The sequence below is a fragment of the Roseibium sp. RP-7 genome, from assembly GCF_053005225.1.
Window position 1 is genome coordinate 799,710 of sequence record NZ_JBRKQA010000002.1, and the last position, 113,242, is coordinate 912,951.

Annotated in this window: 102 protein-coding genes and 3 tRNA genes (2 of these 105 only partly in view); 53 read left to right on the top strand and 52 right to left on the bottom strand. The window is 58.7% G+C overall.

Annotated features, from left to right (window positions below):
* The 3 genes from ACVDG9_RS18380 to ACVDG9_RS18390 form a co-directional block, all read right to left on the bottom strand.
* Positions 1-136 carry the beginning of a Swt1 family HEPN domain-containing protein gene (locus tag ACVDG9_RS18380; protein WP_447238653.1) on the bottom strand. 1,427 nt of this gene lie to the left of the window's left edge, so only the first 136 of its 1,563 coding nucleotides appear in the window; its start codon is at positions 134-136; its stop codon lies off the left edge, out of view.
* 90 nt (positions 137-226) lie between these two features.
* The gene (locus ACVDG9_RS18385; protein ID WP_447238654.1) at positions 227-1,045 is read right to left on the bottom strand and encodes a hypothetical protein; all 819 of its coding nucleotides are present in this window, start codon (positions 1,043-1,045) and stop codon (positions 227-229) included.
* A gap of 150 nt (positions 1,046-1,195) precedes the next feature.
* Positions 1,196-1,855, bottom strand: a complete 660-nt coding sequence (locus tag ACVDG9_RS18390) for a hypothetical protein (RefSeq protein WP_447238655.1) — start codon at positions 1,853-1,855, stop codon at positions 1,196-1,198.
* Between the two features lie 435 nt (positions 1,856-2,290).
* On the opposite strand from ACVDG9_RS18390, the gene ACVDG9_RS18395 reads away from it, so the two are divergent.
* From ACVDG9_RS18395 to ACVDG9_RS18415, 5 genes are all read left to right on the top strand, one after another.
* Positions 2,291-3,856 carry a DNA cytosine methyltransferase gene (locus ACVDG9_RS18395; RefSeq protein WP_447238656.1) on the top strand — a complete coding sequence of 522 codons (1,566 nt, stop codon included), beginning with the start codon at positions 2,291-2,293 and terminating at the stop codon, positions 3,854-3,856.
* A 467-nt stretch (positions 3,857-4,323) separates the two neighbouring features.
* A complete protein-coding gene (locus ACVDG9_RS18400) occupies positions 4,324-4,569 on the top strand; it encodes a hypothetical protein (protein WP_447238657.1) in 246 nt (81 codons plus the stop codon).
* Positions 4,570-4,591: 22 nt separating this feature from the next.
* On the top strand, positions 4,592-5,581 hold the full coding sequence (locus tag ACVDG9_RS18405; protein WP_447238658.1) for a phosphotransferase family protein: 990 nt from the start codon (positions 4,592-4,594) through the stop codon (positions 5,579-5,581).
* A 176-nt stretch (positions 5,582-5,757) separates the two neighbouring features.
* Positions 5,758-6,549: a T3SS effector HopA1 family protein gene (locus ACVDG9_RS18410; protein ID WP_447239040.1), complete on the top strand. Its 792-nt coding sequence runs from the start codon at positions 5,758-5,760 to the stop codon at positions 6,547-6,549.
* Positions 6,542-8,392 carry a RiPP maturation radical SAM C-methyltransferase gene (locus ACVDG9_RS18415; RefSeq protein ID WP_447238659.1) on the top strand — a complete coding sequence of 617 codons (1,851 nt, stop codon included), beginning with the start codon at positions 6,542-6,544 and terminating at the stop codon, positions 8,390-8,392. Before ACVDG9_RS18410 ends, ACVDG9_RS18415 begins: the two co-directional genes overlap by 8 nt.
* 308 nt (positions 8,393-8,700) lie before the next feature.
* Here ACVDG9_RS18415 and ACVDG9_RS18420 read toward each other — a convergent pair whose 3' ends face one another.
* The 5 genes from ACVDG9_RS18420 to ACVDG9_RS18440 form a co-directional block, all read right to left on the bottom strand.
* Positions 8,701-10,629, bottom strand: a complete 1,929-nt coding sequence (locus ACVDG9_RS18420; protein WP_447238660.1) for a pYEATS domain-containing protein — start codon at positions 10,627-10,629, stop codon at positions 8,701-8,703.
* Positions 10,626-11,792, bottom strand: coding sequence for a hypothetical protein (locus ACVDG9_RS18425; RefSeq protein ID WP_447238661.1), 1,167 nt, complete (start codon positions 11,790-11,792; stop codon positions 10,626-10,628). Before ACVDG9_RS18425 ends, ACVDG9_RS18420 begins: the two co-directional genes overlap by 4 nt.
* Before the next feature lie 9 nt (positions 11,793-11,801).
* The gene (locus ACVDG9_RS18430; RefSeq protein WP_447238662.1) at positions 11,802-12,914 is read right to left on the bottom strand and encodes a hypothetical protein; all 1,113 of its coding nucleotides are present in this window, start codon (positions 12,912-12,914) and stop codon (positions 11,802-11,804) included.
* A 795-nt stretch (positions 12,915-13,709) separates the two neighbouring features.
* A complete protein-coding gene (locus ACVDG9_RS18435) occupies positions 13,710-15,272 on the bottom strand; it encodes a tyrosine-type recombinase/integrase (RefSeq protein WP_447238663.1) in 1,563 nt (520 codons plus the stop codon).
* Positions 15,273-15,500: 228 nt separating this feature from the next.
* Positions 15,501-15,577 (bottom strand) — tRNA-Ile (locus ACVDG9_RS18440).
* Between the two features lie 257 nt (positions 15,578-15,834).
* On the opposite strand from ACVDG9_RS18440, the gene ACVDG9_RS18445 reads away from it, so the two are divergent.
* Positions 15,835-16,902, top strand: coding sequence for an AI-2E family transporter (locus ACVDG9_RS18445; protein WP_447238664.1), 1,068 nt, complete (start codon positions 15,835-15,837; stop codon positions 16,900-16,902).
* 150 nt (positions 16,903-17,052) lie between these two features.
* The gene (locus tag ACVDG9_RS18450; RefSeq protein WP_289808434.1) at positions 17,053-17,799 is read left to right on the top strand and encodes an SIMPL domain-containing protein; all 747 of its coding nucleotides are present in this window, start codon (positions 17,053-17,055) and stop codon (positions 17,797-17,799) included.
* Between the two features lie 98 nt (positions 17,800-17,897).
* Here ACVDG9_RS18450 and ACVDG9_RS18455 read toward each other — a convergent pair whose 3' ends face one another.
* A complete protein-coding gene (locus tag ACVDG9_RS18455; protein ID WP_447238665.1) occupies positions 17,898-18,485 on the bottom strand; it encodes a GNAT family N-acetyltransferase in 588 nt (195 codons plus the stop codon).
* A 176-nt stretch (positions 18,486-18,661) separates the two neighbouring features.
* Between ACVDG9_RS18455 and ACVDG9_RS18460 the strand changes: the two genes are divergently transcribed.
* Positions 18,662-19,162: a cytochrome b gene (locus ACVDG9_RS18460; RefSeq protein WP_022997916.1), complete on the top strand. Its 501-nt coding sequence runs from the start codon at positions 18,662-18,664 to the stop codon at positions 19,160-19,162.
* Between the two features lie 62 nt (positions 19,163-19,224).
* Here the strand turns inward: ACVDG9_RS18460 and ACVDG9_RS18465 are convergent, their stop codons facing one another.
* Positions 19,225-20,322: an NAD(P)/FAD-dependent oxidoreductase gene (locus ACVDG9_RS18465; RefSeq protein ID WP_447238666.1), complete on the bottom strand. Its 1,098-nt coding sequence runs from the start codon at positions 20,320-20,322 to the stop codon at positions 19,225-19,227.
* A 194-nt stretch (positions 20,323-20,516) separates the two neighbouring features.
* On the opposite strand from ACVDG9_RS18465, the gene ACVDG9_RS18470 reads away from it, so the two are divergent.
* Entirely contained in the window at positions 20,517-21,191 is a 675-nt protein-coding gene (locus tag ACVDG9_RS18470; protein WP_031268172.1) for a dimethylsulfonioproprionate lyase family protein, read from the top strand.
* A gap of 22 nt (positions 21,192-21,213) precedes the next feature.
* On the opposite strand, the gene ACVDG9_RS18475 is transcribed toward ACVDG9_RS18470, so the two are convergent.
* The 4 genes from ACVDG9_RS18475 to ACVDG9_RS18490 all read right to left on the bottom strand — a co-directional run bounded on the left by ACVDG9_RS18475 (position 21,214) and on the right by ACVDG9_RS18490 (position 24,294).
* A complete protein-coding gene (locus tag ACVDG9_RS18475) occupies positions 21,214-22,038 on the bottom strand; it encodes a transglutaminase-like domain-containing protein (RefSeq protein WP_447238667.1) in 825 nt (274 codons plus the stop codon).
* 10 nt (positions 22,039-22,048) lie between these two features.
* Entirely contained in the window at positions 22,049-23,158 is a 1,110-nt protein-coding gene (locus ACVDG9_RS18480) for a permease (RefSeq protein WP_447238668.1), read from the bottom strand.
* A complete protein-coding gene (locus tag ACVDG9_RS18485; protein ID WP_022997921.1) occupies positions 23,151-23,483 on the bottom strand; it encodes an ArsR/SmtB family transcription factor in 333 nt (110 codons plus the stop codon). Before ACVDG9_RS18485 ends, ACVDG9_RS18480 begins: the two co-directional genes overlap by 8 nt.
* Positions 23,484-23,628: 145 nt before the next feature.
* A complete protein-coding gene (locus ACVDG9_RS18490; RefSeq protein ID WP_447238669.1) occupies positions 23,629-24,294 on the bottom strand; it encodes a TetR/AcrR family transcriptional regulator in 666 nt (221 codons plus the stop codon).
* Between the two features lie 147 nt (positions 24,295-24,441).
* On the opposite strand from ACVDG9_RS18490, the gene ACVDG9_RS18495 reads away from it, so the two are divergent.
* From ACVDG9_RS18495 to ACVDG9_RS18515, 5 genes are all read left to right on the top strand, one after another.
* Entirely contained in the window at positions 24,442-25,350 is a 909-nt protein-coding gene (locus ACVDG9_RS18495; RefSeq protein ID WP_370199183.1) for a shikimate dehydrogenase, read from the top strand.
* Positions 25,351-25,423: 73 nt separating this feature from the next.
* Positions 25,424-26,431 carry a TRAP transporter substrate-binding protein DctP gene (gene dctP / locus ACVDG9_RS18500; protein ID WP_031268177.1) on the top strand — a complete coding sequence of 336 codons (1,008 nt, stop codon included), beginning with the start codon at positions 25,424-25,426 and terminating at the stop codon, positions 26,429-26,431.
* 121 nt (positions 26,432-26,552) lie between these two features.
* On the top strand, positions 26,553-27,086 hold the full coding sequence (locus ACVDG9_RS18505; protein WP_022997926.1) for a TRAP transporter small permease: 534 nt from the start codon (positions 26,553-26,555) through the stop codon (positions 27,084-27,086).
* A complete protein-coding gene (locus ACVDG9_RS18510) occupies positions 27,083-28,357 on the top strand; it encodes a TRAP transporter large permease (protein ID WP_168692422.1) in 1,275 nt (424 codons plus the stop codon). The genes ACVDG9_RS18505 and ACVDG9_RS18510 overlap by 4 nt, the downstream gene beginning before the upstream one ends.
* Positions 28,358-28,374: 17 nt before the next feature.
* Entirely contained in the window at positions 28,375-30,267 is a 1,893-nt protein-coding gene (locus ACVDG9_RS18515) for a bifunctional sugar phosphate isomerase/epimerase/4-hydroxyphenylpyruvate dioxygenase family protein (protein ID WP_447238670.1), read from the top strand.
* 205 nt (positions 30,268-30,472) lie between these two features.
* Here the strand turns inward: ACVDG9_RS18515 and ACVDG9_RS18520 are convergent, their stop codons facing one another.
* The 6 genes from ACVDG9_RS18520 to dctP (ACVDG9_RS18545) form a co-directional block, all read right to left on the bottom strand.
* Positions 30,473-31,198, bottom strand: coding sequence for a ribonuclease activity regulator RraA (locus tag ACVDG9_RS18520; protein WP_152505859.1), 726 nt, complete (start codon positions 31,196-31,198; stop codon positions 30,473-30,475).
* A 7-nt stretch (positions 31,199-31,205) separates the two neighbouring features.
* Positions 31,206-32,939: an L-arabinonate dehydratase gene (gene araD / locus ACVDG9_RS18525; protein ID WP_447238671.1), complete on the bottom strand. Its 1,734-nt coding sequence runs from the start codon at positions 32,937-32,939 to the stop codon at positions 31,206-31,208.
* A 4-nt stretch (positions 32,940-32,943) separates the two neighbouring features.
* A complete protein-coding gene (locus ACVDG9_RS18530; RefSeq protein ID WP_168684698.1) occupies positions 32,944-33,108 on the bottom strand; it encodes a hypothetical protein in 165 nt (54 codons plus the stop codon).
* Between the two features lie 10 nt (positions 33,109-33,118).
* On the bottom strand, positions 33,119-34,435 hold the full coding sequence (locus tag ACVDG9_RS18535) for a TRAP transporter large permease (RefSeq protein ID WP_447238672.1): 1,317 nt from the start codon (positions 34,433-34,435) through the stop codon (positions 33,119-33,121).
* Complete coding sequence (locus ACVDG9_RS18540) at positions 34,425-34,946, bottom strand: TRAP transporter small permease subunit (protein ID WP_447238673.1); 522 nt, start codon at positions 34,944-34,946, stop codon at positions 34,425-34,427. The genes ACVDG9_RS18535 and ACVDG9_RS18540 overlap by 11 nt, the downstream gene beginning before the upstream one ends.
* Before the next feature lie 157 nt (positions 34,947-35,103).
* Positions 35,104-36,126, bottom strand: a complete 1,023-nt coding sequence (dctP, locus tag ACVDG9_RS18545; protein ID WP_022997935.1) for a TRAP transporter substrate-binding protein DctP — start codon at positions 36,124-36,126, stop codon at positions 35,104-35,106.
* 132 nt (positions 36,127-36,258) lie between these two features.
* Between dctP (ACVDG9_RS18545) and ACVDG9_RS18550 the strand changes: the two genes are divergently transcribed.
* The gene (locus ACVDG9_RS18550; protein WP_022997936.1) at positions 36,259-36,984 is read left to right on the top strand and encodes a GntR family transcriptional regulator; all 726 of its coding nucleotides are present in this window, start codon (positions 36,259-36,261) and stop codon (positions 36,982-36,984) included.
* Positions 36,985-37,075: 91 nt separating this feature from the next.
* Here ACVDG9_RS18550 and ACVDG9_RS18555 read toward each other — a convergent pair whose 3' ends face one another.
* Positions 37,076-37,663 (bottom strand): TetR/AcrR family transcriptional regulator, encoded by a 588-nt coding sequence (locus ACVDG9_RS18555; RefSeq protein ID WP_447238674.1) that lies wholly within the window; start codon positions 37,661-37,663, stop codon positions 37,076-37,078.
* An 86-nt stretch (positions 37,664-37,749) separates the two neighbouring features.
* Here ACVDG9_RS18555 and ACVDG9_RS18560 point away from each other — a divergent pair, with 86 nt between their 5' ends.
* The 3 genes from ACVDG9_RS18560 to metK all read left to right on the top strand — a co-directional run bounded on the left by ACVDG9_RS18560 (position 37,750) and on the right by metK (position 41,983).
* On the top strand, positions 37,750-38,541 hold the full coding sequence (locus ACVDG9_RS18560; protein WP_447238675.1) for a crotonase/enoyl-CoA hydratase family protein: 792 nt from the start codon (positions 37,750-37,752) through the stop codon (positions 38,539-38,541).
* Between the two features lie 477 nt (positions 38,542-39,018).
* On the top strand, positions 39,019-40,710 hold the full coding sequence (locus ACVDG9_RS18565) for a glycine/sarcosine N-methyltransferase (protein WP_447238676.1): 1,692 nt from the start codon (positions 39,019-39,021) through the stop codon (positions 40,708-40,710).
* Between the two features lie 85 nt (positions 40,711-40,795).
* On the top strand, positions 40,796-41,983 hold the full coding sequence (gene metK / locus ACVDG9_RS18570) for a methionine adenosyltransferase (RefSeq protein ID WP_062487810.1): 1,188 nt from the start codon (positions 40,796-40,798) through the stop codon (positions 41,981-41,983).
* Positions 41,984-42,040: 57 nt separating this feature from the next.
* On the opposite strand, the gene ACVDG9_RS18575 is transcribed toward metK, so the two are convergent.
* The 4 genes from ACVDG9_RS18575 to ACVDG9_RS18590 all read right to left on the bottom strand — a co-directional run bounded on the left by ACVDG9_RS18575 (position 42,041) and on the right by ACVDG9_RS18590 (position 44,917).
* The gene (locus ACVDG9_RS18575; RefSeq protein WP_447238677.1) at positions 42,041-42,730 is read right to left on the bottom strand and encodes an SDR family NAD(P)-dependent oxidoreductase; all 690 of its coding nucleotides are present in this window, start codon (positions 42,728-42,730) and stop codon (positions 42,041-42,043) included.
* Complete coding sequence (locus ACVDG9_RS18580; protein WP_447238678.1) at positions 42,727-43,608, bottom strand: SDR family oxidoreductase; 882 nt, start codon at positions 43,606-43,608, stop codon at positions 42,727-42,729. Before ACVDG9_RS18580 ends, ACVDG9_RS18575 begins: the two co-directional genes overlap by 4 nt.
* A 2-nt stretch (positions 43,609-43,610) precedes the next feature.
* On the bottom strand, positions 43,611-44,213 hold the full coding sequence (locus tag ACVDG9_RS18585) for a TetR/AcrR family transcriptional regulator (RefSeq protein ID WP_055655691.1): 603 nt from the start codon (positions 44,211-44,213) through the stop codon (positions 43,611-43,613).
* Positions 44,214-44,476: 263 nt separating this feature from the next.
* Positions 44,477-44,917, bottom strand: a complete 441-nt coding sequence (locus tag ACVDG9_RS18590) for a ketosteroid isomerase-related protein (RefSeq protein ID WP_206906924.1) — start codon at positions 44,915-44,917, stop codon at positions 44,477-44,479.
* A gap of 371 nt (positions 44,918-45,288) precedes the next feature.
* On the opposite strand from ACVDG9_RS18590, the gene ACVDG9_RS18595 reads away from it, so the two are divergent.
* From ACVDG9_RS18595 to ACVDG9_RS18615, 5 genes are all read left to right on the top strand, one after another.
* Positions 45,289-45,364, top strand: a tRNA-Thr gene (locus ACVDG9_RS18595).
* A 1-nt stretch (position 45,365) separates the two neighbouring features.
* A tRNA-Lys gene (locus tag ACVDG9_RS18600) sits at positions 45,366-45,429 on the top strand.
* Between the two features lie 394 nt (positions 45,430-45,823).
* Positions 45,824-46,978 (top strand): slipin family protein, encoded by a 1,155-nt coding sequence (locus tag ACVDG9_RS18605; RefSeq protein ID WP_447238679.1) that lies wholly within the window; start codon positions 45,824-45,826, stop codon positions 46,976-46,978.
* 165 nt (positions 46,979-47,143) lie between these two features.
* Entirely contained in the window at positions 47,144-47,695 is a 552-nt protein-coding gene (locus ACVDG9_RS18610; RefSeq protein ID WP_447238680.1) for an RNA 2'-phosphotransferase, read from the top strand.
* A 173-nt stretch (positions 47,696-47,868) separates the two neighbouring features.
* Entirely contained in the window at positions 47,869-49,338 is a 1,470-nt protein-coding gene (locus ACVDG9_RS18615; protein ID WP_447238681.1) for an MFS transporter, read from the top strand.
* A 9-nt stretch (positions 49,339-49,347) separates the two neighbouring features.
* Here ACVDG9_RS18615 and ACVDG9_RS18620 read toward each other — a convergent pair whose 3' ends face one another.
* Positions 49,348-50,823: an MFS transporter gene (locus tag ACVDG9_RS18620; RefSeq protein WP_447238682.1), complete on the bottom strand. Its 1,476-nt coding sequence runs from the start codon at positions 50,821-50,823 to the stop codon at positions 49,348-49,350.
* 250 nt (positions 50,824-51,073) lie between these two features.
* On the opposite strand from ACVDG9_RS18620, the gene ACVDG9_RS18625 reads away from it, so the two are divergent.
* Together ACVDG9_RS18625 and ACVDG9_RS18630 are read left to right on the top strand one after the other, a co-directional pair.
* Positions 51,074-52,186 carry a PAAR domain-containing contractile injection system baseplate protein gene (locus tag ACVDG9_RS18625; protein WP_522731718.1) on the top strand — a complete coding sequence of 371 codons (1,113 nt, stop codon included), beginning with the start codon at positions 51,074-51,076 and terminating at the stop codon, positions 52,184-52,186.
* A 56-nt stretch (positions 52,187-52,242) separates the two neighbouring features.
* Complete coding sequence (locus tag ACVDG9_RS18630; protein WP_447238683.1) at positions 52,243-53,226, top strand: hypothetical protein; 984 nt, start codon at positions 52,243-52,245, stop codon at positions 53,224-53,226.
* A 20-nt stretch (positions 53,227-53,246) separates the two neighbouring features.
* On the opposite strand, the gene ACVDG9_RS18635 is transcribed toward ACVDG9_RS18630, so the two are convergent.
* From ACVDG9_RS18635 to ACVDG9_RS18650, 4 genes are all read right to left on the bottom strand, one after another.
* Positions 53,247-54,533 (bottom strand): DUF930 domain-containing protein, encoded by a 1,287-nt coding sequence (locus ACVDG9_RS18635; RefSeq protein WP_367022225.1) that lies wholly within the window; start codon positions 54,531-54,533, stop codon positions 53,247-53,249.
* Positions 54,534-54,639: 106 nt separating this feature from the next.
* Positions 54,640-56,622, bottom strand: coding sequence for an RNA polymerase sigma factor RpoD (rpoD, locus tag ACVDG9_RS18640; RefSeq protein WP_447238684.1), 1,983 nt, complete (start codon positions 56,620-56,622; stop codon positions 54,640-54,642).
* Between the two features lie 530 nt (positions 56,623-57,152).
* Complete coding sequence (dnaG, locus tag ACVDG9_RS18645; protein WP_447238685.1) at positions 57,153-59,099, bottom strand: DNA primase; 1,947 nt, start codon at positions 59,097-59,099, stop codon at positions 57,153-57,155.
* A 176-nt stretch (positions 59,100-59,275) separates the two neighbouring features.
* Positions 59,276-59,770: a GatB/YqeY domain-containing protein gene (locus tag ACVDG9_RS18650; RefSeq protein ID WP_447239042.1), complete on the bottom strand. Its 495-nt coding sequence runs from the start codon at positions 59,768-59,770 to the stop codon at positions 59,276-59,278.
* 245 nt (positions 59,771-60,015) lie between these two features.
* Here ACVDG9_RS18650 and carA point away from each other — a divergent pair, with 245 nt between their 5' ends.
* On the top strand, positions 60,016-61,200 hold the full coding sequence (gene carA, locus ACVDG9_RS18655) for a glutamine-hydrolyzing carbamoyl-phosphate synthase small subunit (RefSeq protein WP_031268189.1): 1,185 nt from the start codon (positions 60,016-60,018) through the stop codon (positions 61,198-61,200).
* A 151-nt stretch (positions 61,201-61,351) separates the two neighbouring features.
* Here the strand turns inward: carA and ACVDG9_RS18660 are convergent, their stop codons facing one another.
* Positions 61,352-61,789, bottom strand: coding sequence for a MerR family transcriptional regulator (locus tag ACVDG9_RS18660; protein WP_022997956.1), 438 nt, complete (start codon positions 61,787-61,789; stop codon positions 61,352-61,354).
* 870 nt (positions 61,790-62,659) lie between these two features.
* Here ACVDG9_RS18660 and ACVDG9_RS18665 point away from each other — a divergent pair.
* The 4 genes from ACVDG9_RS18665 (at position 62,660) to ACVDG9_RS18680 (ending at position 67,781) form a co-directional block, all read left to right on the top strand.
* On the top strand, positions 62,660-62,938 hold the full coding sequence (locus tag ACVDG9_RS18665; protein ID WP_022997958.1) for a helix-turn-helix domain-containing protein: 279 nt from the start codon (positions 62,660-62,662) through the stop codon (positions 62,936-62,938).
* Between the two features lie 171 nt (positions 62,939-63,109).
* Complete coding sequence (carB, locus tag ACVDG9_RS18670; RefSeq protein ID WP_062487795.1) at positions 63,110-66,472, top strand: carbamoyl-phosphate synthase large subunit; 3,363 nt, start codon at positions 63,110-63,112, stop codon at positions 66,470-66,472.
* 114 nt (positions 66,473-66,586) lie between these two features.
* The gene (gene greA / locus ACVDG9_RS18675) at positions 66,587-67,060 is read left to right on the top strand and encodes a transcription elongation factor GreA (RefSeq protein ID WP_022997960.1); all 474 of its coding nucleotides are present in this window, start codon (positions 66,587-66,589) and stop codon (positions 67,058-67,060) included.
* Positions 67,061-67,319: 259 nt separating this feature from the next.
* Entirely contained in the window at positions 67,320-67,781 is a 462-nt protein-coding gene (locus tag ACVDG9_RS18680) for a hypothetical protein (protein WP_022997961.1), read from the top strand.
* A gap of 41 nt (positions 67,782-67,822) precedes the next feature.
* On the opposite strand, the gene ACVDG9_RS18685 is transcribed toward ACVDG9_RS18680, so the two are convergent.
* Both ACVDG9_RS18685 and ACVDG9_RS18690 read right to left on the bottom strand, forming a co-directional pair.
* Positions 67,823-68,173: a VOC family protein gene (locus tag ACVDG9_RS18685; RefSeq protein ID WP_022997962.1), complete on the bottom strand. Its 351-nt coding sequence runs from the start codon at positions 68,171-68,173 to the stop codon at positions 67,823-67,825.
* 34 nt (positions 68,174-68,207) lie between these two features.
* Positions 68,208-68,675 carry an Lrp/AsnC family transcriptional regulator gene (locus ACVDG9_RS18690; protein WP_031268195.1) on the bottom strand — a complete coding sequence of 156 codons (468 nt, stop codon included), beginning with the start codon at positions 68,673-68,675 and terminating at the stop codon, positions 68,208-68,210.
* 201 nt (positions 68,676-68,876) lie between these two features.
* Between ACVDG9_RS18690 and ACVDG9_RS18695 the strand changes: the two genes are divergently transcribed.
* The 3 genes from ACVDG9_RS18695 to ACVDG9_RS18705 are packed head-to-tail and all read left to right on the top strand — an operon-like array spanning position 68,877 to position 71,825.
* Positions 68,877-69,908 carry a mitochondrial fission ELM1 family protein gene (locus tag ACVDG9_RS18695; RefSeq protein ID WP_447238686.1) on the top strand — a complete coding sequence of 344 codons (1,032 nt, stop codon included), beginning with the start codon at positions 68,877-68,879 and terminating at the stop codon, positions 69,906-69,908.
* A gap of 21 nt (positions 69,909-69,929) precedes the next feature.
* Positions 69,930-70,898, top strand: a complete 969-nt coding sequence (gene trxB, locus ACVDG9_RS18700) for a thioredoxin-disulfide reductase (protein WP_022997965.1) — start codon at positions 69,930-69,932, stop codon at positions 70,896-70,898.
* A 30-nt stretch (positions 70,899-70,928) separates the two neighbouring features.
* A complete protein-coding gene (locus tag ACVDG9_RS18705; protein WP_022997966.1) occupies positions 70,929-71,825 on the top strand; it encodes a LysR family transcriptional regulator in 897 nt (298 codons plus the stop codon).
* Positions 71,826-72,493: 668 nt separating this feature from the next.
* Here the strand turns inward: ACVDG9_RS18705 and msrP are convergent.
* Positions 72,494-73,456, bottom strand: a complete 963-nt coding sequence (gene msrP, locus ACVDG9_RS18710; protein WP_152505844.1) for a protein-methionine-sulfoxide reductase catalytic subunit MsrP — start codon at positions 73,454-73,456, stop codon at positions 72,494-72,496.
* Positions 73,457-73,626: 170 nt separating this feature from the next.
* Positions 73,627-75,690, bottom strand: a complete 2,064-nt coding sequence (locus tag ACVDG9_RS18715; protein ID WP_447238687.1) for an elongation factor G — start codon at positions 75,688-75,690, stop codon at positions 73,627-73,629.
* A gap of 500 nt (positions 75,691-76,190) precedes the next feature.
* On the opposite strand from ACVDG9_RS18715, the gene ACVDG9_RS18720 reads away from it, so the two are divergent.
* Complete coding sequence (locus ACVDG9_RS18720; RefSeq protein WP_145903515.1) at positions 76,191-76,484, top strand: hypothetical protein; 294 nt, start codon at positions 76,191-76,193, stop codon at positions 76,482-76,484.
* Positions 76,485-76,518: 34 nt separating this feature from the next.
* On the opposite strand, the gene ACVDG9_RS18725 is transcribed toward ACVDG9_RS18720, so the two are convergent.
* The 4 genes from ACVDG9_RS18725 to ACVDG9_RS18740 form a co-directional block, all read right to left on the bottom strand.
* Positions 76,519-76,998, bottom strand: coding sequence for a DUF992 domain-containing protein (locus ACVDG9_RS18725; protein ID WP_168692407.1), 480 nt, complete (start codon positions 76,996-76,998; stop codon positions 76,519-76,521).
* A gap of 106 nt (positions 76,999-77,104) precedes the next feature.
* Positions 77,105-77,707 carry a hypothetical protein gene (locus tag ACVDG9_RS18730; protein WP_447238688.1) on the bottom strand — a complete coding sequence of 201 codons (603 nt, stop codon included), beginning with the start codon at positions 77,705-77,707 and terminating at the stop codon, positions 77,105-77,107.
* A gap of 144 nt (positions 77,708-77,851) precedes the next feature.
* Positions 77,852-79,051 carry a pyridoxal phosphate-dependent aminotransferase gene (locus ACVDG9_RS18735; protein ID WP_022997972.1) on the bottom strand — a complete coding sequence of 400 codons (1,200 nt, stop codon included), beginning with the start codon at positions 79,049-79,051 and terminating at the stop codon, positions 77,852-77,854.
* Between the two features lie 95 nt (positions 79,052-79,146).
* Complete coding sequence (locus ACVDG9_RS18740) at positions 79,147-79,863, bottom strand: MBL fold metallo-hydrolase (RefSeq protein ID WP_447238689.1); 717 nt, start codon at positions 79,861-79,863, stop codon at positions 79,147-79,149.
* Between the two features lie 128 nt (positions 79,864-79,991).
* On the opposite strand from ACVDG9_RS18740, the gene ACVDG9_RS18745 reads away from it, so the two are divergent.
* Positions 79,992-80,351: a winged helix-turn-helix transcriptional regulator gene (locus tag ACVDG9_RS18745; RefSeq protein WP_075283724.1), complete on the top strand. Its 360-nt coding sequence runs from the start codon at positions 79,992-79,994 to the stop codon at positions 80,349-80,351.
* Positions 80,352-80,392: 41 nt separating this feature from the next.
* Here ACVDG9_RS18745 and ACVDG9_RS18750 read toward each other — a convergent pair whose 3' ends face one another.
* Complete coding sequence (locus tag ACVDG9_RS18750) at positions 80,393-81,523, bottom strand: hypothetical protein (protein WP_208993780.1); 1,131 nt, start codon at positions 81,521-81,523, stop codon at positions 80,393-80,395.
* A 439-nt stretch (positions 81,524-81,962) separates the two neighbouring features.
* Between ACVDG9_RS18750 and ACVDG9_RS18755 the strand changes: the two genes are divergently transcribed.
* The 4 genes from ACVDG9_RS18755 (at position 81,963) to ACVDG9_RS18770 (ending at position 84,834) form a co-directional block, all read left to right on the top strand.
* The gene (locus ACVDG9_RS18755) at positions 81,963-82,187 is read left to right on the top strand and encodes a hypothetical protein (protein WP_447238690.1); all 225 of its coding nucleotides are present in this window, start codon (positions 81,963-81,965) and stop codon (positions 82,185-82,187) included.
* Between the two features lie 43 nt (positions 82,188-82,230).
* A complete protein-coding gene (locus ACVDG9_RS18760; protein ID WP_022997977.1) occupies positions 82,231-82,473 on the top strand; it encodes a hypothetical protein in 243 nt (80 codons plus the stop codon).
* A 547-nt stretch (positions 82,474-83,020) separates the two neighbouring features.
* On the top strand, positions 83,021-83,494 hold the full coding sequence (locus ACVDG9_RS18765) for a DUF3775 domain-containing protein (protein ID WP_205838361.1): 474 nt from the start codon (positions 83,021-83,023) through the stop codon (positions 83,492-83,494).
* A gap of 380 nt (positions 83,495-83,874) precedes the next feature.
* Positions 83,875-84,834: an acetyltransferase domain-containing protein gene (locus tag ACVDG9_RS18770; RefSeq protein ID WP_447238691.1), complete on the top strand. Its 960-nt coding sequence runs from the start codon at positions 83,875-83,877 to the stop codon at positions 84,832-84,834.
* A 37-nt stretch (positions 84,835-84,871) separates the two neighbouring features.
* Here the strand turns inward: ACVDG9_RS18770 and ACVDG9_RS18775 are convergent, their stop codons facing one another.
* Complete coding sequence (locus ACVDG9_RS18775) at positions 84,872-85,837, bottom strand: phosphotransferase (RefSeq protein WP_447238692.1); 966 nt, start codon at positions 85,835-85,837, stop codon at positions 84,872-84,874.
* On the opposite strand from ACVDG9_RS18775, the gene ACVDG9_RS18780 reads away from it, so the two are divergent.
* From ACVDG9_RS18780 to ACVDG9_RS18790, 3 genes are all read left to right on the top strand, one after another.
* Entirely contained in the window at positions 85,836-86,135 is a 300-nt protein-coding gene (locus ACVDG9_RS18780; protein ID WP_031268203.1) for an Rdx family protein, read from the top strand. The genes ACVDG9_RS18775 and ACVDG9_RS18780 overlap by 2 nt on opposite strands.
* A 142-nt stretch (positions 86,136-86,277) precedes the next feature.
* Complete coding sequence (locus ACVDG9_RS18785; protein WP_447238693.1) at positions 86,278-86,988, top strand: substrate-binding periplasmic protein; 711 nt, start codon at positions 86,278-86,280, stop codon at positions 86,986-86,988.
* Positions 86,989-87,175: 187 nt separating this feature from the next.
* Positions 87,176-89,698 (top strand): methyl-accepting chemotaxis protein, encoded by a 2,523-nt coding sequence (locus ACVDG9_RS18790; protein WP_206906903.1) that lies wholly within the window; start codon positions 87,176-87,178, stop codon positions 89,696-89,698.
* A gap of 157 nt (positions 89,699-89,855) precedes the next feature.
* Here ACVDG9_RS18790 and ACVDG9_RS18795 read toward each other — a convergent pair whose 3' ends face one another.
* Together ACVDG9_RS18795 and ACVDG9_RS18800 are read right to left on the bottom strand one after the other, a co-directional pair.
* Positions 89,856-90,236 carry a carboxymuconolactone decarboxylase family protein gene (locus ACVDG9_RS18795; protein WP_022997985.1) on the bottom strand — a complete coding sequence of 127 codons (381 nt, stop codon included), beginning with the start codon at positions 90,234-90,236 and terminating at the stop codon, positions 89,856-89,858.
* A complete protein-coding gene (locus tag ACVDG9_RS18800) occupies positions 90,190-90,666 on the bottom strand; it encodes a MerR family transcriptional regulator (protein WP_447238694.1) in 477 nt (158 codons plus the stop codon). Before ACVDG9_RS18800 ends, ACVDG9_RS18795 begins: the two co-directional genes overlap by 47 nt.
* A 249-nt stretch (positions 90,667-90,915) precedes the next feature.
* On the opposite strand from ACVDG9_RS18800, the gene ACVDG9_RS18805 reads away from it, so the two are divergent.
* From ACVDG9_RS18805 to ACVDG9_RS18815, 3 genes are all read left to right on the top strand, one after another.
* Entirely contained in the window at positions 90,916-91,506 is a 591-nt protein-coding gene (locus ACVDG9_RS18805) for a TetR/AcrR family transcriptional regulator (protein WP_447238695.1), read from the top strand.
* Between the two features lie 91 nt (positions 91,507-91,597).
* Positions 91,598-92,158, top strand: a complete 561-nt coding sequence (locus ACVDG9_RS18810) for a carboxymuconolactone decarboxylase family protein (RefSeq protein WP_228871932.1) — start codon at positions 91,598-91,600, stop codon at positions 92,156-92,158.
* A gap of 98 nt (positions 92,159-92,256) precedes the next feature.
* Complete coding sequence (locus tag ACVDG9_RS18815; RefSeq protein ID WP_447238696.1) at positions 92,257-93,564, top strand: SRPBCC family protein; 1,308 nt, start codon at positions 92,257-92,259, stop codon at positions 93,562-93,564.
* Between the two features lie 132 nt (positions 93,565-93,696).
* Here ACVDG9_RS18815 and ACVDG9_RS18820 read toward each other — a convergent pair whose 3' ends face one another.
* A complete protein-coding gene (locus tag ACVDG9_RS18820) occupies positions 93,697-95,271 on the bottom strand; it encodes an ABC transporter substrate-binding protein (protein WP_035909848.1) in 1,575 nt (524 codons plus the stop codon).
* Positions 95,272-95,485: 214 nt separating this feature from the next.
* On the opposite strand from ACVDG9_RS18820, the gene betC reads away from it, so the two are divergent.
* Positions 95,486-97,003, top strand: a complete 1,518-nt coding sequence (gene betC, locus ACVDG9_RS18825; RefSeq protein ID WP_447238697.1) for a choline-sulfatase — start codon at positions 95,486-95,488, stop codon at positions 97,001-97,003.
* Positions 97,004-97,412: 409 nt separating this feature from the next.
* Positions 97,413-97,781, top strand: coding sequence for a mannan-binding lectin (locus tag ACVDG9_RS18830; RefSeq protein ID WP_447238698.1), 369 nt, complete (start codon positions 97,413-97,415; stop codon positions 97,779-97,781).
* Between the two features lie 32 nt (positions 97,782-97,813).
* Here ACVDG9_RS18830 and ACVDG9_RS18835 read toward each other — a convergent pair whose 3' ends face one another.
* Entirely contained in the window at positions 97,814-98,170 is a 357-nt protein-coding gene (locus ACVDG9_RS18835) for a hypothetical protein (protein WP_055655753.1), read from the bottom strand.
* Positions 98,171-98,664: 494 nt separating this feature from the next.
* On the opposite strand from ACVDG9_RS18835, the gene ACVDG9_RS18840 reads away from it, so the two are divergent.
* The 3 genes from ACVDG9_RS18840 (at position 98,665) to uvrB (ending at position 102,550) form a co-directional block, all read left to right on the top strand.
* Positions 98,665-98,928 (top strand): hypothetical protein, encoded by a 264-nt coding sequence (locus ACVDG9_RS18840; RefSeq protein WP_447238699.1) that lies wholly within the window; start codon positions 98,665-98,667, stop codon positions 98,926-98,928.
* A 133-nt stretch (positions 98,929-99,061) separates the two neighbouring features.
* Positions 99,062-99,334, top strand: a complete 273-nt coding sequence (locus ACVDG9_RS18845; RefSeq protein WP_447238700.1) for a DUF1344 domain-containing protein — start codon at positions 99,062-99,064, stop codon at positions 99,332-99,334.
* Positions 99,335-99,619: 285 nt separating this feature from the next.
* A complete protein-coding gene (gene uvrB / locus ACVDG9_RS18850; protein WP_447238701.1) occupies positions 99,620-102,550 on the top strand; it encodes an excinuclease ABC subunit UvrB in 2,931 nt (976 codons plus the stop codon).
* 765 nt (positions 102,551-103,315) lie between these two features.
* On the opposite strand, the gene ACVDG9_RS18855 is transcribed toward uvrB, so the two are convergent.
* The 3 genes from ACVDG9_RS18855 to ACVDG9_RS18865 all read right to left on the bottom strand — a co-directional run bounded on the left by ACVDG9_RS18855 (position 103,316) and on the right by ACVDG9_RS18865 (position 106,273).
* Positions 103,316-103,603, bottom strand: coding sequence for a GIY-YIG nuclease family protein (locus tag ACVDG9_RS18855; RefSeq protein ID WP_055655763.1), 288 nt, complete (start codon positions 103,601-103,603; stop codon positions 103,316-103,318).
* A gap of 329 nt (positions 103,604-103,932) precedes the next feature.
* Entirely contained in the window at positions 103,933-104,106 is a 174-nt protein-coding gene (locus ACVDG9_RS18860; protein ID WP_022997999.1) for a hypothetical protein, read from the bottom strand.
* Between the two features lie 262 nt (positions 104,107-104,368).
* Positions 104,369-106,273 (bottom strand): OmpA family protein, encoded by a 1,905-nt coding sequence (locus tag ACVDG9_RS18865; RefSeq protein ID WP_447238702.1) that lies wholly within the window; start codon positions 106,271-106,273, stop codon positions 104,369-104,371.
* A 269-nt stretch (positions 106,274-106,542) separates the two neighbouring features.
* Here ACVDG9_RS18865 and ACVDG9_RS18870 point away from each other — a divergent pair, with 269 nt between their 5' ends.
* Entirely contained in the window at positions 106,543-107,748 is a 1,206-nt protein-coding gene (locus ACVDG9_RS18870; protein ID WP_447238703.1) for a DUF1176 domain-containing protein, read from the top strand.
* Between the two features lie 95 nt (positions 107,749-107,843).
* Here the strand turns inward: ACVDG9_RS18870 and ACVDG9_RS18875 are convergent, their stop codons facing one another.
* Together ACVDG9_RS18875 and ACVDG9_RS18880 are read right to left on the bottom strand one after the other, a co-directional pair.
* Positions 107,844-108,218, bottom strand: a complete 375-nt coding sequence (locus ACVDG9_RS18875; protein WP_206906888.1) for a hypothetical protein — start codon at positions 108,216-108,218, stop codon at positions 107,844-107,846.
* 101 nt (positions 108,219-108,319) lie between these two features.
* Positions 108,320-108,610, bottom strand: a complete 291-nt coding sequence (locus ACVDG9_RS18880) for a hypothetical protein (protein WP_447238704.1) — start codon at positions 108,608-108,610, stop codon at positions 108,320-108,322.
* 267 nt (positions 108,611-108,877) lie between these two features.
* Here ACVDG9_RS18880 and ACVDG9_RS18885 point away from each other — a divergent pair, with 267 nt between their 5' ends.
* Both ACVDG9_RS18885 and ACVDG9_RS18890 read left to right on the top strand, forming a co-directional pair.
* Positions 108,878-110,359, top strand: a complete 1,482-nt coding sequence (locus ACVDG9_RS18885) for a coiled-coil domain-containing protein (protein WP_152505824.1) — start codon at positions 108,878-108,880, stop codon at positions 110,357-110,359.
* Positions 110,360-110,534: 175 nt separating this feature from the next.
* On the top strand, positions 110,535-111,137 hold the full coding sequence (locus tag ACVDG9_RS18890; protein ID WP_447238705.1) for a sugar transferase: 603 nt from the start codon (positions 110,535-110,537) through the stop codon (positions 111,135-111,137).
* Positions 111,138-111,146: 9 nt separating this feature from the next.
* Here ACVDG9_RS18890 and ACVDG9_RS18895 read toward each other — a convergent pair whose 3' ends face one another.
* Positions 111,147-112,295 (bottom strand): aminotransferase class V-fold PLP-dependent enzyme, encoded by a 1,149-nt coding sequence (locus ACVDG9_RS18895; RefSeq protein WP_075282539.1) that lies wholly within the window; start codon positions 112,293-112,295, stop codon positions 111,147-111,149.
* Positions 112,295-113,242, bottom strand: the 3' portion of a protein-coding gene (locus ACVDG9_RS18900; RefSeq protein WP_447238706.1) for an NAD-dependent epimerase/dehydratase family protein. 57 nt of this gene lie beyond the right edge of the window; the window shows 948 of its 1,005 coding nt (coding positions 58-1,005); the start codon falls outside the window, past its right edge; the stop codon is at positions 112,295-112,297. Before ACVDG9_RS18900 ends, ACVDG9_RS18895 begins: the two co-directional genes overlap by 1 nt.

Genomic DNA, 113,242 nt, shown 5'->3' on the forward strand with positions numbered 1-113,242 from the left:
GGGCGAGCCCTTCCACAATATGTTTGATCTGGTCTCGTGCGGTCTCTTCAACAGGCGTCAGGGGCTCACCGCTGTCGGTCTTCAAATGCCTTTCAGTGGGCAGATTTCCGCTGATGTTTTCGTCTTTTTCGCCCAACCTGTTGTCCTATTCATTCGCAGTGTTGATAAGCTGCCGCTTCGTTTAGATACAGCGACCGCCACCCGATGGTTTGTTGGTCTGGTAATATCAAAACCTTCCCGCAATTCGCTCAACTTCATTTCCATGACTGTCTTGTAGGACAATGTCATCCCAATCGAACCGTATGCTCATGTCAGCATTACCATGTTGATCTAGCTGTCGGTCTATGGCCTCCAGCTTTTTGACTATCGTTATTGCGGCCAATGTGTCGGCAACCTGAGTTCCACCCAGAGTCACTCCTTCGCCAGGAGACAAATACGCGCCGCCGCTATCAACCGTGGCTTGAGCATCAAGAGCATCCCACATAATTTTGGAAATGCTCCCATCATCGAAGCTAGAATGATCCCCGATAGTCAGGAAGAAAACATGTTGTGGGGCTATACCAGCGAAAAGCAGCGGGTCTGTCCGGGCGACCATTCCGTCCGGTTGTCGAGCACCAAGATGAAGGTGGTGCGCGTTGACGAGGACACGGATCCGGTCCTTTCCCTTCCAGGCTTTATTGACCCATTCCTCGTTGGACATGTTCGCTGTATTGGTCGGCAAGTCTCCCGCATAAACGTTCCTGCGCACCTGATTGGAGAGGGCTGCATTGAGATCGATGCCAATCTCGAACTCGTTCTTTAATCGCTCAATATCTGCCTGATGCGTTAGGTAGTGCGGCGAAGAAAATACTTGCGGCCAGATAATGACCGATCTCGGTCTAGGGCGAATTAGTCTAGCTTGCCATGTCAGGTAATGGATCAAAACAGTTGTAATATGTTCGTTCGCGAGCTTCGCCTGATCCTGTGCTTTTTGGATAGGCATCCGGTTGACTAGATCGTCCCGCAAATCCTGAATGCGAGGAGACATTTGCCGTTGAGTCGACATGCGTTTCTCACGAGTTGTATTTGGTTTAGACCACACTTCAACAACTCTGAGACAGGTGTCAAGTCTACTTCCGATAGCAGTCTAGCCGCGCTTTCTATCGATCAGTTCAAGTCAAATGATGAAGCACGAAGTTAGGATGTTATGCCTGCCTCATCGATTAGGTCGCACGCACTTGCGTCCTCGCCGAAACATCATAAGCGCTAGTCCCAAAGACCAAGAGGCGGATATAATAAAGGGTTCTAAGGCCGACCAAAATAGCCAAGGTTGTGGCTGCGCTTCGGCAAGTTGATCGAATAGAATTTGATATTCGGTTGTGACTTGACCTAGTCGATCAGCGGATTGCTTCCAAACGGGGTCTGTCACCGTTGCCAGTCCGACGTCTGGCGGCACAAACGCACCCCCGTCACTATTCCATTCGGTTTCCGCGTACATCTTAATTTGCCTGAACATATTACACGCGGCCGCGCGTTGCGTTTCTATCTCTTCAAAGTCAGGCGGGGAAAAAGGCGTCCTCATGCCCTTAAAATTGCAGAGGAAATCTTTGGATGCGGCGATATCCCTAATCAGGTCCACTCCAGCCCTCTGCAACCTATCGGCTAGCAATTCAGTTTTGGCAGAGTTCACCGCACCTACTGCGGAGTGGAAACTGGTCAGAAGTGCTGCGCCACCCAAAAACAAAGCCGAGTAGGCGAGCCAGAACCTGATCTTTCTGTCGGTCAGGAGATACGCTGTAAGATGACTCACTACGAGAGCCACAGCTGTAAACCAAGTCAGCACCCAGCCATTACCCATCCACTCGGGAACCATCATTGGCTCTATCCGTTCACGCATCCGAATGAAATTCTTGAATGGTTCATAAAATTGCCCCTCCCTTTATTACTGCGATACATACTGTATTCAAGGTTGTGCAACAAGGGATGTACTTGGCGGGCATCCGATACGCATCCTGACCTTCAAGGAGATGGTGCTGGAAATACAGGGAACGCCGACAACGACCCCGGCTACAACTGAAGTCGGCCGAATGCTCCAGATGTTCCACGCCGCAGGAATTCATGTTGAAGCAAATTGAAGTTGCCACGATCAGCAAGGAAGTTCATCGGATCTGCGATCCGCTGTGAGACGCGCGCTGTCGCGGCGTCGTGGCGCTCCCACGTCCCCTATCGGGGTACGTGAAATCCCGCCAGACCGTCACGAAACATTTCATTATGACTTGGTGCCCTAGGTTGCCACCTTCAGACGGAGGTGATGATGCGGGCAATCGAGCTGTTTTGTGGTGCTGGAGGCATGTCCCTTGGCCTCAAAGATGCGGGCATAAGGATTATGTTCGCCTACGATAACTGGTCCACGGCGGAACGGATCTATCGAGCCAACCACAAAGCAGACTTTGCGCGACGCCCAAGACCGATTCAGGGACGGCGGCCAATGGATCACTTCCGATCCACCGACCTCGCAGATGTCATCTCCTTTATTCACGATCACATTGACTATCCGGTCGACATGATTTGTGGCGGCCCGCCTTGTCAGGATTTCTCCAAGAGCGGGAACCAAATTGAGGGTTCAAAAGCCCGGATGACCATTGCCTTTGCCACTGCTGTCGCACTGATGCGACCACAGTGGGTTATGATGGAAAATGTCAGAGGCGCCTTGAAGTCCGTGATGTATGGAAAAGCTCGGAAAATTTTCAAAAGTTCCGGCTACGGACTGACCGAAGTAGTTCTGAACGCGGCGCATTATGGCGTGCCTCAGAACCGGGAGCGTCTCATTGTTATCGGGAGGCTCGGCGAGCGAGACGGGTTCCTCGCATGTGCGATCAAGAAAGCCGCATCCAAAAAACCGACAACACTTCGGGACGTCTTCGGGACAGGGATCGGCGTGCATCCGGGAAAGGGCTATCCGGAGGATGCCAGGGCTGTATATTTGCCGCGTCGCAAGGGTCGGACCGTGTTGTCGATCGACGAGCCTTGCCTGACGATTATCAGCTCGGCCAGGGAGCCGCGGAGCAAAGACCCCGAAGAACACGGTCCGAGGTCCAAGAATGGGAAACCGGACTACGCCTCTCCAAAAAGTTTGAAACCCATCACCTTTCGGGAGATGGCAAGGATCCAGGGGTTTCCGGACGACTATGACTGGGCCGGTGTGTCCGAATCCAGGAGCGCCGGCGCCCTCGCGGTCGCGAATGCCGTTCCCCCACCCCTTGCGGCCGCACTGGGCCGCATCATCAAGGACAGAGATGACGGGAAGACAATTCCTGAGATTGGATTCGGGTTTAATGAATTTCTTCGTGATGTTGTGGGCCTGTCAGACGCAACGCGGAGAAATCGAAAGTCACAACTGAACCGGGCCCGACGCATGTTGTCAGGGCGAACGTTTTCCAATTCGGTGCTGGAAATCGCGGCGTTGAAGGCGACGATCGGATATCGCGCACTGCCGGAGCAGACACAATCCGACCTGAAAAAAGCGCTCAAACTTTACGCCGAGTGGCAGGATATCTATCTTCCAAGACAAGCGAAAAGGGCGTCAGGCCTCAACACGCTCAACCGGAGTTTCAAGAGCAGGAGGTTTCCTAAGGCATCTGCACAACCGCTCATCGACCGGTATGTTTCACTTTTTGATGCTGGTGATGACGACGCTTTGCGGAAGACCCAGCTTGAATTGCCCTGGGCTCATGAAATTTTCCCTCTCTGGGACGATGGCGCTGACCGCGAAAGTCATGGCGAGGCGGACATGCAACGTTTCTTCGAGATCAAGCGGAGGAAACGAGAGTTGGCACGACAAGGCGAGCAGTCCGGAAGCAGCAGTAACGCGACCTAGACCGCTTGCGGCCCACAGCTACCATAGGCTGTGGTCTCGAACAATGACCGCTTCGCGTCCCGCATAACGGTCGTTGCACCTGTTGTATTGAGTTGCTGAAAGCAGACGTCGGCAATACCCAACTTTGTCGAGGCAAATGGAAAGTCGCTATAGACCTCGTCCGCCGTTCACGTGCGCGCTTCCGTCGCTGCGCGCTCAGCGAGAAAGGAACGCGAACGTTCGTCGATTGGCAGGGTTTTGACGAGCTTGCCGCTTTTGATGGAGTTGCAGGCCGATAGTGAAGCCTTAGGATGCAACAGTTTATTTTCGCTGCGAAATTACATAAGCCTGAGAATCTACGTTGCAAGCGAATGCGTGTTAAAATTTAGGTTGCACTTAAATTATCTGCGCGTTACTATTCTTGATATTTATTACCTTTTACTATTTGCACCTGTTGGGTTTTTTGTTTCCGTTAAAGGGAGGCTGAAATGCAAGAGACCGTAGAAGAGAGATTGGCTCGAATTGAATCAGTTTTAGCCGAGACCAAAGAAGCTAAAATTAAGATAACCACTGAACGAATTACTTCAGCGGCTAGTTCATTTGCTTCAGAGCCGGGATCAGATACTGCTCAGAAATTTCTCAAAGAAATTGAGCGCGCGACTTCTGAGTCTGGGGATCAGAAGTTGATGGGCACCACAAGCACTGTATCGACTGTGACAACGGTCACCATTTAACTCATTACGGCAGGTGTTCGCTGTGACCGCAGAGCTTGAGCCCCGTGGCGGTAATGCGCCACTGGATCCGCTATTTGTTGAGCAGTTGAGGCGGATTGCAATTGAGGGGCAAGCGCAACCCGCGGTGCCTTGCCGGATTATTTGGCTGCGAGATGGCCGACATCGCACAGCCTTGATTGAAGCGGTTGACGAGGAAGGTGGTCGCGTTCTGTTCGTAAAAATGAGGGGAACATCGCAGTTCCTTGGTGATCTCACTCTCGCCGTTGAGAGGCATGTTCGTGCAGTGATCGAAGCAGCCGCCTCGATAAAAGTGTATTCCTCGGTGCCATTAATTGTGGGTGGCGATAATGATTTCCTGGTGTTTGAGGGAATACCAGGCGCCGCATCGCTCGCTGAGCACGATCTTTCTGTGGAGTCTGGCACTTCTGCGCGTTGGGCGGCGGAAACTATGGCGACCCTGCACCAAATACCCCTTCACTTTGCCGAGAACTTACGTCCCATTCGCATGCCAGTCCCTACCTACGGGAACATAACGCCTGACAAGATGGCCTCAGGCCTTGGCTTGAACGAGCACTTTTTGCGGCTTGTTCAAATTAGTCCATCTTTAAACGACGCGCTGAGAACGACGAGTGCTGAATGGTGCGCTGACACTATAGTGCATGGTGACTTTCAAGTGAGCAACGTTTTGCAGCTGGAGAGCGACGCAACCCGTCTTTTCATCGTCGACTGGGAATTGTCAGGCATAGGAGATCGCCATTGGGACATGGCGACGCTTGTGGCCAGCGCGTATTACCGTCAAATTATCATGCAGCGCCCACCCCCGACGAAATGGATTAATTGCGCAATAGCGCATTATCAGCACATTGCGGCGTATAAGCTGAACGTCCGGAAACTATTTGCGTACACTGCTGCGTGGTTGGCCCTGAAGACGCAGGTCAACATTGCATTTGGCGTTACTCCCACGAAGATTGATGTCGAAAGCCTGTTCCTAGCCGCCAGCATTGTTGATTAATTCCAATGCCGACACTGTTACAATTCCTTGAACAGATACAGCTATCTACTGAAGGCATTCTCACTCTGCCTGCCGCTTTGGTCGAAGATGGTCAACACATTCGATTCAACGCTGAGCAAGAACGCGGACCGTTAATTCGGCAACTTTATAGCCTATATCATCTCCGGGTTCGTGAGATGGCAACCCTCATCGTCCCGGATATCTTTAACGGAGCTTCTTCTAGCGCGGATTCTCACCTTACAAGAGCGCTCTCGAAGCTATTTAGGGGGCGTTCTTATGAAAGTTTGGGATGGAAGCGGCAAACGCGTGAAAATGACGGAGCCGGAGGACATTTCACCCGTGGGGGAGTGTCACTCCGTTTCAGCGCTGCTCAAATCAGGCACATCGAAGATGATTTGCATTGCTCTTTGCTGTTTCCTTGCCTCCAGACGGGTGCTCGTCCAGGTTTTTTTGTAATGCATTCGTCGCACGGCCCAGCAAATCCTGTCCAGTTTAGAGTATACCTGAACCTTGAGAGCAGCCGATCGATTACCTCCCTTTTCTACATATGGCAGGCGCTAGATGCGCGATCGATGAAGTTTTCAATAAAGGTTGTGAGCAGTGCGCAGAGGCTAGGACGCTCGGACAGTGCTGTCATATATATCGCTGCGGACGGGTTGCGCTCTTGCCTACGAGAGCTACGAAATCTTCGTTTTGACCGGCATTTTCCGCGGCTCGGCGCAAGTACTTCTTTGTTCGCGCGAAGGGTGAGCGACGGCATCGCAGTCGCAGAAGAGCCCGAGCACCGGACTGGCGATGTCCTACTGAGTTTCGGCCAGCACAGAGCATCAATGCTCGCCGCCGCGATTATCGCTGCCCGAACGAGTGGATGGTCGACAGATGCGCTGATTTTCGCGTTACGTATGGAGGGGATGGACCCTCGTCGCGCCTACCGAAACTCAAGAGTGGGATGGATACCAAATGGCTGACAAAAGGGTCGCGCTGATTAGCATGCCTTGGATGTCTACGAGTTTTCCGTCAATTCAACTCGCCGTGCTGGCGCGCGCGCTTGAGGATTCGGGTATCCCTTGTGACAGGTTCGAGCATTTCCTGCGCTTTTCCCACGAAATAGGACATAGTGCGTATAGCGCGATCTCTGGCGGCGACAGCGCCGCGGGAGAAGCGGTGTTTTCTCAGTTATATTGGGGTAGTCCATTGTCTGCCGCCGACATAGGCGCCGAAAGACTTTTTAACTTCTCGCAAGTCGACACGATGTGGAAGGCGATCGGCTTTGTAGCTGAGCGCTTTATTGACGAAGTCGCAGCCGAGACAGATTGGAGCCAATATGACATCGTCGGCTTCACGCTAACTATCGCGCAGAACTCGGCTTCGATGGTTCTTGCGCGTCAGATAAAGCTAAAAAATCCAGATATCAAAATTGTGATTGGAGGGACAAGCTGCGCCGGCCCCATGGGTAAAGCGTTATTGGATATATGCCCCCATTTTGACTACGCCGTGACCATCGAGGGAGAGGAAGTGCTTCCAACCATAGTAAATCGGATGAGGAGTGGCGGTATAGTGAGTGACCTCGGCGGTGTTGTAGAGCGAGGTTCTACGCACAATGGGCAGGGTCATAAACCACCTAGATTGCTGCGACCACGGCTTGATGGACTATCCTTCGACCCGTACTTTTTAACTTTAAAGTTGCTGGAAATGGAAGAACGAATTGCTGTCTGGTTGCCAATAGAAACATCACGAGGATGTTGGTTTGGAGAGAAGAACCAGTGTCGCTTCTGCGGGCTGCATGAGGTAATGAAATACCGCACCTCAGATTCGAATGCCCTGGTCGCCGAACTTGATCGCCTTGAGGCGAAGTATGGCGTGAAGAGATTCTTCGCAGTGGACCTTATCATGCCGCAAGAATTTTATGAATCGACGCTAAACCATTTGGCGGAAAGCGATCGAGGATGGTCATTTTTCTACGAAATTAAGGCGAACGTGACCCGATCGCAGATTACATTGCTAAAGAGAGCGGGAATTGAGTGGATACAGCCCGGACTGGAGAGTCTGTCGAGCAATTCACTGAAACTAATGAAAAAGGGCTGCGAACCATATCACAACATTCAATTGTTAAAATGGTGTCATACGGACAGCATTCGCGTATCGTGGAACGTACTATATGGGCTGCCCGGTGAGACTGATATTGACGTGCAGGAGACTATTTCCCGCACTCACCTGCTTCAGCATCTCCAGCCACCATCGGGTGCTGGCCGATTTCAACTGCATCGGTTTAGCCCTTACTTCGAGAACCCATCTATTTTTGGGATTACAAACATTCGTCCGCGAGAAATCATGCGAAGAGTCTATCCCGTTGCGGACGATTTGCTGGCGAATGTTTGCTATCAATTCGACTATGACGGAGAGGCACTGTACGTCACAGAAGAATGCGAGGGCGCGCTGCAAGACGCTATCGCCCGTTGGCGCAGCGCTTATGAAGCTGGGGCATTTCTGCGACTCGAAGGTGAGCCGGGCGGTGGAGGAACGCTGTGGGATGGCCGGGATCCGGATAACGTTCACGAGTACCGACTAAGCGCTTCTGAAGTGGCACTACTCAAGCGACTTGATAGCGCATTGCCAGAACGTGCGACTATTATTTCGGATAGCGACTCTAATCATGAGCTCCAAGTTGGGTTGGAGCGTTTAATCCAGATTGGTGCGGTGATGCGTGACTGCGGCAAGCTGCTCAGCCTCGTACCTCTGGCTGACGATTTTCGGGTTCCGCGTGACTTAATAGGTCAGGAAATCGCAGCGCACCCGTCGTTGGTCGGTTAAAGACTGAATGACTACTCGGTGCGTTCGGCTGGAAATGCCCATATTGTCCGCCTAGTCTAGGGACTTCGTATCGAACTGTGGAAAGATGTGTATTGCCCTAGTTCTGAATCGTCTGATTTCGGGATCTGGCGATGCAGCGATAAATGAACAAAAAGGACTTTACAGCGCCGCAATGCAACCGCCGTTGTCGGGAAATTATTCGAACCGCGAATGCCAAAAGCGGACGGACCGCCGGCGGCCCCAACCACGTCATTCGGCAATTCGCAACGGGTAGGGAGTGTGAACCGGTCTTCCTTCGGAATCTCGATCTAGTTATTCCTGATTACCTTCGGGGCGGTGGCGAGTTTCGAAAGGTCAAGTTCCAATTCTATCCCGGGTCCCGGTAGCCATACTCCGACTGTGAAGCCACCCCAGGCTTGAACCCTGAGTTTCGCCCGTCTGCCACGAAAGGCAACTTTGATTGTCGGCGGTGAGAAAGTTGGATGGAGAACGAAGTAGGCGATGTCCGAAAGTTCCACTTTCCTCTCGGACCCGGCTTCAACAACCAGATCGATGTTTATCCAACTTCGGCTTTTTGTCGGCTCGAAAAACGCCTGTACAGCAAAGCCGTCAACCTCGCGCCTTCCTCCGAATCTGTTCTTGTTGGGATCATTGCTTGGTCCGGGCGGACGGGCGAGCGCAGGCATTGGCAGCTCACGAGAGCTGTGGTTCACCGTCGATTGCGTGCTGTGACTTTCGTGCAAAATGTGTTGGCCGTCATTTGGACTCGAAGGTGGCATCGCTCTGATCGAGATCTGCCCTGCCTTGACCTCACCTTCGAACAAGACCGTCGTGTCCTTGGAGCGGAGTCTTCCAGACGGGTTGCGATGCGGCACCAGAATGTGACGCTCCTTCAAGACAGTCTGATCGCGTGAAAGCCAGGTGAAGGTAGGCCCTGCTCCTCTCTGCAAAGCGAGGTCCGCGCTCCATCTCCGATACAGGTTTTCGAACCTTTTCTGATCAGGTGTCTCGGTTGCGCTCACGTGCGCATTCAAGAAGTCTGAAATGGTCGCTGCCATCTCTCCAAATATTTGGTTGGTGTAGCGGAAGTACGGAGATCCTGTCCTTTGCGCCTTCGCCAGTATTCCAACTGCCTTTGCCACAGTCTCGATTTCGTTCACACTACTCGTGCGCGGGCGAGACAGATCTTCGGCCGAAACATATGCCTCCTGTGGAATTGTGAGGGGTTCGTACGCGACTGAGGCAAGCACTTGGCTTGCTTGAATAACATAGGCGTCAAAGGCCCAACTCGCTCGCTTGGCAAGTTTTTCGGTCCATGCCGCATCGAGCGGCGGTATGACTTCCGGAAAACGGATCGCGAGCAGTCCGACTAGCATCGCGGCCCAGGGGTCCTCCGTTTGGCTCAAAAATCTGTCCGGCCCTGAAGCGGACAAAAGTGTATCCCTGACCGCTGCGGCTTCAGCCGATGTGCCGGCATCAAGTGCGCGGACCAATGCCCTTACCTTGGGATCCGCAGGCAGTACAGAAAGCTCAAGGTCATCCGGGGAGAATGGCGGAGCCGCTATCGTGATACGCGTGCCGCCAATATATTGAGGAAGCAGGCATCTCTCGATGCGCACATTTTCGATTGCCATGGACATTCTGACGCGGCGCCCCTTCCAACTTGCCTCGGGATCGTCGCAGGGGACAATTATCTCCAGCCTACCGGCGATAAGATCGAGTTGGGGTACGCCCTTATACAGGTCGAAGGACTCGCGCTTATGTCTTTCCTGAGAAAGTCCGATCGTGACACGGCGGGCCAGCTTCGTAGTCGCGTATTTACGGGGGAGTTCCTGAAGGGCTGTCGATTCAGCTATTTCCGCAACACCAGCTGTCAGTTCTTCGTATAGATTCGGATCCAAACTGCTGAAGTTAGCCGCGCGTGGGATTGCCGAGCTCGTTTTCTGGCTGCTGGTGTCGAAATAACTCGCATTGCTACCAGACAACGACAAGAAAGAGAACGTCGGAAGAATGACGTTGTTGGCTTGACCTTCCAGCACCTGAAAGAAGACGGACTGCGGTGCGAGACCGGCAGGTCCGATTTCGGCGGTATAAAGGCCCGGCTTCAAATCATCCTGCTGGAACGACCTTCGGTCGGGAGTCGCGATCCAATCGGCGATGGGCCCCTCTGCTCCGGTGATTTTGACTGTTCCGATTGACAAGTCGTCGGGCGCTTCGAAATGCAAGCTCGTCTTCATGGCACCGGGACCCATAATTCGTAAGCCGGCTCTTTGGGCTGGAACGGCAAGACATAGTGGGCTGTGTCGTCTACGGCTATGGCGTAAAGCGGATCGATGCTTGGAGAAACCGAGGTTTCCCATTTGCTATCAAAGCCTCTAGCACGATCTTGCAGGCATGGAGCCGTCGGTTCGTTCCGTCTGCTGAGCAACAGTCCATAGTACGGATTTCGCTCTTCCGGGTCAGTTGAAATGACGACCGGAAGTTTGAACTGAACCGGATAAACGATAGGAGGCGGATCTGTCTGCGTGAAGGCCTGATACGGTTCGAAGGGTAGCGTCGGGTCCCAGTGTTTGAAGAACACGCGACGAATGGACTTGAGGTCCTTGAGAAGATCGGCAGAGCAGACTGAATATTGGGTTCGCGTGAGCCGGGCTGACGAGCCACTTAAACCCTTGAGAAGGGTTTGGGTAAAACGGCCGAAATTGATCGAAGATGCATCCGACTGCGTGCCCTCGTATGCAAATTGACCTTCCGCTGCCGCGCAGAGCAACGAGACTTGATTGCGGCTGGTCCCAAAGGGACTTGCTGGAAAAAACCGGCAGTCTTGGGGTGGTGGCACGACCAACTCGAAATCGGGCACGTATTGGCCGCAGGCGTCCGAAAAAAGGAATGCGGCCGAAACGTTGGGTAATTTGCGAAGAGCCGATGCCACATAGCCGAGATTGAGGTGACACCAAGTGTTGGCGGGGTCTTCGTTCAAATCCTCAAGAAATAGAACAGGTTGCTGGAGATGCGATGCTCCGTGACCGCAACAGTAAAAGAGCGCGACATCGCCATCTCCCTTCACAAGCCGCTGAAACCATTCCGCGCCGCTTTGCTTGACGTTCGCATTGGTTGCGCCGTCTATAGGGCCTCTGTTCCATGGATAACGATTGGCCGGGGATTGCGGATCGGAAATCAGGACTTCGAGCGTGCCAAGCGGGGCTCCAAGCCTATCCTGGTTCTCTAGAAGCCAGTCTGTAAACAGCTTTGCGCTGTCGGCTGCACTCGGTAGATCCGGAACATTGCTCAGTGCCTCCGTTACTCCCCTGTTCGCCTTGGCTTCAGGATAAGCTCCCACGCCGACAACAAAAGCGTGTGTTTTTCGGCCCTCTATGTGACGATCAAGCAAGAGTGTCATCGCGATGTCTCACATTAAACCGACATCGCGAAGTCGCTTGCGAATCCGGGCGTAGAACTGCGGACGCTGGAAATACTTCGTGTGGGCTTGAGTTACACCCGTCACTGAATTAAACGAAAAATCAGTAACATCTGCAAAGATCGGGTCGCTGCGGAACGCCAGCGGATCAATTGGGTCGAAAACATTTAACCAGTGATCTACAGAAGCAGGTTTCGCATAGGCCTCGCCGGGAGCGGCTCTATCGAGAAGATTGAGAGAGGCAAAGAATCCAGGCTGTGAGCCAACGGTCAGGAGCGCACCGATCTTGAGATCTGAAGGCAGTCCTGCTTCGGCCGGATTGGCGAGCATGTCAACGAGGATAACGCCCCCCATACTATGGCCGATAACGATCAGGGGCCCCTTTCCCGATACGGTGGCTTGGTGCGCAGCGACAATTGACTGAGCGACCTCGCTCCGGATGTCATCGCGGAGCTGCCCCTCTCTCAAATAGACAAAGACGTCGCCGATGAACCGGCCAACCGTGCTGCTGAGCCCATCCCTTACCAATCCGAAGCCAAGTGTTGAGGCAGCATTCTGAACTCGGTCTGATACTTTCGTCGCCGCGTCAGCAATGAAACTGCCGATTCCGAAGGCGGCCGCCTGACCAGTCTTCATCTGATCGGAAATTGATTTCGGGTTTGCCTCACCTGAGAAGACAGTAGCCGCATTCTCATTTTCGATCAGATCAGCAGCCTTGCGGAAGGCAATCAGTTCTTCAGGCCGCAGAAGCCGTTTTTCACTGGCGGCCCTGTCTATAACTTCGGATAAAATCGCGTCGAGAGCCCCGACCGGATTTTGCTTGCCAACTGCGCCGATCGAAATGTTGGAATCAGCTTGGGCTGGGCTCCCAGCCCCCCCCTGTGGCGCGCCAATCTTTAGAGAAAAGGCCGCCACACCCTTATCGGTATCGAAGACGCTCTCGGGAATCTCGGGTACGAGTTTGCCCCACATGGGTGTGTGAATAGCGATCTCTTTCCCAGAAAATAGCACTTCCTTGAAGAGGCTATCGCGATTGACGGCCGCTGCGCGGTACTCCTGGGTATCCCTAGCTGAAACGCCGTGAACAAAGACCAGTTGCGCCATTTTCCTTCCCCCACACGAACGAAATGACCACCAAAATACTACAATAGGCTGGATATGTCTTCCACTACTACCTAGGCTTGCTCTGACAAAGTGGAGAGCGCCTGTTTGTGAAACAGGAGGTGTTTATGGGACGAGGAAACAAGTCGGCGCCGGAGTTTCGGCGGTGGTGTCCGGTCTTGTCCGGACAACGCTGATGGAAAGACTTGTTGCGCCAACGACGACAGAACCGGTCGTCAAATTTGTCTTGTCGCACCAGTTGCCTTGTGACACCACGTCTTTTTTCCTCTTCGAACTGTATCGAGATGAGGCTGGTTGGCAGGTTCATCAGAAGTCTCAGCATTTTTCAAGGGTCTGGGACCCAAGCTGGTCAGGAGAGAGCGGGTGCCTTTCGTTACAGTCATAGAGACTTGACCCCTGTTTGCGATATTGCTCCAACTGAGAGCCAGTTTGGAAATCAGTGCGTAGCTGGCAGACGAAATACTTCGACGTTGGCGGCTAGGCCGACGGCACATACGGCCGGGGTTTCGCAGTCTATGTGCGCCACTGTATCTCCATCACGACCGACCTTGTTCCTTCCTGTCGGCAGCCTCTCGTTCCCGGTTCCGCTGGAATACGGGACGCGATGTTCCTAATCGATTACGAAAACAACATGATCCTGAGTAGCGGCGATACCGGTTGAAATTCTCCATAGTACCTATCGCCGTGAGTGCCCGCTTTACTTATTTCGAACACCGAAGCCACCAGTCCCAAATCGGCCCCATTGCCGACGTCGTCGTGCAATGTCTGAAGACAGTCTTATTTCCCGGAGAGGAATGGCGTTAAGTCGAGCCCACGCGGAATCGGCATCTCTGCGACACGCTCGATTTCCTCAGGTTGAAGAACCTGAAAACCGTATTTCCCCCCAACCTCTGACGGTGTGTGGCCAAGTTGCCGATCGGATATTCGCTTTCCCAAATGAAAATCATACCAGTATTTCGCGTTGTGGCGGAGACTATGGAATGTTTGCCGCTGGCGCTCGTGAATCCCGAGCTTGGACATCCAGTTTATCATTTGCTTGGATGCGGCATCGGCGGGATCGCCCGCTGTATGAAATGCAGAAAATACCCACCCCTTCTTTCGCACTTCTCGTGCATAATCGACAAATCCGGATTCGATCAGCGAAGGCGGCAGGGCGACAATCCTTGGGCTGGAATCCGGCGTCTTTAGACGCCGTGCGACTTCCTTGCGATGGATGATTAGCGGTTTGCGCAAATCGATAATCGTATGTCCGTCCTGCTCAACTATGTCTGACACTTGCAGCCAAACGATTTCACCCAGTCGCATGCCGGTCAGCATAGCAACAAGAGGCAACCAACGTTTGTGGGCGTCTCGCGGCCTTTGCTCCGCCGCGGCCGATATCCATTTGTTCAGATGCTCAACAGGAAGCCCTTCACGCACAGTACTTTTTGCCGCGGCCGACGGCATGGTAATACGATATGCCTTCAGATCTTTCACCCCGCCTACACCAGCCGTCGCACGGCTCCAAAGGCTTAAAAAATCCGAAATCGAACCTTGAATCGTGGTCGTCGCAAGATGCGGAAGCGGAGGTTTTCGCTTGCCGTTTTTTTCGACGATTTTTCGGAGAGACAACCCTTTAAACTCGGGATATTTCGACCGGTTCAAAGGCACCTGAGCCAGAATGGTGGCAAAGTCCTGTATGTGAATCGGAAGATATTGCTTGAGCGGAAGGTCTCCGATGACGTCTATGAATGCGGCCAGGGACGCTTCCAACCGCTCTTGGTAACGATCCGGACCGGCATCCTCGCCTTTCGCCTCACGACGGGCAGAGAGAACAACTTGAGCAGCAACACTCAAAAGCGAATCCTCGGTGATTTCTCGCGCATTCAGTTTTGCAGCAGGCATCTCGCAAGTGGATTGTGGATCATGGTGCACCGGCTGCGGTGCCACTGGTGTCATACTTACCGAGGCAAACGTCCGGAGAGCGCTGTGAAGACCGACCTTTTCGGCCTCCACAGCGATTTGGTCCTTTTCAAGAACACCCTTGAGGAGATTCAGACGGTCCAGAGTTGCCGTGTATGCGTTTTTAACCGCCTCTTCCTTGTCGGCAGACTGAAGCGCGAATTCAAGGTCCTGAGAGAGCTTGAATTTCGACAGATCCAATGGTCCCGGATTGTCCGGATCAATAAGAGCGTGCTCAACCTCGTTCCGGAGTTGCGACGCCTTCAACCCCGCCCGGCGTCGCCGTCCCTCGAATTGCGCTAGTTCCTCACCCAAGGCCTTCAGGCTGTCTTCCAGCGCTTTCCTATCCATGCCCCGCCCCATGCTCTGGAACGCCTCAGCCGCAAGGACTGTAGCCATTTGGGACGCGCTCCGCCTGTCGATCGGACCAAGCCATACCCGGAGAGGTGTTGATCCTAGGTAAACCTGATATTTTTTTGGAACCCGTAGTTGAAAACAGAAACCCGTCGGACGGCGCCAGAGATACATCAGTTCGAACATCCCGTGTGTACGTTCAAGAGTACGTTCCGGTGTACAAACTGGCTTCGAACTGAATTTTTATCAATGAAATCAAAAGCTTAAGGAGAATGGTGGGCCCGGAGGGACTCGAACCCCCAACCAATCCGTTATGAGCGGACGGCTCTAACCAATTGAGCTACAGGCCCACGGCAGGGCGAAGCCTTTGCAAGGCCCTGCGTCTGGTTCCCTATACCATGGCCAATCTCCGGGGCAAGTGCTTTGCAACGGCAGGGTGAAAAAGGTTGGGAAACTGGCGCGGTGGAAGCGTTTCTCAGGAGGTCTGGATCGCCTTGATGGAAAAAGCGGTTCCGTTCGCCTGCGCCATCGGGTCTAAATGAGGCAGCCGGGCCTTTGACGAGTCGCCCGGGGAACAGACCAGCCAAACTCGCCCGCCGGAGCCACCATGCGATCACCGCTTCTCACCGCCACGCTGAGTGTCCTGCTTGTGTGCATGATCGGCTGGCTGCTGGTGGTCGGGCGGTCCCTCATCCTGCCGTTCGTGATCGCGCTGATCGTCTGGTACATGATCAACTCGCTGGCACATGTCTTTGCGCATATTCCGCTTGGCCGCTGGCGCCTGCCCCGTTTGGTGTCGTTTTCACTGGCACTGCTGACGATCTTCTTTGCCGGCACCGTGGTGCTCGACATCGTGACCGTCAATCTCACCCAGCTTGCACTGGACGCACCAACCTATCAGCGGCGGCTGGAAGAACTCTTCACCCAGGCATCCACCCAACTGCACCTTAATGATCCGATCGAGTTGAAGGACCTTCTGCCCGATTCCATCGTACCGCGCATGGTGACCGCGGGAGCGAGCCTGGTGACGACGCTGGCCGGGTCGGCCAGTCTTGTGTTCATCTATGTCCTGTTCCTGGTGCTCGAGCAGTCGACATTCGACCGCAAGTTCGAACGCCTGTTTCCTTCGCCCGAGCGGGCGGAAGCCGCGTTTGCCATGCGGGCCGAGATCAACCGCTCGATCATGCATTATTTCTCGATCAAGACCGCCGTCTCCGTTGCCACGGGCGTTTTGACCAGCCTCGTTCTGATCGCCATTGGCCTGCCATACGCGGCCTTGTTCGGCTTCATTGCCTTTCTGCTCAACTACATTCCAACCATCGGTTCGCTGATCGGGGTGATCTTTCCCAGCCTCCTGGCGGTGGTCTATTACGACACGCTGGGTCCCTTCATCGCGATTGCGACGGGCCTCGGCCTCATCCAGTTCACCATCGGCAATCTGGTCGAACCGCGCCTGATGGGATCCAACCTGAATCTGTCAGGCCTTGTCATCATGTTGTCGCTGGCCTTCTGGGGGGCGATCTGGGGTGTTGTCGGCATGGTTCTGTGCGTCCCGCTGACGGTGATGATCGTGATCGTCTGCGCCCGTTTCGAAGGTTCCAGGCCGATTGCGATTCTGTTGTCGCAGACCGGCGAGGTCGGCGGCCTGTCGGGCAAGACCGGCAGCACGGGTTAGGCCTCCGGGAAAGATTTTCAAACGACCTTCGAGGACATCTGCCGGGTTTTGCCGATGAACGGCAGATGAACACAACCGTCATTACGCTGCCGCAATCACAAGCGAGTGTCCGGCCATCGAACAAACTGTTTCCATCAAGGATAAGTTCATATGAATGCCCCTCTTTTTCCCTCCGTCTCCCTGCTGCGCAAGGCTGTTCTGGCCGCTGGCCTCAGTGCCGCGCTCGTGAGTGCCGCACCGGCTGTCGCGCAGGATTCCCCGGCACCGGCCGGCACGATCACCATGCAGGGCCGCGGTGCAGTTTCCGTTGCCCCCGACATGGCCGTCATTTCCGCAAGCGTCGTCACCACCGGCAAATCCACTGCCGACGTTCTTGCTGAAAACAGCGCCGCAATCGCCAAGGTCATTGAAGCGGTGAAAGCAAACGGCATCGAAGCCAAGGACATCCAGACCAAGGGGTTCGGCATCTACCCGCGCTACGATCACTCCAAGAACTCCAGCAGCCAGCCGGATATTGCCGGTTATGAGGTTCGCAACGGCGTTGAAGTCAAGATCCGCGATCTGGCCAAACTTGGCGGGCTGTTGACGCTTGTCGTCGAAAGCGGTGCAAACTCGGTCGATTCCATCCGCTTTGAAGTCAGCAATGCCGACGAGATACTGGATGAAGCCCGCAAGAAGGCCGTCGAGGACGCTCGGCACAAGGCAGGCATCTTTGCTGCCGCTGCCGGTGTCGATCTCGGCGCCATTGCCGACATCACGGAAACCGGCACCGAAATGCCGCGCCCGTACATGATGCGCGCCGAGGGCATGATGATGGCCAAATCCGCCGATGTGCCGATCGAGGCGGGCGAGGAAACCATCAGCGCGAATGTCACCATCCGCTGGACGCTGAAGTAACCACGCGCCGGAAACAAAAAAACCGGGGCCTGGTTTCCAGGCCCCGGTTTTCTTTTGTCCAAATCTTCGTTCACCGGTCAGCGGGCTGCCGGGTTCCCTCACAGGTTCCGGTGCCAAACCTGCATCGGCTTGTCGGTTTCTTCGTTCTCGCCGACATCGCGCCAGGGAAACGTCACGACGACACCCTCCAGCTTTTCGTAACCGCGCTTGCGCCAGAACGGATCGAGCGGGGCGTAGTCTACCGGCTTCAGCGGGTGCGTGTCCGGGCGGATCATCGCACAGAAGGCTGCTTCACCGAAACCGAGCCGCCTGGCGTGCGCTTCGCGCTCGTCAAAAAAGCGATGGCCGATGCCCTGGCCACGGTAGGCAGGATCCAGAACGGATTCGGCCATGTAGAAGACGTTCTCCGGATCCAGTCCTTGCTTGAGGAAAGGGGTCTTGAAAGCCTCCAGTTCGGCACCGAGCGGCTCACCTGTCGCCGCGCCAACCAGCCGGCTGCCGTCATATGCACCGACAATCACCGCGCCCTCCGTCCGGGCATAGCGTTGCAGGTATCCGGCTTCGTACTCCAGAGACCCCTCATAGAGATATGGCCAGCTGCGGAAGACGGATATCCTCAGGCGCGCAAGATCGTTCAGCGCAGCTGTCAACTCCTCGCCCGTCAGCGTTCTGATCTCAGCTGGCATGATGCCTCCCGTCCTTCAAAAACCGCCTGACCGCTGGGCACAGGTCCGTTTGTTTCAATTGTCGCAAAACCGCCTGGACCTGTTACCAAATAGTACAAATCCCCGATACCTCTGCCTGCCCTGGCATGGCACTAATATTTGGCATTTCTTTTCTTTGCGAGGAGCCAAAGCGCGCCATGTCCACGACACAGCCAGCGTCCTACAGCCCGATCCATATCATTCTGCATTGGGTGATCGCCGCCCTGATCCTGTTTCAGCTGATCTTCGGCGAAAGCATGGGCGATCTGAAGCACGTGCTGCGCGACGGCGGCGTGCCGGATGCGGCAACCGCCTTTCTGGCCAATGCCCACATCTGGGTTGGCATTGCCGTTCTGGCCTTGACTGTCATCCGTCTTCTGGTGCGGGCAAAATTCGGCGTCCCTGCCCCGCTCCCCACTTCAAGAGCCCAGGAACTGGCCGCCAGGGGTGTCCACGGCCTGCTCTATCTGCTCATGTTGCTGGCACCGATCACCGGACTTCTGGCCTGGTACGGCGGCATCCACACTGCGGAAGAAATCCACGAATTAAGCAAGCCGTTCTTCATCGTGCTGATCGCACTGCATGTGCTGGGAGCGCTCTACCATCATATTGCCCTGAAGGATGGCATCATGATGCGGATGGTATCTTCCCGGCACTAGCCGAAACAGAAAAGGCTCCGGCAATCTCGCAAGCCGGAGCCTTCTTTTTTACGCCAGATGACTTAATCGCGTGCTTCCAGCCACACGCGCGCAGCGTCCATGTCGTTGCCGGTAAAGCCTTCCGCCAGTTTCTGCCCCACGACGGCACCAAACTTGTAGCCATGTCCGGAACAGGCCGAGACGACAGTGGTCTTGCCTTCGCTTATTGCGAAGAAATGCTCGTCTGAGGTGAAGGTGTAGGCACAGGTGACGACGTCATCGACGCGGTATTCCTTGATCCGGCCGAACGGCGGAGAGAAATAGTCGCGCAGGGTCTCGCCTTCGCCTGCAACCGGTATCCGATCCTGGTTCGGCGGAGCCTTGTACTTGTGAATACCCGCCCCGAACTTGAGGCCGGTTCCGGCGACCGGAGGCAGGATGTAACCGTCGATCGGCCCGCCCGGATCGAGAATCGCCGGCGATCGTTCCCAGGCCTCGCGCAGATCTTCAGGCGGCGTCAGGTAGACAACCGCGGTCCGGTAAGTCGTCAGGCTGATGTCCAGCTTCGGGAAGAGCCCCAGCGTCCAGGCACCGGCCGTCACGATCACATGCTCTCCGGAGACCGTGCTGCCATCGGCAAGGGTCACCGTGCCCGCGGATGTGTCGACGGCAGTCACCTGTGCGTTTTCGCGCACATCAGCTCCCTTGGCGATCAGCCAGTCGCGCACTCCGGCGGCAATTTTCTGGCACAGCAGAACGCCGCCCTCGTCGCTGACAGCGCCATAACGGATCGTCGCCGGATCAACGAAGGGAAACCGTTTCGCCGTTTCTTCCGGTGTCAGGTCCTCGAACGGATAACCGCCCTCGACCAGACCGTCCCGATAGACCTCGCCGCCATCGCCCGGTTCCTGCGACAACAGCATGAATCCCGTTTCGGCGAGGTGCTTCTCACCGAGGTCGTCCCACATCTCGTCCCATGCCGCGTAAGCATCGCCGATGCGGCGCTGATAGCCGCCCTGGCCGCCATAGGCCCGGCGGATGATACGGTGCTGGTCACCGGATGCCGAAAGCGGGTTGGGGATTGGCCCCTGTTCCAGAAGCGTGACGAGCACACCTCGTTTTGTCAGGGCCCAAGCGGTGGAAAGTCCGGAAACACCGGCTCCAACAATCACAACTGTCATGAATTCTGTCCTGCGGAATGGAGGGCCAGATTATCTGCCTGTCCGGCGAGCGCAAGAGACGTTCTGACGCAAACCGCGCATGACGGTTATGTATTTTCGGTTGCCGTAAAGAGAGAAGCCGCTACGCTCCGTTCCGATAGGCTCAGGCCGATCGTGATCAGGGTGCGGGAGGACAAGCCGTGCTGGAAAATAACATGTCGGAAGAACAGCCTCTGGCTAGCCGCCGCCTCGCCGAGTTCCCGGATTGGGGCTATCTTTTGCGGGAATTTTACGAGGCCTACCGGTTCCTCTCGTCCGGTGGCAGCGACAAGATCCGGGCACATCAGCGCGCGGTGCGCGAGGCAATTGGGCGGGTGTTGAAATCCGATCCGGAAATGCGCTTCGATGCCCCGGCCCACAAACCCGTGACGGCACATCTCCGGCGTGCCCTTGACGAGGGCAAGCAGGAGCGAACCGCTCCGCTGGTGCGCGCCATCGAAAGTGTCCGGGACCATCTCATCTGGCAGTATGGCTACGAGAAAGTGCCGCGCGGCCTCGACAAGACGTATGCCTACGCGGAAATCTGCGGACCGAACGGACCGGTTCTGACGACGGACGTCATTCTGGGCCTGGTCCTGTTCGCACCGGGCTGTACATATCCGGCCCACGCGCACAGTGGCATATCGGAAAGCTATATCTGCGTTTCAGGAGCGGTTTCGGAAAATCACCAGGGGGTCTATGCCCCCGGGTCGATGATCTTCAACCCGCCGGAGCATATGCACCGGATCACCGTGTCCAAACTGGAGCCGGCACTTCTGGCCTGGGCCTGGATCGGCCCGCCGGAACGCCTCGCCAACCAGAAGATGGTCTTCAGCCGCAAGAAGGGGTGAGAGACCTCCTCCCCTGGCGACGTCAGACGATATCCCGTCGGATCGTGATCTCCGCCTTTTCCAGCCCGTCCGGCGAAAGCCAGACGGGCTCTGCAATCAGTTTTTCGCAGAAGATCCCCAGTTCGGGAAATGTCAGCCCCATGGAATGGGCCAGCGCGACCCGGTCACCCGGCTTCGGGTTGAGACCGCAACAGATCTCTCGTGTGCCCATCTTCAGGTGATGGGCAATGTCCCACTCCAGCACCACACCCTGATGCCGTGTCACCACCCAGCAGTGCATGTCGTCGCAGCTGCCGTTCTTTTCTTGCGGGAAAAAGTATCCGGTCACGTAACCGGCTTCGAAGCCGGCGGCACGCAGGCTGGCGATCAGGTAGGTGTTGATGTCGACGCAGGACCCTTCGGTCAGCCCGCACGACAGATAGGGCACTTCTTCACACCCCTCGTTGAAACGAACCTGAGGATGGGCATAGCGGAACTTTTCGGCCGCCGCGTTGACGAGCGCCTGAATGGCAGCGTGACCGTCGGGCTGACTGTCGGCAATGTTGATCGCATCATAGACGAGATCTTGAGCTGCCCGGGTAAAACGGTTGCGCAGTGGCGCAAACACTGCATCAGGATAGCCCGGCCCTTCGTCGCGGTATTCGTAATTCACCACAACGTCTGCCCCGGGTTCCACCGACACCACGGCCACCATCTGGCCGGTAGTGATTTCTCCGGCCAGGCCCAGCTTTCCGCCCTTGATCTCGAAACCGACCGGCATCTGGTGTGGCGTCGGCAAGCCGACCGGCACCAGCAGCTTGTGGCGAGCCTCATCCGATCTGACCGTGACAGAAACGTTCGTACGCATTGTCACTCCCTCAAAAGATCAGCTGGAAAACAAGACCGGACAGCACCGCACCCGCAAATCCCAGACCGATGTAAGCGGCAAAGACCTGCGGCCTGACCAGTGACCAGACGGCAGCCATTGCCGGGATCGAGCTGACAGCGCCTGCAATCATGAACGCCATCGCGGCCCCGGCGCTCATCCCCTGGTCCATCAGACCAGCCAGAAGTGGCGGTGCCACGTAGCTGTTGAGATAGGCAGGCATGCCGATCAATGCGGACAGAAGAATTGCCCCCAGCCCGTCGCCGCCAACAGCCTGCGCAATCAGGTCTGCGGGGACATAGGTGACGAGAGCTGCTTCCAGCACATACGCCAGTGCCAGCCACTTGATCAGAAACAGTGCATTGGCTTTCAGTTCGATCCGGAACTTGTCGGTGCGCTCAGTCTCTTTCCAGATTTGCCAGACCGGCCGCCCTGTCTTCGCAGAAGCGCCACAGCCGCAGCCACCGGTCGCCGCCCCGATTTTCACCGGATTGGCCAGAAAGCCGCTACGCAGCGCAAGCGCGACGGAAAAACCGCCGAGAAGACCCAGCGCCACCGCAAAGACCGCCTTGCCGACGGCAAAGGGCCATCCCAGAGCACCGGCAGTGATCAGCAATGTCGGCGGGTCAATCAAGGGAGAGGACAGCCAGAACGCCATGATGGCTGACAACGGCGCACCAACCGCCAGAAGACCGGCAATGAACGGGATGACTTCACAGGAACAGAACGGTGCAAGACCACCAAACAGGGCTGCGAGAAAGATTGCCTGTGTCTCGCGTCCCTCGAACGCACGCCCGACAAACGCCTCTGCGCCGGCCGCCTTGAGCCAGGCGATCAAAGCAACGGCAAAAGCAATATACGGCAATGTTCCCGCGAAGGCGGAGAGTGCGAAGGTTACGAAAGCGACGAAGTGCGGCTGGTCCAGCAACAGCACCAGTAACGGACCGCCGACGACAATCGTCCAGGTCGACAGAAGGTATTTCGAAACGGCGAGAGACTTCAGAGACCATTTCGAAGCCGGCGTGCTGCAGCAGGCGGTCTTCGGAGCGCAACAGCTTGCGCCGCCGCCACTCGGCTGAAGGTTGTTCATCGCATCAGACATCGGCGGGCTCCTTTTGCGGGGATGGGCACTCACAACCCTTTTCGTCCACGCAGCACTCTTTCAGGATGTAACCGGCAAGGTTTTCCAGATGGCCATACGCTGCCCGGTTGATGACCGAGCGGCCGTCCTTTTCCTGGGACACCAGGCCTGCCGAGGCGAGAAACTTCAGATGATGCGCAAGCGTTGACGCAGGCATGCCCGTGCGGGTCTGAATATCGCCGACCGTCAAACCACCCTGCCCGGCTTTCACCAGGGTCAACACCACCTGCAACCGGGCTTCCGAGCCCAGTGCCGCAAACCCTTGCGCTGCAATTTCCAGATCCATCTGCGCCTCATTTAATATAACTATATTTCTAGTTATATAGTTTTTTTAGCGCTGTCAATTGCCGCCACAGGCTGAGCAGCCTCCGGATCCGGGGGAGGAAACTAGAAGGTGGGTACAGAAGAAGAGCCTTGCTGGCGCTCGAACATCAGGCAGCTACGAAACGCATTACCGTTTCGCAGACATCGCCCTTGAGGGAAACCTGACCGGATGCCGACTGCAATTCCGGACCGAACAGCATGGAGAAGGTCGTTGCATTGGAGACGTTGAAAAAGCTCATGGCCGAGATCAGCCAATGGATCCTCAAAGGCGTCAGGCCATCGCGGAAGACGCCTTCGGCCACCCCTTTTGCATAAATGCCGGCAATTTGGGAAATCGCCGCTTCGTTCAGGCTTTTGATCTCGTCCGACTGCTCGAGATAGCGGCCATGATGAATGTTTTCGATCATGACCAGACGGATGAACGCAGGGCTTTCGCGATGATGATCGAAAGTGAAGGCCACAAGCCTCGACAGTGCGTCCCTTGGCGGCAAATGGTTCAGCTCCAGCTGTTCTTCGCCTTTGCGTACCTTCTTGTAGGCCGCTTCCAGAGCCTTGAGGTAGAGGCTCTCCTTGTCGCCGAAATAATAATAGATCATGCGCTTGGATGAGCGCGTCTTGGCCGCGATTTCATCCATGCGGGCACCGGAAAGACCGTTCGCGGAGAATTCCTCCAGGGCGACGGCCAGGATATTCGCACGCACTCCCTCCGGGTCCTGCTTCCAGCGACCCCGTGAAGAATTTTTATCCGGCAGTTCAGACTCATTGATCGACATGCCTTTTTCTAAACCAGCCCGGACCGGGTTACCAGCCTAAATTAACCGGACAGTACATTTCTCTTGACTGAATTAACTGGTTAGTACATTTTGAAAATCAGGAGATGCGATCTCCAGCCATACAGACCCCGAAAACGGGGCTGCCAAATGAGGTTTCTGGGAGGAACCTGGGTGGAAGCAGCAAGCAACATCGTACTGGCCGGCCTGATCGGAAGGGGTATTGCCCGTTCCAGGACGCCGGAAATGCACATGGCCGAAGCAGCAGCACAGAGTCTGCGCGGCGTCTATCGCATTATCGATGTCGATACGCTTCCCGAGAACGAACAGAACCTGAAAGCTATTGTGCACGCGGCCGAAGTGACTGGTTTCAACGGTCTCAACGTGACCTACCCGTTCAAGATGGAAGTGATCCCGCTGCTGGACCAGCTATCGCCCAACGCGGCGGCTGTCGGCTCGGTCAACACCATCGTGTTCCGGAATGGAAAGCGCATTGGCCACAACACCGACCTGTGGGGATTTGCCGAGAGTTTTCGCCAGAACATGATCGGCGTGTCCCTGAAGACGGTGCTTCTCATCGGCGCTGGTGGAGCCGGCGTTGCAGTTGCCCACGCGCTGGCGGATTGCGGTGTCCAGCACCTGAAGATCTTCGACGTCGACACCGTGCGCGTGGAGCAACTTGCCCGGCAGGTCCGCTCAAATCGTCAGGGACTGACCGTGGAACCGGTCACGACCGTTGATGCTGCAAGCTGCGCCAACCTGTCTGGCATCGTCAACGCAAGCCCGGTCGGCATGGCCAAGACACCAGGAACACCGTTCCCGCTCGCGCTGCTCAAGCCCGACATGTGGGTTGCGGACATCGTCTATTTCCCGCTCGAAACGGAACTCCTGGCTGGCGCGAGAAGGCTCGGCTGCCGGGTGCTGCCCGGGTCAGGCATGGCGGTGTTCCAGGCTGTACGGGCCTTTGAACTCTTTACCGGTCGGCGTGCCGATCCGGTCCGAATGAAGGCGACGTTCGACGCCTTCGACGAAATGCCGCGGGAGACCGCGGACGCTTAACCCCTTCCGGTTTCGCATCATCACGAAAGCGGAAATGGTCATTTTGAAAATGTTACGCAAACGGGAGGAAGTCATGCGTTTCAAATTCTCATCCCTGGCAGCTACTGCCCTTCTCACAGTCGGCCTCGCCGCCGCGGCCCAGGCTCAGACTATCCGTCTGGCCCATGTCGACCCGGACGAATGGACCGCCTCCAAGAAAGGTGCTGCCGCTCATATCTTCAAGAACATCGTTGAAGGCGAAACCGATCTGACGGTGGAACTGTTCCCGGCCGGTGCGCTGGGCAACGAAGACGAGCTGGTCGCCCAGGCCCAGGACAACCTGACCCAGGTCGTCCTGGTGTCCGGCGCCATGTCCAAGGCTTGCCCGGCCGCGTCCGTTCTGGACATTCCCTACACCTTCTCTTCGGCAACCATTGCCTGGGACGTGCTGGATGGTGACTTCGGTGATGCACTTGCCGAACACTGCCTTGCACAGACCGGCCTGCGCACGCTGGCTTATGGCGAAACCGGCTTCAGGAACTTCACCAACGGCACTCGCGAGATCCGGACGCCTGCGGACATGGAAGGCCTGAAGTTCCGTGTACAGCCGATTCCGCTTTACGTGGAAATGGTGAAAGGCCTCGGCGGTGAGCCGACCCCGATCGCCTGGACCGAACTGCCCAACGCGCTTTCCACCGGTGTCGTTGACGGCCAGGAAAACCCGGTCGGCGTGATCTACAACAACGGCCTGCACAAGCTGCAGAAATACATGACCCTCGACGGCCACGTCTACGCCGCCGACTTCATCCTGATCTCCGACGAGTTCTACCAGTCGCTCACTCCGGCCCAGCAGGCCGTGGTTGCCCGTGCGGCGCGCATTGCCGGCAACATGGGCCGTTCCATCCAGCAGTGGAGCACGGCTGAAGGCGTCAACAAGGTTCAGGCAGAAGGCATGCAGGTCTATTCTCCGACCGCTGACGAAATCGCAGCCTTTGCCGAAAAGGCACAGCCGGCGGTTGTTGAATATCTGCGCGGCGAACTGGGTGAAGATGCGGTCTGGATCGACCGCCTGCAGGAATCCGTTGCTGCTGCGAGCCAGTAATCCGGTCAAGACCCCGGGCGGTTTGCCGCCCGGGGTTCTGGAATGTTGGAAAAGATCAGCTTTTGGCTGTTCAATCAAAGTCAGTTGAATAGCCAAAAGCTGAACAAGCAGGACCTGGAACATGAAAACGGTCAATGAATTTGCCCGGCGCCTCTTTGCGCTCGGAGCCGGCCTGTCGATGGCCCTCGTCTTTGCCATCATCTTCGTCAATTCGCTCCGCCGCTACACGGTCGGTCAGTCGGTATCCTGGGGCGAGGAACTGCCGATCTATCTGACCATCTACGGTGTCATGTTCGGTCTCGCGCTTGCCTATCTGCAGGACAGGCACATCCGCTTCACGGTGCTGACCGATTTTCTCTCCGTCTCCGTTCGTGAAAAACTCTTCGCGGCCGTCGACCTGGTCAGTTTCGCAACCGGTGTTGCCCTCGCCTTCTCCGGACATGCCTTCGCCGTTCGCCGAGGCAACCTTGACGCTTCGGGCCTGAAATCAGCCGGCAACTGGCTTGCGGAAACCACAGGCATCGACTCGCTGGTCTGGGTCGCCAAGGTCGGCACCTGGCAGTATGCGATCGCCATCGGCGGCGCATTGCTGGCCGTGGCCGCCGCTCTCAAGTTCTTTGAACGCATCTCGGCCATCAAGGCGGTGCAGGCATGATCTACGCAATCCTTCTCATCGGGCTCGCCACCGGCGTTCCAATCGCTCTTGCCATCATTGCAGCCTTGCTGGTGTTCATGGGCTATGGCGAAGCACCCTATTCCCTGCGCGTGGTCGCAACGGAAATGTTCAAGGGCATGAACTCCTTCCCCCTGCTTGCCATTCCGTTGTTCGTGCTGGCAGGCGAGGTCATGAACGAAAGCGGCATCACAAGCCGCATCATCGCCTTCGCCAATGTGCTGGTCGGCCGGCTGCGCGCCGGACTGGCGCTCGTCAACATCTGGGCATCGGTGATCTTCGCCGGTCTTTCCGGGTCTGCGGTTGCCGACACATCCGCCATCGGCCGGGTCTTCATTCCGGAGATGGAAAAACACGGCTACTCCCGCCCCTTCGCTGCTGCATTGACGGCGGCCTCCTCCGTGATCGGGCCCATCATTCCGCCATCCATTCCGGTGATCATCTACGCGCTGATCGTCTCCGGCGTTTCGGTGCCGGCGCTGTTTCTTGCCGGCATCGTCCCGGGCATTCTGCTGGCGATTTTCCTCTCCGTCTTCGTAATGCTGACCGTGAAGGTCGATCACGGCGATCAGGCAATAGGGCTGACCGCGGAACCGGCCAGCAAGGCCATTCTCGGCGGGATACTGCCATTGCTGATGCCGGTGTTCGTGGTCGGCTCCATCCTGCTCGGCGTCGTCACACCGACAGAGGCGGCAAGTTTCGCTGTCGCCTATGCGCTTTTCCTCGGCATCTTCGTCTATCGAAACATCAAGCTGTCTTCCCTGCCACGACTTTTCTCCGAAGCCATGCGCGACAGCGCGGTCATCCTGATCATCATTGCTGCGGTCTCTGCCGCCAACTGGCTGCTGACCTACAACCGCGTTCCGAACATGCTGACCGACTGGGTGCTGTTGAATGTGGACAGCAAGACCACGTTCCTGATTGCCACCATTCTCCTGTTCCTGTTCGTCGGACTGTTTCTGGAAGGCATCGCCGCCATGCTGGTGCTGGTACCCATCTTGCATCCGATTGCGGTCGGCATGGGCGTGGACCCGGTCCACTTCGGCATCCTTGTCATCTTCAACCTGATGATCGGCCTGATCACCCCGCCACTCGGCCTTTGTCTGTTCGTCGCCGAAGGCATCGCCCAGGTCGGCATGGCTCGGCTGACCATGGCCATACTGCCATTCTTCTTCGTTGAAGTGCTGGTGCTGCTCCTCCTCACATTTGTACCGGAAACGGTCATCTGGCTGCCCCGCATAATGGGCTACTGAACCCACGGAAGGTCCCCATGAAAACCGCCATCGCCACAGTCTCCATCGCAGGCGACCTAGCCGAAAAGCTCAGCGCAATCGCGGCTGCCGGCTTCGATGGCGTCGAGATCTTCGAAAACGACTTCCTGGCGTTTGACCGCAGTCCGAAGGATGTCGGCCAGATGGTCCGCGACCATGGCCTGGAGATCTCACTGTTTCAGCCTTTCCGCGACTTTGAAGGCATGCCCGAGCCGCAGCGCAGCAGAACCTTCGCCCGCGCCGAACGCAAGTTCGACCTCATGCAGGAAATGGGCGCGGATCTTGTGCTGATATGCTCCAACGTATCTCCCATCGCGCTTGGTGGCATAGATCGTGCCGCCGATGATCTTGCAGAGCTGGGTGACCTTGCCGCCAGGAGCGGTATCCGCATCGGCTATGAGGCCCTCGCCTGGGGCCGTTTCGTCTACGATCACCGCGATGCCTGGGAAATCGTGCGCAGGGCCGACCACCCCAACGTGGGCCTGATCCTGGATTCCTTCCACACCCTGTCGCGCAAGATAGACCCGGATTCGATCCGGGCCATTCCCGGCGACAAGATCTTCTTCGTCCAGCTGGCCGACGCGCCGAACTTCAACATGGACCTGCTCTACTGGAGCCGCCATTTCCGCAACATGCCAGGCGAAGGCGATCTGGACGTGACCGGCTTCATGCGGGCCGTTGCGGCAACAGGTTATGACGGCGTGCTGTCGCTGGAGATCTTCAACGACCAGTTCCGTGGCGGTTCGCCGAAATCCATTGCGGTCGATGGCTACCGCTCCCTGCTCTACCTGATGGACCAGGTCCGGCGAACCGAACCCGGCATCCGGATCCCCGTTCCAGAAATGCCCGACAGGGTACCGGTTGCAGGCATCGAGTTCGTTGAATTTGCCGCCGACCGCAAGGAAGCAAACGACTTGTCGGCCATGCTGACGACGCTCGGCTTCCAAAAGGCCGGCAAGCACGTTTCCAAGGAGGTCGAACTCTGGCGGCAAGGCGGCATCAACATCGTCATCAACACCGACCCGCGCGGCTTCGCTCATGCGTCCTACATCTCGCATGGCACCAATGTCTGTGACATCGGCCTTAAGGTTGCAGACGCTTCGGCAACTGTTGCCCGTGCAGAGACCCTGGGGGCCAAAACCTTCGAACAGCCAGTCGGTCCGGGCGAATTGAAGATCCCAGCGATCCGCGCTCTCGGCGGCAGCGTCATTCATTTCGTCGACGACAGCAAGGATCTGTCACGGGTGTGGGAAATCGAGTTCGAACCGGTTGGTCACGGTGGGGCAACAGGTGATGCCGGCCTTTTCCGCATCGACCACCTCGCCGAGACGATGAACTATGACGAGATGCTTACCTGGCTTCTGTTTTACCGGTCGATCTTCGACACGGAGAAGACTGCCATGGTGGATGTCATCGACCCGGCAGGCCTCGTCCGCAGCCAGGCCATCGAAAATGATGACGGCAGCCTGCGGATCACGCTCAACGGGGCGGAGAACCGAAGGACCCTAGCCGGGCATTTCATCTCGGAAGGTTTCGGATCGGGTGTGCAGCATATTGCCTTCGAAACCGCCGACATCTTCAAGACGGTGAAGGCACTGCAAGCCAACGGCTTCACGCCGCTGGTGATATCTCCCAACTACTACGACGATCTGGATGCCCGTTTCGGGCTGGAAGAAGACTTCCTCAACGACCTGAAAAACTCGGGCATTCTCTATGACCGAGACGAGAACGGCGAATATTTCCAGCTGTACAGCCCGACCTACGGCGAAGGCTTCTTCTTCGAGATTGTCGAACGCCGCGGCGGCTACAAGGGCTATGGCGCCGCCAACGCCCAGTTCCGCATCGCCGCCCAGAAACGCCATTTCCGCGCGAAGGGCATGCCGGCAAGGTAGGCTTGCCTCGGGAGGAACGCGGGGCTGATTGGGGGTATGTTCAATCGAACTCCGCAGCCCCACACACGCAACCTCATCCTGAGGAAGCGCTTCAGCGCTGTCTCGAAGGATGGGCTGCTCGCTCGGAATGTGCCGCCCATCCTTCGAGACGCCGCATTGCGGCTCCTCAGGATGAGGTTTTGGGTTGGTTAGAGCATACGCCCCCCTACCGCCCGGTTTTCTGTCGCCAGGCTTCGTATTTCTGCACGTTCTCTTCCTTCGTCGGCGGATAGAGACCGATGATCGGCGTTCCGGCCTTCACTTCCTCCAGCACGAAATCCTCAAAGCTCTCCATGCCGGTGCATTCGTCGGCAAGCTCGTCGGCCAGATGTGCAGGGATCACCATGACGCCATCCTTGTCGCCGACCAGAACGTCCCCGGGGAAGACCGGAGCATCGCCGCAGGATATCGGCACGTTGATGTCCAGCGCCTCATGCAGGGTCAGGTTGGTCGGAGCTGACGGCTTGGCGTAATAGGCGGGCATGTCGAGTGCGCCGATACCTTCCGCGTCCCGGAAACCACCGTCGGAGACAACACCGGCCGCGCCGCGTAGCGCCAGCCGGGTGATCAGGATGGAACCGGCCGTTGCCGCGCGCGCATCCTTGCGCGCATCCATCACCAGAACGTGGCCTGGCGGGCAGGTTTCCATCGCAACCCGCTGCGGATGGTCCGGATTGCGAAAAACCGTGATCGGATTGCGGTCTTCCCGAGCCGGGATGTAGCGCAGCGTGAAAGCCTGACCGACCATGTTTTCGTCTTTCGGAGCTACCGGCACCACACCCTGAATGAACTGGTTGCGCAGGCCGCGCTTGTAGAGCGCCGTCGCGACGGAAGCCGTCGAGACCTTTTTCAGTTTCGCGCGGGTGTCGTCGGAAAGTGTGTAGTCGCTCATGATGTCCTCAGTAGATATCGGGTTCGCCGGCGGTACGGCCGAAGTCGGATTGCAGGAAGTCGAAGTCGCAGCCCTTGTCGGCCTGGGTGACGTGTCGCTGGAAGAGATAACCGTAGCCGCGCTCAAACCGTGGCACGGGGGCCTGCCAGGCGGCCCTGCGGGCCTCCAGTTCCACCTCCTCCACCAGCATGTCGAGGCGGCGGTTGGCGAGATCCAGCCGGACGATGTCACCGGTCTTCAGCAGCGCCAGCGGTCCGCCGACATAGCTTTCCGGCGCGACATGCAGCACGCAGGCACCATAGGAGGTGCCGGACATGCGCGCATCGGAGATCCGCAGCATGTCGCGATGGCCCTGCTTGATCAGCGCCTTGGGGATCGGCAGCATGCCCCATTCGGGAAATCCCGGCCCGCCCTGGGGCCCGGCATTGCGGAGCACCAGGACGTGGTCCGGCGTGACCTCCAGGGTCTCGTCATCGATGGCCGCCTTCATTTCAGGGTAGCTGTCGAAGACCAGGGCCGGCCCTTCGTGGAAATGGAACTTCGGATCGCAGGCCGCCGGCTTGATCACGGCACCGTCAGGGCAGAGGTTCCCGCGCAGAACAGCGAGCGAACCTTCCTGGTACACCGGGTTGGAGAGAGGTCGGATGACATCGTCGTTATAGACGACCGCGCCTTCCAGGTTTTCACCGAGCGTCTTGCCGGTGATGGTCAGCGCAGTGAGATCCAGCCGGTCCTCGATCTGTTTCATCAGCGCGCGCAGGCCGCCCGCATAGAAGAAATCCTCCATCAGGTAGTCCCTGCCGGAAGGTCGCACATTGGCGATCAGCGGTGTCACCCGGCCAAGGGCGTCCAGATCGTCGAGCGACAGCTCCACACCGGCCCGGCGCGCCATCGCGATAAGGTGGACGACCGCATTGGTGGAACAGCCGGTGGCCATCGCAACGACAGCGGCGTTCCGGCAGGCGGCATCCGTGATGATCCGATCCGGTGTCAGGTCTTCCCAGACCATCTCAACGATGCGCCGACCACAATCGGCTCCCATGCGTTGATGGCCCGCATCAACCGCCGGAATGGAAGATGCGCCCGGAAGGGTCAGCCCCATTGCATCGGCAATGGCCGTCATGGTCGAAGCCGTCCCCATGGTCATGCAGGTGCCGGCCGAGCGGGCGATACCACCCTGGATCCCGAGCCATTCATCGTCGGCAATGTTGCCGGCCCGGCGCTCGTCCCAGTATTTCCAGGCATCGGACCCCGACCCCAGGATCTTGCCGGCGTAGTTGCCACGCAACATCGGGCCTGCCGGCAGATAGACCATCGGAACACTTGCCGAGATCGCCCCCATGACAAGACCGGGTGTGGTTTTGTCACAGCCTCCCATCAGCACCACGCCGTCCAGCGGGTGAGAACGGATCATCTCCTCCGTCTCCATGGCCAGCATGTTGCGGTAGAGCATCGAGGTTGGCTTGGTGAAGCTTTCGTCGACCGAGAGCGACGGCATCTCGACGGGAAAGCCTCCCGCCTGGAAGACGCCGCGCTTCACGTCCTGCACCCGCTCCTTGAAGTGGGAATGACAGGTGTTCAGCTCCGACCATGTGTTGAGCACGCCAATGACCGGCTTGTCCCGGAAGTCCTCTTCCGAGTAGCCGAGCTGCATCATCCGCGAGCGATGACCGAAGCTGCGCAGATCGTCAGGAGCGAACCAGCGCGCGGAACGTAAGTCTTTTGGGGCTTTGTGCGTCATGATTTTATCCGGTGAAGGCAAAGGTCAGCCAGATGACGATGAGGGTGAAGACGAGACCGGCAACCTCCGGCCAGTTGCCGAACCGGTCGTCGCGGCGTTCTTCGTCCGCGAATTCTCCCGGTGCGATATCCTCATCCTGGCGGGTGAGATCCTTGTCGGTGATTTTCATCTCAACCTCCTCAGTCCAGCAGGTTTGGCAGCCAGAGGGCCAGATCGGGGAAGAACAGCACCAGGAACAGGCCGACAGCTTGCAGGGCGATGAACGGCAGCACGGCGGCGAAGATTTCCTGCAGCTGGATATCTTTTGGCGCCACGGATTTCAGGAAGAAACAGGCTGGCCCGAAAGGTGGCGACAGGTAGTAGATCTGTATGTTCATGGCAAAGAGCACCCCGAACCAGACCGGGTCAAAGCCGAGATCCACCACCACCGGCGCAAAGATCGGTACGGTGATGAAGATGATCGCGATCCATTCCAGGAACGTGCCGAGCACCATGACGATCAGCATCATGACGACGATGACCAGGATCGGTGCGATATCAAGGGACGTCAGCAGGCCGCGCAGGAATTCGCCGCCGCCGATCCGGTTGTAGATGCCGATCAGCGAGACAGCCCCCAGCACCAGCCAGATGATGGACCCAACCGTCAGCACCGTCTGCCGCATGGCGTCACGTGCCATCTTCCACGAAAGCTCATTGCGGACGGCAGCAACCACGAGAGCACCCACGGCTCCGACTGCCGCTGCCTCCGTGACGGTGGCGATGCCCGAATAAATGACCCCGAGCACGGCACCGATCAGAACCCCTGGCAGAACAACACCTTTCAGGAATTTGACGCGCTGGAACAGCGGCAAACCGGTTTCGGGAATGTCGTAGATCGGTGCCAGTGCCGGATTGAAGCGCACACGGATCAGGATGTAGATGATGAACAGGCTGGCGAGGATCAGCCCCGGCACGGCGGAGGCGGCGAAGAGCTTGGTGATCGAAACCTGGGCCGCAAGACCGTAGACGATCAGAACGACCGAGGGCGGAATCAGCGTTGCCAAGGCGCCGGCAGCGCAGATGATGCCGATGGACAGCTTGCGGTCATACCCGAGCCGCAGCATCTGCGGCAGCGCGATCAGGCCGAGCATGACGATCTCGCCGCCCATGATGCCTGACATTGCCGCCAGCACCACCGCGACGACACAGGTCTGTACCGCGACCGAACCGCGGAAGCGCCCGCCCAGGATCGCCATGCTGTCGAACAGTGACTGTGCGATCCCCGATCGCTCGAGGACGTTGGCCATGAAGACAAAGAAGGGAACGGCGATCAGCTCGTACTTGTGCAGGACCTCGCCGACATTGGCAGCAACGATGAAGAAACCGGCACGTTCGCCGAAATAGAGGATCGCCGTTGCCAGGGACACCGTCAGTGTGGTGATGCCGAGCGGAACGCCCAGCGCCATCAGCGCCAGCAGCGCGACGACGATCAGAAGGGTAATGAGTTCAATGCCCACCGGCGATCTCCCCTTCGGTGTGCTGGCACCAGCGAATGATGTTGGCGGCAAGCTGGAGGAGATAGAGAACGCAACCAGCAACAAGCAGGATCTTGAGATAGGTCGGCTGAATCGAGTTCAGCGCGGTTCCCGAGTGCTCGGTGCGCTTCAGAACTTTCAGCATCGGATCCCACAGCGCCATGGTCAGGACAATTACCGCGCCAGCCGCGATCACCATCTGCAACAGGCGCATTACGCGCCAGACCCGTGGACTGACCAGCGTTTCGATCATGGTGATGGAAATATGGCGGTGCCGCTGGGTGACATAACCAACGGCAAGCACCCAGGCCGAAGCACAGAGCGTCATGGCAAGTTCCGTCGACCAGACAGTCGGGCTGTCGAACCCGTACCGCATCACCACCTCGAGCGCGGAAACCGCGATACAGGCGAAAAACAGCACGGAACAGCCATGACCGATGAACACACTGACACTGTCCATGACATCGGCATAACGCGCGAATAGGCGTTTCATCATCTCTCCCTGAATGCAGACCTGAAGCGGACAGGTGAATCCGGCCGGGCACAATGCCAGGTCATCGAGACTGTGCGCGCGCAGGAGCTTTGGCAAGAAAGCTGCGTGCCCTCACCTTGCAAGGTGGAAAGCAAGGGCACGCGTCACTGGCCGGGTCCTAGTTTTTGAAGAGACCGATTTCGGTCATGTAGGAGAGGTTCGCGTCAAGCGCTTCCTTGGCAAGGTCTGACTTCTGGGCGTAGTTCTCCCATTCCTTCCGGGCGATCTCGCGCAGTTGGTCGCGATCTTCCTGGGCCCAGTTGATCACTTCGATCTTCTCGCCAGCCCCATCTCGTGCGGCCAGTTCCTGGTCCTTCTTGTCGACTTCAGCCGCCATTGCGAACATGGCTTCGTACCACCAGTCGCGCAGGGCTTTCTGGTCTTCCGGGCTCAAGGCATCCCACTTCGCCTTGTTGATGGTGAACTGCATCGACGGCATGGAGTGAATGCCGGGATAAAGCGGGTAAGGGGCAACGTCATGCAGACCGGTCGCGTCGTTGTTGACGTAGGCCGAGGCGTCTGCTGCATCGACAATGCCCTTTTCCAGAGCGCCATAGACTTCGGAGAAAGGAATGGATACCGGCGACGCACCGGCAGCCTGGAAGACCGCGGCGGCAAGCCCTTCCGGAGAGCGGATCTTCTTGCCTTCCAGATCTTCGAACGTGCGGATCGGCACGCGGGCCGGCAGTGCTTCGCGAGAATAAGGCCCGCAGGCAACCACCTGCACTTCTCCGCCGGTCACGGCATCGGCTGCCTTCTGCATCACGGCTTCGCCGCCGCCATCCTTGCAGAAACCGATCATCTGCTGCGGCGTGTCGTAACCGGAGATGAGGTCGCCCATGATGGCGTAGGCCGGCTCGCGGCCTGCAAAGTAGTTCACGGAGGTGAAGTCGCCATCCAAAACGCCGGCTGCGACAGCATCAGGCGTTTCTCTTGCCGGCACCACGGATCCGTTCGGCGTCAGCTGGATCTCGACACGGCCATCAGTCATTTCCTTGATTTTCGGAAGCCAGGTTTCCGTCAGATACTGGGTCGAAAAGTCCCCTGCATTGAAAGAGGTCTGAATGCTGAAGGTCTCTGCCTGCGCCATTGTTGCGATGACGGAGACCGAAGCTGCCAGGGCAGCGGCGGTGAATTTCATGGTGTCCTCCACTCGATTGCGCGGGGAGCTCCTCCTCCCGCTATCTGATGCATTAATATATTAGTGCATTTCTTGCAAGTCTGTTCTATCTTCTCCCGAGAAGAATCGTGCGTTTGAATGAGAGGATCAGCGATGACGGTTGAACTGGCTCGGTTGCTGGACGACCCGAACAAGGCGGCAGACGCCGGCAGCGGTGAAAGGATCCGGCGGATCTCCGTCAGCCAGCAGATCCAGGAATCGCTGCGCGCGCGGATCATCTCGCTGGACCTCAAGCCCGGGCTCAGCCTGTCGCGGACGGATCTGGCTACCCACTACGGTGTCAGCCAGACCCCTGTGCGCGATGCGATGATGAAGCTGGAAGAAGAAGGGTTGCTGACCATCTATCCGCAATCCAAGACCGAAGTCTCCAAGATCGATGTCGACCATGCCCGCGAAACCCAGTTTCTGCGCCTGTCGCTGGAGTTGGAGGTGACACGCACCCTGGCCAGACAGGAAGACAAATCCTCCATCGCCCCTGCCCGTCAGATCCTCAAGCTTCAGGAAACGGCACATGCCGAGGGCGATCTTGGCCTCTTTGCCACCTTCGACAAACGCTTTCACCTGTCGCTGTTCAAGGCGGTCGGGCTTGCCAGCCTGTGTCAGCTCGTAGCGTCGCGCTCCGGCCATATCGACCGGTTGCGCAATCTCAACCTACCCGACCCCGGTAAACCCGCCAGCATCCTGCGATATCACGGCCTAATCCTGGCTGGTATCGAGGCAAGTGACGAAACGGCCACGGAAACCGCTGTCCGCGAACATCTGTCAGGCACGTTGCAGCAGGTCGATCAGATCGTCGCCCGCAATCCTGCGTTCTTCTAGGCCGAGGCTCAGCAAGGCAAGAGATCGAGTGAAAGCCCAGTGACCCAGCAAGACTGGCAGAGCCAGGCTTTCATGGGGACGGAACTGATCGTCAGCCTGCCTGATTGAGCATCGCTGATGCTACCAGTGCCCGCGCCGCCTCTCCTGCAGCTTCGGCATAAGCAGGATCGCGGTGAACCAGGATGGTTGAAAACGCGCCATCCAGAAGCAGCACGATATGACGGGCCAGGTGCGGCGCTCCGCCGACACCTGCAGCCTCGAATTCTTCCGCCATCCACGCCTCGAATTTCTTCTTGTGACCGGCACCAACCTTCATCGCCGGATGCCCGGGCATATTGGCAAGTTCCGCCGCCGTTCGCAGGAAACCGCAGCCTTTCCATTTCGGGTGCCTTGCAGAAAGCGCTACCTGGCGGAAGATTGCCTCCACCTTGTCCGGCAGATCACCTTCGGCTTCCCCAAACCACTTCCGGAACTGATTGAGGTTGGGCTGATCTCGTGACGCCAGATAAGCTTCGATCAGGTCGTCCTTGCTCTTGAAATGGTAATAAACCGTCTTCTTGGTGATACCTGCCTTCTCCGCGATCGTGTCGAGACTGACGGCACGGATTCCCTCCCCATAGAAGAGCTTGTTGGCAGCGGTCAGGATCCGCTCTCTGGCTGTTTCGGCAGGTTTGATCATCGATCAAGTATACTCACCAGTGAATATACTTCAATGTGCGCCGTCGCTAGCGTCCTTCTATCGACTTTCAACCAAGGACAAAGCCCATGACTGCCCCTGTTCTTCTGGACCGCAACGGCCCCATTGCGCTGCTTACCCTCAACAGACCCGAGAAGCTGAACGCGCTCAACTACGCTACGAACGACCTCATCCTGGCTCATCTGAACGAACTGGAAGCGGACGACGGCACTCGTGCTGTCGTCATCACCGGCGCAGGCAGGCGCGCCTTTTCGGCAGGTGGCGACATTCACGAGTTTTCGCGCACCATCGCGGAGGGCATCGACGTCGCGGTACGCGAATTTTGCCAGCGGGGCCAGCGCATGACTGCGCGCCTGGAAAACTTTCCCAAGCCGGTCATCGCCGCCGTCAATGGTCTGGCCTACGGCGGCGGTTGCGAGATCACCGAAGCGGTTCATCTTGCCGTCGCCTGCGAAAGCGCACTCTTTGCCAAACCGGAAATCAATATCGGCATCCCGCCGACCTTCGGCGGCACGCAGCGTCTGCCGCGCCTTGCAGGCCGGAAACGAGCCCTGGAACTGCTTCTCACCGGTGACAGCTTTTCCGCGCACAGAGCTCATGAGCTCGGACTGGTCAACCAGGTCGTCACCGACGGCAGCGAACTGGAGGCGGCCTTTGCCCTCGCAGAGCGCATCCTGCGTCACTCGCCGCTGGCTGCTTCCAGGATCCTGACTGCCGTCACGCGCGGGCTCAACACGACCATTTCCGAAGGCCTGCGGATCGAACAGGAGCAGTTTGCACGCATGGCAGCCACACGGGACGTTCACGAGGGCCTCACCGGATGGATCGAGCAACGCATGCCGGACTACCAGGGCGCATGAACGCAGCCGAAAAACAGTGGGCAGCACGCCTGGAGTGTGCTACCCACGAATGTGTCAGAAAAGTTTTACAAAAAAAGATTTGTTTAATTACAAAGACTTAATCAGCACCTTTCGGTTCATTCCCGATTTTTCCGAGACCGGCTGTTGTAATGAAACCGGTGTTTGTTAAGGTCCCGGCACCCAATGAGTGAAAGGCGCACACCGCTTCACCAGCGGATGTACAGGGCTTCCAACAGCCCACCTTCCGCACCTGCAGCACCCATTCGCTGCCTTGTGCGCCTTCCTGAAAAGTCCGGCACTCGACCCTTCGCGCAAAGGGTCGGCTAAATTCCGCCCAGTGCACCTATGCACCTCCCGCCGGGCTTGTAACAGAACCATTCCGACGCTCGCTGCCCGACCTCCGGGCGGTGCATGAGCGCGTGCACGCTGCGGCCTGTTCCGTGCGGCATCGCGCGCCTTAAAAAGGAGACGCTATCCATGCAGGCTCAACAGCTGTCCGCCAATGCCGAATTGCAACTGGACGAGCAGGCTTATGGCCGGGATCCGATCGCAGACCGGGAAACGGATCTCTACCGCGGCGAATACATCATGTCGTTCGTGGAAAAGTGGGACGAGTTGATCGACTGGGACGCGCGCGCCGACAGCGAGGGACAGTTCTTCATGGACGTGCTGCGCGCCCGCGGCAAGGAAACCGTGCTCGATGTCGCAACCGGAACCGGCTTCCACTCCGTGCGGCTGACCCGCGCAGGCTTTAACGTGACCTCGGCCGATGGCTCCGCTGCCATGCTGGCAAAGGCGTTCCAGAACGGACAGAAACGCGGCATGATCCTGAAGACGGTACAGGCTGACTGGCGTTGGCTGAACCGGGACATTCAGGGCAAATACGACGCCATCATCTGCCTCGGCAATTCCTTCACCCACTTGCACGACGAACTGGACCGCCGCCGGGCTCTTGCCGAATTCTATGCCGCGCTCAAACACGACGGCATCCTGATCATCGATCAGCGCAACTACGATGCGATGCTAGATCAGGGCTATTCCAACAAGCACAAATACTATTATGCCGGAAAGAAGGTGAAGGCCGAACCGGTGCATATGGACGAAGGCCTCGCCCGCTTCAAATACAGCTTTCCCGATGGGGCCGAGTACACGCTCAACATGTGCCCCATCCGCAAGAACTACATGCGCCGCCTCCTGTCGGAGGCAGGCTTCGAGCGGGTCCGCACCTATGGTGACTTCCAGGAGACCTTTGCGGAAAACGATCCGGATTTCTTCATTCACATTGCCGAAAAATCCAGCCTGCACCTGGTTCGCTGGGGCGGCGCGCGCCCTGAAGACGGCAAAACGGATATCCGCGAAGTCGCCGAAAGCTACTACGACAGTGACGACGCCGACACGTTCTACAGCCTTGTCTGGGGCGGCCAGGACCTTCACATCGGCCTTTACGACGACACCAGCAACATTCGCGAAGCGTCGGACCTCACCATCGACGAGATGGCCGGCATGCTGCCCAATCTGGGTGCGGATGCGAAGGTTCTCGACATCGGCTCCGGTTATGGCGGCGCGATGCGCAAGCTGGTCAAGGCCAGTGGCTGCAGCGCGGTCTGCCTGAACATTTCCGATGTCCAGAACGACACCAACCGGCACCGCAACATCCAGCAGGGTTTCAAGGACAGGATCCGTGTCGAGCACGGCGTCTTCGAGGATATTCCGGAACAGCCGGAAAGCTTCGACATTGTCTGGAGCCAGGATGCGATCCTGCACTCCGATCAGCGCCACAAGGTGCTGCAGGAAGTCCAACGGGTACTGAAGCCGGGCGGCTATTTCATCTTCACCGATCCGATGCAGGCCGATGATGCCGACCCGAAAGCCCTCCAGCCGGTTTATGACCGCCTGCAGCTCAACAGCCTCGGGTCGATGCGCTTCTACCGCGAGACGGCAGAAGCACTGGGCTTTGAAACAATCGAACAGCGGGACATGACGCAGCAGCTGCGCAATCACTATTTCCGGGTACGCGAGGAGCTTCTCGCCAACTACGACAAGCTGCGCAACGAAGGCGCTTCCGCCGACTATCTCGACAAGATGGCGCTTGGGCTCATGAACTGGGTCGATGCCGCGGACGCCGGCCAGCTGGCCTGGGGCATCCAGCTGTTCCGCAAGCCTGTCTGATCCCCTTCCTTCCCGATCTCCCTGCCCGGGTGCCATACACCACCCCGGGCAGGACTATCCTTTCCAAAACGACAAGGAGCGCGCAATGACACAAAGATCCTGGCTATTCACCAGTGAATCCGTTTCCGAGGGACACCCGGACAAGGTCTGCGACCGGATATCCGACACCATTCTGGACGCTTTCCTGGAACAGGACCCTGACGCCCGCGTTGCCTGTGAAACGCTGACCACCACCAATCACGTCACCATCGCGGGGGAAGTTCGTGGCCCCGACCAGGTCCTCGATACGGTCGAGAGCCTGGTGCGTGAAGCCGTCCGCGACATCGGCTATGAACAGGAAGGTTTCCACTGGCAGACGCTGGAAGTGGTCAACCGCCTGCACCGTCAGTCGGCCGACATCGCCATGGGCGTCGATGAAGGCGACAAAGGCGAGGAAGGGGCCGGCGACCAGGGCATCATGTTCGGCTATGCCTGCAACGAGACCGAGGAGCTGATGCCTGCGCCGATCCTGTTGTCGCACAAGATCCTGCGCACCATGGCCGAAGCCCGGAAATCCGGGCGCGAACCGCGCCTTGGCCCGGACTCCAAGAGCCAGGTGACGCTCCGCTATGAAAACGGCCGTCCGACCGGCATCGATGCCGTGGTCGTTTCCACTCAGCACGGCGAAAATGTCAGCCAGGAAGAAGTGCGCGAAGCGGTGTTGCCGTTCATCCTGCATGCCTTGCCCGTCGGCTGGACTGTTCCCGATAACCGGATCTACATCAACCCGACTGGCCGCTTCGTGATTGGCGGACCTGATGGCGATGCCGGCCTCACGGGTCGCAAGATCATCGTCGACACCTACGGCGGTGCAGCTCCCCATGGTGGCGGCGCCTTCTCCGGCAAGGACCCGACCAAGGTCGACCGGTCGGCTGCCTATGCCTCGCGCTATCTCGCCAAGAACGTGGTCGCTGCCGGCCTTGCCGACAAATGCCTGATCCAGCTCGCCTATGCCATCGGCATGCCGGAGCCGGTCGCCGTTTACGTCGACACGCAGGGAACCGGCAAGGTGGATGAAGTGGCTCTCGGCAAGACCTTGCGCGAAATGGTGCGTCTGACACCGAGAGGAATTCGCGAGCGTCTCGGACTTTCGAAGCCGATCTACGCGCGCACTGCTGCTTACGGCCACTTCGGCCGCGCACCGGAAGAAGACGGCGGTTTCGGCTGGGAGAGAACCGATCTCGCCGACGAACTTGCACGGCATTTCGGTGCTCGTGCGGATGCGGCAGAGTAAGAAAACAGCGAAGCCCCGGCACGGCATCCGCCGCGCCGGGGCTTTCGGTTTACCGGATCAGAACTTTTCGACGCTCGGTCGCAGTTCCAACTCGGATGTCCAGGCGCTTTTGTCCTGACGCGAGATCTCCAGATACGTCCGTGCGATTGCATCCGGATGAAGGGTCTTGTCCAGGTCGTCATAAGGCGCACCACGATCCGGATTGTAGATCACCCCGTCGATGACGAAATGAACCACGTGGATGTTTTGCGGTGACAATTCCCGGGCAAGTGACTGGCACAAGCCACGCAAGGCGAACTTGCCCATGGCAAAGGGCGCTGATTGCGGGAAGCCCTTGATGCCGGCGGAAGCACCGGTGAACAGCATCACGCCCTTCCCCTTTGGCACCATCCGCTTTGCCGCTTCATGTGCGACGGCCAGCGCACCGAAGGCGGTCACATCCAGTGCGGCATGCACATCCTCAAGATTGAGTTCGGCAACCGGTCCGCGGACGCGGCCACTGGCGTTGTAGACGACAAGGTCCGGCGTTGCCCCCGCCTCGTCCAGGTCCTGAAACAGGCGCGCCACACTGGCCGCGTCGGCAGCATTGCAGGCATGGGCTTTTGCTCCGGTTTCAGCGCAAAGCCCTTCCAGCTTTCCAGGAGATCTGGCAGCCAGTGACACCCTGTAGCCTTCCTTGGCGAACGTCCGAGCCAGAGACGCGCTGAGGCCCGGCCCGGCACCGACGATCAGGGCATTGCCGCTCACGATGCGGCTCCCATATAGACAGGCTTCAATCCGCTCACCAGCTGCGCCTGGATCGGTGCGGTTGCCTCGTTGATGGCGGTGACACCCATATCCTGCCCGACCTGGGTGCGGATCGGCCGCGATCCATCCATTGCGATCAGCTCAAGGATCTTGGTTGCGACGTTGCCCGCATCGGTGATGGCTTCACCCTGATCGAACATGCCCTGGAACATGCCAAGCAACCTGTCGCGCCCCTTGGAATAATCGCCATATTGCCCGACCCGCACCGCATCCCCCGGAGCCGGGGCGGAGGTCACCAGGTCAGTGCCATGGCCACTCGGCTCAACCAGCACGGACTCGACCCCGAACGGCTCCAGCTCGTAATGCAACGACTCGCAGTAAGCCTCCATCGCCCACTTGCTGGCGCAGTAAAGGCCGAAGAAAGGCATGCCGAACCGGCCTGCAACCGAACTGAGACTGATCACGAGACCGGACTTCCGCGCCCGCATCGCTGGAAGCACCGCCCGCGTCAGATGCATGACACCATAGACATTGACGTCGAACAGATCCTTTGCCTGCTCCATGGTGAAGCCTTCCGTCAGACCAACGGGCATGACGCCTGCGTTATTGACCAGAACATCGATCGGCTGCTCTGCCTCGATGGCCGCGACGGTCCGTTCGACACCTTTCTCGTCAGCAACATCCAGGTCGACCGGAACAAGCTTGCCCGGAAGACCTTCGGCAAAAAGCTTGAGCGCCTTGGCCGCTTCCGCGTTTCTGCCATCCAGGTCCCGCATGCCCGCATAAACGATATGGCCTTCCTGCACGAGTTTCTGGGCGGTCAGAAACCCGATACCCCGGCTTGCACCGGTAATCAGGATTGTCTTTTGGGTGGTCATTTTCATTTCCCTTCTTTCTTGAAGATTGTGCGCATGAACAGCGCCAGGGGTTCGTCGCTGCGGCTTGCCTTCATTCTCGTCAGCGCGCCGCTCCACGAATTCATCAACCAGTCGGCAGCCTGTGCCGGGGAGAGATGAGACAGTCCGATCCGGGAGAGATCCGTCTCCCGCAGGCAGATTTCCAGTTCACCGGTCAGTGCCTGCCAATGACGGTCCAGTTCCGCCTGAAAGACCGGTTTCTGGTCGGCCAGCTCCGTCGACAGGTTGCACATCAGGCATCCCTGGGCGTAGCCACGGTCCTTCATCCCTTCCCGGGCACCGGAGAAAAATGCTTCCAGACGTTCCACCGGCGAGCGTTTGCGGTCCGAAAGGCAGGCCTTTGCAAAAGCGAGCTGATCCCGGTGATAGTGACGCGCCACTTCAAGACCGAAGTCTTCCTTGGTGTCGAAGTAGTGGTAGAAAGACCCCTTCGGCACACCACTTTCCCGTAACACGTCATTGATCCCGATCCCGTCGAAGCTGTTTTCCCGGATAAGCGTCATACCGACATCCAGAAGACGGGTTTTCGCGGTCTCGTAGGCAGCTTCGTTGCGTATTCTGGCCAAGGAGTTTCCTTTCGTCAGGGACTTCTGACACCACTAATCCGGCTGATGCAGCGCCTTGTCAGCGGTGTTCGCTGAATTAGAAATAGACCGGTCTAATTATTATCGTCAATAAAACGAACTTCACGGTTGCGTGTGTGCAACAATCAACGAGGAGGTCGCCCTTCTCAGAAACAAAAAAGCTCCCCGCGGATGACCACGGAGAGCTGATCGATCAAATGAAATTTGCCTGTCCGGCTCTGCTCACGCAGAAGCAGGGTTTTGGCTCAGGCCTCTTCCGGCACTTTTTCACCCGCACCTTCCGTCACCTGGTCGATCCAGTCCTGAAGGTTGTAATAGGTGGTGATGCGGGCGATTTGACCATTGCGGATCTCGAAAAAGCTGCCCGCCGGCAGCTTGTAGGTCTGGCCGTTCGCGGGCGGCAATCCGCTGTCGGTGCCGATATAGCTGCCATGAACGATAAACTCGGCAGCTGCCCGTGTCCCGTCTTCACTGACGAACAGCACGATGTCGCTGAGGCGTTCCTTGTAGCAGCGAGTCATGTGAACGTTGAAGGACCAGAACTTGTCCTTGCCGACACGGCGCTCACCCTGGTTGACGTCATGGATCAGGTCGTCGGTAACCAGGCTTTCCATTTTCTTGGTATCGCCTGCATTGAAGGCGGCAAAATAGGTGTCGATCAGAAACCGGGACTGTTTGTTGGCCATAGGTCCTCGCAGGGGCGGAAACACAATCTGGCCGGGAGTTTGCCTTCGCCGTCTTCCCGGCGCAAGAGGTCGAGGAGATTGCGGTTTACGGTTCTTCACCGAAACCGCTTCAAACCAACCAAAGTCCCCGCCCAGGGCGACAGCTGGCACCTTGGGCAAAAGTGACAAAAATACAACATACTGTATCACATTAGCAACAAACATCGCTTCTCTTGAAATTGCCGGTTGCATTGGCACCCGCTCTCGAAGTATCAACCCGTCACCGGTCACCATACTGGCACAGACATCAACGGTTCGGCCATTTTTCGCCACCCGCATGATCAGGCCCTGCCCACTCATGTACGGATGCTGTTCTGGTGGATCGGACAATCGCGCATGAAGTTTAACGGTTGAACGCCGGGAGTGTACCCCCGGAAGCAACAGGTTCGACTCCTGTGATGTGCTCCATGGATAGCTCAGTGGTAGAGCATCGGACCTTTAATCCGACTGTCGCGAGTTCAACTCTCGCTCCAAAAACACGGCCTCCAACGCCGAACTGGCCTGTCACGCCAGCAGCTATGCAAGCTGTTCCATTGGGGACCCGGAGAGGTCTTGCGAACGCGGACTGGCCCTTTTGCCTTCGGGTGAAAGTGCCCTGACCGCCGACGCCAGGTCGCTTCGCCCGGCCTTTGGCAAAGGCTCTGCCGCCGCTTTGCCGGAACCGCCTGTTTTCGAACGGGTTGGAACCCGCATTGCCGCTGCTACGCCCTCTGGCCAAGGGCCCGCCGGGAGACCTCGTGCTCTCTTCGGGTCTCATCGTTTCACCCCGGACGCCTCATGACGAGCGACCGGTTTCCTCAACCTCCAACCATCTTCAACACCGGAAAGGACAACCACGTGCCTTAGCGCATTGGAAGGATTATCGAAATGACGACTTTTCTCGACAAGATCCGCGGGCGGACCCGCGTAGTGATTTCTGAAACGGAACGAGCCCTCCACATCTGCAAGGGAGAGCTCCAGGGTATTCTCGGCCCCGGTGAACACAGCCTCGAAAATGGCCGTGGCACCCTGGTGATCGAGCGCCAGTCGATGGCAATGCCCCAGTTCCGGTCGGCCTACGAGAAGGCGCTCTTCGATAAGCTTCCCCAAGTTGCCGAAGAGCACTTGACCGTTATCCGGACCGGACCGGGTGAAGTGGCGATTGTGGAACGAGACAACCGTATCCACACCGTGCTTGGCCCGGATGAGCGGCTTGTCCTGTGGACGGATGCCGGCCCGTGGGCCTTCGAGGTCATCGACACGGCTGCCGACCCGGCCCTCACGCAGAAGCTCATGCGCCGGCTCGGGGATGCCCGTCAGACGCAGCAGTTCGTGATCGTGCCGGTGACCGACGGTAGCGTCGCCCTCCTCTTCATGGATGGCGTGCTCACCAAGGTGCTTGAAGCCGGGGTGCATGCCTTCTGGAAGGCTGGCCGAACCGTGACGCAGAAGGTCATCGACCTCAAGCGTCAGGCTCTCGACGTCACCGGTCAGGAAGTCTTGACCCTCGACCGCGTTACCATCCGGATCAACCTCTCCGCGGATTACCGTGTGGTTGACCCGGTGAAGGCCGCAACCGAGGTGAAGGACTTCACCGACACGCTCTACCGGGCCTTGCAGCTTGTGTTCCGCAAGCAGCTCGGCGCGCTCAAGCTCGACCAGATCCTTGAAAAGAAGGGGGAGGTCAACGCGGAAGCTGCCGGAAAGATCAAGGCCGACATGGCTGAAATCGGTGTCGAGGTCTCCGACATCGTCCTCAAGGACGTGATCCTTCCGGGCGAAATGCGCGAGATCCTCAACAAGGTGGTGGCAGCCGAAAAGGAAGCCGAAGCCAACGTGATCCGGCGCCGTGAAGAAACGAACGCAACCCGTTCGCTTCTCAACACGGCCAAGGTCATGGCCGAAAACCCGGTCATGCTTCGGCTCAAGGAGCTCGAAGCGCTTGAAGCCATCGCCGGCAAGGTCGACCGGCTCACGGTCCACAACGGAACCGGAGGCCTCATGAACGACCTCGTCCGGCTTCGGGACGACAACGCGGCATGAGCCAGAACGGCGCGGGGCAACCTGCGCCGTTTCTGTTTCAGCGTGGCTCTTGCAGACCATGGCTGTCCAGGTCCTGTCACCTGGCCACCTCAATTGAGGGTGCGCTCGCCCGCTTTCGCAGGGGCCGCAGAATTTGAAAACAGTATACATTTAAAGAAAAAGACAATGAAAACAGACACAAAGATCTCGAAACGCCTGTCTTTCTGGCTAAGACACAAACCGGAAGACGCCGGTTTGATACTATCAGACAGCGGTTGGGCTGACGTAGCTGATGTCCTTGGCGCCTTCAGAGCCCTCGGCCTTGATTGCAAAAGGGATCAGCTGGAAAGAATAGTCGCGACCAACGACAAGAAACGCTTCGAGTTCTCCGAAGACCGCAAACACATTCGCGCACGTCAGGGTCATTCGATTGACATTGAACTGGGCCTCACAGCTTTACAGCCTCCGGAGTTCCTGTTCCACGGAACCGCAACACGCTTTCTGCCGCCCATTCTGGCCGAAGGCCTGAAACCTATGGCCCGGCACCATGTGCATCTGTCACTGGATCGCGACACCGCGCACAAGGTCGGAAGCCGTCACGGCAAACCTGCAATTCTTCAGGTCGCGGCCAGCGCAATGCAGGCGGAGGGGCACACGTTTTACAGAACGGAGAACGGCGTCTGGCTGACGGATGCCGTTCCCGCACATTTCCTGGTACTGACAGAAACCCATCCATAATAGGTCTCTTCGCGAATTCGGCATCCCAGGTTAAATCGTCCGGGCCGGCATGAACCAAGGGCCTTCGATGACTCCCCCCTCACGCACACTGGAGCAAAAATAAAAAAATAAATTTCTTTCTTTATATCCGAAGCTGAATATATAAAGAAAATACTTTCTTTATCGAGGTTGTCATGTCCGTCAGCTCGCCAGCGCTCCCGCCCGTCAGCCCGTCACTCTTTTCACCGGAACGCGCGGCCGGCACACTGGCGCTGGTGCTGGGGGTCGGATCTCACGCCATAAACGGCTTTGTCACCACCGCTGTCCTGCCGGACATCATCCGAGATCTTGGCGGGCAGGACCGTGCGTTCTGGGTATTTTCCTCCTTTGAAATGATGGCAATCCTGGCGGGCTGCCTCACTGGCGCAGCAAAGGTCCGTTTCGGTGCCCGCAGTCCCTTCCTGCTGGCGTCGCTCCTGCTTGCGGGCGGATCGGTGCTCGCGGGTCTCTCGACATCTCTGGAAGGGCTGATTGCCGGACGCGCCCTGCAGGGTTTCGGCGAAGGCATGATCATCGCGCTGTGCTATTCGCTGATCCCGGATCTCTTCCCCAGCAACATCGCCCCGCGTGTCTTTGCCTTGCTGGCAGGGGTCTGGGCCGTTGCAGCGGGTATCGGGCCGGTTTCGGCCGGCTTGCTGTCCGAACTCTGGTCGTGGCGCGCCGCCTTCCTGATCAACATACCCTTCGTGCTGCTGCTGTTCGTCCTGATGAACACGGCCTTGCCTGCACACGCAGTGCGTCCGGCCACGGCAAGCGCCCCCACGGCCAGAAGATTGCCGGTCCGTTTGCTGGTTCGCCTTGCCCTGCTGGCAGCAAGCATCTTTCTCCTGACCGTGATAGGCGAGCTGCATGCGCCCCTGCCGCTTGCCCTGACGATTGCAGCCGGTCTGGGAACCGCAGCGCTGCTGCTGACCTTTGACGCCGCAAGCCCCCATCGCCTTTTCCCGCGCGATGCCTTCCGGGCGCAGACCCTGATCGGCCTCGGCACCTGGATCGTGTTCTTCATTTCCGCTGCCGCTGCGGTGCGGGCGGTTTTCGTGACGACGGTCGGCCAGGTCTACTGGGGTCTCAGCGTGACGCAGGCAAGTTATGTTGCCGCCGGGCTCGCCTTCTCCTGGTCGATCTTCGCCGTCATCTCTTCCCGTGCACCGTCGCGGCAGCGCGAGCTGACCTATCTGACGACCGGTCCGTTCCTGATCGCCGGCGGCTTGACCCTCACTGCTCTTGCGATCACGACCGCGTCGCTGCCTTTGTTTGCGCTCGCTGCCGTGGTTGCCGGTGCCGGCCACGGGCAGTGCAACCAGATCCTGATGCGTTCGCTGATGTACACCGCCGAGGGAGAAGACCAGAACCTGGTCTCCAGCATCCTGCCGACCATTTCCTCTGCCGGTATTGCCATTGGCGGCGGCCTCACCGGACTGATCGCAATTGTCACCGGTCTTGTTGCACCGGGATCGGAAGAACTGCTCACGCGGGAGGCCGTCGCGCGGTCCGGCGCCTCCGTCTTCTACATCAATGCGGGCCTGACACTGGTTCCAGCCCTGGCGATGCTGGTGCTACGTCACAGATTGACTGCGCGGGAAAACGCCATCGCAAACGAATAGCCGCCCTCCTCACCCAAGGCCGGCACCGCGCGTCTCGATCCGGTAGACCCACGTCACCACCGCCCCCAGCAGCGAGGTAACCACGAGGCCAGCCAGCAGCACGTCCGTTCCCAGGTCCTTGAGCAGAATCGGAAACAGGAAGGCAGTCAGAACGGCACCGATCTTGGCGAAGGACGCCGCAAGGCCCGCCCCCGTGCCGCGATAGGCGACAGGAAACACCTCGCCGGCAATCAGGTAGGTCTGCGCATTCGGTCCCATGTTGGTCATGAAGTTGAACAGCATGAAGCCTGCAAAGATCAGGGGGACGTCCCATCCAGGCCCTGCATGGTTGCCGGAAGCGGCAATCGCCAGACCAACGGCGCAGCCGATGAAACCGATCACCTGAAGGCGAACACGGCCGATCCGGTCAGTGAACATCACGGCAAAGACAATGCCGACAATCAGCAGCACGTCGATCAGGGCGGCACCTTTCGCCGCAAGCAGATCATTGTAGACCAGATCTGAGAGCGACTGTGCGTGCTCGCGCTTGTTGCCAATTGAACTGGCCAGGATGACCGGCGTGAAAATGCCGATGCCATATGTCCCGAGATCCTGCAGGAACCAGGGAACCGACGCAAAGATCGTCGCCTTGCGCAGTTTCCGGTCTGTCAGGAACCGGCTCCACTTGACCTTGTGCGCATGCGGCGAAGCGGCTGTTTCGGCCTTCAGCGAAATTTCACTTGGATATCTGGGGCGCCGGTTCAGCAATCTCAGCAGCGCGGTTTCCGCTTCTGCCACCCGTCCCCTCACGATCAACCAGTTGGAGCTTTCCGGAACAAAGAAGCGGCCGGCCAGGATCAGAAGAGCAGGCGGAACGGCCGTCAGATACATCCAGCGCCAGGCTTCGGGGTCCGGAAACCAGGTGAGCGTCAGAAAGGCAAGCCCTGTACCCGACAATGCCCCGACTGCCTGAAAACTGAAGGCTCCCAGAACCATCCGTCCACGTGCCCGCGCCGGAATGTTCTCCGAGATCACCATATGCGCCGTCGGATAGTCACAGCCGAGCGCCAGGCCGACACCGAAGAGCGCTATAAGGGTAATCGAAAGGTTCGGCGCTATCGAAAGCACCAGCAGAAAGGCGATGAAGAGCGCCATCTCGACGATGAACATCGCCTTTCGTCCAAACCGGTCCGCAAGCCCGCCCAGTGCTGTCGCACCAATCAGAATGCCGAACAGGATCGCCGAACTGACAAGCCCGTGCTCCACCGCCGTCAATTTGAATTCCCGCCCGATCAGCGGCAGGGCGATGCCGGTCATGAAGACAACCATGCCTTCAAAGAACTTGCCGGCACAGGCCAGCCACCAGATACGCCACTGCATGCCGGTCAGGATGGAACTGTCGACATCCGTACCATCACGCCAGATCGGTGTCTCCTCGATATAGGCCTGCGGACTATCGAGGCTTGCAACTGATGCGGTGGAGAAGGTCTGCCGGACGTCGCTCATATAATCCCTCCGTTTGCCAATCGGGAAAGCAGGAGAAGGATAGACTGACGGTTATGAAATTCTGGTGATTGTCGTAACGTAAACTTTCATTCGAAGAAAACTGCCGCCTCAACTCGGGTGACCTTTGCCTGTTCTGCAGCAACTAAGATCTTCTTCATGCCCGATCCGTCTCCTGGTCGCGATAAGCAGTATTGACAGTGTGAAACAACTTTCCGATGATCCGGCAGTTTTTATTAAGACCGGTTCATTTATGGGTTTTCCTGCCGCTCGTCTAACCGACCTGCATACCTGCCCCATGTGCATGGGGGTTCCCGCGCCAATCGTATGGAAAGGCGCCTATACAGTGCTTACCGGCAAGCTGCCGCAGGCACGTGTTGGCGACATGTGCGTTTGCGTCGGCCCGCCGCCTCCAGCTGGTGGTGACCCCATCATTACGGGTGCGTGGACGGTTCTGGTCGAAGGCAGCCCTGCTGCGCGAATGACCGATCTGACCGCAAAGGCCGGAACAATCATAACCGGCCTGCCAACGGTTCTGATCGGAACGCAAGGCGGTGGTGGTGGAGGCGGTGGCGGAGGAGCAGGCGGCGCAGCGCCTCCGGCAAAAAGTCCGCACAAGTTCTCTGCCGGCGCGGAGAAAGGCGGCGAGAAGCCGTACAAGGAAAGATACAAGAAAAAATACAACTCGAAAGGCGTTGAGAATCCGGACAAAGAACAGCGTTCGCTGAAGGATCAGCTTAAGGACGACGCCGAGATCAGCGCCGAATACGAGTATGAGCTGTTCAGCAAGGAAAAGACCTTCTGGGAGTCGGAAGGCGGTCATTTCAAGACCGAGGCGAGCGCGGAGGCAAAGCTCGGCATATCCGGCGATATCAACGGGGATTTTGCCGCTGGAGCTTATGCAAATGCGAAGGTTGCCGCCATCACCGGAAAGGCCGAAGGCAAGACACTCAACGGGCTTGTCGGTGGCAAGGTGGAAGGCGAAGCCTTGTCCGCTTCAGCCGAAGGCGGTGTCGGCTTCAGAAAATCCGAAGATTTTGCGGGAGTGGAAGGCAAAATCGGAGGTGAACTCGTTCTGGTACAGGCCAGCGCCGAAGGCACCATTAACATCAGTCCCAAAACCCTGTACGACAACACCCTTGGCCCGTTTTTGAGCTGGGTGAGCGGAGATCCGGCGAAACGAACGCTCGACAGTGCCTATGACCACGGCCTTCGAATCGGAGGTCGCGGAGAAGCCGGTGTCGGGGCTGCAGCCGGGGCCAGCGCGCAGGCAGGAAAAATCGGTGGCGCCTATGGCGTGACTGCGGAAGCCAAGGCAGGGGCCGGTCCGATGGCGGGCTTCAAGGTCTTTGTCGGAGTTTATTAGACAGGTGGTTTTGCACTCGAGACCGCCGGCAGGAACACCCAAGGGTGATAATCGGAATGACCACTGAGGACTATGTCGCCGCCGAACTGACCGCAATCAGCCCGGCCCCGTTTGCGTTCCAGCTTCTGCTTCCCGGAAGCTGGGAAGTGAAGCAGGTCAACGAGCACCCCCTCACGGTGGACAGCCCCACCATCATTGCGGTTTTCGAACCTCCCCAGGCGACGAATATCTCCGTTCAGGTGATCGGCATTCTCCTCAACAACGAGATCTCGGCCGCACACTGGCTCGAATACTACTGCTCCCTGTCGTCCTGGCATGTCGACACCCTGCAGCCGATCGATGCTCGCCGCGCACGCGCAAGCTGCTTCGTCAGGGCCGAAGGCCACGAACTGCGCGGCCTCGTCACCGTCACGGTGAATGGCAATACGCTGATCCTGATCCAGGCCTTTGTGCCTTCCAGCGAGTTTGCTGCCCTTTCGGACGTCGTCAACATGGCCGTCAGGTCCTTCCGGACCGAACAGGTCAGGCAGCCGAACGTGATCGAGGACTGGAGCAACTTTTCCCTGTTCCAGGACATCGGTTTCTTCTTCCCGGCGTCCTGGCATGTCAATCAGCCGCAATCCGGTCTGGCCGATCGCATGGCCATCGACTTTGCCCGCACGGGCTCCAACGGCGAGATCCTCGGGTTTGCCAGACTGAAGGCGATCAGCGCACAGCAGCCGGTAGATCTTGTTCAGGAACTGGGCAAGACCAGACGGGAGTTCGAAGGTTCCGACATCATTTTCGACGGGGGTGCGACGTCGAAAGCAGTGACGCTCGACCCGCCGTTTATCGAAGCCACCGAAGTGACCGTCGGTGCCCGCACGAGTGAAAGCAATGATCCGCTGGAATTCACCGCGCTGGCGATGAAGACCCCGTCGCACGTGATCATCAGTTCCATACTCGGCCCCTCTCGCAAGACGTCGTTCTACAATTGGGCGGTGAACATGCGTGCGCACGAAATCGCCAACGCGTCGCTGCAATTCAAGAGTCAGTCCTGAGGTCAGTCAAACTGGCGGGGTCAGAACCCCGTCAGGCCCCGTTCCAGCCACTGGCTTTGCGGGATCTCCTTGCCGATCTTGAAAGAGAACCGCTCCACGCGCGTCACGCCGCTGTCCGTCTCGCAGCGGAAAGCCACGTCGAACCAGCGACCAAGACTGCGGAAAGCGGCAATACGCGGCTGCAGAACGTTGCCGCCACGAGGCCGGAAAGACGGCAGCAGTTCGGGCGGCAAGGAACTGACGGAAGCAATCTGCTCTCTCAACTCGGTCATGCACAAGAGGTTCAGCCGCTGGCCCTCGGTCATGCCGCGCATGGCCGTGCGTGCCTGCGGATCATCCAGAATATCGCGGGAATAAAGTTCCCGAGCTGCAATCATTCCGGCTGGAGGTCCTTCCGAGCCGCCTGATGTTCGCCCTCCTCCTGCCTGGTCGCGTTGAGGCGAAGCCACCGGTTTCGGTGGTTTGGGAGCGGGCGTCTTGTTGGTTGCGATCGGTCCGACAATTCCGAAGTCTTCGGCGGGCTGCTCTCCGGTTTCAGCCGTGTCCGTTTCCGCGCCGGTTCCAACGGTCTCCTCTGGCACGGCCTCCGGCTGTTCGGGTGTTTCGGCAACGTCTGCGGCCTCCTCTGGAGCTTCGCTATCATCAGCGGCGTCTTCAGCGGCGGTATCCTGTGCCTCGTCCGAAGCCTCCTCCTGCGGCGCTTCGGTTTCGGCAGCCTCGGTCTCCTGACCTTCGCCCTCACCTTCGCCTTCGCCGGCGTCCGTTTCGCCCGCCTGGGCCTCATCCGTCTGCGCGTCGGTTTCCGCCTGCTGCTCACTCTCCGAGGATGCGCTTTCCGCGGATGCCGGCGGCGTTTCCTCTTCCCCTTGCAGCCCCGTGTCTTCTTCGCCGAACTCGGTCACTTCCTGCAGAACGGACGGCTCTGGCGGTTGTTCGGGCGTCTCGGCAAGGTCTTCGCGAGCGGACGCTGGCGGTGGTGGAGGTGGCGGCGGGGCTTCCTCGGCCTGCTCCTGTTCCGGCGGCTCGGGTTGTTCGGGTGTTTCCACCTCTTCCTGCTCCGGCTGCTCCGGTTCAGGTTGCTCAAGCTCCACAGGTGGCGTCTCTTCCTCCTGCGGCGGCGGGGGCAGCAGTTCGACTTCAACCACGTCCTGTAGGGGCTGCGTCGTATAGCCGGATACGCCTTCCAGCAGCATCAAGGCCACAAGCGCGTGCAGCACGGCGGAGACCACAAGCCCCCCCAGGAAAAGCCGCCGGTCCGCAGGCTCGATCCCGACCATGTTCCGGTCCATGTCGGCGGTGATGGCCAATAGAGCGCCCTTAAAGCAAAGTTGCCGGTTGATTTCAGGTTCGAAGTTTCAAAAAAACCCGGCGTCTCCGCCGGGTTCTTTGATGTTTCAAGCTCTTCCCGGCAGCTTAGCTGTCCAGGAACGAACGCAGCTTGCGAGACCGGCTCGGGTGCTTCAGCTTGCGCAGCGCCTTCGCTTCGATCTGGCGGATACGTTCACGGGTAACCGAGAACTGCTGCCCGACTTCTTCCAGAGTGTGGTCGGTGTTCATGCCGATACCGAAACGCATGCGCAGCACGCGTTCCTCACGCGGAGTGAGCGAGGCGAGCACGCGGGTCGTCGTTTCGCGCAGGTTCGACTGGATGGCCGCATCGATGGGCAGAACCGCGTTCTTGTCCTCGATGAAGTCGCCCAGATGCGAATCTTCCTCGTCACCAATCGGTGTTTCGAGCGAGATCGGTTCCTTGGCGATCTTCAGAACCTTGCGAACCTTCTCCAGCGGCATCTGCAGCTTTTCTGCCAGCTCTTCCGGGGTCGGCTCGCGTCCGATTTCATGCAGCATCTGGCGCGACGTACGCACGATCTTGTTGATCGTTTCGATCATGTGCACCGGAATACGGATGGTACGGGCCTGGTCGGCGATCGAACGGGTGATCGCCTGCCGGATCCACCATGTCGCATAGGTGGAGAACTTGTAGCCGCGCCGGTATTCGAACTTGTCCACCGCCTTCATCAGGCCGATGTTGCCTTCCTGGATCAGATCCAGGAACTGCAGGCCGCGGTTGGTGTATTTCTTCGCGATGGAGATCACGAGACGCAGGTTCGCCTCGACCATTTCCTTCTTCGCGATACGTGCCTCGCGCTCGCCCTTCTGCACCATTGCAACGATGCGGCGGAATTCGGTGATTTCGAGCCCGGTTTCGGTGGCCAGTGTCTGGATGTCCTGACGCAGCTCGCGAACGGTTTCCTTTTCCTTCGCAATGAAGTTTTTCCAGCCGCGCGTGGAAAGATTGGCAACCTTGCGCAGCCAGTTCGGGTCGAGCTCGGCACCCTGATACTGCTTCAGGAAGTCCGTGCGGTCGACATTGTAGCTGTCGGCCAGACGCAGCAGACGGCCTTCATAGCCCATCAGGCGCTTGTTGATGTCATAGAGCTGGGCAACCAGGGCGTCGATACGGTTCTGGTTGAGCGACAGGCTCTTCACATCAACGATGATGTCTTCTTTCAGCTTCTTGTAGCGGCGCTCCTGGCTTGGCGACAGGGTCTTGTTGGCCAGCTTGTTTTCCACCAGCTGATCCTGCAGGCGGCGAAGCTTCTTGTAGTTGTCGGCGATGTTGTCGAAGGTTTCCAGGACGCCCGGCTTCAGCTCGGCTTCCATCGCGGACAGGGAAACGTTGGATTCGAACTCGTCGTCGTCATCCTCGCCGTCACCGTCTTCGCTTTCGGTGTCTTCAGACGCACCGCCGGAGTTTTCCGAATTGCCTTCGCCCGGCGCCACATCGTCATTGGCAACGGCCGGGCCGGCCTTGGCATCAGGGCCGGCATAGGTTGCTTCCAGATCGATAATGTCGCGCAGAAGGACCTGGGCTTCGTTCAACTCGTCACGCCAGATGATGATGGCCTGGAACGTCAGCGGGCTTTCGCAAAGACCCGCAATCATCGCCTCCCGGCCAGCCTCGATGCGCTTGGCAATCGCGATTTCGCCTTCACGCGACAGCAGCTCGACCGACCCCATCTCGCGCAGATACATGCGCACGGGATCGTCGGTGCGGTCGGCGGGCTCTTTCGTGGTGCTCTTGGCAAGCGCCGTCGTGCTTGCAGCGACCAGATCGCCGCCATCGACTTCTTCCGGGCCTTCTTCGGCTTCGTCGGAATCGATCACATTGATGCCCATATCGGAAAGCATGGACATGGTGTCTTCGATCTTTTCCGAAGACACCTGCTCCGAGGGCAGAACCTCGTTCAGTTCATCATAGGTGACATAGCCGCGTTTCTTGGCGGCTTTGATCATCTTTTTGACAGCGGCATCCGACAGGTCCAGCAGAGGGCCGTCAGGGCCGTCCGTGCTCTGCTCCTGTGTGTCGTCTGCTTGTGTCGCTTTGGCTACCATATCGTGCTCCAGTTCGCGGCCGGTCCGGCCACGCCGCGCCCTTTGTTTGGCTTCAACCCAATTCACCCCCAGCGCGCCAGCATGTGGTGCGGCGGCGTCTGAAAGAATCACTGCGGTTAGGTTTGTAAGCCGTGTCCCTTAAGTCCCAATTAACCGTACACTTTTCGACATTGGCATATTTCAGCATCGACGCAGCACACGGCCTTTTCTGTCGGCATCCGGAAACGGATGCGTAAAAGGTGTTCGTTCGGGTTGCAGCTATATTAAGACTTTTGCCGCGAGCAGGCTTGAAAGCTCCGGCGCTTGAGGGCTGCAAAGGTTCTATTTAGCTCGGCTCACGCGATTCGCAAGTGTGATTCGTCACCGGTCAATTGGAAAATGCCATTTTTGTGCTCCTGCGCACACCAAAGAGGGCATTTTCAGGCCCAATGCCGGTTCGTCGCCAGAAAACGGGTCGCAGCTCCAAAAGTTCCCTTTTCCGCAACTGAAGGTCCACACATCCTCGTTTAAGCTACCGGCAAGCCATTCCGTCAATGAGCTGCCACGGCCACAGGAGGTGCCGTGCGGATCTTTTTGGCACGCTCGGCAAGGTCGGCTTCATCGCGCGCACATTCCTCTCGCCTCCGGCTGAGGTCCTGCGTCAAGGCCTGGATGCGCATCCAGGAATGCTCATCGAGCTGCTCGTCCGCGGTAGCAAGCTCGGAGGAGAGTTCGTCTTCCAGCGCATTGAGTTCCAGGACATCGAGAAAGTGCAGATAGGCCGCTTCGATGAAATCCTCCGGCGGGTTGGATTTCAGAAGCGGGAAGCGATGGATCAGCGCGGAAAACTCCGCACCACGTTGCTGCTGCATGCCGATGGTTTCGAGCATCATTTCGCCCATGATGTTCCGAAGCGGTTCCTCGAATGCGCTGGTCAGGTCGGAAATGGGCGTCGCTTCCAGATCGTCGACGATCCGGCACAAAATGTCCCGCAATTGCCTGTGGAGATCATTGGCAAACGGCAACCTGGAAAACCGCTCGAAGTTCCTGTCGAGCAGATGCGGGAAGCGCATGCTCAAACCGAGCACCAGCCGTTCGGTGCCGAAATCGTGGCTGGCAGCAACCCGTTCGCGTGCTGTGCCGAGCGGAGACGCCGCATCGGCTGAACCAGCGCCCTTGCCACCCTTGCCTCCCTGCCGGGACTGGCGTGCCTGCTCGAAGAACAGATTCGACAGCTTGAACTTGAGATCGAGCTGATACCGTCGCCGCACCCGCTCGTCGCGAATGGTGGCAATCAGATCATCGAACCGCTTTTCCAGTGCCGCCTTGCGTTCAGGCGTATCGAGCCGTGAAACGGAAATCTCCCGCTCCCAGACCACATCGAACAGGGACTGTGCCCGTTCGACTTCGTCGTGAAAGCCTGCCACCCCGCGCTGCTTGATGAGGTCATCGGGGTCCATGCCGTCAGGCAGGAAGCAGAACTGGAACGAATAGCCGCTCTTGAGCACCGGAAAGATCCGGTCGATGGCGCGATGCGCTGCCGAAACACCTGCTGCATCGCCGTCAAAGCAGATCACCGGTTCGGGTGCGAATTTCCAGAGCCGCACCACCTGGTCTTCGGTAAAGGCCGTGCCCAAGGACGCGACCACATGGTGGATGCCCGCCTGCCAGAGGGCGATTGCATCGAGATAGCCCTCCACCACCACTGCCTCGCCGCTTTTGAAGGCGGGTTCGCGTGCGCGATGGGCGTTGAACAGCATGACACCCTTGTGAAAAAGAGGTGTTTCCGGCGAGTTCAGATATTTCGGCTGTCCGTCCGGAGACAGGGTTCGCCCGCCAAAGGCGACCACCCGGCCGCGATCATCCTGTATCGGGATCATCAAACGTCCGCGGAACCGGTCGTAGGACGGGCGCCCGTCTTCCGGCTTGATGATGAGCCCTGCCTCGATCATTGCGGCTTCCGGGATCTCGCGCGCTGCAAGATATCCCTTCAGCGCATCGCGGCTTTCAGGCGCAAACCCGAACCGGAACTCGCGCAGCGTATCGGGCGTCAGGCCGCGTTTTTGCGTATAGGCACGGGCGGTGTCGCCACGAGGGCCCACGAACTCGGCCTGAAAGAACTGCGCCGCCATTTCGCAGATATCGGCAAGCCCGGCCCGCTTCTTCTCGCGCCGCGCCGCCTGGGGATCGGGCGCAGGCAGACCGACGCCGGACTGTTCGGCAAGGCGTTCGACGGCCTCCGGAAAGCTCAGCCCTTCGGTTTCACACAGGAACGTAAAATGATCACCGGACGCACCGCAGCCAAAACATTTGTAGCGGTTACGGCGATCGTCGACGTGAAAACTTGGGCTCTTTTCCTGATGAAACGGGCAGCACGCCCAATAGTCGCCCTTGCCCGGCTGCGTCTTGCGCCTGTCCCAGGTCACACGCCGCCCGACAACATCCGACAAGGTCAGACGGGCACGAATTTCATCGAGTAGGCGCGGTTCGAAACGCATGGAACAGTGTACGGGTCCGGATTACAGAAAACGGCATCCTGCCATCGGCACATTCGGGCGCCGCCGGTCAGTCCGCCAAAATAGAATGTCTTGAAGGTCGTTTCCAGTGGTGCCGGGCCTCATGCCCGGCACCACTGGAAGATTTTTGCATCAGCCTCACCGGCTGCAACAGCGGCTCAGTCCTGTTTACCAGTCCCGCTGCTGCTCTGTTCACCACCGTCAGCGCGCAACATGTCCTTCACCAGGCAGGACGCCTGCACGAAGTCCATTTTCCCGGGATAACGGCTCTTCAGTTCGTTCATGCAGCGGCCGATGTCACGCAGACCATGGGCGTCGATATCCTTGACCGTCTCTTCGCAGATCTTCTGCATTTCCTCGTCACTGAGCTGAACGGGCAGAAATTCACGGATGATTTCCTGCTCTTCGCGCTCCTGCTCGGCCAGGTCGAGCTGTCCGCTGCTTTCGAACTCTTCCGCGGAAGTTTCCCGCTGACGGATCATTTTTTGAAGGATCTCAATCACTTCGGTTTCGTTGACGCCGTCCTTGCCGTTTTCACGGGCAGCAGCCTCACGGTCCTTCACAGCGGTCTGCACCAGACGCAACGTGGCGCACCTGCGCTTGTCGCCTTCGTCCTGTGCCGCTTTCAGGGCAGCGTTGATTCTTTCGCGCATCACATCGCGCATGGTTCACCCCACCCCTGCCGCGCTGAGGCCCGGCGCTCAGGGGCGCCATTCCATTTTCTCAGCCAAGCCATTGAATTTTAAAGATCTTTTTTCAGAGGATCAATATTGACGATCCAAGCCGCTTCCCATAGAGTCCCGCGCTTAATGCAGGCGGCCTTTTGCGGGCTTTCCAGCCCGCCGCAGACGCCCTTCCTGCAGCGCATGATGTCACCAACAAGATCTGGAAACAAGACATGACGACTGCAGACGCATGGTCCGAGACCCCGGCGACCGCCTTGCTTGTGCTCTCCGACGGCAGTGTAATCGAGGGACAGGGCCTCGGCGCAACCGGCCAAGCCGTTGGTGAGATTTGCTTTAATACGGCAATGACCGGTTACCAGGAGATCCTGACCGACCCATCCTATTCCGGTCAGATCATCACCTTCACATTTCCGCATATTGGCAATGTCGGCACCAACGATGAAGACATCGAGACGGTCAACATGGCAGCAGACAGCGGCATCCGCGGCGTTGTGCTGGCAGCCGCCATCACCGATCCGGCCAACTACAGGGCGGCAAAACATCTCGATGCGTGGCTGAAGAGCCGCAACCTGATCGGCATCAGCGGCATCGACACCCGCGCGCTGACCGCACTGATCCGGGAAAAAGGCGTGCCCAACGGCGTGATCGCGCATTCGCCGGACGGCAAATTCGATGTCGATGCCCTGAAAACGGCTGCCAGAAACTGGCCCGGCCTGGTGGGTATGGACCTTGCCAAGGACGCTTCCACCACCCAGTCGCACCAGTGGCACCAGACGACCTGGAAATGGGACGAGGGCTACGGCGAGGCAAAGGCCGGCAAGTTCAAGGTCGTTGCCATCGACTACGGCATCAAGCGCAACATCCTGCGCCTTCTGGCTGACGCCGGCTGCGAGGTCACGGTTCTCCCTGCGACCGCGACGGCGGATGACGTCCTGGCGCAAGCGCCCGATGGCGTGTTCCTGTCAAACGGCCCCGGTGATCCGGCCGCAACGGGCGACTACGCAGTGCCGATGATCAGAAAGATTGTCGATGCGGGCGTTCCCACGTTCGGGATCTGCCTTGGCCACCAGATGCTCGCTCTGGCGCTTGGCGGCAAGACCCTCAAGATGCACCAGGGGCACCATGGCGCCAATCATCCGGTATTCGACCATACCACCGGCAAGGTTGAAATCACGTCGATGAACCATGGTTTCGCGGTGGATGCGGACAGTCTGCCGGACAACGTTCAGCAGACCCATGTGTCCCTGTTCGACGGATCCAACTGTGGGTTGGCGATGAAGGACAAACCCGTGTTTTCCGTCCAGTATCACCCGGAAGCATCCCCCGGCCCGCGTGACAGCCACTACCTGTTCAAGCGGTTCACCGACCTGATGGAAAGCGCGAAATCGGCAGCCTGACCTACTCGGGCCCCGGGAAATGCAGACAAGCGTTTGGCTGACGAACCAGCCGGCCAACGCCACTCCGCCACCGGAATGCAGCATTGTCTCAAATAAAAAACCCCGGCGTGCAGTGCACACCGGGGTTTTTTGATAACTGATGCCGGAAGCTTTATCCGATCAGTTCGTCAAATGCCGTCAGGATCTGACCGACTTCTGCGATCTGCTCGTCAAGCATCTGCTTCTGCTCCACCAGGATTTCCTGTTGCGCAAGGCAGATTTCCTGAAGTTCCTTGAACTGGTCTTCCCGTTTGCCGTTGCCTTCCACCAGCTTGATCACCCGGCGGATTTCGGCAAGCGTGAGGCCAATCTTCTTGGCCTGCAGGATTACCCGCATCCGCGAAACGTCACGAGGACCGTAGAAACGGCGTGCGCCCTTGCGAACCGGATTGAGAAGACCCTTTTCTTCGTAGAAACGAAGCGTCCTGAGGGTTACGTCGAACCGCTCGGACATTTCCGAGATCGCGAGAGCGCGATCGTCAAGCATCACTTCTTGTCCTGGCCCGGCAATATCCGGCACCACGACCATCTTGGTTGCTACATTGTTCATACTTTTAAGCCCGATCTTGTCTTTTTTGTTCCAAGTCTGGCTGGGTCTTGCTGCGCTCCCGACTCGCCGGTCCCACCTCCGGTTCATCAGGTCCCACTAGCACCGCAATTACAGCCCCCTCAGCTTGAAGCGCAATGCTCTTCGCTTCAGAAGCTCCCAACGCCAAACTCATAGGAGACTAAGCAGTAGTCTAATACACCGGATCGACAGTTAAAATCTACGCCAAATTTAGGAATATTGCCCAGTTTTTACGGAAGTTTCAGTTATGCGAAAACTAAAACTAAAAACCTACGAGAAAGGACACGCAACTACGAATGTTTATTCAGGGGCACTTTAGCCAAAACACGAACAAATATTAATTATCGATAATCTGAATATAAGAACTAGACTTTTCTTGAATATATAAATCCACAATAAATTTTCTTTACCTCACGGCAACGACCAAGGGAAAATTACTTAGTTCGCTTACTCCTAACCCTGAGGATTATTACAATTAGTGAATTTCCCTTAGATACTATGTAGGCAAAAAAGTTCGCGAATCGTGATCCGCGAGACGAAAATGAACGCTACATACGCAACAATACCCGCTATGCGCGAATATCAATTCAGCCTTACTCCTCATGAAAAGATAAGGAAAAATCTAAGCTTATCACTTATTTGACCAACCGTTACGGCACCGAACAAGTATATCAATTTTTTGTCCACACGGTCAATTTTACCATCAAATTCAACCACCTCCATCGACGCAAAAGAGCACATTGTGCACTTCTCGATTGACAAGCGATGAGCAAGGTTATTTTTGTCAGAAGTACCGGACGAGCGAACCCGCAAGGGGATGCCCGCAACCAAGGTATTCTGGAATAAGACGAAATGGCCGATTCAAAATCCAAAGACACCATGCCCGGCATGACCCCGCAGCAGTTCCGCCATTGGCGGCGAGCACTCGGGCTCAAGCAGAAGGATGCGGCAGACCGTCTGGGCCTGAAGAAGCGCATGATCCAGTATTACGAAAAGGGAAATCGCGACGGGCGACCCGTTGAAATTCCCAAATCCATCCGCCTTGCCTGCTATGCATTGTCGGAAGGGATCGGCGACTTTGACGGCCAGACAACGATCCCGTTACCCGCCGAAATTGCCAAGCCGGAATAAAGTCGTGATTTTAGCTCGCAAAAGGTCGACTTTCACGCCCTGGCGGGGTTCCCTCCTGCGCAGCTTTTCCCTATAAGACGCGCTCAGCCAACATAGTCATACCCTCATGTCCGAGCCAGACCGAATAGCGAGCCCGCTGTCCGGAAAGGCCGCTGCGAGCTGCGAGCCGAGATGCCAAAACGCACAGATATCTCTTCCATCCTGATTATTGGTGCCGGTCCGATTGTCATCGGCCAGGCATGTGAATTCGATTATTCGGGCACCCAGGCCTGCAAGGCGCTGCGCGAGGAAGGGTATCGCATCATCCTGGTCAACTCGAACCCGGCGACGATCATGACCGACCCGGACCTGGCTGACGCGACCTACATCGAGCCGATCACTCCCGAGCTGGTGGCCAAGATCATCGAGAAGGAACGCCCGGACGCGCTTCTGCCGACGATGGGTGGCCAGACCGCGCTGAACTGCGCACTCGATCTGGAACAGATGGGTGTTCTGGAAAAATACGGCGTGGAAATGATCGGCGCCCGCGCCGATGTCATCGAAAAGGCTGAAGACCGCGAAAAGTTCCGGGCTGCGATGGACGTCATCGGCCTGGAAAACCCGCGCGCGGCCATCGCCTCCTCCCCGGCAATTCACGACGAGAACGGCCGGATCGTCGGTTACGACCGCAATGCAGGCTATCTTGAAGCCATGCGCGCCATCGACGAGATCGGCCTGCCGGCCATCATCCGCCCCGCCTTCACCCTCGGCGGCACCGGCGGCGGCGTTGCCTATAACCGGGAAGAATTCGAAACCATCGTCCGCTCCGGCATCGACGCATCTCCGGTCGGTCAGGTCCTGATCGACGAGAGCCTGCTCGGCTGGAAGGAATATGAAATGGAAGTGGTCCGCGACACGGCGGACAACTGCATCATCATCTGCTCCATCGAGAACGTCGATCCGATGGGCGTGCATACCGGTGATTCCATCACTGTCGCGCCGGCCCTGACGCTGACCGACAAGGAATACCAGATCATGCGTGACGCCTCGATTGCGGTGCTGCGCGAGATCGGCGTGGAAACCGGCGGATCGAACGTGCAGTTCGCGGTCAATCCGGACAATGGCCGCCTGGTCGTCATCGAAATGAACCCGCGCGTGTCGCGGTCTTCCGCCCTGGCCTCCAAGGCAACCGGCTTCCCGATCGCCAAGATCGCGGCCAAGCTTGCTGTCGGCTACACGCTGGACGAGCTGGAGAACGACATCACCGGCGGCGCGACCCCGGCATCGTTCGAACCGACCATCGATTACGTGGTCACCAAGATCCCGCGTTTCGCCTTCGAGAAATTTCCGGGCTCCGAAGCAACCCTGACCACTGCCATGAAGTCAGTCGGCGAAGTGATGGCCATTGGCCGGACCTTCAACGAAAGCCTGCAGAAGGCATTGCGTGGTCTGGAAACGGGCCTGAACGGCTTTGATGAAACCGAAATCCCGGGCCTTGATCAGGGCGACGACCGCAACGCCCTGCGCGCTGCCGTCTCGACACCGACACCGACCCGGCTTCTCAACGTCGCCCAGGCCATGCGCCTTGGCATGACGGTCGAGGAAATCTACGAGGCCAGCGGCATCAATCCCTGGTTCCTGGAGCAGATCGAAGCCATCCTGGAAATGGAAGCGAAGGTCCGCAAGCTCGGCCTGCCGAAAGATGCCGCGAACTTGCGCAAACTGAAGGCCATGGGCTTTTCCGACGCGCGCCTGGCAAGCCTTGCCGATCTCGATGCATCGGACGTTGCCAAGCTCCGCAAGCAGCTGGACGTGCACCCGGTCTACAAGCGCATTGACACCTGCGCTGCCGAGTTCGCTTCCCCGACTGCCTATATGTATTCCACCTACGAGGCTCCCTTCATGGGGCAGCCCGCGTGCGAGGCGAACCCGTCCGACCGGAAGAAGGTGGTCATTCTGGGTGGCGGTCCGAACCGGATCGGCCAGGGTATCGAGTTCGACTATTGCTGCTGTCATGCCGCCTTCGCACTGGAAGACGCGGGCTACGAGACCATCATGGTCAACTGCAACCCGGAAACCGTCTCCACCGATTACGACACGTCCGACCGCCTCTACTTCGAGCCGCTGACCGCTGAAGACGTGCTGGAGATCATGCGCAAGGAGCAGGAGAACGGCACGCTGCACGGCGTCATCGTCCAGTTCGGTGGCCAGACCCCGCTCAAGCTGGCGCAGGCGCTGGTCAAGGCGGACGTGCCGATCCTCGGCACTTCACCGGACATGATCGATCTTGCCGAAGACCGTGACCGGTTCCAGAAGCTTCTGATCAAGCTCGACATGAAGCAGCCGGAAAACGGCATCGCCTATTCCGTCGAACAGGGTCGCCTCATCGCCGGTCAACTCGGCCTTCCTCTGGTGGTCCGCCCGTCCTATGTCCTGGGTGGCCGTGCCATGCAGATCATTCGTGACGAGGAAGCCCTCAACTCCTATCTGCTTGGCACCCTGCCGGAGCTGGTCCCGGCGGAAGTGCGGGCCAAGTACCCGAACGACAAGACCGGCCAGATCAACACCGTGCTGGGCACCAACCCGCTGCTGTTCGACCGCTATCTCGACGGCGCGATCGAGGTGGATGTCGATGCCCTTTGCGACGGCAAGGACGTGTTCGTTTGCGGCATCATGGAGCACATCGAGGAAGCCGGCATCCATTCCGGCGACAGCGCCTGCTCCCTGCCGCCGTTCTCGCTCGGCGAAGAGATGCTTGAAGAACTCAAGCGCCAGACCACGGCATTGGCTCTGGCCCTGGAAGTCGGCGGCCTGATGAACGTGCAATACGCCATCAAGAACGGCGAGATCTTCGTTCTGGAAGTCAACCCGCGCGCATCGCGCACCGTGCCCTTCGTCGCCAAGACGATCGGCGCGCCGGTCGCCAAGATCGCCAGCCGCATCATGGCGGGAGAAAGCCTGGCTTCCTTCGGCCTCAGCGAGAAGAAACTCGACCATATCGCGGTCAAGGAAGCTGTCTTCCCGTTCGCCCGCTTCCCCGGCGTCGACACGATCCTCGGACCGGAAATGCGCTCGACTGGCGAAGTCATGGGCCTCGACACTGCCTTCGGCAAGGCCTTTGCCAAATCCCAGATCGGCTGCGGCACAGGGGTTCCGGACAAGGGCACCGTGTTCGTTTCCATGCGCGACGAAGACAAGGCCGGCGTGCTTGACGCCGTCCGCAGCCTGGAAGCCGGCGGTTTCACGATCATCGCCACCGGCGGCACCCAGAAGTTCCTCGAGGACAAGGGGATTGCGGTGAAGAAGATCAACAAGGTTCTTGAAGGCCGCCCTCATATCGTTGATGCTATCAAGAACGGTGAGGTCCAGCTCGTCTTCAATACGACCGAAGGCGCACAGGCCATCTCCGACAGCCGGTCGATGCGCCGGGCGGCTCTTCTGAACAAGGTACCGTATTACACGACCCTTGCAGGATCAGTGGCTGCCGCGAAAGGCATTGCCGCCCATAAAGCTGGGAGCCTTGAAGTAAGACCTTTACAATCCTACTTCGGCTAAGGCTATTATACTCGTGACCGGCCGGGAAAGCGCGCCTTTCCCGGCTTGGTTTGTTTTTGTCAAAGCGCGGTCCTCGAGATTAGGGGGACCCAATAAGCTGAAGGTCTGAGACCAATGGAAAAAGTTCCGATGACCTCCGCCGGGTACAAGATGCTCCAGGACGAGCTGAAGGAACGTACCGCGGTAGAGCGCCCGCGCATCGTCGAGGCGATTGCTGAAGCACGCGCGCATGGCGACCTGTCGGAAAATGCGGAATACCATGCGGCTAAAGAAGCCCAGAGCCTGAACGAAGGCCGTATTTCGGAACTGGAAGACAAGCTGTCCCGCGCTGAAATCATTGATGTGACCAAGCTGTCCGGCGACATCGTCAAATTCGGCGCGACCGTCACCCTCATCGACGAGGACACCGAAGAAGAAAAGAAATACATGATCGTTGGCGACGTCGAATCCGACGTGAAGCAGAACAAGGTCTCTATTTCTTCTCCGATCGCCCGCGCCCTGATTGGCAAGTCCATCGGCGACAGTGTCGAAGTTGCTGCCCCTGGCGGTGCCCGGTCTTACGAGATCGTGGACGTACGCTTCGTCTGACCCCAGCCTTTCAGTGTTGAGCCTTCCCGGTCTGGCCTCTCTTTGCAGGGACCGTCCCCGGTCTTAGCAGGCCTGAAAATTGCCCCTGGCCGTTTCAATGTCCGGGTTCCCTTTGAACCCGGACCTGCCTGGCACAGCTCCCCGGCAACGTACGCGCGTTCTGCGACTGTCCTTAAGTCGCAGCAAAAGCAGAGCTTTCCCTTTGACGTCCACGACACAGCCGTTAAGCTGACAACCGGAAAGTGTCGGAGGATTTGCAATGGTCTTTAACGCGATTGCTGTATGGTTGTTGATCGCGTCGGTGCCGTTATGGATATACCGCTGGTTTCTGTTTTCCAGGCTCACGGCACGCGAACGCCTGATGTTCAAGCGCCTCGTCGCGCAACGCCACGAAAGCTCCTTCGTGTTCGCCGTGCGGATGGCCGGCTACCTGATCGCTCTGGCTGTTGCCGTCTTCTTCGTCGTCTTCGGTCTGCAATATCTGAAGTATGGCAACTTTGGCATAACGACCTACAGCGACACGATACGCAGCAGGTTCTATTCCGGCATTGAACCCGTCGACCAGGCGCTCGACAGCTACCACTATGACCAGATGCTGCCCGTTGCGGCACTGACGACCATCCTGCTGGTGACCGTCGCCTTTACACTGGTCACCGCGGCTCTCAGGGACATCTCCCTGATCCGGCGTCTCCAGAAAAAAGTGAAAAAACTGGCTTCGTGAGTTTGTTGGCGCCCTTGCCTGCCGGATCGGCAGGCAACGCCTCACGCGTGCTGTAAGATATTCACCAGGCGCCCGAAAGGGTCGCGCACGTAAAAGCGCCTGACGCCCCAAGGCTCATCTGCCGGGCCGTATTCGATGCCGAGGCCTTTTGCCTGCACTTTTTCCAGCACTTCTTCAAGGTTATCGACTTCGACCGAAAAATCGGGCACGGGCGTTCCCGCACCGCCTTCCGCCGCAATGCTGACCTGGGCCATCGCCCCCCGTTCGCCTGCAAAGGTGACGATCCAGCCGTGATCCATCGCCAGGTCCATGCCCAGCACGTCGCCGTAGAAGCTTTGCGCCTTGCCGGTATCCGGCGATGCGATGTTGGCAACGACACGTTTCACAGCCATGGCGTCTTGTTCCTTCTTGCAGCCGGCTCGGACTTCAATCGATTGGAACGACAGGCTCGTCTTTTGTGCGGCGGATTGTCAACGCCGTACGAACGCTGTCGACGTTGGGCGCAGCGGTCAATTCGCGAATGATGAAATTCTGGAAGGTCTGCAGATCCGGCGAAACGCATTTCAGCAGGAAGTCGACCTCACCCGAAAGCATGTAGCTTTCGCGCACCAGCGGCCAGTTCTGAACCGTCTGTTCGAAGGCAATCAGATCCGCCTCGGTCTGGCTGTGCAGCCCGACCATTGCAAAGGCTGTCACGTCGTAACCGAGCTGCTTTTCATCAAGCAGGGTCCGGTAGCCCAGAATGAGCCCGGCTTCCTCCAGCGCGCGCACCCGGCGCAGGCAGGGAGGAGCGGATATGCCGACCCGACGGGCCAATTCCACATTGGTCATCCGTCCGTCATCCTGCAATTCCTTCAGGATCTGCCAATCAATGGCATCGAGCCGCGCTTTCAAACCTGTCTCCTTCGCGCTTCGCATGACGCGCCATGCTGTGGGCATTCGGGTCTTTCGCAAGACTGTCGCCTTGCCCGATACCGGAATCCCAAGCTAACCTCTATTTGTGTGCCGAGTTATGATTTTTTGCGCGTTTGTGCAAGACTATAACAAAATTGCGCACGATTTCGAAAGATTACGATAGGGGAACTTCTCCAAAACATGCCTTTTTCGCCGGAGAAAGCCCCTTCTTCCCTCTGGATCCTCACCGATGGAAAGGCGGGCGATGTTGCCCAGTGCCGCGGTATTGCCGAAGCCCTCGGCGCACCTGTTGAAGAACGCCACATAGCGCCACGTGCACCCTTTACCTGGTTGATGCCCTTCGGTCCGATCGATCTGCGCGAGCGGGAGACCCGCCCCGGCAGCCCGATTGCCCCGCCCTACCCTGATATCGCCATCGCGTCCGGCCGCCGGGCGGTCCCGTATCTGCGCCGGGTCAAGCGCCTTTCGGGAGGCAAGACCTTTACCGTGTTCCTGAAAGACCCGCGGATAGGACCAGATGCAGCGGATCTCATCTGGGTACCCGAGCATGACAAGCTGCGCGGACGGAACGTCCTTGTAACACCGACGTCCCCACACAAGTTCTCCGCCGCAACACTGGCCGAACTCCGCAGCCGGCAGGTTGCCGAGATAGATGGTCTTCCACGGCCCCATGTTGCGGTTCTTGTCGGCGGGGACAGCCGGCACCACAGGTTTTCCGAAGACGACCAGCACCGCCTTTTGAGCGGCCTGCGAGAGCTTGCACATGTGGCACATGTGCATTTCATGATCACAGCCTCCCGCCGCACGCCGGCCGGATTGGCCTATGGTCTTGCAGGGTTGGCCAAATCGGGAAATCACCTCTACTGGACAGGCGATGAGCCCAATCCTTACGGCCTCTATCTCGCCAAGGCAGATGCGATCATCGCCACTGCCGATTCCACGAACATGATCGGTGAGGCCACAGCCACCGGCAAGCCGGTCCATGTATTCGAGCCAAGCGGCGGTCACGACAAGATCACCCGGTTTTTGGGGACTTTGCGACGCATGGGTGTCATTCACCCCTTTCCAGGTCCGCTGAAAACCACTACCTACGAGCCGATAGATGCCACGCCGGTGATCGCTCAACGCATCTTGAGCGATTTTTCGGCCGCACGGCAAACCCGGAACAACGCCCCGATGGGCCAACCTGGCAACGCAAACGCCGGGACATGAAAACAGGATAAAGGTGCGCCCATGAGCACGGAACACAGCAAACTTCTGATCATCGGCTCCGGCCCGGCCGGCTACACGGCTGCCATATATGCTGCCCGCGCCATGATCGAGCCGACGCTGGTGGCCGGTATTCAGCCGGGCGGCCAGCTGACCATTACTACTGATGTCGAGAATTACCCCGGCTTCGCGGATCCCATCATGGGGCCGTGGCTGATGGAACAGATGCAGAAGCAGGCCGAAAACGTCGGCACCAAGATCCTTTACGACACCATCGTGAAGGCTGACCTGTCCCAGCGCCCGTTCCGCCTGGAAGCCGACAGTGGCACGGTGTTCACGGCGGACGCCCTGGTGATCGCCACCGGCGCGCAGGCCCGCTGGCTTGGCCTGTCTTCGGAACAGGATTACATGGGCGCCGGCGTTTCCGCCTGTGCGACCTGTGACGGCTTCTTCTACCGCAACAAGGAAGTTGTGGTTGTCGGCGGCGGCAACACCGCCGTGGAAGAAGCGCTGTATCTCGCCAATCTCGCCTCGAAGGTGACGCTGGTTCATCGCCGTGACAGCCTGCGGGCGGAAAAGATCCTGCAGGACCGCCTGTTCCAGCACCCGAAGATCGACGTCATCTGGGACCACCAGGTCGATGAGATCCTCGGCGGCGGCATGCCGAAAGCAGTTACCGGCGTACGGTTGAAAAACACCGCGACCGGCGAATTCCAGGAAATTTCCACGGACGGTGTCTTCATCGCCATCGGCCACGCACCGTCGGTCGAACTCTTCAAGGATCAGCTCACGCTGAAGTCCAACGGCTACCTGGAAACTGCCCCGGATTCGACCAGGACATCCATCCCGGGCGTCTTTGCGGCCGGTGATGTCACCGACGACATTTATCGGCAGGCAGTAACCGCTGCCGGCATGGGCTGCATGGCAGCCCTTGAAGCCGAGAAGTTTCTGGCCGAACATGAAGTGACGTCGACAAAGCAGGCCGCCGAATAGGCTGCCTGACTGTCCTGCGGAGGGGCACGCATGGATTGGGACAAATTGCGCATTTTTCATGCGGCCGCACAGGCTGGCAGTTTCACGCATGCAGGTGACACCCTGCATATGAGCCAGTCGGCTGTCAGCCGGCAGGTCAGTGCGCTAGAGCACGATCTGGGCGTTCCGCTGTTTCACCGGCACGCCCGCGGCCTTTTGCTGACCGAACAGGGCGAACTGCTCTACCGGACTGCCAACGACGTGCTGATGAAGCTGGAAGCGGTTCAGTCGAGCCTGACGGACAGCAAGGAAAAGCCATCCGGAGCCCTGCGCGTGACAACCACGGTGGGCCTTGGTTCCACCTGGCTCACCTCACGGATCAGAAGCTTCATCGATCTCTATCCAGATGTCGACCTGCACTTGATCTTCGACGACGACGAACTGGACCTCGGCATGCGCGAAGCGGATGTGGCCATCCGCTTGCGCCAGCCGACCCAGCCGGACCTGATCCAGCGCAAGCTGTTTACAGTGCATTTCCATGTCTATGCGGCACCGGAATACCTTCAACGGTTCGGAACACCTGTGTCGATCGACGACCTCGACAAGCACCGGCTGATCACCTTTGGCGAACAGGCTCCGGCCTACCTCCGCTCGATGAACTGGCTGGAAACAGCCGGGCGCGTCGCGACAAGCCCGCGCAGGTCCGTCCTGAAGGCCAACAACATCGTGGCCATCAAGCGTGCTGTTCAATCCGGCGTGGGCATTGCTATTCTGCCGGACTACATCATCGACAAGTCGTCGAACCTGGCGCCTGTCATGACCGACCAGGACGACAAGGTGCCCTCCTTCGACACCTATTTTGTCTACCCTTCGGAACTGAAGAACACCGCGCGTGTTACCGCGTTCCGCGAGTTCCTGCTGGCAAATGCAGAAGGCTGGGTTTTCTAACCCTGCCCTCCTGTCGTCTATCTGCCCGATTGCGATTGGCTCAACCAGCCCCGGCTTGACCGGGACGCAACCCTGCTTGCCTGCACGAGCGGCCGCACAGAGGATTTTGCAGATACTCTCCCCCTAAAGAGGTCTCGAAACTCGGCCTGCGCCGCGGCAACCGAGCGGCCCGATCGTCTCCATTCCCCTGGGAAAGCACAGGACTGGACAGACTCAGGTTTCATTCGCCAAATCAGCTCAACATTTAGGCATCAAAATTACTGCACACGGGGAGAGCATTTGCATTTATTTCGGTGAACCAATCGATTTTTTCACTCGAAATTAAAAATTTTTTTGAAGCTGCCGGCAAAAACCGACTAATTCAATCTGTTGTAATTAAAGGGGTTTTGGTCTGATTTTTGACCATTCAGTCAAGCCCTGCGTAAAATGCATAGCAGATCTGCGCCCCTGCCTCTTGTTTACGCAGCTTGTGCACTGCATATAAGCATCACTGTTGGTCACATGGACATCGCGTCCTCCTCCCAGTGATGTTCCGACCAGCTGTTCCCCTCTGGAAGGTGATTCCACTGTTTTCAGTGAATCAAAATAAACTGCCGGGTCTTTTAAGACCCGGCTCTTTTTTTGCCTAGGCCATGCTGCGATGCAGCATGACGTAATGTCACTTCACCTCACATGAACAGGCGTTCGTTGCCCAGGTCCTTGTAGAGGCCGGCCACCTGCTCCTCATAGCCGTTGTAGAGAAGCGTGTTGCGGCGCTCGTCCGTTCCAAGCAGCCGCTCGGAAGACTGCGGCCAGCGGCGATGCGGCACGGACGGGTTCACGTTCGCCCAGAAGCCATATTCAGAAGACTGGATCTCCTCCCAGAAGCTGACCGGACGCTCGTCGGTGAAGGAGATCTTCACGATCGACTTGATCGACTTGAAGCCGTACTTCCACGGGACAACCAGCCGGATCGGTGCACCATATTGCTTGGCAAGCGGCTTGCCGTAAACGCCGGTAGCGATGAAGGCGAGTTCATTGGTCGCTTCTTCCAGCGTCAGGCCCTCGACATAGGGCCAGGGATACCAGCTCTGCTTCTGCCCGCTGGCAACCGACGGATCGAGGAAGGTTTCAAAACGCAGGTATTTTGCGCCGGACTGCGGCCCGGCCAGCTTCACCAGCTCGGCAAGCGCGAATCCCGACCAGGGCACGGCCATGGACCACGCTTCGACGCATCGATGCCGGTAGAGCCGCTCTTCCAGAGGCATCTTGGCCAGAAGGTCATCGATGCCGATCTCTTGCGGATTGTCGATCATGCCATCCAGCACGACGGTCCAGGGGCGGATCTTGAGTTCCTGTGCCGCCGGCCAGATCTGCTTGTGCGTGCCGAACTCGTAGAAATTGTTGTATTTCGCCGTGAACTCTTCCGGGGTCACGTCCCTGTCGAGCGTAAAGGTCTCATTGCGCTTGACCGGATAAAGGCCCGCGCTCGGGTCTTCTTCCGCAAAGGCCGGGCGAATTCCAAGGCCCGTACCCAACAGCGCACCAGCCCCGGCAAGGCTGGCAAGGATCTGCCGGCGGTTCATGAAAACGGCCTCCGGTGTTGCTTCCCGTTCCGGAAGCTCCCAGCTGCGTTTCTTCAGTATATTCATTGTCAGTCTCCCGTTTGTTCCGAAGGAAACCGGAATCGGCTTTCAATGGCAAATAACGCCCTGGTGACTGAGCGCAACAACAAGGTGATCAACAGTACAGCGCTTTAGTAAGGCGAACACAACAGAGGGGCCAACCGGCCCCTCTGTCATCGCTTTCAGTGCTCTACCGTTCACGCGGCCTGTCTGCCGGACCTCTGCAGGGCAATGTCCGCCGCCTTGCCGGAAAGTTCCGCCATATGGTCGAAGTCAGCGGTGTAGCTTGCAACCCCGGCGGTCGCCGAACGCAGTTCGATGATCAGGTCACCGATTTCCGCCTCCGGCATCAACGCCTGCACCTCATCCCAGCCATTCCACTCGGGACGGGCGTCGAAGCCAAGCAATTGTCCGCGTCGGGCCGAGACGATCGCATTCACCCGCGCGGTCGCATCACTCGGGCAGGCAATCACCACCTTGTGGATCGGCTCCAGCAGCACCGGCTTGCACTCAGGCAGACCTTCCCGGATTGCCAGTATGCCGGCCATCTTGAAGGCCTGGTCGGAACTGTCCACAGAGTGATAGGAGCCGTCCGTCAGACAGACGGACACATCCACCACCGGGAAACCGAGCGGGCCTTGCCCCAGCGCATCCAACACGCCGTCACGCACGGACGGGATATATTGTTTCGGCACGACGCCCCCGGTAATCGTGTCTGAAAACTGGACGCCCTCGCCGCGCGGCAGCGGAGATATCTCGATCACCACATCGCCGAACTGGCCATGCCCGCCGGACTGTTTCTTGTGACGGCCACGAACCTTGGTGCCTGACCGGATCGTCTCGGCATAAGGCACGTGCGGTGTATTGGCGGCGATATCCAGACCGTATTTTCCGGCAAGGCGTTCCTGGGCAACACGCAGATGCATTTCGCCCTGCCCTGCAAGCAACGTTTCGGCCGTTGTCTGGTTTTGCGAGACGATCAGCGAGCGGTCCTCTTCAACCAGTTTCGCCAGTGCCGCGGAAAGACGGACCTCGTCCTTGCGCTGTTTGGCGGAAATCGCCGTCGCCAGAACAGGATTGCGCCGTTCAAGCACCTGAAGGCTTTCGATCTTTCCGTTTTCAAAACTCAGGAGGTCGCCCGTCTGGACATCATCGAGCCTCCCGAGCCCAACCAGATCGCCCTTGCCGGCCGTTGCGATCTTGTTCGCCTGCTGGCCGAAAACAGAAAACAATCCGGACACCTTGATTTCGGTGTCGCCATTGAGGAACAGGGTATCTCCGTCGGAGACCACGCCTTCCAGAACGCGGGCGATCGACTGCTTTCCGCCGTGCTGGGTGTGCAGCGTCTTGACGACCTGCAGCATCGCGCGCGACGTCGTGCCAAGCACCCGGCGCGACAGCAAATCGACACCAGGAACCTCATGGCGCAAGGCCTTGAGCAGCCGGCTGACACCGTTGCCGTGTTCTGCGGAGCCGAAGAAAACCGGACAGATGAGACCGTCCTGCATTTCGTTCACCAGATCGGCGAACACCTGATCGCGATTGGGGGCGATATCCTCGAGCAACGCCTCCATCAGGTCGTCGTCGTGATCGGCCAGGTGTTCCAACATGGTGAAACGGGCTTCGTGCTCACGCGCGAGGTCCGCATCGGACATGTCGATCTGCGTGCTTTCCTCCTTCTCGTGATAGACATGCGCCCGCTCCAGCGCGAGATCGATGAAACCCGTCGCCAGGCCGTCTTCCCAGATCGGGATCTGTCGCAGCACCAGCGGCACCGCAGATGCCGGTTGCAGCACGCTCAGGACATCACGCACCCGCCGCGTGCTCTTGTCGATCTTGTTTAAAAACAAAACCCGCGGAATGGCGCGGGCTTCAAGGGCTTTCAGGATCAGCTGCAGGGCTGGAACCTTGCGCTCGTCGTCCTCCGCCACCACGACGGCCAGATCCACCCCGGAAAGCGCCCCGTCCATTTCGCTCAGGAACTCCACGGATCCAGGGCAGTCGACGAATACGAAGCGATCTCCCAGGAATTCCGCGTCCGCAATGTTCAGTTCCACACTCATGCCGTGGGCACGCGCTTCCGGCGAAGCGTCACCCACCGTATTTCCGTTCGCGACGGATCCTTGCCGGGCCACCTTGTCCGTTCGCGCCAGCAAGGCTTCCAGAAGACTGGTCTTGCCGCTGCCGAACGGACCCACTAGGGCGATACAGCGCGGAGCGCTGCCCGCAGCAGATCCTTTTCCGTTTGAAGTGATTGCCATGCTGAGCCTCCCGTTAGTTCGAGGATATCTCGTAACAACGCGGCAGGGCCGGCTGGGGGACGCGGCCTGCCGCGTCTCGCCCGGATGGGATCGAAGGCCTTTTGCCCGGTACTCAACAGCACCAAGCCCCAAACTGCGGCCGATCGACCAGGGGCGGTCAGCCATCGTCGCGCCGATATCGGCGGCAACGCAAGGGAATCTTACGCGGCAGCGCAGCAATTTGCCCTTGTATCGGCTCAGTCTCCAGGCCGATGACAGCTCGCCAAAAGTGCACAAAAATCCAAAACACCGCCGATCCCAGAGGCTTATAAAGGCTCTCCCGACTGAGATCTCCAGACCGGCAAGCGGTGGAGAAAATTTGAGCTGAAGACTGAAAAAAGTCCCGCCTTCAGACCTTCCCAACCATGTGCCATTGCCCTGCCGGAATTGGCAGATAGTGAAATTGACGCGCAGTGGCCTATGTAACCAATTGGAACCGGCCTCGGGCAAAAGGAGCACGCGTGACCAAAACCCTGATACTCTGTTCAGCCCTGCTAGCTGCCACGTCGGCAATACCGGCGCATGCGCAATCGACCCAGCTGCGCAGTCCTCCCATGATGACCTCGCCGCGGCTGCCTTCTGCCGGTCAGCAGCTGAACCAGAACCTCAACCGCCAACAGTCCGGTTTCTCCACCCGGCAACAGATTGACGGTGCGGAGCGTCTGAACCGCACCGAGCAGATCAACCGGCAGAACACCCGGCCGGACAAGGAAGAAACTCCTTGTGCCGGCGCGAACGAAAGCTGCCGCGATTAAAGCGGAGAAACAGGACAGTGACAGCCGCTGAGGCTTAGTTGATCAGTTCCAGCGTCATCTTGCTGACACCCAGTGTCAGGTTCGTGCCTGTCTGGCTTTCCAGGCTGAAAGGGTTGAGCGCGATGGAGCGGTCGAAACCACCCAGCAGCGCGTTCGCCTTGATCCCCGCACCAACACTTGCCCCGGCGGTCAGCCCGCCGTAGGTGCCTGCCAAAAGGCCCGGCTTCCGGTTTGCGGAAGGTGCCAGCACACCCCAGACCAGCGTGGCCTGTTTGGTCTTGCCTATGTCCAGCCCATAGTCGCGGACGGTCCCCTTGTAGTTTTCCACCGCTCCGCCGTCGACCGGTGAAAAGCTGCATCCGAGTGTTGCTGAAGAGCCAACAATGAAACTGTGCTCGCCTTCCACCAGGCAGCTCAGTTTGCCGATTTCAACCTTTGGGCTGTCTTCGGAGGCAAGGGCCGGGATGGCAAACACAATGGCCATGGCGGCAAGAACCGGTTTCAAAATACGCATGTAGAGAACTCCCGTTCGGCTGCGAATATCCGCTTTTAGCAAAGGCGCGGATCACGCCCGTGATATGACGCGCCAAGACGTCAAAATCGCGGCAATGGCAAAAGGGTCAGGTGTAACCGTCGGCAGTGTCGGTACCGCCCGCCAAAGCCGGGGCAAGCACACCACCGTTCGACGACCTGTCCGACACACGGGCAAGCAGAAACCGGCGACCGGCAATCAGAAGGGTCAAGGTGACGACCACCGGAAGAAGGCTGTTTTCCGGCGCCTGGAAGGCCCAGACCGTTCCAGCGAGTGATACGGCAAGCATCAGAAACGATAGTCGGTACTGCGTTGATCTGGGCAAGTCGGGGACACCGGCAAATCCACCGCGTGAGAACAGGGTCAAGACCCCGCCGGTAAGCGTCACGGTCAACAAAACGGCACTGTACGAATAGCCTGTCAGGAATGATGCCAGAGTGCCGTCGCCAAACCGATACAGGCAGACCAGAAGCGGTGTCACCAGCAGGATATGCAGATTTATACCGAGCAATACGGGGTGCATGGGCACCTTGACCAGCACAAAGCCGGCAAGAACGAAAACCGCAAGACTGCAACCACTCCAGCCTGCAAGCTCCAGATCACCCGTCTGTCGCCAGAGCACAATGAAGACAATCGACGGCAGGCTTTCAAACAGATCAAGAAGCAGTTGTTTCTGATGTGAATTTGCCATCGCTCGACCTCCACCTGACGGGGAAAGGCTAGAGCGTTCGAACTGTGCTGTAAACCGCGCATTCCTCAACCGGAAAATGCAGCCCACAACAGAAAAGGGCGGCCGTCGGCCGCCCTTTCGCAAGTCTTTCGATGCCCGAAAAGCTTATTTCAGGTTCCCGCAGAAACGCTGGATGCGCGTGCAGGCTTCTTCCAGAGCTTCGGTCGAGGTCGCATAGGAAATGCGGAAGTTCGGACCAAGCCCGAAAGCCGAACCGTGAACGACGGCGACACCTTCAGCTTCCAGAAGCTCGGAGACGAAGTCCTCGTCGCTCTCGATCACCTTGCCGGACGGGGCCGTCTTGCCGATTGTACCGGCGCAGGACGGGAACACGTAGAACGCGCCTTCCGGCACCGGGCACGAAATGCCGTTGGCCTGGTTCAGCATGGAGACAACCAGGTCCCGGCGTCCCTTGAAGACTTCGTTGTTCTTCGGGATGAAGTCCTGGGTGCCGTTCAGCGCCTCGACCGCCGCCCACTGGGCGATGGAGCAAGGGTTGGAGGTCGACTGCGACTGAACCTTGGCCATGGCCTTGATCAGGTCAGCCGGGCCTCCGGCATAACCGATACGCCAGCCGGTCATTGCATAGGCCTTCGACACGCCGTTGACGGTCAGCGTGCGCTCGTAAAGTGCAGGCTCCACCTGAGCAGGCGTGGTGAACTTGAAGTCGTCATAGACGAGGTGCTCATACATGTCGTCGGTCATGACCCAGACATGGGGGTGCTTCATCAGCACATCGCAGAGCGCCTTCAGTTCAGCTTCCGTATAGGCCGCACCGGACGGGTTGGACGGAGAGTTGAAGATCAGCCACTTGGTGCGCGATGTGATCGCCGCATCGAGTGCTTCCGGGGTAATCTTGAAGGTCGACTTGTCCGCTTCCACGATCACCGGTTCACCGCCTGCGAGCAACACCATGTCCGGATAGCTTACCCAGTAAGGGGTCGGAATGATGACTTCATCGCCCGGGTTCAGCGTTGCAATCAGCGCGTTATAAAGCACCTGCTTGCCGCCGGTACCCACGGTGATCTGGCTGGTTTCGTAAGTAAGCCCGTTTTCCCGCTTGAACTTTTCGACGATGGCCGCCTTCAGCTCCGGAATACCATCGACAGCAGTGTACTTGGTCTTGCCGTCGGTGATGGCCTTGATGGCGGCTGTCTTGATGTTTTCCGGGGTATCGAAATCCGGCTCGCCAGCTCCGAGACCGATTACATCGCGGCCTGCGGCTTTAAGCTCGCGTGCCTTGTTGGTGACGGCGATGGTCGCAGAAGGTTTAACACGCGCCAATGCGTCAGCAAGAAAGCCCATAATGTCCTCCAGGGGGAAACGGGATTAACAGCGCGCGGACCCTAGATCCGTGCGCTGCGGAAAACAAGACCAAATCCGGAGAAGAACAGGAGTTTTCAGGCCGCTTGCGCCAGTTTGCCGGCGTATCTTTCAATCACCCCGGCATCGAGCGGTCCGCCATGGCCGAGATAGAAGCGTTTTGCCCCCTTGGACAGCAGAAATTTCAGCGAACGGGCGACCTGAAGCGGGTCTTCTTCAAAGGGAGGCGGCTTGGGCCGACCCTTCAGCGCGATTCCGCCCAGAAGAATGCCGGACGCCGCCAGATCCCCCGCGAGGACGGCACCATCGTCAAGCAGTACCGACAGCGATCCGGGCGTGTGGCCTGGCGTCGACATGATGACACCTTGCACGCCATAGGCTGTCAGATCCAGTGTCTGGTCCCCTGACAGAAGAATGTCCGGCTCCACCTTCGCAAACGGCCGTTCGATCGCGCCTGAAAGCTTGAACAGCCGACCGAAGAGCCCCGAAGGCTTCAGGATGGGAGCCTGGCCTCGGCAATAGGGTAAATCACCTTCATGCAGCACGATTGGCGCGCCCGACAGTTTCTGAAGACGCCTGGCGCTGCCCGCATGGTCGATATGGCCGTGGGTCACCACGATCAGCTTCAGATCGGCAAGGCAAAGCCCGACGTTCGCCAGCACCTTCTCGATCTTGGTCTCACTGCCTGGCAACCCGGTGTCCACAAGCACGGCACCACCGGCAAAGGTCAGCAGAAACGCGTTGACGATGCCGAATGGCAGGATCGGGATAGTGTGAATCTGGATCTCGGACATGTTTGCCGCCATTCTCTTCCTGGTGATAGGTTGGCTCTTCACCTAGGCGGACGCGGAAATACGTTCAATTAGGCACCTTTTGGTAACCCGGACGGGCCATTGGCCCCGGCGAACCGGTGGAGACGGACATGAGCGAACCGATCGCATCCCTCTGGCGCCTGCCTGGCACGCAGGACTGTCCCGTTGCCGACACGCTGAAAAGCATTGGCGGCAAACACACCCCAAGGGTTCTGCATTGCCTGACCGCTAAGGATCATCATTTTCTGGAACTACAGCGGACACTGAAACCGATCAGCCGCAAGGTGCTGACCCAGGAACTGCGCCACCTGGAAGAGATTGGACTGGTCGCTCGTACCGAACTGGACGACGCCCACCGCCGCGTCCGCTATGCCCTCACACCGAAAGGCCGGAGCCTGACCGAAATCCTTGGACAGGTTTACCTTTGGGCCGTGGAACACCACGGCAGTGACGCAGCATCAGCGGCATAAAAGTAAAGTACTGTTTCAGTCGCTCTCAGTGGCGGGCGCGATTAGCTTCTCGTTTCAAGGATCAGCTTCGGATCGTCCTTGTCTTCATCGATGATCGTGCACTTGAAGCGCTTTTTCTTGGTCTGGCCATTGAGCACCGTCACCGGCACCGACAGGGGAACTTCCGAGGCGTCTTTGGCAGAGGTCAACAGGGACGCATAATTGCTCGGGTGAAGCAGCATCTCGGTGATCGGACGGCTGTCGAGGACGTCCGATGTCAGATGGTAGGTCTTCATCGCTGCGTTGTTCGCCGCGATGATGATCTTTGACTTGATGTTGACCACCAGGATCGGCGCGCTGCACGCTTCGAAGACCCTGGCAAAGTCGACATCACCACCGGCATGACCGGCCGAAAACAGCACCCCGCCCACCGTGCCGCCGACACGGAAATACATGGCGTCGTATTTCAGTTCGACGCTGTCGTTGGACGCCAGCAGAAACTTGCCACGCCCGGTCGCACTGGCCCGGCGCGTCAATGCCGCAAGCGTCAGGGAGACGATCGTTCGCCCGACCCGGTTCTGGATATGGGCAATGTTGCGCCCCAGGATCAGGCGAGCATCCTCGATCTGGAAGCTCTTGAGGAAACCGTCGCTGGCGAAGCGCACGTAGCCGAAATTGTCGACCAGCAGTACAACACGGGTGGAGGACGCGACGAAATGCTGGAGGATCGGTGCCAGTCCCAGTACGACCCGGCCCGGATTATTGTCGTTCTCACCGATGGAGGGGAAGCAGATCGCAAGGATCTTGCCGTCCGGCAACTCGTAACGATAGGCAACGATCGGAATGCCCGGGATACGGTGGTCCGGCCCGCCGCCGACATCGAACGGCCCGGCCTGGCCTTCCCGGATCGCACCCTGGACCAGCCGGAGAATGGTCTTACGATCCTCTGGCGACAGGTGGCGCAGTGCCTCGTTGGAGGGCGCCTCCTGCAGATCCCGCACTTCGCTATTGAAACTCTGGGAACCGACCTCGTGCCAGAGAATGGTTTTCTTGCTGATATCGGCAATGAAAAACTGGATACCCGCCAGCGACAAGGCCGGCGGCTCCCCGGCCTTCTGGACCGATGGTTCTGTCGACGTTACTGGGTCTGTCGGCTTGCCCACCGTGGCGCTCTGCGCAGCGTTTATCGTCATTCCATGCCTGGTCTGTTTGTATCGGATGTCCCGGCGAGCAAGCATGCTTCCGAAAAGCAAACAAACACTAAAATCGCATCGTAAAATATCTGGGTTATGTCAGTTTTTACAGTAATTAAACAATGCAATACGTTTTTATGAGAAGTTGTATTGTCAATTTTACGAAAGCTTAATTGGCCGGTTTCAGCCCCCGGAACCACAGCCTTCCACCTTCGCACATCAAGACTGCCGGAATGAAAAACAGAACCGTCGCCCCCCTGAATGCAGCGCCATTCGGAGCACGGACACTACCTATTGTGCCGCCTTGCCAAGGCGGCAGCAAATAGATCGAATTTGCCGCAAAATAGTCACGAAAACACACGGCGCATGTCTAAATCGCGTCCGCGTGCCGGCGCAATTTCAAACGAGATTGAACTCATCCCAGCGGATGGAGGAGCCAATGGCCCACGCAACGACCGTACCGGCGACCATCAAGTCGCAGAACGTAAGCTTCCCACCGGTTTTGCTGTTCATAGTGGCAGCAGGCCTGTTGATGTTGATGTCCGCACTGGAGCCGTCACTGGTGCTGCCGATGGTTGCTTTCCTGACCATGGCTGCCGTTACCCGTCTGCTGGCCCGCCGACTGTTTCAGGACCTGACCGGCGTTCAAGCGCAGGCAGACTGACAGAAACCGAAGTACAACCGCTCGAACCTGACTGATCTTCACCATGGCACGCGTAGATAACCAGAAAACCAGAAAGTCCGTCCCCTCCAAAAGCGACCTGCATGAAGCTCGGCCGCTGTTGCAGGCAATCTTTCTGGGCATGCTGCTGGCAACCGCTTTGGTCGCAGCAGCGGCGATGGCAAACCCGGCCAACACGAACGGTGTCCCGAAGACCGAGCCCGTCGCGCACTCAGCAACCGGCCAGGCACCGGCAAACGCCGGTCGGCCGGCAAGCGCCATGTTCTGACAGCTTGACATACAACGAGCCGCCGCGGCGGCTCCGTCTGTTTCAGGAAGTCAAGATCAGCGCCTGGAGCCCGACCTTTCAAAAGCCGAGACCCGGCCTCATGCTTGGCACATGAGTGCCGGGCCTCAGTGCCCGGTCCGCCCCCGGATAACTTTTCCTGCCCAACGATGGTTCTCTTTGAACCTTCATCCAAGACAGCCCCGCAGTGCATATGTGCAAGTGCCCGCTGCCTCACCGCCCTCAGGTGGTCCGCTGGTTGCGTCCGCTGTTGATCACGGTCAAGGACAGGAATTTGTTCGTTCGCCAAGTAAAGCAAGATCACATGTCATCTGCAAGACCGCACGCGGTTCAAGGCTGGCATCGATCGGAAATTAACCAGAGTCACATGGCGCGACCTTGAATACCGGGGATAACCGCAGTCCAGGCCTTTGCGAGAGCGTTCGGAAACTTCCGGCAAGCCATGTGGAACAAAATCCGCTACGGGGCATTTGCCCTCAAGTGGTAGTATTACGCCGATGCAACCGGCGCCAGTGAGGGATTTCACATCATGACCATTGCCAACGGCGAAAAGTGGATCGATAAAGAAACGAAGGGTTTGTCGGAGGCAGCAATGGACATCGACCTCACACTTTCAGCAGACACGATCCGCCTGCTCGCCCAAAAGGCGCGGGCAGTTGCATCGTCTCTTCAGGATACGTTCGAGGACGGCCATGAAGGCGACGTCGAATTCGACGCCGATGCCCTGGAGCAAAGTCACGGTCACGATGGCCTTGCGGAGGAGGAAAACGACGACCTCTCCGACGAGGAACTGCGGGAGCTGATCGAGGATCTCAACGTGGATGAAGCTGCCGAACTGGTGGCTATCTCCTGGATCGGCCGCGGTGACTTCGAGGCTGAGGACTTCCAGCAAGCGGTCGACGAGGCACGCGATCGCGCCGCCGGTTCGACAGCAACCTATCTCCTCGGCATGCCGCTCCTGGCCGACCACCTGGAAGCCGGCCTCGACGCGCTTGACCTCTGACAGCCGACACAGCGCTGTTTTTGGCAGGGCTTCAAGACGTTCGGCGGGTCAAGCTGGCTAGGTCATTTTTGCCGGGTCTTCCACATCAGGTCGTTTTCCTTGGGAAAACCGGTTAGCAATTGATTTACTATCTTTTCGCTGCCGGACATTTGGCCCACTCTTGCCTCACTTCGTGGTGGGACAAGGGAGTTGAGGGCATGCTGCAAGACCCGGCGAACCAAGACGTGTTTACCGTCCATCGTCCGTCTCCATGGCCATATGTCGGCGCAATGCTCGCTGCGTCGGCCCTGATCACGACACTGGTCGTGGCGTTCAGCAGCTAATCCATACCGGCACTACCGCTCGAAACCGGTACCGGTCATCGTTCAGAGAGTTCCTTAATGCGTTCAACGCGTCTGGCCGTGCTTGATCTTGCCCGCGGCCTCGCTGTTGTCGCCATGGCGATCTACCATTTCTCCTGGGACCTTTCCTGGTTTGCCTATGTCGACTGGCCCGTTGCCCAGGGCACAGGTTGGCGCATATTCGCCGCCTCGATCGCCGGCAGCTTCCTGCTTCTGGCCGGCGTCAGTCTGGATTTCGCCCACCACCTGGGCATCCGTTGGCATGCCTTCTGGCGGCGCTTTGCCGTGATCGTCGCAGCCGCAGCTGCCGTGTCGCTGGTCACCTATTTCACTTTCGGCGATACTTTTGTCCGCTTCGGCATTCTCCATTCCATTGCCTTGTCCAGCGTGATCGCCCTTCCCTTCACGCGCCTTCCGTTCGTCTTTGCCGGGCTTGCCGCGGCGTTCGTTTTCACTTTGCCTTTCTGGGCAGCTTCGTCCGCCCTCGACGGCCAGCTCTGGCTGTGGACAGGGCTCGGCACACCGGATTTTGCCAGTGTGGATTATGTGCCGCTGGCACCCTGGGCCGGAGTGACGTTGGCGGGCGTCGCCATCTCGAAGATTTTCCGAAAGATCAATCTGTGGCAAACGCTGTCCAGGTTGTCATTCGCCAACCGTCCCGGCCGGCTGACGCGGTTCTTCGGCCGCCATTCCCTGCCAGTCTATCTGCTGCATCAGCCCTTGCTGTTCGGCCTTGTGTGGACGGCAACGCAGATCGGCCCGGAGATGGACCGCTCCGCCAATGCCTTCGTGCGCAATTGCACGGTTTCCTGCCAGGGTACGACCGCCACGACAGAAATCTGCGAAGCCGCTTGCGGCTGTACGCTTGAATATCTGAAATCGGACGGCATCTGGGACCAGCTTCTGGCCGAGCCCGAAAACCAGTCTCTGCGCAACCGGATGTCGAACAGATACAGTCAGTGCCTGGCTGATCCAAAGTGGCCGGATCCGCTCAACTGATCCTGGCGTTCAAGCCTTCGGTGCTGTTTCCGGGCGCTCAGGAAAGACGGGCCAGTTGCCGGAGCGCCCGGCCCCGCCGCTGCCGTGCAAAGGGAAGAAACACGTCCTCGTCTCGCCCCGCCGCCACCTGCTCCAGTGCCCAGAGGGCCGACACGGCGTCGCATTTGGCTTTCATGAAACCAAGACGATCGGCCTCGGGCACCGCAGCGCCCGTTGCTGCACAGGCTTGCAGGAATACCTGTTCCTCATCCGCACTCATTTCGTGCTCCAGAACGGCGTAGGCAAGATCCCAGGCGGGATCCGACATGCCTGAGAATTCCCAGTCAATCAGCCACAGCTGGTCGGATGACATGAGGCAGTTGCCGGGGGATGGATCGCCATGGCTCGGAACAAGCATCCGGCCAGCACCACCAGCGGTGCCGGCACCGATCGGCTGCAACACTATTTCCAGCCCGGTCATTTCCTCCCGGCACCGAACTGCGTCCCGAAGACCTTGCCACTGCGCCTGAAGCACGCTGTCCGGATCGAGCAGCCCTTCGAAGGTCACACCGGACCCATGCAATTGCCCCAATGCCTCGCCGAGTGCACGGGCCAGGCTGTACGACGGCTGCTCCGAAAGATCGGAAGGGCTGCCGCTGACCTTAACGGCGCGGGTCACCAGAATGCCGGCCTCCGCATCACAAAATACCGGTGGCACGGCAATTCCAGTCGCAGCGGCGAGCATCAGGTTTCTTGCCTCTGCCTTCCTGTCGATGTTGCCTGCCGCTTCCAGACGGGGAAGCCGCAGGAAGAACGTACCCTTCTCAGCCTCCAGCCTGAACACACGGTTTGTCAGCCCAGGCTGGGGCCGAGCTGACAGGGGAGCGCCACAAACACGATGCAGGTCCTGATGCCGTTCAAAGGCCTCCAGGATGTCCGGCAAAATGGTGTCTGGCGCGTCAGAGGAAAGCTGTGGCACAAGCAGGAACAATCGAGCGAAACAGAGGAGCTGGCCGGACGCCATGACGAACGTCCCATCGCCCCATATCATCATCACCTACTGCCGCCAATGCAATTGGCTGTTGCGCTCCGCATGGATGGCGCAGGAAATCCTGTCCACCTTCTCGGAAGAAGCCGGCGCTGTCACCCTTGTTCCGGGCACCGGAGGCATTTTCACAATCGTCTGCGACGGTCAACTTGTCTGGGACCGCAAGACAGATGGAGGCTTTCCGGAGGCCAAGGTGCTGAAACAGCGGCTTCGTGACCTGCTTTGGCCGGAGAAGGACCTCGGCCACAGCGACCGCCAGGACAGGAAAGACTAGGCCGGACGCGCTCAAGTGAATTGACTTCTTGAAGTCGCGAATATGTATACTGTGTCATCCGAAGCGCAGCTTTCGGCAAGCAATTTCGAGACAGGACGCATGAACCGGAGCCTTCATGCACATAAGGTTATCGCTGTTATTTTTGGCACTACTATCGCTTGCCGGAGCAAGCACCAGTTCTGCAGTGGAAACCAGCGAACCTGAAATCGTCATCTATACCGAGGACTACAAACCGCTCTATTTCCCTGGTGAAGACGGGAAAATCTCGGGAACTGTCACCCAACTTGTACAAGATCTCGCCGATGACGCCGGCATAACGGTCGAGATGCACATGCGGCCGTTCAAACGCGGGTTGAATGCGGTGGAGAGCAACGCCAACCATTGTTTCATGGCCCTGTGGCGCACTCAGGAACGCGAACCGAATTTCACCTGGGTTGGACCTTTGGAAATCGACGGATACGGCCTTTTTGCCTTGAAGGGCAGTTCCATAGAACTTTCGACAGTCGAAGACAGTTTCGGCTATTCGACAGGAGCCGTCGGTGGCTGGACCAGCACCAATGAACTTCAGGACGCCGGCCATCCCCATCTTGTGCTGGTGGACGAAGATGGGCTCAATGCGAACATGCTGCGGTCAGGTCACACCAAGCTCTGGCTGGGTGGCCTGATTTCGGCTCCCTATGTTGCGGAACAGGAAGGAGTGGAGATCGAGAAACTGCTGCCCCTGCAGACCGTCGAACTTGCTTTGGCCTGCAACTCACATATCGACCAGTCCGTTACCGATCGCCTGCAGTCAGCTTTGAACACACGTCTTCAGAAAACGCCACAAAACAACCCCAAGCGATTGACGCAATAGACAATTTATCTCTGCTGCAGAGCAACCACCTCGAAAAGTTGCATAACTTCAGAAAACTACTTTCCAAAGTCTTACCTGCACAACAAGCACACAAAAGACCGCCCATAATTAATGCAAGTCTCTTTTGGGTCTTCTTAAAACTTTCAATTCAAAATGCTTTCGGCAAGACAACGTCCGGAGCTCTAGAATGAAGTTCGTGAACCTTCCTTTCAGGAAGACTGCAACCGAGCCCTCAGCAACAAGGCATGAGCGGACCGGACAACCGGCACGGCAGCGCCCCTTTTTCGACTGGCCGATCAAGACCCAGCTGCAGATCGGCTTCGGCGCCATGCTATTGTGCGCCATCGGGGTCGGTGCGGGGGGCTTGTTCGCAAGCTCGGAGGTCAAGAACTCGGTAACGGTGGCGAAGACCGCCAACGAACTTCTGGGGAGCGTCCCCCGGTTGTTGTCCCACGCCCAGACATTCAGTCGCGATGGCAGCAGCCAGACGGCGGAAGCGGTTGCCGCAGACATTGGTTTGATTTCGCAGGAAAGTCTCGCCCTGTCTGAAAGCCAACCCCAGGCGGCAACGCAGTTCGCGAGCATCGTCGGCGATCTGGAGACCGGCTTTGCGACGCTGCGCGAGACACGGCAAAGCCGTGACACAGCGGCTGCGAACCTCGACACCCTCACCTCCGAACTGGTTGCAACCACCAATAAGGCCTTCGAGGAATACAAGGCCCTTGCTGCTTACAGATCCGCCCTTGCCATCACCAACGAAGGCAAGATGACCAACCTGTCCAACGTCAGCCCCCGGCTCAGCAACATGCGCATCACCACTGTGGTGCTGGCGCAGGAAGCCGAAACCTTTGCGGCAACACCAGACAAGACCCTGGCAAAGAAACTCGCGGACCGGGTGGATGCCCTCGACAAAGACGCGAAGGCGGTTCGCCGCACGGTGAAGACAGACACGATCAAGGACAGCGTCAAGGACCTCACCAAAAGCTCCAAGTCCTTTGAGAAGCTTCTGAAAGCGCACCTGAAGTCCCCAGAAGAGGACGCCTGGAAAAACAAACTGGAACCGGCCATCCTTGAACTGATCACCCTTGCCGACACGATCATCAAGGCCGCCGAAGCACCGATTGACGACCTCACGAAGGAACTGCGGGACTTCGACAAGGCGAGCGCCGATATCGCGCTTCTGTCGAACTACACCCAGAGTGTGGCGCGTAGCGTGCTCGGCATCCGCAGCGCCTATTCAGACTATCTGAACACATCCTCGCAAAACGCCGCCGATACATTCCAGCTCTATCTGGGCGATGCCCGCACGGAACTGGGCAATCTGGACACGGTGCGAACCTCAGCCGGCAAGAACACGTCTGACAAGGCTCTGAATGATCTTCTCAATGGTCCACTCAAGGCGCTTGTTACCGCCGGTGGCGATGCCTTGCCGAAACTGGAAGCCACCTTTGCCGAAGTCGTCACCTCGACAGCGGCACTGCGCGCAAGCGAACAATCCTTTGCCGCCGCCGCCTCCTCCCTGACGGAACAGGCAGAAATCATCAGCGCCAATTCCGGTGCAACCGCACTGGCAAGCGCCGTCGGCGCTCAAACGCAGATCACCATTACGCTTGCCCTGGCACTGCTTCTGGGCATCGCATTCGTCGTATTGCTCTCCACTGCCATCATCCGCCCGATCCGGAGCCTGACCGGTGCGATGCTCAAACTGAGGGACGGCGATACGGCTCTCGACCTTCCGGCTGCAAACCGCAAGGATGAAATCGGTCACATGGCTCAGGCCGTCGCAACCTTCCGTGACCGGGAAATCGAACGGATGCGGCTGGAAGAAGAAACCCTTGCAAGCCAGGAAGGTGTCCGCCAGCGCCAGGCCGCCGTCGATGCGCTTGTCGCCTCGTTCCGTCAGGATATCGAGCAGGCACTCGCCACGGTGACCGGCAACATGCATCAGCTCGACAACACGGCCGAGCAGCTTTCCGAGATTGCCCGCACGACGACAGGCAAGTCCGAAGACGTCAGTACCGCCTCCAGCCAGGCCAGCCAGAACGTCCAGACCATCGCCGCCGCCACGGAGGAACTCAGCGCTTCCGTTCAGGAGGTCGGCCGGCAGGTCAACGACACCCTCGTGCGCGTTGAGGAAGTTGCAGGGGCAACCCGCACTTCCAACGACCAAATCAAGGGCCTGTCGGCGGCTGCCGAACGCATTGGTGCCGTTGTCCAGCTCATCCAGGAAATTGCCGAGCAGACCAACTTGCTCGCGCTCAATGCGACCATCGAAGCCGCACGCGCCGGCGAAGCCGGGCGGGGGTTTGCCGTGGTTGCCTCGGAAGTCAAGTCACTGGCCGGTCAGACGGCCAAGGCAACAGAGGAAATCTCCAGCCAGGTGTCTGAAATCCAGCAGGCCACCAACGGCGCCGTGGACGCGATCAGCGCGATCATGGAAATGATGGAGTCCGTCAACGAGACCGCAGCCGCCATGGCAAGTTCCGTCGAACAGCAGGCCGGTGCCACCGCGGAAATCTCCACCGGCGTTTCCCAGGCTGCGGGCCAGACCGCAAGCGTATCGGAAAATATCGGCGATCTCTCCCGAGGCTCCAGCGAAACCAGTCTGTCTGCCCGTGAAGTGGAAGAAATCACCGGTGCAGCCACCCGGCAACTTGCCGAAGTCACCACACGGATCGACCGGTTCCTGCAGGATGTCGCAGCAGCCTGAGTTGGGGGTTCTGCAGAAACTGGATACCGGCGTCACCGATATCCAATCGCCGCCTTACACCTAACTGTCTTTAGTCATCCCGGACGCAGCGAAGCGAAGATCCGGGATGACCACGGATAGCTTTATCTTGGCGGCAACGCTGTGTGCCTACATCCCCTCACTCTGCATCCTGTGCCTCAAATACCTCCCGGGCCGCGTTGAGGCCGTTGATCGCTGCCGGCAGGCCGCCGTAGACGGCCATCTGCCAGATCGCCTCGACGACTTCCTTCCGCTCCGCACCGGCGGCAAGCGTGTGTTCAATGTTGATCTTGAGTTGCGGAGCCGTCTGCCCGCCAAGCACGGTCAGGGCCGCAATCGTGCACAACTGGCGAGTTTTCAGGTCGAGGCCCTCCCGGGCATAGTGCCGACCGTAAGCCCATTCGATCAGGCTTTCGGAAAATCCGGGCAGAAGATCGTCGTAACGATCACTGAGAATGGCTTCCAGGTCGGGGTTAAGTTTCTGCGTCAGCGCGCGGCCGCGCTCTAGGGCGGTGCTCATGTTCCGGAGCTTCCTTGCTTGGCGGCGCGCCGTGTTCGGTCCGGGCGCAGCTTTCGAAGGCCGGATCAACGGTCTCACCCGCTTCCATCCTTCTGTAGCGATCAATCTTATCGTCCAGGACGTCCAGCATCTCGGTGAACCGGGCAATATCGCCGACAACCTTTCCCCTGTGCGCTTCCAGCAGCTTCCGGCGCTCCGTCAACGAAGCTTCGCCCTTTGTACGCAGGTCCGCATAACGCAGCCGGTCCTTGATGCCCATACCGGTCGATTTCAGCCGGTCCAGGAAGTCGATCCACTTGAGGATCGTTGCATCGTAGACCCGCCGCCCACCACCGTCCCGCAAGGGACGCGGCAGAAGGCCGATCTTTTCGTAGTAGCGCAGGGTGTCGGTCGAAAGTCCCGATTTCTCGGCCAGGTCGCCAATCCGCATGTCAGTCTCCGAACGGAACGATTTCTCTCAGGTACCGGTTGGAGTGCACTCCAGGTCAAGCGTCTTTTTCAACTAAATCAAATCTGGCGACACGGTGCTGCATTGCTGACAGGGGTCAATCTTCTTCCGGTTCGGCCGTTTTCGAGGCATCCAGACCTGAAGACGGCAAGACCCCACCTCGCGACGTCGTGAACTTGGGGTGAGCGTCAATCAATTGACTGATCGGTCAGTTGGAAATATCAATCCCGCATGACCACGACACGCGACATTCTCATCGACACCGCCACCGAGCTCTTTCTGGGACGCAACTTCGGTGCCGTCGGCACCACGGAACTCTGCAAGAGCGCCGGGGTGAACAAGGGAACGTTGTACCACTACTTCCCTTCGAAGTCGGATCTTCTGGCTGCAGCGATCGAGCGATATGCCACGTCTTTCGGACAAGCGTTCCGCGACATTGCCGACAGTGACGCAGCACCGGAAGAAAAGCTCCGCCAGCTCTTCGACGTTCCCGCCAGGGCAAACCGGGACTGGAAAGCCCGGCACGGCTTTGCACAAGGATGCCTTGTCGGAAACATGAGCCTGGAACTCGGGGCGGTGGATATCCCTGTACGCGAGGCCATCAAACACGCACTGACGACGTGGAAAGCCCCCGTGCGCGATATCCTGCATCAGCTCATCGAGACCGGTTCACTCGCCAGGATCGATTGCGACAAGGGAGCAGATGTCGTCATCGGCCTCATTCAGGGCGGGCTTCTGCTGGCCAAGGCGCAGAACGACCCATCGCACATCACCCTTCTTGCCCCCGGCGCCCTCACTCATCTGAACAGCCTTAAACCCTAACCGCCGCCAGTTGCGGCAAACACCGGACGTCCGAGCACGCTTAAACACTACTTGACTGGTCGGTCAGTTGACACACGAAAGGAAACGACAAATGCCAAACATGCTTCAAATCGAACCCAGCCAGGCAACAGGAGCCACGAAGGAGGCGTTTGATGAGGCCAAGCGGCAATTCGGCGGCGTCATCAATCTCTTCAAGGTCACGGGCAATGCCCCAAATGTGCTGAAGGGTTTCCTTGCGCTTAATGCCGGCGTCAACGACGGCATAGAACTGACGGGCAAGGAGGTCGAACAGGTAGCCATGCTCGTTTCCGCACTCAATCGCTGCGATTATTGTGTCAACGTTCACATGAAAGTGGGCCAGATGCAGGGCGGCAGCGAAACCGAGATGCTGGCCGCAATGGAAGGCCGCGCGGAGGATGCTCGGACTCAGGCCCTGCTCGACTACGCAAATGAAGTCGTCCGCAACCGCGGTCAGGTGACCGCCCCGACGCTTGATGCAGTCCGGCAGGCCGGTTTTTCCGACAAGGCCCTTCTGGAAACCATCGGGATCATCGGGATCTACACCCTGATCCAGTATGTGCGGCACGTGGCGGATCCGGAGCATGATTTCCCGCAGGTTACCCAATACGACGCACAGCAGATGGGCGCCTGAACAAACGGCCCGTTCGCGTCAGCCCGATGACGCGAACGGGCCCCGCGATTGAACAGCCGCCACTTCATGATTGCCCAAACTTGAACGGGAGGAAGACGATGATCGACGTTCACCGAAAAAAAGCCCTGCCGGTCCATCCGGACCTGGTGAGACAGCTTGCAGGTGGTTTTGACCGGATCGGTGCATGGCATCCGGCCGTTGCGGACTGCAAGACGAGCGAAACACCTTCCGGCACGGTGCGCCACCTGACGTTGCCGGACGGCGCGATACTCCAGGAAGCTCGGACCGACGACGGAACGGTTCCCGGAACCTACAGCTACCGCATACTCTCTGGCCCCCTTCCCGTGCGTGACTACACTTCGACTTTCCGGATCCTTGCGACCGGCAACGGCTGCGAAGTGGAATGGTCGGGAAGGTTCGATGCTGAAGGCGCTTCAGAAGAGGAGGCACGTTCCGTGGTTGCCGGCATTTATGAAACGGGACTTCAGGCACTGGCGGCGATGGTTGCCGGACAGTCCGGCAAGACCCTACAACGCCGCAAGCCCTCCCCCTTGCCACAGGTGACCACGGTTCCGGAGATCCGTGCCGACGAAGCGCTTCGCGCTGTCTACGAAGACACCAAGGCCGTGCTGCAAGTGCCATGGATGGGCGTGGTGACGATGGCCTTTGCACAATATCCGAATTTCTACGCCGCCTTGTGGGGTGGACTGCGAGACCTTGCCGGAAGCGGGGAATTCGTTGCAGCCTGCGCGGAGCTGAGATCATGTGCAGAGCAGGAAGTTGCCGCCTTTTCGGTTCCCGAAATTACAAGGGATTTGCGCAAACGCGGGTATGCGGATCAGGAACTCGAGCGGATAAGAGACGAGATCGAGGTCTTCTCCCACGGCAACATGCCCTATCTCCTGATCGCGACAGCTGCCCGGCTTCTGATCGAGAACCATGACCTTGGTGAAAACAGCACCATTTCACCCTACGACAGCGAACACGGGCCGCGGCGACTGGGGGCACCGGTGCTCATGGAAATGCACCACGTCGACAGCCAGACGCGAGATGTCTACGACGACATCATGCGCACGCTCGGCCTGCCGTTCGTGAACACCGACTATCGTGCCCTTGCCCGCTGGCCGAGCTACTTTCGCCTCGCGTGGAATGCACTGCGTCCTCAGATCGAAACCACCGACTATGACAAGGCCTGCGAACGCGTTCACGACTGCGCGGTCAACCTTGCCCGGACGCTGCCCAACCCTGGCGGACTGACACCGGAAATCCTGCAAGCGGCGATTGCCCGCGACACCAACGCGCAGCCGGTTGGCGATGTGGTGCGGCTGTTTCAATGGTTGCTGCCGGGCCTGATCGTCAACGTCGAGGCCTTTCGCCAACAATTGATTTCGGAAACGTCCAATTGAAAAAAAGCGGCCGGCGGGACTTGCCCGGCCGGCCGTTGGAAAGGCCCCAAACAGGAGCGCTTTGAAGGTCGATCCGGCGAGGCGGTTTCCACCGCCTTCGCCTTAACGGCTGCAGGTGCCGTCTTGGTTCTGTTAAGCGAACCACCAGCGTTCGACGGCGCGGAAACCGTCCAGGGTCCAGTTGGCGGCAACCTTTTCCGGATGCTGGACCTTTTCGTTGTGCGCCATGACATAGCTGGCGAACATCGGAATAATCACACCACCGTCGGTGCGCACCAGGTTCTGCATTTCGCGGTACATATCGGCGCGCTTGGTTTCATCAAGCTCGGAACGTGCCGTCTTCAGCAACTGGTTGAAACGCTCGTTCTCCCAGTAGGTATCGTTCCAGGGAGCGCCTGACGCATAGGCCACGGAGAACATCCAGTCTTCCGTCGGACGTCCGCCCCAGTAGACCGCGCAGAACGGCTTTTTCATCCACACATCGGACCAGTAACCGTCATTCGGCTCGCGCGTCGGCTTGATGTTGATGCCGGCCTTGCTCGCGCTGTTTGAATAAAGCACGGCCGCATCGACGGCACCACCGAAGGCCGCATCAGCCGCTGAAAGGCTGACGTCAAGGGAATCGAGACCGGCCTGCTTCAGGTAGTATTTCGACTTGTCGGGATCGTAGGTGGTCTGTTCCAGGTCGTCCGCGAAGAAGCGGTTTGACGGGCTGATCGGATGATCGTTCCCAACCGCCCCGTAGCCGAACAGGATCTTGTCGACCAGTTCCTGGCGATCGACAGCATATTTCAGCGCCATACGTACATTGTTGTCGCTAAAGGGCGCCGTGCGCGTGTCCATCGCAAACGTGTAGTGCTGCGTGCCCGTGGTCGACAGGATCGTGACGTTCGGCGAGCGCTTGAACAGGCCGACAGTCTTCAGGTCCACCTGATCGATGACATCGACATTGCCGGTCAGGAGTGCTGACTGACGCGCTGCCGGGTCAACGATGGTCAGCAGCTTGACGTCGTCGAAATGCGCCCGGTCGGTCTTCCAGTAGTTCTCGTTCCTGGTCAGCTCGGCAATGACACCCGGCTGGTAGTTGGTGACCTTGTAGGGACCGCAACCGTCGCTGCTGGTCGGATCGATCTTGCCGTCGGAGGATTTCATGATCGGCAAGTGATAGTCGCTGACCACGAACGGGAAGTCTGCATTGCCCGCTTCCAGCGTGAACACGACACTGTCGCCGTCGACGCTGATGTCCTTGATGGGGTCGACGAAAGGCTTCGCCGCCGAGGTGCTGTTTTCGCCGCGGTGATAGTTGATCGAGGCCACCACGTCTTCCGGCTTGACCGTGCCGCCGCTGTGATACTCGATCCCCGGGCGGATCTTGAAAGTCCAGACCGTGGCATCGGGAGACGGCTCCCAGCTTTCCGCCACTTCGCCCACCAGGGTACCATCTGCGGTGATCTCGATGAGGTAGCCATGACGGGATGTGGCGAACACCTGTACGAAGACATTGTCCCAGGTGCCGGGGTCATAGTTTTCACTGGTGTTACCGGCGGCGATACCAACCCTGAACGTGCCGCCCTTCTTGGGTTGCGCGGCTGCCGGACCGATGGCGAACTGACCGGCAACAGCCGCTCCGCCGATCGCTGCCGCACCTTGCAGGATGCTGCGCCGGGAGACCCCGGACTGCAGGATGTGCTTGTTAAGATTTCCCATTTTCATGTCCCCTCTTTTTGATGTCCTCATTATGGAAATGACGCCGCGTGAACGTGTCCGCGCGAAAGAAATCTGCCCTGAACGTCCTTGATCCGGACAGAATTGCCAGCCACCAAGACGCCTGTTTTTCATACTATGCCGTTTTTGATTGATCGCTCAATTAAAAAAAAGCTAACACTTGCGGCAAGGTCCTCACTCGCGGCGGAGAAGCAGCATGGGAAAGCGCAAGAACATCCTGATCCTGATGGTCGACCAGTTGAACGGAACCTTGTTTCCGGACGGCCCGGCGGAGTTTCTGCACGCACCAAACCTGAAGAAACTTGCCGCCCGTTCGATTCGCTACGAGAACACCTACACTGCTTCGCCGCTCTGTGCGCCGGCACGCGCAAGCTTCATGTCCGGCCAGCTGCCACGCCGTACGGGCGTCTACGACAATGCCGCCGAATTCGCCTCCGACATCCCGACCTATGCCCATCATCTGCGCCGCGCCGGTTACACCACGTGCCTGTCCGGCAAGATGCATTTCGTCGGTCCGGATCAGATGCACGGCTTTGAGGAACGACTGACCACCGACATCTACCCTGCCGATTTCGGCTGGACGCCCGACTACCGCAAGCCGGGCGAGCGTATCGACTGGTGGTACCACAACATGGGGTCAGTCACGGGCGCTGGCATTGCCGAGATTTCCAACCAGATGGAATATGACGACGATGTCGCCTTCCAGGCCGTGCGCAAGATCCACGACTACGGCCGCGGCAAATACGACCGCCCGTTCTGCCTGACGGTCAGCTTCACCCACCCGCACGACCCTTATGTCGCCCGCCAGAAGTACTGGGATCTCTACGAGGACTGCGAGCACCTGCTGCCGCAGGTTCCGGCGATGGACTACGACGACCACGACCCGCATGCAAAGCGCATCTTCGATGCCAACGACTGGCGCAACTTCAACATCACCGAAGAAGACATCCGCCGCTCGCGACAGGCCTATTTCGCCAACATCACCTATCTGGACGACAAGATCGGCGAAATCCTGCACGCGCTCGACGCGATGGACCTGACCGAGGACACCACCATCCTCTTCGTTTCAGATCATGGCGACATGCTGGGCGAGCGCGGCCTGTGGTTCAAGATGAACTTCTTCGAAGGCTCGGCCCGCGTGCCCCTGATGGTTGCCGACGCAGATCTCGCGCCGAAGCACATTTCCGATCCGGTCAGCACGCTCGACGTTCTGCCGACCGTCTGCGACCTCGCCGGCATCGACATGAGCGAGATCATGCCCTGGACCGACGGCACCAGCCTGGTTCCGCTGGCAAAAGGCGAAGCCCGTACCGCACCGGTGCTGATGGAATATGCCGCCGAAGCCTCCTACGCCCCGCTGGTCGGCATCCGCGAGGGCGACTGGAAATACATCCATTGCGAACTCGACCCGCCGCAGCTCTTCAACGTGACGGACGACCCGCACGAACTGACCAACCTCGCCGCCGACCCGGCACATGCCGCAACCGCCGTGCGTTTTGCCGAAATCGCAGGGAAACAATGGGACATGGCCGCTTTCGACGCCGAAGTGCGCCAGTCCCAGGCCCGCCGCTGGATCGTCTATGAGGCCTTGCGCAACGGCGCCTATTTCCCCTGGGACTACCAGCCCCTGCAAAAAGCCTCCGAACGCTACATGCGCAACCACATGGACCTCAACATCGTGGAAGAAAGCCAGAGGTATCCGCGAGGAGAGTGAACCCGCTTTCTTCCTGGACCGGCTCGCTTACCCTTGTCATCCCCGCGCAGGCGGGGATCCAGTAAGCCTCTGACCTCGCGCATGTCCATTTACCGGCTCCAAGGGGTACTGGATCCCGGTCTTGGCTGCGCCAAACCGGGATGACAATGCTGAGCGAGACAGCCCCCGTCCGCCTTTAAGCCCCATGGTCCACCACCCCTCCTTGTCATCCCCGCGAAGGCGGGGATCCAGTGATCGTCTGACCTCAAAATTTTCCAGATACCGCCCCACGGACACCGCGATCCCCGATCCTGGCCCTGCCGAAGCAGGGCCACACCATGCGAGAAACCAGTTCACACAGAACTTCCCGGTCGACACACGGCGAGAGGTAATGGAAGCTCTGGCGGATCGATTATCTACGGAGGTCCCGATGCGATTGCCGAAGCTGCTCACAGCGCTCTTCTTCCTGCTCATTGCACTTCCCGCCAGCGCACAGACCTACAACGTCGAGGCCGGGCCGATCTGGAACAATGGTGACGCGCAGGCGAAATGTCCGCGTGTTTGCGGCGGGCTGGGAACGCGCTGGAATGGGCAGTGGCATACGACGGTACAGGGGCAGATGTCGGTCTGTGCGTGTGAGAAGGCCAGCCCGGGAGGTGAAATCCAGGCCGGGCCGATCTGGAACAACGCCGATGCGCAGGGCAAATGCCCCGGCATCTGCTTTGGCAACGGTCTCAGCTGGAGCGGCCAGTGGCGTACCACCGTGCAGGGACGCATGTCCGTTTGCGACTGCCGCTAGCCCGCCCGTGGGCGGGCGGACGCGACCGGGTGTTACTTCGTGCAGCCGTTGACATCGGCTGCGCAGTAGAACCCATCCGAGGAATTGCCGCAGCAATAAAGGAAACCGGGCGAGTCGCAGTAATACTCCGATGAACCGCAACGGCCGGCAACCTGCATCAATGGGCCCTTGTCCGTCGATGATCCCGGCAGTTCCACGGCGCCGGACAGGCGCGGCGACATGTTGGGCATCGGCGGCACTTCAAGCCCGCCATCCAGGCTTGCAAGGACAACTTTCGCTGCTGTCAGATCCGGCTGATGGGTCAGGTCCAGCGGATCGGCCCCTGCCGGGGTAACCGCGTAAAACATGCCGGTCATCAGCGTGATTTCAACAATAGTTCTCAGTCTCATCTTTCGCCTCCTCCGCGCAAGATGCAGCTTGTCTGCTTGTGATCTGATGGAGCCGATTATAGCACGAGACTGAAACCCCGAATATTCAGCAAACTACGCAGCACGCAAAAGATTTACAAAGAGAAACAACAGCCTCACGTGGGCACATCACCCTTTGAAGGTGTATTTTCCGGCGCGTGTGCCTGGGCTTCCAACGCGCCCAAACGTGGCGAAAATCCTGCCGAAAAGGCGCTCAAAGCCCTGCCGGAAACCTGGCCAGACAATATTTTTTGCACCCCTGATTTCGAACAAATTTCCGCCGCAATCCAAGCGCTGAATCCACGTCAGCAGGGTCAAGCGCGTCCCGCGTAAGCCACTCACCAGGCAGTGCTTTTGGACTTCCCAAGGCATGAGATGGATAGAGAACCCAAGCCGTCATGACGTTGGCAACAAGCCGTCATGGCCGCGAAACCACTGCACCTTCAAACATCTCTGTCCTTGAAAGGATATCTGCAATGGCCATTCGCGGCTTTGTCCTTGGTGCTGCCTTCCTTGCTGCCGGCCTGGCGCCCGCAGCTGCCGACAGCGTGACCGCTTCCGTAGAGACCTGGAACCCGGCAACTCGTACGCTTGTTCTGAGCGACAAGACACAGTTCCAGACTATTTCCAGCTTCGTCGCTGTGCCGGACACCATGGCTGCGGGAAAGACCGTCACCATTCACTACAATGGCTCGGAAAACGGCGTCGACTCGATCCTCTCCATAGAGGTTCAGCCCTAAGCCAGCGTCATGCCACTGCGCCACGAAACTGCCTCGGCCTGACGGAGGCTGATGGTGTGCCGCCTTCATTTTCCAGGATCCGCGACGCCCCCGAGACCGGATCCTGACGCCCCTTTTGCACAAGGAGACGTGAATGCCAAAATGGCTCATCGCGATTGCGACGGCGCCGTTGTTGCTGACTTTGCCCCCGCACGGCCTTCGGTCCGCGCTCGCAGATGAAATCGCAGGTAAGATCCTGTCCATCGATCCCTTCGAAGGCCTGTTTTCCCTTGAAGACGGGTCCAGGTTTCTTCTGACCGATACACTCAGTTCGCAAGATCTGATGATCGGATCGGAAGTCCTGATCACCTTCACGACAACAGTGTCCGGCGACCGCCTGGTGACCGCACTCCAGGTCGTGAACTGAACTGCCCGGCATCTCGCCCTGTCATTCTCACTATCCGGACAGGGCGAACACCAGCCCGATACTGGCCAAGGCCCCATCAAACGGCCAATGTCCAACTTTTCCATCGGCCCGCACGACCTGCCCTTCGCGGGCCGATATTTTTTCTGATCTTCATCCACCGACCTCCGCCTGTCGGTGGACTTCCTGACAGCCTTATGTCAGGAGACTGACAGGAAGTGGCAAAAAGCGGAACAAACCCGCAACCACCCCCTTTCCTCACGCGCGCAACCGGACCATATTGCGGCCATGAGCAAGCGCCCGACCAAATCCTCCTCCGACGACACGACCTCTGCTGACGGCTTCGGCGAAGCGCCCCAGAAGTCACTTTCGGGAACGCCCCTGTCCGGATCGATCAGTGATTGGGCAGCGGAAATATCGCAGGAAGCAGACAAGCCGGAGCCCAGGAAGGCAGCCCCCCGGAGCGCTGGTGAGGGAAAAGAGGATCGGAACGACGGTGCGCTGTCACGGAAGTCAGGCCGCAAGGCCGGTGCCACCGTGAGTGCGAAAAAGGAAAAGCCGACCAAGTCGTCACGCGGCACCTCCATCGGCAAGGCAGACAGCGCCCGCGAACGCGCGGCAGGCGGCCTCAACCCGGTGGCCGGTCTCGACATGTCTCTGGAAGAGGCCGAAAACCTCGAAAAGCAGCTCAAGCAGCACCAGAAAGACAACAAGAAGAAGAACAAGGAAAGCAAGTACGGCGAGCTGACCGGCAACCAGGGTGCCACTGCGACGGTGGAGGCGCTGTCCGCGCTGATCGAAAGCGGTAACCCCCTGCACAAGAACGGCGAGCTCTGGGTGCCGCATCGGCCGGAGCGCCCGGAGAAGTCCGAAGGCGGTGTGCCGATCGTCCTGAAGTCCGCCTATGAGCCCAAGGGCGACCAGCCGACCGCCATTGCCGACCTGGTGGAAGGCATGGAAAACGGCGACCAGACGCAGGTTCTGCTCGGTGTCACCGGCTCGGGCAAGACCTACACCATGGCGCAGGTGATTTCCCGCACCCAGCGTCCGGCGTTGATCCTGGCCCCCAACAAGACGCTGGCGGCCCAGCTCTACGGCGAATTCAAGTCGTTCTTCCCGGACAACGCGGTCGAGTATTTCGTTTCCTACTACGACTACTACCAGCCGGAAGCCTATGTTCCGCGCACGGACACCTATATCGAGAAGGAAAGCTCGATCAACGAGCAGATCGACCGGATGCGCCACTCCGCCACCCGCTCGCTGCTGGAGCGCGACGACGTCATCATCGTCGCCTCGGTGTCCTGTATCTACGGTATCGGCTCGGTCGAAACCTACACCGCCATGACCTTTGCCATCGAGGTTGGCGAGCGCATGGACCAGCGCCAGCTGATCGCCGATCTTGTGGCCCTTCAATACAAGCGCAACGATGCCGCTTTCCAGCGCGGCACCTTCCGGGTGCGCGGCGACACCATCGAGCTGTTCCCGGCCCACTACGAGGACACCGCCTGGCGCATTTCCATGTTCGGCGACGAGATCGAGTCGATCACCGAGTTCGATCCGCTCACGGGACAGAAGTCGGGCGAGCTGAAAAGCGTCAAGATCTACGCCAACTCGCACTATGTCACGCCCAAGCCGACGCTCAACCAGGCAATCAAGTCGATCAAGGACGAACTCAAGCACCGGCTTGAGGAGCTGAACCAGCACGGCCGCCTGCTGGAGGCTCAGCGGCTGGAACAGCGCACGATGTTCGATCTGGAAATGCTGGAAGCCACCGGCTCCTGCGCCGGCATCGAGAACTATTCCCGCTATCTCACCGGCCGCAAGCCGGGCGAGCCGCCCCCCACCCTGTTCGAATATCTGCCGGACAACGCCATCGTCTTCGCCGACGAGAGCCACGTCACCATTCCGCAGATCGGTGCCATGTACCGGGGCGACTTCCGCCGCAAGGCGACGCTGGCCGAATACGGCTTCCGCCTGCCGTCGTGCATGGACAACCGTCCGCTGCGCTTCGAGGAATGGAACGCCATGCGGCCGCAGTCCATCGCGGTGTCGGCAACTCCCGGTTCCTGGGAGATGGACCAGTCCGGCGGTGTCTTTGCCGAGCAGGTCATCCGCCCGACCGGGCTGATCGATCCGCCGGTGGAAATCCGCCCGGCTACCAGCCAGGTCGATGACCTTCTGGGCGAAGTGCGCGAAGTGGCCCAGAAAGGCTACCGCACGCTGGTGACCACGCTTACCAAGCGCATGGCCGAGGATCTGACGGAATATCTGCATGAAAACGGCGTGCGCGTGCGCTACATGCACTCCGACATCGACACGCTGGAACGCATCGAGATCCTGCGCGACCTGCGCCTCGGCGCCTTCGACGTGCTGGTCGGCATCAACCTGCTGCGCGAAGGCCTCGACATTCCCGAGTGCGCGCTGGTTGCGATCCTGGATGCGGACAAGGAAGGTTTCCTGCGCTCCGAAACATCGCTGATCCAGACCATCGGCCGCGCGGCACGTAACGTCGACGGCAAGGTCATCCTCTACGCCGACAACATGACCGGTTCCATGGAACGGGCGATCGCCGAAACCAACCGACGCCGCGAAAAGCAGCTCGCCTACAACGAGGAAAACGGCATCACCCCGGAAAGCGTCCGCCGCTCCATCGGCGACATTCTGGAAAGCGTCTACGAGCAGGACCACGTCACCATCGACGCCGGCTTCGCGGAGGAAGGCAACCTCGTCGGCCACAACCTCAAGGCCCATATCGAGGATCTGGAAAAGCAGATGCGCGATGCCGCAGCCGATCTCGACTTCGAGACGGCAGCCCGCCTGCGCGACGAGATCAAGCGCCTGCAGGCAACCGAGCTGGCCGTCGCCGACGACGCCATGGCCCGCCAGTCCGACGTCGACGGCAAGACCGGCGGCTACAAGGGCGACCGCAAGTTCGGTGCCGGCGGCACCAAGGAAGGCGCGAGCGGCAAAAAGAAACAAACCGCCCGCGACAAGGCCCAGGCCGCCAAGGACCGGAACGCCCTGCCCGCCCCCAGCGCCAAGGTGCGCAAGAACACCCTCGACGAAATGACCGTCGGCCGCACGGAAGTCCCCCTCGGCTCGTCAGACCCGGTCAAACCGCTGGTGCGAGCAAAGATCGGCGCGGGATCCTACGAAGACCCGGCAGAGGAGAAGCGCAACCGCGGACGACCAAAGAAAAGCGGGCGTCCGGGACGGTAAAGAGATCCCCCCGCTAGAGGGTATTCAAAAGCTCGACGGACCAGGATGACGAGGCTTGGATTGATCGCATCGCCCTGCTTTGTCGTCATCCCATGGCTTGACCATGGGATCGATGCCCTGACGGAGCCCAACACAGAAGCTTCGATTGTCGAACAGACACGGCATGGATTGCAGGGTCGAGCCCTGCAATGACAGTGGAAGCCTGAAGCTGCGAGGCGACCGCAGCCTCTCCTCCTCACAGTCATTCCGGACAAGCGCAGCAAAGCTGCGCGACGTTCCGGAACCCAGCGCATCAGCGCGAGCGGAGCTCGCACCTTAGTCACCTCTCCATGGGAAATGAGCGCGCCTGCGGCGCAGATTATGTCTGGATCCCGGATCTGCGTTCGGCGTTGCCGCACTTGTCCGGGAGGACGGGTGGGTGGGGATGAGTCTGCGGGTATCCAGGAAATCCAAGGGGGCTGCGTGGCGCTTTACAAAAGCGCCGACGACGATAGGTCCAGCTCGTCAGACCTTGCGAAACCAGCAGATCTCTCCTCCCCACAGTCATTCCGGACAAGCGCAGCGAAGCTGCGCGACGATCCGGAACCCAGCGCATCAGCGCGAGCGCAGCTCGCACCTCAGTCCCCTTATCCATGGGAAATAAGCCCGCCAGCGGCGCAGACGATGTCTGATCTGCGTTCGGCGTTGCCGCACTTGTCCGGGAGGACGAGTGGGTGGGGTTGAGGCTGCGGGTATCCAGGAAAACCAAGCGGTCTGCGTGGCGCTTTACAAAAGCGCCGACGACGATAGGTCCAGCCATTCCGGGTTGCTGCGTTCGATGAGGTCGATCTTCCAGCTGCGCCGCCATTTCTTCAGCTGTTTTTCCCGAAGGATTGCCTCATCCATCCGTTCAAACCGTTCTGCATGAACGAGCCTGGTAACCCCGTAGGTCTTGGAGAAGCCGTCGATCAGGCCGTTCTGGTGCTCGTAGAGGCGGCGCGGGAGATTGGAAGTCACACCGATATAGAGCGTGCCGTTGCGGTTCGAGGCGAGAATGTAGACGGCAGCGGGCATGGAGCGACTATTCCGTGCATCGCCAAGCCTTGCAAGAAACAAGGTCATGCCTGCGGCATGAAATATGTCTGGGTTCCGGATCGGCGCGCAGCTGCGCTACGCTTGTCCGGAATGACGGGTGGGTGTGGTCAGGGAGGGGTAACTCTGACGGTAAATCCGTTTTCAAAGCTGCCCCCATCGCGCCCTAGGACTCGGACGCGTGAGAAGTGTGGCGAGCTTTTCCTCCCCACCGTCATTCCGGACAAGTGCAGCAAGGCTGCACGCTGATCCGGAATCCAGCGCGTCAGCACGAGCGTAGCTCGCTCATCTTCTTACGAGATCTGAGCCGCTCAGATGCCCTTGAACAGCACGCCGGCGGCCAGCACGGCCCAGGAACCGATCAGCAGGTGGACGGTGGACACGCCGATGCTCGGGACGGCGACGCCCAGCATGGGAAGCACCGCGACAACGAAAAGGGCCAGAGAAATCAGGAAAACGATAATGGAAGGGGGTGTCAGTCGCATGAAGACCTTCGAAAATGGTTCTGTCGTATGTGTCGCTCGCCTACGGAGGGTCGGCCAGGCGAATCGTATCAATCCCGGACCACCCGGAGAATTCCGGCGCGGACCGATCTGTGCGGCCACATGAGCCGGGCCATCAGGAATTGTCAATGTCAGTTATGGCAAGGATGGTGCCTTCCCACATCTGACGAGACCTTCCTGTCCCGGGCCCGGTTCGTGGCAGGAAACGCGGCGCCAATAAACTTGGCGCCGCGCCGCTATCCTGTTACCTGCGCGCGCTCAAAAGCGGCGTGATGTTGCGGATCGTCACGCGGCGGTTGCGCTCTTCAGCGCCTTGCGTATCGACCTTCAGATAGTCCTCGCCATAACCCTGAACGACCATGTTCTCCGGCGACACGCCATAAATGTCCGCCAGAATACGGGCGACGGTTTCAGCACGGCGGTCGGAAAGCGCGAGGTTGGAAACATCCGAGCCGACAGCATCCGTGTGACCTTCGATTAACAGCACTGTCGTCGGGTCCTGATCGATCAGGGCCTGGGATGCGCGGGCGATGTCCTCAAGTTGCGGAACCTGGCTCTGGCGTACCACGGCGCTGCCGGTGTCGAAGGTGATCGTGTCGAGATCCACCCGGCGTACCTTGTCGCGCAGGCGTTCGTTTTCACGAATATCCCGCAGGGAATAGGCCTGTTCCACCTGTTCCACCGGCGGCGCGGTGAAAGTCTGGTAGATCTCGTCATAGTTCGCCCGGCCCGCCGGAACGATGTAACGATCGCGCGGGATGCCGACTTCCAGCGGCGGCAGTTCGCGGTCGTAGTTACGGCGACGGTGGTTGTATTCGCGATTGTCGATCAGCACATATTCGCGGCCATCCGGCAGAAGGCGTGAGCGGTAAAGCACATAGCCGCCCTCGTCGCGGATGGTGATGATCTTCACGCCGTTGGTGCGGGTGACGGTTTCGCGCGTGCGGCCGCCACGCAGGCGTTCGGCGTGGAACTCGTCATCGCCATAGCGCAGCAGACTGCTTTCGTCCTTGCGCACGAAATATTCGCCGTCCCGCTCGACGATGATACGGTCCCCCTGATCCTCGACCACCTTGCCGCCAAGGGCCGGGATCAGCATGCCGACGCCGACACCAACAGCCGCGGCGCCAAGCAGTTCCAGCCTGCGATCGCGGGCTTCATCACGGCGGCGTTCTTCCTTCGCCTTGATTTCGGCGCGCTGCGCTTCCGTTGCGTCGTCCGAGACGACGGCCGCCGGTTCTTCCGCCGGTGCGGCCGCCTGGGCCGCGATCGGCTCACCCGGCTCCTCGGTCACGGTTTCATCTGCCGCGGTGGCTTCGACCGGGGCGACAGCAGGTGCAATCTCTTCAGAAGGCTGCGGCTGTTCCGCTGTTTTCTGATCGGCACCAGCTTCATCGGTAGCGGTTTCTTCCGCAGCCGGCTCTGCTGGGGCGGTTTCCTCGGCACTCTTCTCGGTGCTCTCCTGCGCAGTGGGTTCCTCGGCCGCAGGCGCTTCAGTCGAAACGGCATCCGCCGGCTGCTCTTCCGCCCGAGGTTCCGTGCTCTCCGCGGCATCCGCCTGTCCGGCATCAGCCGGTTGCTCTTCCACCGGTTGTTCGGATGCCGGCTCGGCCGCGGTCTCTTCCGCAGGCGCCGCTTCTTCGACAGGAGCTTCCGGCTTTGCCTCCGGCGCGGTCGTTTCTTCCGCGGCCAGGGGTTTTTCCACCGGCGCGGTTTCTTCAACCGGCGCGGCGGGTTTTTCGGCAGGAGCTGCCTCTTCCACGGGGGCTTTAGGTTTCGCCTCAGGCTGCGCATCTTCTGTCGCGACGGGCTCAGTAGCGGCAGGCGCCGGCTCTTCCGCCTGGGTTTCCTGAGCAGCTTCGGGGGCAACATCTTCCACCGCACCTTCTTCAGGTGCCGGCTCAGCAGGCGCTTCTTCAGACGGAGCTTCCGCGGCAGGAGTTTCCGTAGCAGGTGCTTCCGTAGCAGGTGCTTCTGCGGCGGGGGCTTCTTCGGCAGGCGCGTCAGTGGCTGGCGCTTCTTCCGCAGGTGCGGCTTCCTGATTCTTGCAGGCTTCCTGATCCGGGTTAGCCGCGCAATCGACAGTCGTCTCCTGAGCACGTGGCACACCCGGCTGCAGCGGCAGGCCGATCGCCAGGACAAGTGCCATGGCCGTTGAATTTCGAAGCAATCTCGACGTCATTCTTTTCATCCTCTCGCCCCCCAACGAACTTTCCCGAACCGATCACGGCCTGGAACACTCGAAGGAAAACAAGTGACCAGAGCTTTTGTTCCAACGTCATTTTCGCGGATGCGGTTGTGGCCTCGCGTCACCTCGACTTTCCGTACATCCGTCTTTCGCCCGATTGACTTGCGGTCACACAGGGTCATGGTGGGGTGGGGTCCGGCGACCAGCCGGCATTGTCAGAGGGGGCTGACATGACAAAACAAATACTTGCATTTTCATCGCTCGCGCTGGTCCTTGCCGGGCCGGCGGCAGCCGAACTCGCGAGAACCGAATTCGGCGACTGGTCGCTACGTTGCAACGAGAAGACCTACTGCATTGCCGAAACCGAAGGCACCGGTTCCAATGACGAAGCGTTCAGGCTTAAGGTGGAACGCAGCGCCAAGGCAGACGCGCAGGTTTTTGTAACCCTCAGGCCGAAAACGCCACTCGAAACCGGCATGCGCGCCCGGATCGAAATCGAAGGTGACGAGGACAATGTCGGTTTCTTCGGCAAGGCTTCAAAGGTCTACACCGGCAATGAGATGACCTTCGGTGGTGACGCCGACCGGGACCTGATCGAAAACCTGCGCCTCGGCCAGGGCGCTTCGATCCAGATCGAATTTGGCGGTAGCGCGGGCACTATCACCTACGAAGTCTCGCTCGTCGGCATCACCCATGCACTCCTGAAAATGGATGAAGTGCAGGGTCGCATCGGCCGGCAGGACGCCATCGTGGCCTGGGGTGGCTTGCCTTCTGCCAAAGCCACCGGCATTGCCGCAGCCGCCGCTTCATCCGCGTCACCGGAACAGCCTGCTCCCGCCCCGTCTCCGGCACCAGCCGAAACCGTTGCCGAGGTACCCGTCGACGATCTGCCGCCACCGATTCTGCCATCCCAGGAGACCAGCAACAGCGGCGTCAACCGCGGCGAGATTGGTCAGGTCTATACGGTCAGCGAGCTTCCGGACGAGATCCAGATGATGGGCTACCGCACGCTGGGGTGTCAGCTTGCGGAAACGGTGCCCGCCTTCGGCGCGCAATACTACGCGGAAGGCGACGTGGAGACCTGGGTCGTTCCCTGTCAGATGGCCGACCTCAACGTGCCTTACTACCTGGCGATGCATGTTCCCTTCGATCCGTCGCTGGACGAATGGAAGGAGTTCGAGACACCCCCCGGCTTCAACCAGCCCAACCATGCCCTGGTCAACAACCTGTTCTACGACCCGGGCAGCGGCCAGGTGACGGGCACCACCTACCACTCGCCCAACTACGACTGCGGCACCTTCGAGCGCCACGAGGTAGAAGCTGAAAGCGGCAACTACACCCTGATGGAACATCTCGAAAAGACCGACTGCGACGGCATCACCGGCCCGCCCGAGGGCTGGCCGGTGAGCTGGACGATCGACGAGATGGGGGACTAGAGCCTTCGCCCCAGAACACCAACATCAATCCGGACAAGCGGGGCGCAAGCCGAGAGCCGATCTGGAATGGCGGTCGATTGATGCTTTGGGCGGACCTATTGCTTCTCCGGAAACAGCCCATGAAAGACTGCACACTGGACCATCAGGACGCCGTTCATGGTCTGGGCATTCATGTCGACGACGATTTCCGCATAGGCCGAGTGCGATCCCATGATGGTTTCAAGCTGGAGCTTGCATTCTTCAATGTCGCCGTCTGTCTCGATCGCCAGATCGGTTGTTTCCCCACTGCCGATGTCGAGCTTCAGGGACAGGACAAGCGGGTCTTCATCGACATGGTTTCCTTCAGCAACGGCCAGAATATCGCTGCCCGCAATCCGGTAGGTGTGAAACACCTGATAGGCACTGACAGGGAGGTACGAAAAGAAAAAGAGAGCAAGACCCAACAGGAATGTCTTTTGGAAAATACGCATATCTGTCTCCGCGGAAACTTTCAGAAATCCCCGGCATTTCGGCGGATACGGCAAGTGACGTCAACTGCAATCAGTGAAGTTTGAGACAACCCGGCCCGGATTTAACGGGGGACCGCCGGCAGAACGAAAAACAAAACAATGGCAATCGCGAAAGCCGCCAGCGCCAGAAAATAGAGCCGCGCGATGCGGCGGCGTCCGGGTTCAGCCTCGTCACCAAACCCGCCAGGCGTGAACATCCGTTTCCACATGCCAACGCCCTTCAGCGGCGAAAACGCAGCCTCCTCCAGAAGGTTGAGACGCTTGATGAACAGAAGAGCGCTCACATAGCCGGCAATCATCAGGAGAAATGCCAGCGTCATGAAGGTCGTGAAGATCAGATAAGCGGGTGTCATGCCCTCTCTCCTTCCCACTTCGGAACGGCCCGCAAACAGTCTTTGCGGCATCTGCGGCCCGTTGCAACCCGCCACACTTGTTAACCATAGGTGCAAATCCGTTAAAATGCCGGGGATATCTGTCTTTTGAGGGTAACACTTCACACTGTATTCTGCGGTCAGCTTGCCCTGAGTCGTTGAAACCGCCAGCGCTTATGGGTTAATAAAGAGTTAAAGTTTTGCGTATCTTTCGCCGGGCGGCGCCGGCGGGAAAGTCAGGAGACAGGAATGGGCATTTTCTCGAAATCCTCGCGCCCCGGCGGTGACCAGGAGCAGCGGGTCGAGACCGTGAAAGAGGCAAGCGAAATTCAGGAAACCGCGCAGGCTCCTGAAAAGAGCAATATCGAGCATCTTTCCCCGTTCGCCCTGAAAATGCAGGAAAAGATGAACCATCTGGACGGGCTCAAGTCCCGCATCGGCGGTCTGAACCAGACCTTCGAACAGATGGCTGCGTTTGCTGCGGAAAGCCAGACGTCGATCCGCCTGATGGCCGAATACCTTGAAGGCTCCCGGACAACCGTGGAAACCGAGGTCCGGCTGAAATCCGAAAACGCCAAGATCTCCACCGACCTGCTTGACGCCGAACACAAGGTCCGGACGCTCACCACCCAGCTGGAAGATGCCCAGGCCGAAGTCCATTCCCTGCGCAAGCGTGCAACCGAGACCCGCACGGCGCTGGAAACCGCCCGTAACGACATCGTCTCCATTCGCGACAACAACAAGAAGGTCAACGAGGAATACCGGCTGCAGAGCGCCAAGCTCGTGGAAGCCAATTCCCAGGTGTCTGATCTCTCCGGCAAGCTCAACGACCTCAAGGCCAAGTTCGAGACGCTGGAAAAACATGCCGAGAGCCTCGGTTCGGATCTGGAAGCGGTTCGTCACCGCGAAAAGGAACTGCAGCAGAACCTGTCCGAAAGCGCCAAGCTGCTGGAAGACGAAATCCGCAAGAACAACCAGGTCACCAGCGAGCTGGAAGCGGTCAAGCGCGAAGTCGGCGAATTCCGCAACGACAACATCGACCTCAAGTCTCATCTGGATGTTGCCAATCAGGAACTGGCCTACGCCAAGAGCCGGCTTGAGGAAGAACAGCGCAAACACGACAACGAGGTTTATGCGCTGAACGCGGAAATCGAAAACCTCTCGTCCCAGCGCCGCATCGGCGCCCAGTCTCTGCAGGAGATGGCGCGCGAGAACTCCACGCTGAAGGAACGCAGCCGCGATCTTCTCAAGCGCATGCAGGAAATCGAACATCTGCTCGACAGTGCGCAGAAGAACCACGAAAAAGACCGCAACGAGCTGATGGCGACCACCGCCAAGCTGCGTGAGCTGAACCTGCGCTACAACTCGGCCCTGACGGACCTGAACCACCAGCGCAACCAGAACCAGAAATATGCCGACAATCTGGAAGATCTGATCGAAGAGAACAAGCGTCTGCAGCGTTACAAGATTCAGGTCGACACTGCCAACGAGCAGATCGTCCAGCTGAAGTCGGTCATCGTCAACTATCAGATGGCAATGGAAGGCCGCGGTCCGGCCGAAGAACTCGGACTGACCGAAGGCTACGATCCGGCTGCCGAGCTTGGCATTACCGAGCCGCTTTCGAACGAATTCGAGCCGATCGACATTGACGGCGACGGATCCGACGACGACGGTCCGGACGACAACACCCCGACCGGCGGTGACGACAAGATCGTCAAGCTGCGCGACTGACGCAGCCCTCTGTCCGGCATTTGTCATCCGGCCAAAGATAATACGAGCAGATCAGGCCCCGGCTATCCAAGTCCGGGGCCTCGTTTTTCAAAGACCGTTTTCCTGCCGCGTTTCCGGCAGAATGTCCGGGCACACCGGGCGTATTTCAGCGACATCCCCGTACAATGACGATTTGATGAGCAAGGTATTCGCCGCCGTTTTGTTGATCCTGCTGTCGCCGCTTCTGGCTGGCATCGCCGTTCTCGTCTGGCTTGGTGACCGGAAGGCGCCGTTTTTCATCGCCCGGCGAACCGGTCTGGGCGGTGGTACCTTTGCGATGGTGAAATTCCGGACCATGCGCCCCGGCACAAGCGACGCAAGCGCGATCACCGAAGTGCGGGACAACCGTATCACCCCCATCGGCAGCTTCCTGCGGAACACCAAGCTCGACGAACTGCCTCAGTTGTTCAACATCCTGCGGGGGGACATGGCGTTCTTCGGGCCGAGGCCGGAAGACCCCGGCATTGTCGCCCGTTACTATGACGATGAGATGCGAAGATCGCTGTTGTTCCTGCCTGGCCTGATCAGCCCGGGCACCCTGTGGGCCCTGACCAATTTGAACCGGATCGAAGGCGCGGACGACGCCGAAGATGTCTATGCACGCGAAATCCTGCCCGAACGGCTCGCGCGCGATACTGCCTATTTCGAACAGGCCGGTTTCATGTCCCATACGCAACTTGCAATGAAGACCCTGGCCACTCTGCTGCACCGGGCGGTTTCGGCTGAAAATCGGGAGTAACTGATCGCTTCAGCCAAGTTCAGCTTTCAGGAACTCGCAGATCCGGGCTGCATCACCCGTGCTCAGGTCCATGTGCACTGGAAGACGCACCAGCCGGCCCCACGTGTTTTCCGCACCAACGCAGCTGCCAGCCAAGATCCGCCCGGCAAAGCTGGAAAGATGCAGCGGCTTGTAGTGGGACTGCAAACCAAGCCCCATTCGGGCAGCCCCCTGCAATATTCGGTATGTCGTTTCCCGGTCGCTTGCGAGGAAGGCGAAGGAATAGCCGTTCGCCTTTGTACCCTTGCCTGGCCGCAGGATCTCGATCGGCAGATCCCGCAGGGACTTTTCGTAGTACGCCCAGATCGCGCGGCTTTTCAGGAGGATCTCTCTTGAATGCACCAACTGGCTGTAAAGCAAGGCAGCATTCAGGTCGGGCATTTCGAAGCTCGAAGAAACCGAGGTCCATTCATAATGGTTCACTTCGCCCCTTGCGAAGGCGGGAAAGTTCGTGCCCCGCGCCAACAGCTCTTCAACACGCTCGCGCAGGTGAGAATTGTCGCTGTTCAACACCAGCGCGCCGCCGTGCCCTGCGCTGATGATCTTGGTTTCATGGAAGGAATAGGCGGCAAACAGACCGCACGTCCCAACGGCCCGGCCATCCTGCTTGGCGCCGAATGCCTGGGCCGCATCTTCCAGGATGACGACCCCGTGCCGATCGCACAGATCCTTGATTGCCGCCATTGGAGCTGCCGCGCCGCCATAATGCACAACGACGACAGCTCTGGTCCGGCTTGTCAGCCGTGCCTCCAGTGTTTCCGGCGTTACCATCATCGTTGCCGGATCAATGTCGGCCAGCACGATCCGCGCTCCCTTGCGGGCAAAGGCCGTCGCTGTTGCGCAGAAGGTGAACGAAGGAACGATGACCTCGTCTTCCGGCCCCAGATCCAGCGCAAGGGCCGAGATTTCAAGTGCGGACGTGCAGGAATTGGTCAGGAACACACGGTCATGGCCAACATGCTGGCTCACCAGCGTCTTCGCCTTCCGGCTATAACTCCCGCCGGAGCGCAGATGTTTGCTGCTGAGCGCCGATGCCACCGCATCGTAAGTTGCGGGTGGAATATGCGGCGCATGAAAGCGGATCGGCGGAAGCGCAGCTTCTGTCGGCAGGCTCAGCATCAGAACCTTTCTTCGTCGGCAAAGCGACGGACACGGGCCCGCATTTCGCGGTAGATCGCGCGCAGCTCCTGACCGACTGAGCTCTTCTGTCGGTACCCGAGAGACCGCAGGCGGCTGTCGTCGATCCGGTAAGCCGCATCGTTGGTTACACGATCCCGAATGAAATGAAGACCGGTGGAAACGCCGGTTATTTCGCAAACCCGCCGCGCCACCTCAAGCACAGACAAGTCCTCTTCCCCGGAAACGTTGAAGATCTCGAGCGCCTGTTCGTCCTGTGTGTTGAGCACCAGACCGATGGCGGCAGCGAGATCGCTGACGGGCAGAAAACTGCGTTCCTGGGCCCCCGTGCCTTCAATCGTCAGCTTCTGGCCCTTCAGTGCCTGCATGACGAAACGCGGAAACAGCTTTTCCGGGTTCTGTCCGGTGCCAACAGCATTGGTCGGTCGCAGGATCGTTGACCTGAGGCCATTTTGCGCAGCCATCATGACAGCTTCCTCAGCCATGGCCTTGGATGTTGCATAGGGCGTCGTCGGCCGCATCGGAGCGGTTTCGCGAACCTCCTCCATTGCAGGACCGTAGACTTCGTCCGTGCTGACGTGAATGAAATGCTTCACGCCGGCGTCCTGTGCCCCCTTCAGAAGGGTTTCAGTGCCCGTCACATTAACGTCGAAGAAGAGTTCCGGGTCGGCGAACGACCGCGGCACATGGGTTTCTGCCGCCAGATGGATCACGGCGTCGCATTCATACAGCGCAGCCGCCACATCGATCGGCGAGCGGATGTCTCCGCGAATGACGGGAAGATCTCCCGCTTCACCGATGGGTGCCAGGCGGCGAAAATCAGCCGCGTAGGAGACCCGGTCCAGGATCACCGTCTCGGCAACATTCGCCATCCTTGCAACACGCTTGAAAACCTTGGACCCGATAAAACCCAGGCCACCGGTTACAAC

What these genes read in the sequence shown, in the direction of transcription:
- ACVDG9_RS18390 (WP_447238655.1), bottom strand. Translation starts at nt 1,855, where the DNA reads ATGATGGTTCCCGAGTGGATGGGTAATGGCTGGGTGCTGACTTGGTTT.
- ACVDG9_RS18855 (WP_055655763.1), bottom strand. Translation starts at nt 103,603, where the DNA reads ATGCCCGCTGCCGTCTACATTCTCGCCTCGAACCGCAACGGCACGCTC.
- ACVDG9_RS18800 (WP_447238694.1), bottom strand. Translation starts at nt 90,666, where the DNA reads ATGCGGATTGGCGACCTGGCCGAGAAATCGGGACTTTCGACCGACACC.
- ACVDG9_RS18510 (WP_168692422.1), top strand. Translation starts at nt 27,083, where the DNA reads ATGATCTACGCAATCCTTCTCATCGGGCTCGCCACCGGCGTTCCAATC.
- dctP (WP_031268177.1), top strand. Translation starts at nt 25,424, where the DNA reads ATGCGTTTCAAATTCTCATCCCTGGCAGCTACTGCCCTTCTCACAGTC.
- ACVDG9_RS18775 (WP_447238692.1), bottom strand. Translation starts at nt 85,837, where the DNA reads ATGGCGTCCGGCCAGCTCCTCTGTTTCGCTCGATTGTTCCTGCTTGTG.
- ACVDG9_RS18420 (WP_447238660.1), bottom strand. Translation starts at nt 10,629, where the DNA reads ATGAAGACGAGCTTGCATTTCGAAGCGCCCGACGACTTGTCAATCGGA.
- ACVDG9_RS18425 (WP_447238661.1), bottom strand. Translation starts at nt 11,792, where the DNA reads ATGACACTCTTGCTTGATCGTCACATAGAGGGCCGAAAAACACACGCT.
- ACVDG9_RS18485 (WP_022997921.1), bottom strand. Translation starts at nt 23,483, where the DNA reads ATGGATCTGGAAATTGCAGCGCAAGGGTTTGCGGCACTGGGCTCGGAA.
- ACVDG9_RS18395 (WP_447238656.1), top strand. Translation starts at nt 2,291, where the DNA reads ATGATGCGGGCAATCGAGCTGTTTTGTGGTGCTGGAGGCATGTCCCTT.
- ACVDG9_RS18475 (WP_447238667.1), bottom strand. Translation starts at nt 22,038, where the DNA reads ATGCGTACGAACGTTTCTGTCACGGTCAGATCGGATGAGGCTCGCCAC.
- ACVDG9_RS18410 (WP_447239040.1), top strand. Translation starts at nt 5,758, where the DNA reads ATGGCAACCCTCATCGTCCCGGATATCTTTAACGGAGCTTCTTCTAGC.
- ACVDG9_RS18480 (WP_447238668.1), bottom strand. Translation starts at nt 23,158, where the DNA reads ATGTCTGATGCGATGAACAACCTTCAGCCGAGTGGCGGCGGCGCAAGC.
- ACVDG9_RS18745 (WP_075283724.1), top strand. Translation starts at nt 79,992, where the DNA reads ATGAGCGAACCGATCGCATCCCTCTGGCGCCTGCCTGGCACGCAGGAC.
- ACVDG9_RS18865 (WP_447238702.1), bottom strand. Translation starts at nt 106,273, where the DNA reads ATGGCACTTGTCCTGGCGATCGGCCTGCCGCTGCAGCCGGGTGTGCCA.
- ACVDG9_RS18735 (WP_022997972.1), bottom strand. Translation starts at nt 79,051, where the DNA reads ATGGGCTTTCTTGCTGACGCATTGGCGCGTGTTAAACCTTCTGCGACC.
- ACVDG9_RS18515 (WP_447238670.1), top strand. Translation starts at nt 28,375, where the DNA reads ATGAAAACCGCCATCGCCACAGTCTCCATCGCAGGCGACCTAGCCGAA.
- msrP (WP_152505844.1), bottom strand. Translation starts at nt 73,456, where the DNA reads ATGAATATACTGAAGAAACGCAGCTGGGAGCTTCCGGAACGGGAAGCA.
- ACVDG9_RS18770 (WP_447238691.1), top strand. Translation starts at nt 83,875, where the DNA reads ATGCGTTCAACGCGTCTGGCCGTGCTTGATCTTGCCCGCGGCCTCGCT.
- ACVDG9_RS18890 (WP_447238705.1), top strand. Translation starts at nt 110,535, where the DNA reads ATGAGCAAGGTATTCGCCGCCGTTTTGTTGATCCTGCTGTCGCCGCTT.
- ACVDG9_RS18730 (WP_447238688.1), bottom strand. Translation starts at nt 77,707, where the DNA reads ATGGCAAATTCACATCAGAAACAACTGCTTCTTGATCTGTTTGAAAGC.
- ACVDG9_RS18665 (WP_022997958.1), top strand. Translation starts at nt 62,660, where the DNA reads ATGGCCGATTCAAAATCCAAAGACACCATGCCCGGCATGACCCCGCAG.
- ACVDG9_RS18695 (WP_447238686.1), top strand. Translation starts at nt 68,877, where the DNA reads ATGCCTTTTTCGCCGGAGAAAGCCCCTTCTTCCCTCTGGATCCTCACC.
- trxB (WP_022997965.1), top strand. Translation starts at nt 69,930, where the DNA reads ATGAGCACGGAACACAGCAAACTTCTGATCATCGGCTCCGGCCCGGCC.
- ACVDG9_RS18880 (WP_447238704.1), bottom strand. Translation starts at nt 108,610, where the DNA reads ATGACACCCGCTTATCTGATCTTCACGACCTTCATGACGCTGGCATTT.
- ACVDG9_RS18660 (WP_022997956.1), bottom strand. Translation starts at nt 61,789, where the DNA reads ATGAACAATGTAGCAACCAAGATGGTCGTGGTGCCGGATATTGCCGGG.
- ACVDG9_RS18520 (WP_152505859.1), bottom strand. Translation starts at nt 31,198, where the DNA reads ATGAGCGACTACACACTTTCCGACGACACCCGCGCGAAACTGAAAAAG.
- ACVDG9_RS18385 (WP_447238654.1), bottom strand. Translation starts at nt 1,045, where the DNA reads ATGTCGACTCAACGGCAAATGTCTCCTCGCATTCAGGATTTGCGGGAC.
- ACVDG9_RS18870 (WP_447238703.1), top strand. Translation starts at nt 106,543, where the DNA reads ATGACAAAACAAATACTTGCATTTTCATCGCTCGCGCTGGTCCTTGCC.
- ACVDG9_RS18455 (WP_447238665.1), bottom strand. Translation starts at nt 18,485, where the DNA reads ATGCCAGCTGAGATCAGAACGCTGACGGGCGAGGAGTTGACAGCTGCG.
- ACVDG9_RS18685 (WP_022997962.1), bottom strand. Translation starts at nt 68,173, where the DNA reads ATGGCTGTGAAACGTGTCGTTGCCAACATCGCATCGCCGGATACCGGC.
- greA (WP_022997960.1), top strand. Translation starts at nt 66,587, where the DNA reads ATGGAAAAAGTTCCGATGACCTCCGCCGGGTACAAGATGCTCCAGGAC.
- ACVDG9_RS18715 (WP_447238687.1), bottom strand. Translation starts at nt 75,690, where the DNA reads ATGGCAATCACTTCAAACGGAAAAGGATCTGCTGCGGGCAGCGCTCCG.
- ACVDG9_RS18560 (WP_447238675.1), top strand. Translation starts at nt 37,750, where the DNA reads ATGACTGCCCCTGTTCTTCTGGACCGCAACGGCCCCATTGCGCTGCTT.
- araD (WP_447238671.1), bottom strand. Translation starts at nt 32,939, where the DNA reads ATGACGCACAAAGCCCCAAAAGACTTACGTTCCGCGCGCTGGTTCGCT.
- rpoD (WP_447238684.1), bottom strand. Translation starts at nt 56,622, where the DNA reads ATGGTAGCCAAAGCGACACAAGCAGACGACACACAGGAGCAGAGCACG.
- ACVDG9_RS18650 (WP_447239042.1), bottom strand. Translation starts at nt 59,770, where the DNA reads ATGCGCGAAAGAATCAACGCTGCCCTGAAAGCGGCACAGGACGAAGGC.
- ACVDG9_RS18765 (WP_205838361.1), top strand. Translation starts at nt 83,021, where the DNA reads ATGACCATTGCCAACGGCGAAAAGTGGATCGATAAAGAAACGAAGGGT.
- ACVDG9_RS18680 (WP_022997961.1), top strand. Translation starts at nt 67,320, where the DNA reads ATGGTCTTTAACGCGATTGCTGTATGGTTGTTGATCGCGTCGGTGCCG.
- ACVDG9_RS18805 (WP_447238695.1), top strand. Translation starts at nt 90,916, where the DNA reads ATGACCACGACACGCGACATTCTCATCGACACCGCCACCGAGCTCTTT.
- ACVDG9_RS18840 (WP_447238699.1), top strand. Translation starts at nt 98,665, where the DNA reads ATGGCCATTCGCGGCTTTGTCCTTGGTGCTGCCTTCCTTGCTGCCGGC.
- ACVDG9_RS18555 (WP_447238674.1), bottom strand. Translation starts at nt 37,663, where the DNA reads ATGATCAAACCTGCCGAAACAGCCAGAGAGCGGATCCTGACCGCTGCC.
- ACVDG9_RS18450 (WP_289808434.1), top strand. Translation starts at nt 17,053, where the DNA reads ATGAATGCCCCTCTTTTTCCCTCCGTCTCCCTGCTGCGCAAGGCTGTT.
- ACVDG9_RS18495 (WP_370199183.1), top strand. Translation starts at nt 24,442, where the DNA reads ATGAGGTTTCTGGGAGGAACCTGGGTGGAAGCAGCAAGCAACATCGTA.
- ACVDG9_RS18625 (WP_522731718.1), top strand. Translation starts at nt 51,074, where the DNA reads ATGGGTTTTCCTGCCGCTCGTCTAACCGACCTGCATACCTGCCCCATG.
- ACVDG9_RS18610 (WP_447238680.1), top strand. Translation starts at nt 47,144, where the DNA reads ATGAAAACAGACACAAAGATCTCGAAACGCCTGTCTTTCTGGCTAAGA.
- ACVDG9_RS18565 (WP_447238676.1), top strand. Translation starts at nt 39,019, where the DNA reads ATGCAGGCTCAACAGCTGTCCGCCAATGCCGAATTGCAACTGGACGAG.
- ACVDG9_RS18790 (WP_206906903.1), top strand. Translation starts at nt 87,176, where the DNA reads ATGAAGTTCGTGAACCTTCCTTTCAGGAAGACTGCAACCGAGCCCTCA.
- ACVDG9_RS18875 (WP_206906888.1), bottom strand. Translation starts at nt 108,218, where the DNA reads ATGCGTATTTTCCAAAAGACATTCCTGTTGGGTCTTGCTCTCTTTTTC.
- ACVDG9_RS18705 (WP_022997966.1), top strand. Translation starts at nt 70,929, where the DNA reads ATGGATTGGGACAAATTGCGCATTTTTCATGCGGCCGCACAGGCTGGC.
- metK (WP_062487810.1), top strand. Translation starts at nt 40,796, where the DNA reads ATGACACAAAGATCCTGGCTATTCACCAGTGAATCCGTTTCCGAGGGA.
- ACVDG9_RS18435 (WP_447238663.1), bottom strand. Translation starts at nt 15,272, where the DNA reads ATGGCTACAGTCCTTGCGGCTGAGGCGTTCCAGAGCATGGGGCGGGGC.
- ACVDG9_RS18460 (WP_022997916.1), top strand. Translation starts at nt 18,662, where the DNA reads ATGTCCACGACACAGCCAGCGTCCTACAGCCCGATCCATATCATTCTG.
- ACVDG9_RS18885 (WP_152505824.1), top strand. Translation starts at nt 108,878, where the DNA reads ATGGGCATTTTCTCGAAATCCTCGCGCCCCGGCGGTGACCAGGAGCAG.
- ACVDG9_RS18755 (WP_447238690.1), top strand. Translation starts at nt 81,963, where the DNA reads ATGGCCCACGCAACGACCGTACCGGCGACCATCAAGTCGCAGAACGTA.
- ACVDG9_RS18725 (WP_168692407.1), bottom strand. Translation starts at nt 76,998, where the DNA reads ATGCGTATTTTGAAACCGGTTCTTGCCGCCATGGCCATTGTGTTTGCC.
- ACVDG9_RS18580 (WP_447238678.1), bottom strand. Translation starts at nt 43,608, where the DNA reads ATGACCACCCAAAAGACAATCCTGATTACCGGTGCAAGCCGGGGTATC.
- ACVDG9_RS18550 (WP_022997936.1), top strand. Translation starts at nt 36,259, where the DNA reads ATGACGGTTGAACTGGCTCGGTTGCTGGACGACCCGAACAAGGCGGCA.
- ACVDG9_RS18590 (WP_206906924.1), bottom strand. Translation starts at nt 44,917, where the DNA reads ATGGCCAACAAACAGTCCCGGTTTCTGATCGACACCTATTTTGCCGCC.
- ACVDG9_RS18400 (WP_447238657.1), top strand. Translation starts at nt 4,324, where the DNA reads ATGCAAGAGACCGTAGAAGAGAGATTGGCTCGAATTGAATCAGTTTTA.
- ACVDG9_RS18490 (WP_447238669.1), bottom strand. Translation starts at nt 24,294, where the DNA reads ATGTCGATCAATGAGTCTGAACTGCCGGATAAAAATTCTTCACGGGGT.
- ACVDG9_RS18620 (WP_447238682.1), bottom strand. Translation starts at nt 50,823, where the DNA reads ATGAGCGACGTCCGGCAGACCTTCTCCACCGCATCAGTTGCAAGCCTC.
- ACVDG9_RS18540 (WP_447238673.1), bottom strand. Translation starts at nt 34,946, where the DNA reads ATGAAACGCCTATTCGCGCGTTATGCCGATGTCATGGACAGTGTCAGT.
- carA (WP_031268189.1), top strand. Translation starts at nt 60,016, where the DNA reads ATGACGACTGCAGACGCATGGTCCGAGACCCCGGCGACCGCCTTGCTT.
- dnaG (WP_447238685.1), bottom strand. Translation starts at nt 59,099, where the DNA reads ATGCGTTTCGAACCGCGCCTACTCGATGAAATTCGTGCCCGTCTGACC.
- ACVDG9_RS18530 (WP_168684698.1), bottom strand. Translation starts at nt 33,108, where the DNA reads ATGAAAATCACCGACAAGGATCTCACCCGCCAGGATGAGGATATCGCA.
- ACVDG9_RS18860 (WP_022997999.1), bottom strand. Translation starts at nt 104,106, where the DNA reads ATGCGACTGACACCCCCTTCCATTATCGTTTTCCTGATTTCTCTGGCC.
- betC (WP_447238697.1), top strand. Translation starts at nt 95,486, where the DNA reads ATGGGAAAGCGCAAGAACATCCTGATCCTGATGGTCGACCAGTTGAAC.
- ACVDG9_RS18795 (WP_022997985.1), bottom strand. Translation starts at nt 90,236, where the DNA reads ATGAGCACCGCCCTAGAGCGCGGCCGCGCGCTGACGCAGAAACTTAAC.
- ACVDG9_RS18820 (WP_035909848.1), bottom strand. Translation starts at nt 95,271, where the DNA reads ATGGGAAATCTTAACAAGCACATCCTGCAGTCCGGGGTCTCCCGGCGC.
- ACVDG9_RS18845 (WP_447238700.1), top strand. Translation starts at nt 99,062, where the DNA reads ATGCCAAAATGGCTCATCGCGATTGCGACGGCGCCGTTGTTGCTGACT.
- carB (WP_062487795.1), top strand. Translation starts at nt 63,110, where the DNA reads ATGCCAAAACGCACAGATATCTCTTCCATCCTGATTATTGGTGCCGGT.
- ACVDG9_RS18750 (WP_208993780.1), bottom strand. Translation starts at nt 81,523, where the DNA reads ATGACGATAAACGCTGCGCAGAGCGCCACGGTGGGCAAGCCGACAGAC.
- ACVDG9_RS18740 (WP_447238689.1), bottom strand. Translation starts at nt 79,863, where the DNA reads ATGTCCGAGATCCAGATTCACACTATCCCGATCCTGCCATTCGGCATC.
- ACVDG9_RS18830 (WP_447238698.1), top strand. Translation starts at nt 97,413, where the DNA reads ATGCGATTGCCGAAGCTGCTCACAGCGCTCTTCTTCCTGCTCATTGCA.
- ACVDG9_RS18630 (WP_447238683.1), top strand. Translation starts at nt 52,243, where the DNA reads ATGACCACTGAGGACTATGTCGCCGCCGAACTGACCGCAATCAGCCCG.
- ACVDG9_RS18895 (WP_075282539.1), bottom strand. Translation starts at nt 112,295, where the DNA reads ATGCTGAGCCTGCCGACAGAAGCTGCGCTTCCGCCGATCCGCTTTCAT.
- ACVDG9_RS18835 (WP_055655753.1), bottom strand. Translation starts at nt 98,170, where the DNA reads ATGAGACTGAGAACTATTGTTGAAATCACGCTGATGACCGGCATGTTT.
- ACVDG9_RS18470 (WP_031268172.1), top strand. Translation starts at nt 20,517, where the DNA reads ATGTCGGAAGAACAGCCTCTGGCTAGCCGCCGCCTCGCCGAGTTCCCG.
- ACVDG9_RS18615 (WP_447238681.1), top strand. Translation starts at nt 47,869, where the DNA reads ATGTCCGTCAGCTCGCCAGCGCTCCCGCCCGTCAGCCCGTCACTCTTT.
- ACVDG9_RS18505 (WP_022997926.1), top strand. Translation starts at nt 26,553, where the DNA reads ATGAAAACGGTCAATGAATTTGCCCGGCGCCTCTTTGCGCTCGGAGCC.
- ACVDG9_RS18430 (WP_447238662.1), bottom strand. Translation starts at nt 12,914, where the DNA reads ATGGCGCAACTGGTCTTTGTTCACGGCGTTTCAGCTAGGGATACCCAG.
- ACVDG9_RS18760 (WP_022997977.1), top strand. Translation starts at nt 82,231, where the DNA reads ATGGCACGCGTAGATAACCAGAAAACCAGAAAGTCCGTCCCCTCCAAA.
- ACVDG9_RS18445 (WP_447238664.1), top strand. Translation starts at nt 15,835, where the DNA reads ATGCGATCACCGCTTCTCACCGCCACGCTGAGTGTCCTGCTTGTGTGC.
- dctP (WP_022997935.1), bottom strand. Translation starts at nt 36,126, where the DNA reads ATGAAATTCACCGCCGCTGCCCTGGCAGCTTCGGTCTCCGTCATCGCA.
- uvrB (WP_447238701.1), top strand. Translation starts at nt 99,620, where the DNA reads ATGAGCAAGCGCCCGACCAAATCCTCCTCCGACGACACGACCTCTGCT.
- ACVDG9_RS18810 (WP_228871932.1), top strand. Translation starts at nt 91,598, where the DNA reads ATGCCAAACATGCTTCAAATCGAACCCAGCCAGGCAACAGGAGCCACG.
- ACVDG9_RS18465 (WP_447238666.1), bottom strand. Translation starts at nt 20,322, where the DNA reads ATGACAGTTGTGATTGTTGGAGCCGGTGTTTCCGGACTTTCCACCGCT.
- ACVDG9_RS18815 (WP_447238696.1), top strand. Translation starts at nt 92,257, where the DNA reads ATGATCGACGTTCACCGAAAAAAAGCCCTGCCGGTCCATCCGGACCTG.
- ACVDG9_RS18605 (WP_447238679.1), top strand. Translation starts at nt 45,824, where the DNA reads ATGACGACTTTTCTCGACAAGATCCGCGGGCGGACCCGCGTAGTGATT.
- ACVDG9_RS18780 (WP_031268203.1), top strand. Translation starts at nt 85,836, where the DNA reads ATGACGAACGTCCCATCGCCCCATATCATCATCACCTACTGCCGCCAA.
- ACVDG9_RS18415 (WP_447238659.1), top strand. Translation starts at nt 6,542, where the DNA reads ATGGCTGACAAAAGGGTCGCGCTGATTAGCATGCCTTGGATGTCTACG.